We start from the raw sequence: 95,512 nt of genomic DNA, 5'->3' as shown, positions 1-95,512 counted from the left end.
TCGTTTGTCGGAATGGCGGTGTTCGTTTGGCCTTGAGTTCAAGGCGTGACAAAGGAATGTAGCGAGCTACATGACTGAGGAAAAACGCCGAAATCAAGCCAAAGAAATACCGCTTTTCATTCCCATCAGCTACGCTGACTCGCTTCCATCTCAAGCTCTTAATTATTTGACCATTCCGATAAAATAACCGGGAGAATGGTATCTGTGGAGGATTGAGACCAATCCTCCCTACCATGGCCACTTTACATCGGTGGACCCTGTTGCGGCGGGGAGGTTTGTATCCGGACCATGGTGTGTATTCCTCTTGCCAAATGAAATGGGCTCTCTAGCCTGAAGCCGTGAAAAAGTGGCTGCAGGCGATTGTTTTTTTGATGTGGTCCTGTCTGGTGCTTTCCTGCACGAGCCAGCAGCTCGTCGCGGATCCGGATGCATTGGACCGAATCCCGGTCGTCTACGACAAGGGGTACCGGATCGGGGCCTTTGGTCTGGAAAAGTTGCATCCCTTTGACATTGGTAAGTATCAGAAAATCCACCGCGGATTAAAAAAGGCGGGGGTGTTGAACGAGGAGAACGAACATCGACCAGAACCCTTAGCTCGTGAAACCCTGCTATTGGTGCACAGCCAGGACTATTTGGAGACTCTGAAATCGCCAGCTTGGGTGGCTGTCTATCTGGAGGCACCAGCAGTGCGCCTGCTTCCCAAGAGGATGCTTAAACGGAGTCTGATCGATCCCTTTATTCTAGCCTCCGGAGGGACACTGAAGGCATCTCGTCTGGCATTGGATCATGGGGCTGCGATCAATCTGGGTGGTGGGTATCATCACGCCAAGCCGGAAAGCGGCGAGGGCTTTTGTGTGATTGCCGATGTTCCGATTGCGATCCGCAAACTACAGAAAGAGGGGGAAATCAAGAGGGCGCTGGTGGTGGATACGGATATTCATCAGGGGAATGGCACGATTGTTTGCCTGGAGGACGACCCGAGCACCTTTACTTTTTCCATGCATGAATCCGGGATCTACCCGGTCCCCAAGGAAACGGGAGACCGTGATGTGTCGGTCCCGGCGGGCGTGACGGATGATGCTTACATGCGGTCACTGAAGCATTGGCTGCCGAAGGTGATTGCGAAGTCGAAGCCTGACATCGTGTTTTATGTCTCCGGTTGTGATGCTTTGGCCGGTGATCCACTGGCCAATGGGACCATGACCCATGAGGGGATTGCCCGGCGTGACGCCTACGTCTTAGCTGAGTGCCGCAAGCGGAAGATTCCCTTTGTGATGACCCTCGCCGGCGGTTACAGCAAGGACGCTTGGCAGGCCCAATACAAAAGTATCGTGGGCTTGATGAAAAAAGAGGATGTTACCTCTCCCTAGCTACTCTCGGTTGGGGAGTTTGAGCGGGGGCGAATAGGATGGGGCTGAAACCTGAACTACGTTTTCTTGCAGAAGTGTGTTCGGACTCAGCGCTTGCGGCTGATGGATCCACGGTAGACATCCACGGCTCGGACAAGGGCACGTGCCATGGTGACTTGGTATGCGTTGGAGTGGACTTTGCCGGCCTCTGCACGATTGGAGAGGAATCCACCTTCGAGTAGGATGGCGGGGATTTTAATGCCGGTGAGCACATTGAAGCGGGCGTGTTTGATCCCTCGGTCGGAAATATTAAAATTATTGCCGTATTGTCTGTTATTGAGATACATCAGGGTGCGGCTGTGGACTGCTGTCGCCAGAGCAACGCTGGCGGAGCCCATGATGTTTCCGGGAACGGCACGAGAGTCACGAGGTCGGTAGCCGCGTCCCATATGAGGCACCCCGATGGGGGAAATGGTGAAGGTTTCGATGCCGTTTGCCTTGGATTGACCTGAGTTGAAATGGATGCTGATGAAAATCGCGTTCGGAGCGTAGCGGTTGGCGATGTTCACCCGGTTGGCGAGAGAGAGATAAACGTCGCTATTGCGGGTCATCACTACGCGGTACCCTTTTTTCTGCAACATGTCGCGTGCGAGTCTGGCGACTTTCAGCGTGTATTCTTTTTCGTGGCTGAAATACCCGCGAGTGCCAGGGTCCCTGCCTCCGTGGCCAGCATCGATGATGACAGTGCTAAAGTGTGGCGCTTGTTTGATGTAGGTCGGCCGCATGACCGGATCGACGATATTGCTCAGGTCGGTGCGAGACAGAAGGTAATCACCCTTATAGGGCACAATCGGGTGGCTGAGTTTGAACAGGACGTTGTTCATCCGGCATTCTTGAGAGCCGGACCGGATGATCATTTTGACCTTGGCGTTTTCAAGGGTGATGGTTTTGCTCTTGATCGTTCGTTTGAAAAAATAGAATTTTTCGAGACTGCGCAGGGTGACACAGCTCTGACCTTTATAGGTCACAGCTTCCCATTTAAACGAAGACTGAGCACGCGTCGTATGACTGCTGGTGAGCAGAAGGAAGAGGGTGAAAAAAAAGGGGAGAATGGCGCGGTGATAGACTATCATCGGTCGATTCATTGGTTGAAGTTGACGTAGGATCGCCGAATTCTAGTCTGCTTCTGCAGAATGACAATGGTATTTCTTCGACAGATCGGGAAATCGTGGGTAATTGCATGGGTATGGCGACAATTGATCCGATTGGAAGTTACGTGGCACAGTGGGGGGAAGGTCCGCTTTGGTGGCAGGACAGACTGATGTATGTGGATATCGAACGCGGCCGGGTGCTGCAGCTCGACCCACTGACGGGTGAGGAGAAGATGTGGGATGTATCCGACCGGGTTGGTCGGGTTGGCACGGTGGTGCCCCGGTCCGATGGAGGTTGGCTGGTGGCCGGAGATTCGGGGCTTCACTTTTTTGATCCGGCATCCGGGGAGACAAAAGCCATTGTCGATCCGGAATCGGATAAGGCCGACAACCGTTTCAATGATGGGAAGTGCTCGCCGGATGGGCGATTTTTTGCCGGAACCATCAGCTTGGTCAAAAGCGAGGGGGATGCTGCCTTATACCGTTTGGATCCGGATGGTTCGTGCCAGGTGGCATTTGAGGGAGTCACCAATTCCAATGGTATCGTCTGGAGTGCCGACGCTTCGACTTGTTACTACATCGACACGCCGAGACGAGAGATCCTGGCTTTCGACTACTGTTCTGAGTCCGGTCAGTTGAGCAGCATGCGCGTGCTTTTATCGACTGCTGCGGTGGATGCTTCTCCTGACGGCATGACGATTGATTCGGAGGGCCGCTTGTGGGTGGCCTTTTGCCATGGCGCCTGTGTAGTTTGTTACGATCCGAAAACCGGGAAAGCGGTGCACCGGGTCGACTTTCCTTGTTTGGAGACGACGGCATGCGCATTCGGCGGGAGCAATCTGGATGAGCTTTATGTGACCACAGGTATTCATGCGACAGTGCGTGAAGAGCATGCCGGGCGTGTATTCTGTGTTCGCGGTCTCGGAGTGACCGGAGTTACGGCTCATGCCTTTGGTGCTTATACCACTCCACAAAACAGACGAGACGATTGATCGTTGTTGAGGTATTTGGAAAAGCACTGCGTGATCCATGAGAATTCCGGATGAATGACTCCTTTGGCTTTGTTTCTCCTTAGTCATGGTGCCCGCACCATTCCTTCGTCGCGCCTTACCAAAGAACTCATTCATCTCGGCTATCGTCCCGTCTGTTTTACTACTTGGTATTAGTCCGGGAGATGGATGTTTGCCATAGTTTCTTGAGTTTTGTCTGCAAGGGTTCTGGAGAAATGATGATGTCATACGAAAAATGACACCTCTTGGGCTGGTCAAAGTGGGGGCTTTTCTCTAGAAGCGCCGTCCGATGAAAACTGAATCACCCAAAGAAGTCCGTGTTTTTGCACCAGCCACTGTCGCGAATGTCGCCTGTGGTTTCGACGTTTTGGGCTTTGCCATTCAAGCGCCTGGCGACGAAGTGGTAGCCCGTCATTCTGACAAACCGGGGCTGCGAATTACCAAGATCACAGGAGATCATGGTAAACTTCCCAAGGATGTAGCCAAGAACACCGCAGGTGTGGCTGCGCTTGATTTGTTGCGCCATCTCGGCATGAGTGATCGTGGTATCGAGCTGGAAATTCATAAGAAAATGCCATTTGGCAGTGGGCTTGGCTCTTCCGCGGCGTCCGCGGTGGCCGGGGTATACGCGGTTAATAAACTGATTGGTGAGCCGCTGGCAAAAAAGCAGCTTCTACCCTTTGCGATGCAGGGAGAGGCAAGTGCTGATGGTGCTTGGCATGCGGATAACGTTGGGCCGAGCCTCCTCGGTGGGATTGTGTTTATCCGGTCGAATCAGGAGTTGGACATTGCCCAATTGCCAGTTCCGGCAAACCTTTGGGCTGCGGTGGTGCATCCCGATATGGAGATTTTGACCAAGGTTGCCCGTGAAATTTTACCCAGTGAAATTCCCATGGTGAATGCCACCCAGCAGATTGGTAATCTGGGCGGCTTGATTTGCGGTTTGATCCAGGAGGATTACGCGATGATTGGCCGCTCGATCCATGACGTGATCGCGGAGCCACGCCGTCAAAAATTGATTCCCGAATTTTATAATGCAAAGCGTGCTGCGATGTCTCAAGGCGCTCTTGGTTTTTCGATCTCAGGTGCCGGGCCCAGCGTCTTCGCCCTTTGTGAAGGGGAGGAGTCAGCCCAGCGTGTGGGTAAGGCCATTGCTGCTGTTTTTGATAAAATCAAACTGGGTAACCAGTGTTATGTCTCCCCGATCAATCGGGAGGGTGTTCACGTGGTGGCATAACGCGAGACCGCGCTCATGGTGCGGTTCCAGCCAGCTTCTATTTTTAGAGGTGCCCTTTAGACTGGCAGGGAGGATGATCGTTTGCGGTGATTCATGCGGGGATGCCGTGTGAGCTGTTCTGTGTCTACGGTTGCGGAGTGTCCCAAGGATGGGGCATTCCATGACACAATTGCCAGCCATCAGGACTCGACTTCATGCGAGCCAGACCTGAGGTTCGTCGGAGTTAGCCATGACCCCGACAACCTCCACTGCTGCCTTTTTCGAACACGTCCATTCTCCAGAATTTGTTGAGAACATTCGCTGTGCGAATGATGATTACCGACGTGAGGGATTTGAACAACTGGAACGCCGTTTGCGCATCCTGATGGATATGTTAGCGGATGTGCTCGAGCCAGAGCAAGCGCTGGTGGAAAGCATTCCTTGGCGAGGTGTTGATGTCCGGGACCGGGCACACGGGCCGGATCTGGTTGCAAAGACTGCCCAGCTTCAGGCGATCTGTTTTGAAATTTTAAACATGGTTGAGGAACGCACCGCGCTCAGGATCCGGCACCGTCGACGCAAGGATTTTGGTATGGCGGCGGAGCAAGGAATGTGGGGGCGCGTGATTGGTCAGCTCAAGCAGCAAGGGTTTACCGAAGATGAGGTGCTGGAGGCCCTGCCGGAGGTGGATGTTACCGCTGTGTTGACGGCCCACCCGACGGAAGCCAAGCGCGCCACGGTGCGTGAACGACATTTGGCACTCTACAAAGACTTGGTCAGCTGGGATCGCAACCAGGATGATCCGGTGACCTTGGCGAAAGTGATGGAATCGATACAGGTGGGCTTGGAAACCCTCTGGCATACGGGTGAAATCCATGCGTCGCGTCCGAGTATTCTGGCTGAACTTCGGCACACGATTTATTACCTGCGGGAGGTCTTCCCTCGGATCATTGGCAAGCTGGATCTGTCGTTGGAGGCTGCCTGGCAGTCAGCGGGATGGGATGTCGCCAAATTGCGGGCATCGAAGGCTTACCCGCGCCTTACTTTTGGCACCTGGGTCGGTGGGGACCGGGATGGACACCCCCTCGTGACCGCGTCAGTCACCCAGGATACATTGAAACGCTTGCACAAGCATGCTTTACGAATTCACAAAGGGCAGGTGAAGGAGGCCGCCAAGGCACTGACCCTGTCTCCTGCTTCCCAAGAGGTTCCGGCCGCATTAACCGCGCGTGTTCTGGAACTTCGCAAAGAATTGGGAGTGGAAGGGCGTGAAGTTGCGGCGACCCATGCGCGGGAGCCATGGCGATGTTTGGCCTATTTGATGTCGAAGAAGCTGGATGCGAAGCGTGCCTATACCAGCGTGGATGAATACGGTGCGGATCTGGATTTGATGTCGGAGACCTTGCTGCAGATCGGCGCAAAAAGTACGGCAAGAAATGTGGTGCAACCCTTGATGCGGCTCGCTGATGTGTTTGGCTTTCATCTGGCGACCCTGGATGTGCGGCAAAATTCACCCTTTCACGATCAGGCTGCGGCCCAGATGCTGGAAATTGTCGGTGTCGAAGATGGTGCGGGATTTGCTGACTGGCCGGAGGAAAAGCGGGTGGCCTACCTCGAACAGGAGCTGCGCAATGAGCGGCCGTTCCGACCATGGAAAGCTGATGAGGAGTCTGAGGCCGGGAAGGTGAGAGCCTGTTTTCGGGTGCTGCGCCAGCATGCACAACAGCACGGGTCTGCTGGATTCGGGTTGTATGTTGTGAGTATGACGCGTCAGGTGTCTGATATGTTACTGGTGCATTTGTTTGCCCGTGAGTGTCGGATGGCTGATTGGAAAGACGGATTGTGGGTGAGTCGGGTTCCGGTATGTCCCTTGTTTGAGACTGGAGATGATTTGAATCGTGCGGGTAAGATTGTGCAACACTACCTGTCATTGCCATCAGGGCACCATTTTCTGCGAGCGGGGGTATCGAAGCGAATGCCGGTGATGGTTGGCTACAGTGACAGTAACAAGGATAGTGGCCTGCTTTCCGGTCAGTGGTACTTGCAAAAGGCCCAGGCTGAAATCACCAGAGCCTGTCAGGATGCTGGTGCTCGCTGTGAATTTTTCCATGGACGGGGTGGGACGATCAGCCGTGGTGCCGGTCCGGTGCAGTGGTTTTTGCGTTCCCTGCCGACGGGGAGTCTGAGTGGTGCAATGCGCGTGACGGAACAGGGGGAGGTGATTCCCCGGAAATATGCGCACCGTTCGAATGCGGCTTATCATATGGAGTTGCTGATGGCTGGTGTGGCTGGTGTCACGGTGGCCAACCGTCGCAAACAAGAGCCATCCAGTCCGGGAGGAACCGAATACCAAGGGATCATGGAATGGATGTCGGGTCGAAGTCGGGCTGCTTACCGGGCATTTCTGGAAGAGCCGGGTTTTATGGAGTTTTATCGTCAGGCGACACCCATCGATGCGCTTGAGCACGGATGTTTTGGTTCGCGCCCGGCGCGCCGGACCGGCACGGCCAGTTTGGATGATTTGCGGGCCATTCCCTGGGTATTCAGTTGGACCCAGGCACGTTATTATTTACCTGGTTGGTTTGGTGTGGGCTCTGCGCTCGATCAGTTGAAAATGGAGAAGCCTGAGGACTTCGAACGGATGTTCTCTCTGATCCACGAGGAACCGTTTTTGCGTTACTTGCTGACCAATGTGGAGACCAATTTGGTCAGTGCGGATCTTCATTTGATGCAGGCGTATGCCGGGCTGGTCAGTGACGAGTCCTTACGCGAGCGATTCCAAGGAATGATCGAGTCCGAGTATTTCCGAACCAGTCGCATGATCGACGAGCTGTTTGGTTCTGGTTTTGCCCAGCGCCGTCCGAGGATCCAGCGGACTCTGGAGATGCGCGACCTTCCCCTGCGATTATTGCATGAACAGCAAATTCGCCTGCTGGCGGATTGGCGGGCCTGCCATGCCTCGGGAGATCAAAGCAGTGAGGGAGAGCTGCTCAATGCCCTGCAGTACTCGGTGAATGCGATTGCCAGTGGCCTGCGGACCACAGGATAGGTGTGCTCTGTTGCTTGTCAGGATCTGACATCAGCATCTGTTACTGGAAATAGCTGCAGGGCAAGGCCGGTTGAGTTAATCCGCTTTACCGTCTCGTTTAATCTAACATCTCGAGGTGCTTCTCGTATTCCTGCCAAAAGATTCAGAAAGAATGCGGCGCGTTTCGCTTGGTGGATATTTTGTCAAGAAATATTAACTATTTATCTCGCCATAGCTTCTTTTTTTTTGTAGGGTGTGCGCGAGTTGTTATATGCGACCAGTTCGCATCCTCTGAAAAATGCCCGTCCTTTTTGATAGAACCACTCTCACCCCAGTCACACCATGCCCAGAACTTCTGATCACAAACAACACATCAACGTCCGAGCCACACAGATGGAAATGAGTCCACGTGGCGCTGGAGCTGCTCCATTGTCCGAGGATTTTACCGGGAAATTGCAGGAGGCTCAGAGCCAGCTTGAATTGCTTCAGCAGCAGCAAGCGGAGGTTGAGCGGCAGAAGTTGGAGCTGCAGGAGTTGAACGAGCACAAGGATGAATTTCTGCAGGGACAGATTGAGATCAATGAAAAGCTGAACACTGCGATCACTGCGATGGACCGGGAGATTTTTGCGACCCGTCAGGAGCTCGAGGAGTTGGAGCAGGCACGGATCTGTTTTGCCGATCATCTGGAGAAAATTGATCAACTCAACCCGGACGGCTGGAACAACGAAAGCCTGCGCCAGGATCTGAGTCGTGCATTGTCGGTTCTGGATTTGGCGGAAGACGAGTATGAGCAGGCTGTTGCGCATTTTTCCAGTGGCCGGAGTTCTTCTGTCTTTGGTGGCGGAGGTGCAAAGCCGAAGCGCGTTGCTGGCCCCCGCCAGGAGAGTGAGTTACTGACCCAGTTCCGTAACGGGTTTGCATACAATTTTCCTTTGGTCTTGCTCGGTATCGTGGCGATGATCGTTTACCTGCTGAAATAAAAGAATCATAAACATGATCTAACGCATGTTCAGATATGCGTATGGATGACCATGGTAAGTCGGAAGTCCAGAGCCTCCAGAGCCTCAAAATCTGGAAGGAAGAAGGCACCCATTGGTGACCTGCAGTCGCGTGAGCAGGCGCTGAAGGAGGAAATTGCCAAGCTGCAAGAATATGTTGAGCAGGCGCCTGAACGGGAGCGCGCCGCTTACGTGGAGCAGATAAGCACCTTGCCTCCGCCTTCGGAAATTGAAGATCGCAAGCGGGTCGAGGCCTTTATGGACCGGTTGAGCCGAGGTGAGATTGCCAACGAACGGCGGTCCCAAGCAAGCAACGGCTTACTTTTGATTTTGCTGTTGCTGGCGATTGCCGCGATTGCTGCATGGATTTACCGCGTGGTGCAGATGTGACGGAGCAACATTCACCTCAATGCCGTGAGTGCCCCTGTTGTTGGTAGCGCACGAGTGTTTTTTTGAGTTCGCTGACCAGTTCCGGGTGTTGCTTGGCAACGTCGCTGGTTTCTTTTGGATCATTTTTCAGGTGGAAAAGTTTGTTGCCGGTCAGTTTCCACGGGCCTTTACGGATGGCAAACTTACCTTGGATGTCGTGATTGATGACGAGGGGACGCTGGGGTAGCGATGACTGTTGTCCGGTGATGAGCGGCAAGATGTTGGTGCTGTCCTCAGCCGCATTATCAGGCAGGGTGACATCGAGCAGCGAGGCCGTGGTTGCCATAAAGTCATTCAGGCAGATGGTTTGGTCGCAGTGGCTACCAGCTTGGGTTTTTCCGGGCCAGCGGACGATGAACGGGACGCGGTGTCCACCTTCGTGAATTTGGGCTTTGTGTCCTTTGAAGTGGTGGTGCAGGTCGACCCCGTGCTGTTCGAGTTGTTTGAAATTGGCCTTGGCTGAGGTGCCGTTGTCGCAGGAAAAGATCACCAGCGTGTTGTCGGCTGTGCCGGATTGTTCCAATGCCTCGAGGACTTGGCCGACAACCCAGTCGGTTTCCATGACAAAGTCGGCGTAGTGGCTGACTCCGCTTTTTCCTTGGAATGTTTTACTGGGGGCGATGGGTGTGTGCGGTGAAGTCAGCGAAAGATAGAGAAAAAACGGCTTATCCTTTTTGCTTTGGGTGTGAATCCATTCAACCGATTTTCGACCGAGCGTTGGCAGGATGTCTTCGAGTTTCCATCCGGGGAGCATCGGGCCGGCTGAGCCAAACATACTCTTTGGTTTGCTGGCTGTCGGGAGCCCTTGGAGCCGGTCGTTGGCAATCCAGATATAGGGTGGAAAATTGGGGACATCGACGCCGAAGTAGCTATCGAAGCCGTTGTCGGTGGGACCTCCGGTGATGGCCTGGGAGAAGTCGATGTTTTGTTCGGTCTCCTGGACACGTTTGGCGGCGTCTCCTTTGCGAAAAGAGGCATCGGTGATTTTCAGCTGGTCATTGGCTATTTTACCGTTTTTGTCGTACCAGTCGAGTCCGAGGTGCCACTTGCCGACCATGCCGGTGGCATACCCTTGCTGTTGTAACATCTCGGCTACGGTCAGACGTTCTTTTTCGATTAAGGGGGGTGCCCAATTCCAGAGAACGGAGCGCTTGAGTCGGGTTCGCCAGGCGTAGCGACCTGTCAGTAGCCCGTAGCGGGTGGGGGTGCAGACTGCCGAGCCGGAATGGGCGTCGGTGAAGTTCATACCCTGGCTGACGAGTTTGTCGATATGTGGGGTTTGGAGTGGACCGGATGCCGGGTTGTTCGCCGCGACGGAGTCGTAGCTCATGTCATCGGCCAGAATGAAGACGATGTTGGGTTTATCCTTGGCCAGGGTGCTTAGGCAGGGGAGTAGGCAGAAGAGGATGAGGGCAAAGCGCGCAGTCATAGGTAACAAGTGATGGATTGTAGGTAGCGGAGATCCATACCTACGTCACTTGTCGCCCCTATCTTGCAAGAATCGCCTGACCCGGAGTTTCGGCTGTCAGATTTAAAGGATCTCTTCGATCGGGATTTTGCCGTTGGTGGCAACAATCGAGTAGGCATCTGAGTATCCGGGAACGGGGGTGAGATCGGTTTTTCCACCTGCAGCTTCAAGGAGGAGTTGGCCGGCGGCGATATCCCAGAGTGAGATGCGGGATTCGACATAGGCATCGAGTCGGCCTGAGGCGATGTAGGCCATTCCAAGAGCCGCGCTGCCCATCATGCGCATTTTACGTGCTTTGAGCGAAGCCTTGCGAAAGCGTTCCAAGCCGGTGCTGAGAGATTCTTCGTCTTTTCCACAGCCAACAAACAGGGCGCACTCTTCGAGCTTGGTGCGAGGGCTGACTTGAATGGCTTTGCCGTTGAGTAGGGCCGGGCCTCCTTTTTCCACCTCCCACATATCGTCCATACTGGGGTCGTAGATCACGCCGACGATGAGCTCTCCTTTGTGTCGCAGGGCAATGGAGACACAGTAGTGGGGGATACCGTAAAAATAGTTTACCGTGCCGTCGATGGGATCGACGATCCATTGGTAATCACTATCCTGATTGCCTGCGAGCCCTTCTTCTCCATACAGTGCGTGATCGGGGAAAGCGGTGAGTAATACCCGGGTGATGAGGTCCTGGCTCTCGCGGTCGAGCGCAAGTTTGATGTCGTGGTGCTTGGCTTCATCGACTTCGAGAGCTTGGCCGAAGTGTTCTTTTAAAAAGGCTCCGGCCTGGCGGGCGGCCTGAGTGGCTACTTCAAGGTGAGTCATGGATGTGATTTACAATACGCTGAGGCAAAAAGCGATGCTGAAAATAGCGCAGATTCGTGGTGCCTATCTTGTTTTCTTGGGGTGAAACAGGTGTTCGCGAGTGGGATTGTTACCTGCATCAGCCGAACTTCAAGAAGCGGTAATCCCTTTCTATGGAGTGGTATCTGGAGTGGTGTCGATCGGTTCCTGCTGAGGAGAAAGGACACACCGTGTTGTCTGATTGGACTGAATCCTTAACCTTTGAGTCTAAGAGGTTTATTTGGGTTGCCTCGGCTTCGATTTTCGCCATTTTCTTTCTTTAAGAACCAGATTTTAGTGTGTGAATTGTGCCCTTTGAAGTGTTTCGTTTCACATTTGGAACAATAAGGGGGCTTTCGATTAAATTGAGATTTCCTGTCACCTTTTGATGGTCCGGTACATAAACTAGTGATTGCTGCGCAAGTTTGTCCATCGGCCTGGCTCCATCAATAAGTGCCATGACCCTGAGATGAGCGCCAGGTGTGGCTTGTTCCTCTTGGGACAAATTGACAAATTATTGAGATAGACTTGCCGCAAGCGATCCGGCCATGCTCCATGCAATGTTTTTAGGTGTGTGGTTCAGTAAGAACTGGCTTAGAAAAATAAGACTCTGACGTATTTACTTTGTGCTTGCAATAATTTAAGCTTTAGCAAAGGTAGAGAACAACTGATATGAAAAATCAAGCAATGATGGAGGCTGTGGATCGAAGATGCTGTGGTTCGGGTTTTGCCTTGGTGGCTACGATATCGGTGATGGTGTTGCTGGTTATGATTGCCCTGGCGATGTTGAGTTTATCCACTCTGGAGTTGAGGAGTTCGATATCGGCAAAGCATCAGTCGATCGCTAAGGCAAATGCCCGGATGGCCTTGATGATTGCTTTGGGGGAGCTCCAAAAATATGCCGGACAAGATCAGCGGGTGACGGCCAATGCCTCCATTCTGGATACGGATCCGATTACTCCTGAGATGGACGGCGTTATCTACCCTTACACGCTCGGGGTCTGGTCGACAGCTGATGAAGACGGGCGTTATTTGATTCAAACCGATGACGTGCTGAATGATTCTGGTGAACAATTTCTTGTGGATAGCCGGGTCAAGGACGAATGGGATCGCTCGACGGAGGTTTTGCGGTGGCTTGTTAGTGGCGAGGATTTTGATCCTATGGATAGTTATGGCAGTCAGATGGTATATCTGGGACGTGAAGGAGAAATGGATATTAGGATTCCTTCGACCCAGGTGGGTAACGGACATTTTGCCTGGAGGGTTTCGGATAACGCTCAGAAGTATACCTTCAACACATTGAATCCGTTTGCGGATAAGGCAAAGATTGCCACGCAGGATAAGAGTATCGCTGAATCCTTGGTTCCGTTGCAGACACCGGTGGATACGATTGATGAGCTGAATGGTGTGGATCCGACGGAAGAGGAAAAGGCCAAGATGCTGAGCACCATGTCTCTTGCTTTGCTGGACGGGCAGATTGTTGGGAGTGGGGATGCATTGCAGAAGATTAAGGACTCTCTGACTTACATGTCGATGGGCCTGCTGACCAATCCCCAGACAGGAGGCACTAAGAAAAACCTTTCTGCTTTTATCGAGGATTATGGAAGTTATGCCGACAAAGGAGAGGGATTTTTGCAAGGAATGCAGAAAAAAGACCCTATTCTGGACCGAGATCGCTTCCGATATACTTCTCCGACTTTTGGTGTTTTACAGGACTATGCCAGCCTGCGTGAGGAAGTAAGTGCAGGTGCGATCAGTAGTCGGTCTGAAGAAAGTAGCCCTACCGCGATCCATGATACCAATACCGCACAACCTGCTCCGGTGACAACCGAGCGAATCAAACAGGGCGTGCATCCGGTGCTGACAAAAGCAGCGGTGTTTCCCTATGTCGCCTATTCCAAAGAGAAAGAAATGGCAGTGTATTTGTTTTTTCCGAGGGTGGAACTCTACAACCCTTATGATGTAACGCTGCGTGGTCAGGATTATATCGTTAGTGTGACGGCGCGTTGGGGTTCGAAACGTTACAAGGCGGATCTCAGGGTGATTCGGGATGGTGAGGAGAAGGTCTTTTCATATCAGGGATTGGGAACCCAGGCTTCGGCAAATACTCATGCCGGCATGCCCTTTGCTACCGATCGGGATTTTGTGTTTCGTGTCAGTTGCCCGGACATTGCTCCGGGTGAAACCCTCTTGTTTTCTCCGGACCGGAGTTCGGGCAGTGAACGGATTGCCAATGGAAAAGCGGCGAGGTTTTATTGGCCGTCGGAAGGTGTCGGTTCCAATCTGGTTTTGAGCCCGGAAAGTGATCCTGAAGAAATGACTTGTTTCTGGATGCCGTGTAAATCCGGTTTGCAAGCGGGAGCTGAGATTAAAAATACGGATAATTTGTTATCCATGCGTATCTATGTGCCGAGTGCCCATTATCCATGTTTTTGGGATTGGGGAAATAAGCCTCACCGCGTTGCGAAACTGTATAAAATGAATCAGGCTTTTTCAGGCCATTACGCTGATGAACGTGGTAATAACCTTGAATTGTTACAAGCGATCGAAGCCTATGCTTATCTTCGAGGTAACCTTGGTATCTGGCCAAGTGTCAATCGAACGTATCAGCTCAGCTCGGTTCAGGATGTCATCGGCCAATCCATCGACCATGAAGTGTTCCGCTATTGGTGGATGGGTTATCGATTGATGAAAGATTCACCGACCCAGTCAGCTACGGCTGCTGTGGGAGGAAAGGACTGCGCATTTCCGATGTTGAGGCAATACAATATCCGAGGTGCTTACAGTCATTTTCATCCGATCCCGTATCAGGGCAAAGCCGGGAACCGCTACATTTTCGGGCCGTATGGCTGGACCAATGCCCATGATATCTTTGCCATGCCCTGGACTGGATCGGCTGGTGATGATGCGCTTTGCATGAGTAATAGTTACAATGCCGCGATGTGGGATGATGGCAAATACAAGATGAACCCTTATTTCTGGAACGACAACAGCTCGGCGATGTCCATGCCTTTGTTTGAAATACCGAAGCCGGATGTGCCTCTGCTTTCGATGACCTCCTTGAGGCATGCCAGCATGACGACCAAGCAGCATGCCCCTTCCTACATCGTCGGTTCTTCGTCGGCTCCCATCTATGCGCCTCGTCACGCCAGTGCCGCGAGTATGGAGCAATACCGGAATGCCTTTATCCGCTGTGGCAAGCACCACAATAAATCCATGCTTTGGGAGTATCATAATGATGAAAATACGTATTATGAGAACTATGACGCGTATGATTTTTCTTATGAATACAACCATGCATTGTATGATGCTTATTTTCTTTCGGGGATAGCGGATTTTAATCAGGCCTTTGAGTCCAAGATCTGGAACCGTGACGAGACACTCCCTAACCCGAGGTTGAGCTTGTCTTCTCACGAGGGGGCTGCGGAGCAAGGGCATTTGACGGATTTGCATTATGCGGCCCGATGTCTTTATATTAATGGTTCGTTTAACGTGAACTGCACAGACCCGGAAGTTTGGAGCCTGATGCTGAAATCCATGCGAGGCGCTCGACTGCTGACTGGAAAGGGTGAGGTTGCTGATGCTGATTCCACCCCGTATCCGCGGCATTCGCAGCCAGTGGGCAAGGCCGAGGAGCCGAAAGACTCCTACGATCAGAGTAACTGGGACAGCTTTCGCAGTTTGAGCGATTACCAGATTGAGGAGTTGAGTCTGGCGATTGTTGAGCAGGTGAAACGCCGGGCTCCCTTTATTTCGGTTTCCGATTTTATCAACCGCAGGCTGACAGAGGCTCCCTCGGATGGAGACCTGGCATCTGATCCGGGCTTGGCATTCGGTCCCACCAGTGAGGACGATGAAAGTAAACTAGGACTTAGTGGAGCACTTCAAGCGGCTCTGGATGATACGGAAATCAACCAGTACGCTGAGGATTTACACAACTCACCTTCGCCGGATGTGACCATTATCGGTGATCAAAGTTACTGGAGGCACAATGGCGAGGAGAGGATGCAGATGGCTCCGAATTTTGTCGAACAGGCGGATATCCTTACCAAGATCGACCCAGTGATTTCTTCACGCGGAGATACATTTACGATTACGGTCTATGGCGACAGTTCGGAAAACGGTATTGTTCAAGCCCGGGCATGGGCGTCGGCCACGGTTCAGCGGCAGTATGCTTATGTCGATGATAAAGGAGGATCGCCGGGAGGTAAGCAAGGGGATCTGCCCGAGACCAGTGAAGAGTTTTTGACGTCGGCATTGAATCGTAGGTTTGGCCGGACATTCCAGTTGATTGATTTTCGCTGGTTGAACAAGAGTGAGCTTAGTGATTTGACGACTTCATGAAGATGAGACCCATTTTATGTATTGTTTGCGCCATGATGGTGGGCTTGACCCCCTTGTTGGTGAATGCCGAAGGGGCTAAGCCTCAGCCTCAGCCTTTGTCGTTGAGGGTGCTTGCGATTGGTGAGTCTCCTCCACCAGAATACAGTCTTTACCGTTCCGAGGACGACGAGCCGGAGGAAGAGGGTTCCGAATCCAGCAAAGGGCGAGGTGCGGGTCCTCGGATTAGTGCGATTCCCATCATGAAGCCGGAAAATCTTGCCCATTATCCTCCGCGGCCGGTTTTTGTCAGTGTTGACAAGCGGGGAAAGATGATGCGTCCGATTCTTCTGACCCCCGGAAGTCTGAATCCAAGGTTTTGTGTGCTTAAACGGGAGAGTATTCAGCTCAGCAAGCGAAAGCAAGGGGGTGGGAAAATTGACCCCGCCAGGATGTCACCTTTACATAAGATTCGGGTTCCAGAGGCTAGTAATCATCTCTTGGTGATGTTGAAAAAGCTTGGGACAACCTATTCTTGGAAAGATTACCGCGTTCACACGGTCGATCTCTCACCGTCAAAAATTCCAGCGGGTCATGTGTATCTGTTGAATATGTCAAAGGCTCCGATACAGATGAAAGATGGGGCGGATAAGACGATGGAGCTGCGACCAGGTCAACGCATTTTGTCCAAACGTATTGACGAGAATCGTGCGATGCGCTTGATTTTTGAAGATGGGGTTCTTAAGAAGCAGGTTGCCCGTAAGTCCTTTAGATATAGCGACGAGATCCGTTATGTTGTTGTGGTGCAAGACCTTTTGAATAAAAAGCCAAACGGAGTGAAGCAGGGTGTGATGGTGATTCGTGAGCCTGTAGAGCTTCCCGAGTTACCACCTGCTCTCAAGCGTGACCTGAAAGAGGCCAGTGCGGATTGATCGCGTCTAGGCGATCGCTCCAAAGACGGAGTAGAAGTTTTTTTGAGGTGGCTGCAGATGGGGCTTGCCTGCCTCCTTTGTATGACCACCAGTAGGTAGCTGGGCAACGGATGTTAATACCAACTCAAAAAACTATCTGGTAGAATTTGAGGTGATCTAGTTTAACGATTGGCTTCGCAGGGAAAAGATTTCGGTAGCTTTGGCTCTTTCTCTGTGTCATGCCACTCCGCAAAACAGACGAGACGATTGATCGTTGTTGAGGTATGTGGAAAAGCACTGCGTGATCCATGAGAGTTCCGGATGAATGACTCCTTTGGCTTTGTTTCTCCTTAGTCATGGTGCCCGCACCATTCCTTCAACGTTCCTTGATAAAGAACAAAATCTACTCGAAAATTCTACCAGCTGCTTTTCCTCATTCGTATAAGGGTGGTTTAAACTTGGACCAGTTGATTTTCATGGTGATGTGCGGGGGGATGATGCCTTATGGCATCTCATCCTGAGCCTATAGTGCAGGTAGGAGATGATACTCGTGGCAGGCTTAGGTTGATAAAAATAACGATAGGGAAAAATATGTAGATAAATGCATGTCGTGTTGTGCTTGGAATCTGTCCTAATCGACGGTGAGTCGAGCCTCAAGGCTATGAAATGTTGAGTGTAAGAGTTTAAGCGGTCTGATTGATGATGATTGACAGGAAAGGTAGCAGACAGTGTCAGAACGATCCTATGGAGACATTTATTCAAAATAAATGATAACGTTATCGGGATTTGCGTCATTACTATGTGCGGGCTACGCTTTGGTATTAAAAAAGAGGTTTTGGTGGAAATTGACGATTGAATACAAAATATGTATTTACTTTGTATTTGGAAGATGGGTGAGCGTGTAGTATACTGACTTTAACACACATGAAAACACGAATAATGATGGATGCGAAACGGAGCTGCGGAGGTCAGGGGTTTGCCTTGGTTGCAACGATCTCTGTGATGGTATTACTGGTAATGATTGCGTTGGCAATGCTGTCCTTGTCAACCATTGAGCTGAGGCAATCTACGAGCACGAACTATCAGCAGGAAGCTCGCGCTAATGCCCGCATGGCCTTGATGATGGCTATCGGGGATTTGCAGAAACATGTGGGGCCGGATACCCGGGTAACCGCAAAGGCCTCAGTCTTGAGTAGTTCGGTGCAGCACCCTCACTGGGTTTCGGTTTTTAAAACTCGCCCAGATGAGAATTTGGAGCAGTCGACCGCGATTTCGGGGGATTATGTGGTGGCAAACCATGAGCATGAGTTGTATTTGACGGATAATCGAGAGGGTCAAAAACCTCAAGCGGTGGCGCATTTGGTCAGTGGCAGTGATGAATATGACCCTGGGAAGTCGATTCCCAGTGATGACAGCGTGTTGATTTTGGATGCTGGCGATTCTAACAACGATGTCCGGGTGCCTCTGGTTGATGTTGCAGGCTCACGTTACGCTTACTGGGTTTCGGATAATAGTACCAAGTTGCTCTATAATCGGTCGAATCCGTTTAGCAAGGATGGCAACAGTGCGGCTTCGTCTAATCAGGATGATGTGTATGGGTCGAGTGTCGCGCAAACCCCCAATTTGGATAAGCTGCAGGTCAATGGTATAGCTCCCTTTGCCGGGCATAGCGCGATGGAATCCGATGAGTTGGACAAAGGTTTGACATATGACACCTCGAGATTGTTGTTCAACGGCTTGGATATTGATGGGCTGAAGCAGGCTTACCACACCGTAACCGGAGACTCAGCGGCGGTATTTGCGAACACGATGAACGGAGGCTTGAAGCAAGATTTAACGGCGTTTATCGAAAATGGGGATATGAGCCCATCCACGGATGAGGCCAATTTGAATCTGCCGGAGCTAACATTATCGACGCCTATCATCAAAGGGGCTCACCACAATATGACGTCTCCTCGCTTTGGGGTGTTGAAGGATTGGGCTGATATGCGATTCCGTGCATCCGGAGGGTCGGGCAACGTGACCATCGCTCCTCAAATTCCAGAGAATACCTTTCGTCAGAATTTTTCCCGCTCGCTGGCTCTGAAACGACGGGATTTGACCAATGTGGATGCAAATTATCTGCAGCCGATAGTGGTGGAATCCTCACTTGGTTGGGACTTTTCACCCTATAAACAAGGGACGACGGAGTTTTTGCGGACACATATTTTTCCACGCTTGATTCTCTGGAACCCATATAATGTTACCCTCGAGGAGCGCCGTTACGTGATGTTGACCAATACTCCATATTACGGAGGTTTCCATTACCGTGATACAAGTTTTCGAATTTATTATGCCAGTTTGATTGGGATGTCCAAGGGGGCTCACGGCAATCCTGGTTGGTCGTTTCCCGGCTTTGTTACGGTGCCCGTCACGTTGGGACCAGGTGAGTGCAAGGTGTTCAGCCCGGACATGCAGAATTCCAAAGGAAGTTTGGTCGCTGGAAGGGGGCGGAGATATGACCCTATGGATTTTGCCAGCAATGTGCTGACTCCGGATAGCGCCCCCAGTTCGGATAACTTTTTCTGGGACAGCAATACGCAACTGACGGATGCCGAGACAACGGATAACATGAATAAGAGTTACGGCTTCAGTGGAAACTCAAACAATTTCTTTGGCTGGTATGAGTTGGCATCGGATGAATACATGGTTCTGCAGTCCAAATCGAATGCTTCGGGTTCGGTATCGATCCAGTCGCTGACGAGCAGTGATGACTATGAAACCATTGGCCATTTTCTGGCTCAAAACAATGCGGAGGCCCGTTACGGAAAATGGTATGCGGCTCAGCACTCCCAGCACGCTGCGAACGGAACTTTGTATTTCCGCGATATGAGTCAGTGGCCAGCCGATCGGCTTCCACCTCGCTTGTGGCGCCGTGGAATTCGGATGCAGTGGTACGATGAGTCAGCCGAAAGCACGACGGTGAGCCACTACAAGTCTGAGCCTAGCCGTTTGACTACACCGCTTATTGCTACGACTAACTTGCGAGGCGGTATACTCAACCACCCCAGTGCTCTGGGGGTGAGGGTTCAGCGGGGGTGGCAAATTCCCAACCTGAATAGCCATCTCTATTTCCGGCAACCAACCGACCCGGAAGAGCTGAAATCATTTTTCCCTCCGTCTCCTATCGGGCGCCCTTCGGATGGATACCCGACCGAAATCGTACTGTATGATGTTCCGCGTCGAGATATTGGTCTGTTTTCTTTGGGGCAGTTCCAGCATGCCCAGTATTCGTACCTTGCTTGGCATCCCTCGTTTATTTTGGGCTCGAGCTATTCGACCACCCAGAGTGATCTGGATGCGACAGCATTGAGAGATAACACCAAGCAGCAAGGGTGCAGCTCACCTTTTATCGTGACGGATCCAGCCCGCTGGTCCAGCAGTTCGTCCAATTGGGGGAACGGCACGTATAATGCGACCAACGTGATGCAGAGTGCGGCGTCTGATTCCACATCGACCAATAAACACGGTGACGAGGTGGTGATCTATGATATCGCCTACGAATTGAATCATTCGTTTTGGGATGGCTATATGTTGTCGGGTATCCCTCATTCGGGAAGTAAAGACAACCGCTCCGTTTCTTGGGATGGATTGACCCCTCTGCCCGTGTCCCATTACCTGCCCAGGGCGACGGAAACCAAGACTGTAGATCAGACGATACAAAAACTGCAGAGTGAGCCGGAGTATGCCTTTTATCATTCGGCCGAGTTTTTGATGAATCATGGAGCTTTGAATGTGAACTGTGACAGTAAGGAGGTTTGGAAAGCCTATTTGCTGAGTTTGCAGGACAAAGACCATCCGAACCTGGCTAGTGATGGTAGTGGAGGGTCCGGAAACTCTCCCATCACGCGCAGTCTGCTTCCCGGAGAGGGGGGCTCATCCTCAATCTCCAGTGTGGTGGAGGAAAAAGCATGGAATGGATTCCGTAGTCTGACGGAGTCTGAAGTGGAACGCCTGGCGGAAGAGCTTGTCAAACAGGTTAAGGAGCGAGGCCCCTATCTTTCCTTGGCTGATTTCGTCAACCGCCGGTTGAATGAGATTCCTGAGCAAAACTATCAGGGAGCGATGCAGGCTGCCATTGATCAGGCTGGGATCAATACCAATTTGAAGCAGAGTTATGGCGGATACGATTCTGACAGAACCATTGAGGATACCCAGCAGCTGATCACGGTAGTGAACAGGGTGGATTATAAAACGGCTGGGCTACCTGGTTATTTCAGTCAGGGCGATCTGCTGACCGTTTTGGCCCCATCGCTGACGGCTCGTGGAGATACCTTTACCGTTCGTGCCTATGGTGAAGCCAGGGATGCCAGTGGAGTCCGGGTCATGGCGAGGGCTTACTGTGAAGCCGTGGTCCAGCGTGTGCCCGAGTATGTCGACACTAGTGATCAAGCGATTGAGCCGGTCCGGGTTTATAATGAGACAAATCACGAATGGGAGCTGAACCGGGTTTCGGGAGGTGGCGACGAGGGCTTGTCCGGAGTGAATTTACGTTTTGGCCGCCAATTCAAGGTTACCAAATTCCGTTGGCTTTCCCCCGCCGAGGTCTAGGACGTGATCGTCGAAACTTGAGAAGACAAAAAAACAGATTAGACTACGATGATGAAAGGTAAGAAATGGATATGGAGCCTGCTGGTATTGATCGGCTTGGTGTGTCCTCGGGTGGCTCAGAGTAAATCAGATGAGGAGAAGCCGGCGTATGAGGTCTCTTTTGTGGTGGTGGGGGCACGTTCGGATGCTTATTGGGTTGGTGACGGCCCGGATATGAAAGTGTTTGCCCATGACCCTGGGGCGGCTCCACCCAGAGATATTTTTATTGCTACGGGTAAAAAACAGTCTGGCGTGGCTTCCGGTGAGGAGAAGCGCAAGCGCTTGATGTTGGCATTGAATGTGCCGACTGAGCGTGTGCAGTTGCGGACCTCCAAATGTGATTTGAGTGCCCGCTTGCAATCTGGAGAGGATATCAGTTACAAAAAATACACTTCGGCTCAGCTGCCTCCGGTGATTGGAGAATACACGGTTTTTATGGCCCGTCAGCCCAAGCACAAAACTTGGAAAGAGCCCCAGCGTTTGATCCTATCTGATTCCGAGGCCCGTTTTCCCAAAGGGGCTGTGAGAGTGGTGAACCTCGCTGACCGCCCGGTTTATATTCAAAAGGGCAAAAAGGTGCTGGGGCATTTGGCTCCCAGAAAGAGTGTGGTCATTAAAAAAGCGCTGAATGCAAAACAGCCAGAAGTGATTAGTTTGTGGTATACCCACAAGGGGCGGAAAGTTCCCGCCTTTCGTAGAGCGTTGAACTATCAAGATGATCAGCGACTGAATATTGCCTGCACTTACGTTCCGAAGCGTTCGAGACCTTTGTTATCCCAGCTATTTTTGACGGCCAAGCCTTTGCCAAAACCTGAGGTGCCCAAAAAAAAGAGTGACACCCTTCAGGCCTCCAGTTCATAATGGAACGGAAGTCTGGAAATCGTCATGAAAAATAGAGTATGTGTGTTAGGGGCCTTGGTTTGTTTGATCTCACTTGCTTGGGTGTGGGCTCAGGAAGAAGCTCCCCAGGACCCTCCGCAAAAAGTCGAATACAAGTTGTCGATGATCGCTGTTGGCGAGCGATCTGATGCTTATTGGGAGGGTGATGATGAGGAAATGCAAGTGCATGCGAGACGCCCGGAAGCAGCACTACCTTCCGCCTTGAGCTTGATGGCTGGCAGCTCTTCTCAGGATGTGAAGTTGAGGCTGAATGTTCCATCGCCGCGTTATGTTTTTACGTCGTCGGCTTTCCGATTAATGAAGGGAAAGACGGAGACGTATACCTCGGTAAGGATGCCGGAGAAAGGGGGGGCGTATAGTTTGTTTCTGACCCAAAATGAGGAAAAAAAATCCTGGATGGCCCCCTCGCTCTTCATTGTTCCTGACGGGTTGGATGTGTTTCCTTCCGGGTCGCTTCGAGTGGTCAACGTTTCAACTTTGCCTTTGGAGATTCACTTGGGTGATGAGCTTGTTAAAACCTTGGAGCCCCAATCATGGCATGTCCTACAAGGTGTTCTCGATGAAGAGAAGGTCAAAACCTTGGCTTTATGGTACACCCATGAGGAACGAAGACGCCCGGCTTTCAGGCGTCAATTAGCAGGGATGGCAGGAAAGAGAATGAATATTTCCTGCTCCGTTTCTCGCCGGGAAGGCCGCCCTGTGGCTTCCCAGTTTTTTGAGAATATCCGCTAAGTTGAGCTGGCCTCTGGCTTTACCGGTCGTTGTTGGGCATCTGATCCCAGGGGATGGTCCTGCCTCATGGTGGACCGGCCTTTTGACGTTGCGCATGGGCGGGATCTGAAAGATGTCACATCTTTGATGTCTGGTTGCCAGATCGTTTGGAATGTATAAACGAAAATAGCATCTACATCTTGTCATGAACAGGGCTCTGAAAGGAGCTTTTGCCTCTGAAAGGAGCTTTTTTCCGCAAATTCATTTTCACGATTGTGACATGAAACGCGGTGAAGGGTAAGGGAATTGTCAAAAGTGGCAGAGAAATGTATTTGCTTTGTAATTGGAAGTTAGGATTTCGTATGTCATATTGTCCGACAACACACACATGAAAAATAGTAAAACAATGCGTATGGGATGGAGTTCTTATCATCGGGGATTTGCTCTGGTGGCTACCATTTCTGTGATGGTATTACTGGTAATGATTGCCTTGGCAATGCTTTCGATGTCGACGATTGAGGTTAGGCAGTCGAGTCATATATTTCATCGTGAGGCAGCTCGGGCGAATGCAAGAATGGCTTTGATGCTTGCCATTGGGGAATTGCAAAAATACGCAGGGGCAGACCAAAGGATGACGGCCAACGCTTCGATTCTTGATGCCAACCCCTTCACCGATCGTATTGAGGGTTTGAATAATCCGAACCTTCTGGGGGTTTGGAAAAATACGAACGATGAGGGGTATCCGATGATTGGAAAAGATAGTTCGGAGACGGGAGAGTCAGTGTATAGCACGAGGGATTATTATAAAGATCTTCGGTTTTCCGATCCTCAATATCGTAACAACGCATGGAGAAATAATCTACGTCTGACGTGGCTTGCCAGTTTTCAAGGCGACAAGACCAATGCGCATAAATTGGCCTTGTCTGATGGTGATGATGAGGTTGTCACTCTGCTAGGACGGGGGACTCTGGGGGACGGTTTGGATAGTACCCGTTATGATCGGGAGAAAATTCTGGTTCAAAAAATTGAAACTGACAATGGGCAGACCATGGGGGCTTATGCATGGACGGTCATGGATAATAACCAGAAGGCATCCATTGTGGTGCCTAATGAAACCACGGAGGACCGGGTAAGTCTGGCTGCCAGTCAGACGGATAAGTTGGCAGGTTTGGCGGAGAGTAAAGGGGCTGATTATGGTGCCTATGCAGATTTTGACGAATCGATTGAAAACAGCGGGAAGTTGATTGTTTCATATGGGAATACACCACTCAGTGTTTCGAATGTGGACGATGTGAGGGTGGCTCTCGGTCAGGATTTTAACCATTTTACGATCGACGGCGCGGGCTTGTTTACCAACCCGGTATATGGTGGCTTGAAGAAGGATCTGACACCTTTGCTGTTCGGAGAGCCATCACAAACGACCGTCAACTATGCCTCCCCCTCGCCAACAACGGCCGCCCATGACTTTTCAAGTAATTACCCGATTATCCCCGGTCCCCGACACTTGGCTCATGGGCCTTCATTCGACGCCCTGCGCTATTGGGGGAAACAAAAATACTTATCTGGTATGGCGAGTGGGGAAATCGAAATTGATACCTCGGTAGATTCCTCGGCAATGCGGCGTAGGCCGGTGCTCAGGTGGAGGGGCGATGAAAATGATGGATATACGTTTAGAGCCAAGGATTGGGCCGCCAAGTATCCCAAGCATTTCCCCGTAATGACAGATGCCAGATTCCATTATTATTTCGGGCTTTCCGGAGCCGAGACCAACAACCGTATTCAGACGCACATCGTGCCCAGGGTTTGTATGTGGAACCCCTACAACGTGGATATCAAAGTGCCCGAAATGGTGGTGCTGATGCCTAACTTTTTCTGGTCGGGAGGCAATTTTGATTTTAAAATTTCGGATACAGAGCGCAACCGGCTCAAACAGAAATACCCATCGGATTCAAATTTGCAGAAATGGGGAGGTGTGTTCAAACACCATTGTAGAGCGGTTAATTTTAGGGATTTGGATTCAGAAACCGGACTGTTCCCTGCGAGCCGCTTCCTTGGATTTACTTTGGAGCCTACCGTGATTCCAGCTGGTGACTGTCTGGTGTATTCCCCATCTCCGAGCTCCGGAAAAACGGCTGGAGGGATTACGCTCGGGCGTTATGATCCACGCAATATCTCTCAGAACCGATTGAGCCCAGATGTTCCTCAGGGGGAGGACCATTTTTATCATGAGGTGGAACGGCTTCCTTATTACCAATACAATGAGGACCGTAATGGCGATGGTAAAAATGAGACATACACCGTTACCATACCAGCCAGTATGTTGAATGAGTTCAGGTTGGAGGAGGTGGAGCGTTACGAACCTTGGGTGATAGCTTATGATAATTTTAACTTTGCCCTTAAATCTCCCAACAGTGGAGGTGTCCAGGCCTTGACAGCCAAGGAGATTTCCGAGAGTTCCCAGTATCCAACTATCCAACTGATCAATGGTGGTAATGGGGGGGCTCATACATATTCATTTTGGTATTACGCTTGGTGGTGGGGGAACAGCCAAAGCGCATCTGGCAACCAGTTTGGTAAGTTGCAGGCCTTTGAGGTCAATCCAACCAAGAACGCACCGGACGTGCATCAAATCGGATCCAAGCTTTTGTGGTTCGACGAATCGTCAACCGAAGGGAATGCGCCACCTTTGAGGGTTGCTCGCTGGAAAACTCCGGACCATATCGCATTCAACCCGGCGATCATTGCCAACTGGAATGTGCGGCCTCATCTCAGCTCGCGCTCACCGGCATCGATCTGTGCATGGGAGTGGTATGTGACCAGTTCCGGGGCCTGGTTGAACTCCTTTTCTCCTGCCGCTCCGCGGGATGCCTATGATTTGCCCGGTTTGAACGATCGAAACCAGTATGCGAAGTTTCCATTTGGTGCTGCTAGCAATTTTCCCGGTATGACAGGAGCGGCACTCTTTGATATGCCGAACGCCGACTATGGAGCATTGTCCCTGGGGAAACTCAGGCACGCTCAATTGAGTCCTTATTCGTGGCATCCAAGTTATATCGTCGGTTCGTCCCTGGTGGATCTGCATGCTCCATTTGATGCATCGGCCCACCCTGATGCGGGTGAGGATCTGAGCACTTCGGATGTTCCGTCCCAGTGGGACTATCTTGTGGGGGGAGTCAGCCCGTTTAAATATCAATACGGACCGAGGACATGGATGCCTCAATCGGATGGATTGCTGCAGATTGCGGGACAGGCTGAAAATGTGACGATCAATGGAAAGAGCATCTCCACCCGCGAAGAGATGTTGGCCTATGACATTGCTTATGAAACAAACCAAGGACTGTGGGACCATTTCTTCTTATCTGGTTTGAAAATGAACAGTGGCGGGAATGCCTTTGTGAATGAGGCCTTGGATTCTGACAATTTGTGGAACCCCCGGTACACGGCGAATCAGGATACGATCGTCCCTCGTTCCGAACTTGAGTCCTTGTTGTCGCAGAGCGCCGGAATGCAATTCGCCTTCTGGCACGCCGCATACACATTGAAAAATAAGGCGGCATTCAACGTCAATTCCACGTCGATTCCAGCGTGGACGGCATTCCTTTCCGGAATTCGGAGCGTGGAGCGTGAAAAACCGGATGGAGGAACGCTTGGAGGTGACGGCCTGTCTGTCTTTTCAAGGTTGGACGAGCCGGGGGGGACTGCGACGACCGCATCCGCCAACCCGAATCAAAAGGATGCCTGGCTCGGAGGAAGAACGCTGAGTGACGATGAATTGGCAGAACTTGCGGAGGCCATCGTGATTCAAGTCAAAGCCAGAGGGCCCTTTGTTTCATTGGCTGATATGGTGAACCGACGCCTGATGCCTGCAATTGGAGGTAATCCAGACATTCGTTCGCGTAAGGGTACGATTGAAGCTGCCATCGAGCAGGTCGATTTGAACGATGAATTTACCCAAGGTGTTTGGAAGAGAAGAACCTTTGCCGAGAATGATAATAATAAGGAGGAGTTCAAATTGGATTATTCCAAATACCTCGATGAATCAAAAGCCTGGGGGGCACCCGGATTTTTGACACAAGCAGATATTCTTGAGCCTCTGGCTCCATCCATGACCGTTCGTGGGGATAGTTTTACGATTCGCTGTTATGGAGAATCGCGTGAAGGAGATACGGTGAAGGCGGTGGCTTATCTGGAGGCTGTTATTTGCAGAATGCCGGATTATGTCGAGCCCGTGATGGTCGGGAAGCCTTCAGGCGGTGGTAATTTACCAACGGACCCCGCCATCCAGATGGATTACGCCACAGGTGAGATCGACCAGTCGCAGCTGACCGAGAGAAACAAGCAATTTGGGCGTCAGTTTAAAATCAAGTCCTTGAGGTGGTTGTCCACGAACGAAGTTTAATAGATCATTTCATGAATACATTTACTCTATCAGGGATCCTTGCCGCGCTCTTTTGCTGTGGTGTTGCTTTGGCTCAAGAAGCCGCGCCCGAGGTTCCCAGCGAGAAAAAACCGAAGGAGGGGTTGGAGCAGCCCAAACTCGGATTGATTGCCTTGGGGCCGAAGCCCATCAGACGCTATCGGATGCCAAACGAGAAGGATAAAGAAAAAATCCGAGCGAAAATGGCGGAAATGGAAAAGTCAGTCGATCCCACTGCCGGTGGACCGAAAGGAGGAGGCCCCGGGGGGCAGGCAATCATGCTGGACGTCCCTGAGTTTGCCGCACCCCCAAGCCAAGCCTATTACCGTAAAACCATAGAGGGCGAAAAAAAGTGGACCAGTTTGGCGATCGGATTCAACAATCAAGTGGGTTTGTCGAAGGTCCCCGCGATGAAAGAATTTAGCCTGTACCGTAAGCTGGATGGTCAAAGCGGTGGTGATGCTCTGGTTCGGATGCCGGCCTTAAAACCGAATACGCAAACTTTGGTGTTTCTTACGCCTCAGGGGAAAGGCTCAAACCGTTGGAGATCGTCACCCAAGTTAACAGCGGTTCCTTTAAACTGGTCAGAACAGGGAGATACCCGATTGCTTCTGGTGAACACATCTGACCAAAGTGTAAGGATGCAGGTAGGAAAACAAAAACCTTTTACGATGGCGGCTCATACTAAAAAAAGCCTGAATTTGCCTAAGGGGAAGCGTGGTCAGAGGGTGGTTTTTTTCGCAAAAGGCGCCAAGGATAAAAAAATTGCGATTCAGGATTCCATCCGGCCTGTTCCGGGCCTGATTAAAGTGTACGCCTTTTACTCGGCTCAGCCTAAAACCAATGGAGGCCGCACGCTCGGCGTCTACCGAGGGGGATACGACCGGCCCGATGATAAAAGCTCCTAGTCATACCACTCGGCAAAACAGACGAGACGATTGATCGTTGTTGAGGTATTTGGAAAAGCACTGCGTGATCCATGAGAGTTCCGGATGAATGACTCCTTTGGCTTTGTCTCTCCTTAGTCATGGTATCATACCACTCCGCAAAACAGATGAGACGATTGAAAGTTTTAAAGCTGTGAGGAAATGCACTTCGTGGTGTACCAGAGTTCCGGATAAATTTCTGTTCTGACTGCGTTTCTCCTCAGTCATGGTGCCCGCACCATTCCATCGTCGCGCCTTGCCATAACAGAAATTTATCTCGGCAATCGTCCCGTCTGTTTTGCTACTTGGTATCAGTCATCGCTCTCTCATTGCCATGTTTGGGATAAGCTTTGATTATTAAAATTAGCCTTGGCTAATTTTAGGTTGACGCTCGTTCTCCTCTCGACTACATCCACGCCATGACGAAATCGATAGGGGTGATCGTAGGAATGCAAGTTGTTATGAGCTCGGTCTGGGCGGGTGAAGTCCATCTGGAGCCTGAACAAAAGAGGATCGCATTACGGCCTTTGGAAGCGGATCGGCCGGACGCGACGGAGAGTCCTCGCACGGTGGATGCAGGGCATTTTCAGATAGAATCGAGTGTCTTGGGATACTCTCGTGATCGTAGTGATGGGGTGAAGCAGGACGCCTGGACCTGGGGGGAGACCAATCTGAAGTATGGATTGAATGATTCGATGGATCTGCAGCTGGTGGTGGTGCCGTATGTTTATGAAAAGACGAGATTCCAGGGGCAGACGGAGGTCAATGAGGGCATGGGCGACCTGACCTTGCGTTTGAAGTGGAACCTCTGGGGGAATGACGGGGGCGATACGGCGATGGCAGTCTTTCCCTACCTTAACATGCCGAGTGGCACGGATGTCAGCCATGACAAGTGGGAGGGAGGGGTGATTTTCCCCTGGGCCATGAATGTTTGTGAGGGGGTGGGCTTTGGCTTACAGGCTGAGTTTGCCTATGTGTGGGATGACGAGGACCGGGATTATGATATGGATTTTTTGCACACGGCGGTGATTGGCTACGATGTGACGGAGCAGCTGGGTGTGTATTTGGAATACTTGGGCGTAGCGGGTGACCATCCTTACGAAGCCTACGCGAGCGGCGGGGTGACCTGGGCATTCACAGACTTATTTCAGTGGGATGTCGGGCTGGTCCTTGGACTCAACGACGATGCCGAGGACTTGAATACCTTTACCGGATTTACGGTTAAATTTTAACCTCACACATGACTGATGAAGCCAAGCCCTGAAGCTTTTATTCCAGCTCTTGAGACCCACGATCTGACCGTGACGTACCACAAACGGCCAGTGCTGTATGGGGTGGATGTTGCCATCCCCGAAGGCAGCCTGGTTGGATTGATTGGACCAAACGGTGCCGGGAAATCGACCTTGATTAAATCGATCATGGGCGTGATTCCTTCATCGGGAGGGTGGGTGAAGGTGTTTGGCAAGTCGCTCAAGCAGAACATCCATCGGGTGGGTTATGTGCCGCAGCGCGAAAGCGTGGATTGGGATTTTCCGGTGACGGTGATGGATGTGGTGATGATGGGGACCTACGGGCGCCTCGGCTGGTTTCGTAGGCCCGGGAAAGAGGAAAAACGAAGGGCGCACGAAGCCTTGGATAAGATTGGGATGTTGCCGTACGCCAACCGACAGATTGGCAATTTGAGCGGGGGACAGCAGCAGCGGGTCTTTTTAGCCCGGGCTCTGGCACAGAACAGTGATTTGTATTTGATGGACGAGCCCTTTGTCGGGGTGGATGCCGCGACGGAAGCTGCGATAGTGACTCTCCTCAAGGAGATGCGGGCAGAGGGAAAAACGGTTCTGGTGGTGCACCACGATTTACAGACCGCAAGCGATTACTTTGATCGCTTGATGTTGCTCAATATGCGCTTGTTAGCTTATGGCCGAACCGAGGAAGTGTTCACTCCCGAGTTGCTGCAAAAGACCTATGGAGGGCGTCTGACCTTGTTGAGTGAAGTTGCGGACCGTGCTGCGAAAATGGCGGAAGAAAACGGAAACCGATGAGTCTGATTTTGGAAATCTTGGAGAGCTTGATTCCCGCCTCATCTGTCGGGAAGGCATGGATGGCGGCTGTTCTCTTGGGGGTGGGTTGCGGATTGTTAGGGTGTTTTGTCGTCTTGCGGCGAGAGGCTTTGATGGGGGATGCCATTTCTCATGCGGTTCTTCCCGGGGTCGTGGCAGGGCTGGTGTATAGTCCCGATCGTAATTTGGCACTGATCCTAGCATGTGCTGTTATGGCTGGTCTTTGCGGTGTGGGAGTGGTGCGGGTCTTGGAGCGCACAACGCGGTTAAAGCCAGATGCTTGTCTCGCTTGTGTTTTAGCATTGTTTTTTGCTTTGGGGCTGGTGTGGCAATCGAAGTTTCAGTCTGAGACGGTGGGGGTGATGCATTTTTTATTTGGAAATATTGGTTCGATTGATGGCAATGACCTGAAGATGATGCTGGTGTCGGTGGTGTTGATTTCCGTAATGGTGGTGACGATGCGGCGACCGTTGTTGGTGATGAGTTTTGATCCGGGGTTTGGTCGGGCCTTAGGTTTTCCGACATGGTGTTTGGAGTTTCTGTTTTATACTTTGTTGACCTTCGCGGTTGTCGTCTCCTTACAAGCTGTCGGCGTGGTTTTGGTATCGGCGATGTTAATTACGCCAGCGGCCTCTGCGTATCTACTGACCGATCGTTTTGATCGGATGTTGCTGTTATCCATGTTGCTGGGGATTCTCAGCGGGGTGATCGGGGCTTGGATGTCGACTTCTATGAGTCGGATGCCGACCGGGCCGGTGATGACTCTGGCGGCCAGTGGGGTGTTTGTTTTGGTCTACCTCTGCGCCCCCAGGCACGGGGTATTGGCCAAAAGTTTGCGTCTGGCGCGTAGGCGGCGATTGATACGCAGGGAAAATACCCTGAAAACGATCTACCACATTCTTGAGGAAGAAGGGTTCAGTCATCGTGATGTGAGTGTGATGATGATTGCGTCCAAGAGAAAGGAAGCGGAAGACCATGTGCACCTCACCTGTGAAGGGTTACAGCGCCAAAGCCTGATTTTGTTTTCTGAGGACAAACGTTCCTTGAGCTTAACGGATTCAGGGTGGAGGCGGGCGATGGAGTTGGTGAGAAACCATCGCCTCTGGGAGCTTTATTTGACCCGAGAAGCCAACTATGCAGATGACCATGTGCATGAAGATGCGGAAAAAATTGAGCATCTTTTGGGGCCGTCGATGATCCGCCAGCTGGAGAAGGATCTCGATTTTCCTAAATTGGATCCTCATGGGAGACCGATACCTCGAGTGGATGCCGGGTATCCAACCGGGAGCTTGCCGCTATGAGTGTGTATTTAAACCAACCATGGGAGGTGTTTGGTATCGGAGCCTTGTGGCTGGTGCTGATGGCCTTTTTTGTGGCGCTTCCTTGCTCACAGCTCGGATCGTTTTTGATGTTGAGGCGGATGTCCCTGACCGGAGATGCGATTAGCCATTCGGTTTTTCCCGGTGTGGTGCTGGCTTTTCTTTTAACCGGAGATTTGGCGTCACCTTGGTTAATCATCGGTGCGGGCTTGGCCGGCTTGCTGGCTACTGTTCTGATTGAGTTGGTCCACAAGTGGACGAGGGTGAAGCAGGACGCTGCTACCGGTATTTCATTTACCGCCTTATTTGCCTTGGGCGTGGTAATGATGGAAACCATGTTGGGGCAGCATGTGGATCTGGACTTGGACTGTGTGCTGCACGGCAGGCTCGGGCTGCTGCTCGAAGAGGATACGGTGACATGCTTTGGGCTGGCGTGGCCCGGGCTGGTGGTGGTGATGGCCGCTGTGGCGGTGGCGGCGCAGTTGTTGATGGCCTTTTTTTTCCGGGTGTTGCTGCTTAGTTCCTTTGATGCGGGTTTGGCTGCATCTTTGGGGTATCGCCCGGCCTTGGTTCATTACGGTCTGATGCTGACAACTTCGATGGTGGTGGTGGCTGCTTTTCAATCGGTGGGCGCGATCCTGGTGATTGCACTCCTGGTGCTACCCGGAGCTACAGCGTATCTGTGTACCCACCGAATCAGGATCATGATGGTCCTTGCCGCCATCCACGCACTGTTGTCTGCTATCGGAGGTCTTTATTTGCATGTGTGGTTAAATACCAATATGTCGGCATCGGTGGTGGTCAGTGGTGGCATTTTACTGGTCCTCGCCTGGCTGCTTGGCCCTGTAGACGGGGTGATCTGGAAATGGATGGCGGAAGAGCCAGATCAATCGGAACAAGGTTTGGATCAAGCAACGAATAGCCAACCCAGAGACTGATGCCTCTGGGTTATCAGAGAGCGAGGATCTGGTTTTGATCACTGCTTATCTGATCGATGTCGTTTCCAACTGGCGAGTAGACCAAGTGCCATCAGGGAAACGGTTCTCGGTTTAGGAATAGGTGGGCCTTCATCGGTGACCACAATTCTGCCCGGGTTGAGCGTATCGAGTTCGCAGACATCCCCTTTGCGTCCTGTTGTGGTATAAAGAGGAGGCTGTTTGTGCTTCGGTGTATTCTTGGTTCCTTTAATTGTTGCCTTGAATCTAAGGGTCCTTGCTTGGTTGAAAGCCGCAAAAATGAAGGCTGATGGGCGCATGCGGTCAGGATTGTTTCACATTCCGCTTGCCCCGGGGGGGCGGGGACGCTAGTTGGGTGGGGCCCATTTCCGGGTGATTGTATTATGGCTATTCAACGTGCACTTCTCTCTGTTTCCGATAAATCCGGCCTGATCGACTTTGCCAAAGGTTTGGTTGATCTGGGTGTCGAGCTTCTTTCCACGGGGGGGACCTCAAAGGCCCTCCGCGATGCCGGACTACCGGTTCTCGATGTATCCGACTTCACCGGGGCTCCTGAACTGTTTGAAGGTCGGGTCAAAACCCTGCACCCCAAGGTGCATGGTGGTTTGCTCCATAAGCGGGATGATGAGGCTCACTTAAAGCAAGCGAAACAAAACGACATTCCTCCCATCGATTTGGTGGTTGTGAATTTATACCCCTTTGAAGAGACGATTGCCAAGGATGGTGTAACGCTTGACGAAGCGATTGAAAATATCGACATCGGAGGTCCATCCATGCTGCGTAGCGCGGCCAAAAACTACCAGAGTGTCACCGTGGTGACTTGCCCCAAGGATTATGATCGGGTTTTGGACGAAATGAAGCAGCATGATGGTGATACGTCCTTCAAACTACGTGAGGAACTCGCTGTGAAGGTGTTTTTACGCACTTCGAGTTACGATACGGCGATCACCAATTACCTTTCCCAAGCGGGTGAGAGCACACGCTCCCACCTGACCATTAGCCTACCACTCGACCGCGAGCTCCGCTACGGCGACAACCCTCATCAAGCGACCACCCTTTATGGTAATTTCAGCGATGTCTTTACCCAGCTTCAGGGTAAGGAGCTGAGCTACACCAATATTCTGGATATTGAGGCTGCATCCGATCTGATCACGGATTTTGTCCGCCCAACGGTGGGGATTCTCAAGCATACCAACCCCTGCGGTGTCGGACAGGACGATGAGGATTTACGCAAGGCCTGGAAACTGGCATACGAAACGGATACCCAGGCTCCATTTGGCGGGGTGATTGTTTGCAATCGGCCACTGACCGAAGGTCTGGCGCGGATCATTTCTACGATTTTTACCGATGTGATTATCGCCCCGGGCTTTGACCCGGAAGCGCGCGCGATCCTTCAAAAGAAGAAGAATCTTCGCTTAATCAAGTTGAACGTGGATGCCTGGGAAGGCGTGCGTAAAGCTCCTGTTGTCCGCTCCGCACCGGGTGGCATGATGGTTATGGGTAGAGATCACACCGTGCTCGGCCTCGATAACTTGGAAGAGCGCGTGGTGACCAAACGTCCACCAACAGGGGATGAAATGAGGGCGATGCGCTTTGGTTGGCGCGTGGTGAAACACGTGAAGTCGAATGCCATCGTTTACTGTGGAGCCGATCGGACACTTGGTATTGGTGCCGGACAGATGAGTCGGGTGGATTCTTCCCGGATTGCGGTCTGGAAGTCAAAGGAGGCCGGATTGTCTCTGCAGGGCTCTGTGATGGCATCGGATGCCATGCTTCCTTTTGCTGACGGATTGCAAACGGCGATTGATGCCGGTGCCACCGCATGTATCCAGCCGGGAGGATCGATTCGTGATGAAGAAGTCATTGCGGCTGCGGATGCTGCCGGTATTGCGATGGTCTTTACCGGGCACCGCCACTTCAGACACTAAAGCTCAACAATACATAGGATTTGATACGCCAGAGTGGGGAGACCTACTCTGGCGTTTTGTTTGGTGTGCCCGGCAGGGCGCACCGACTTGGGGGGGAAGCCCCTTCGCGGGGTTCATACAATCAGTTCATGGTGGGACAAATAGACAAATCTCTGACATTGTGAAATAGAGGCTGATGACTAATATACACACTATTACATCGCCTCTGATAGAGGCCTTGTTACTCAAGGTCGTTATGAGCGGTTCATTGACAATATAAATATGATGATCAAACACAATTTGAGCAGCTTGCTGGTGCTCAGCCTTATTAGCGCGGCATCGGCAAAAACGATTCATGTTTCTCCAAGCGGAGATGATCGCAATGCAGGAACGGCATCCAGTAAAGTGCGTTCATTGCATCGAGCTCAGGTCTTGGTGCGAAGCTCTCGGGTGTCGGCACCGACTGAAGCTGTTACGGTGTTGGTTGGTGCCGGTGTGTATCGCTTGCCTCAAGCTCTCACCTTCGAAGCTGCTGACAGCGGTTCAGCGCATGCACCCGTGACATGGAGAGGACAAGGTGTTGTCAGCTTGAGTGGTGGCAAAGTCATTTCCGGGTGGGAGGTTGCACAAGACGGGGTGTGGAAAACCAAGTTGCCTGACGTTGCCGCCGGCAAATGGAATTTCCGTGATCTGTATGTCGATGGCAAGCGCGCTATCCGGGCTCGGACGCCCAATCGTTCCGAGAAACATTACGCACGTAAGGTTCTAGGCGCTGGGCATAGTAAGGATGGCAAAGAGCAAACGATCCAAGTTGAAGCCAAAGATCTCCAACAATGGAAAAATATGCAGGATGTGGAAATTGGAGTGATTAAGAACTGGGCCAGTTTCCATAAAAAAGTGGATCGGGTTGACCCCGCCACCGGGAAGGTGTGGCTGAAGCCTCCCCATGTCAATTACCGTGGATCCAATCGTCCTAGACGAGGCACGTATTATTGGTTTGAAAATGCTCTCGAGTTTCTGGATGTTGCAGGTGAGTGGTATCTCAACCGGAAGTCTGGAGAATTGTATTATCAACCCATCGACGGCAAAAATCCTAATCAATCAGAGGTGCTTGCTCCTCGGTTGACTCACTGTTTACAACTCCAGGGTACCCAGGAAAAGCCAGTTCAGTTTATTCGTTTTGAAAACATCATCATAGAGCATAGCAATTACCTTCTACCCGAACAGGGCCATCATGGACGACAGGCCGCATTCCAGTATTGGGATACCGATACCAAAAAGAAATACCACGATGGTAAATGGAACGGGCTTCCCAGTATGGTTGAGGTGGAATATGCCAAAAACTGCCAGTTTTCTCACTGTGTGGTCAGGCATGCCGGAGCTGGCGGGATCGAAGTGAAAAATGGTTCGGATGGCGTGAGTGTGTCTCGTTGTAAAATCTATGACACCGGTGCCAATGGATTTGGGGTTGGTGGACATAATGATGAAAAAATATGCCCTAAAAATACAAGCCTGACAGACAGTCATATTTATCATGCCGGGCAGACCTATTTAGGGGCTTGTGGTGTATGGGGTGGTATTGCTCGGAATACCCGCATTATGCATAATGAAATTGAGCAGCTTCCTTACAGCGGCATTAGTATCGGTTGGGTGTGGACTCACGATCCTAGCGCAGCTCATTCCTACCATATTGAACATAATCACGTACACGATGTGATGCGGGAAGTTTCAGATGGTGGTGCATTTTATAGTTTGGGGATTATTCCGGAAACAACTATTCGCTTCAATCATATTCATGGTGTAAAGCGCGGTCCCTATGCGCATGCGTCCCCTAACAATGGGCTATTTCTCGATGAAGCATCCGACGGTTTTTTAATCGAAGGCAATGTGATTTACGGGACGGCTGGAAGGTCAGTGCGCCATAACCGTAACAAGCCGTCATGGCACGTTTGGAAAGACAATTATTTTGGTGGAGATTCTCAAGGGTATCAATTGGCGAAAGGCAAATTAGGAAAGGCGTGGGCTGGTGGCGCGGCTAAAAAAGTGAATCACGCGGCTCATTTGGATCCCTCCGTTTTTACCCTCATGGGATGGGTGAAATTTGACGAAAAAAGGAAAAAGGAAGAAGTTCAGTGGATTGTCGGAAAAAACAAAAACGATTGGGCTGAGGGGAATTTCGGTCTTGGAACGATAGGTGATCGAGCGGTTGCATACCTAAACATCGGGGGAGGCCGGGCAAATAAACATACGGTATCAATGGGAGAAAAGAAGAAGCTGGTTCAAGGGAAGTGGCATCACCTGGCGATGAGTTATAACGGATCTGAGCTCGTTCTTTATGTCGATGGTCAGGTGTCGGGTAAAAAAACCATCGGTAAGCAGCGTAAGTCTGGTTCTGGCGCTTTGGTGATAGGTCAACGCCCCGATAAGGGCTATCGGTTCAATGGCTTGATAGATGAGGTCCGTTTATATGCCAAAGCGCTGACACCGGGAAACCTCAGCACGCTTGCTGCAAAGGCTGAAGAAGATCCATCTCCGGAAAATCTGGTCGACCTCTGGGATTTTAACACATCCGACCCCGTGAACGATGCGGCGAAAACGATCGAAGACATTAAGAAGTCCGCGGGTATTCGCCCATTGAAATAAAGTAATCATTGGCTGTAAATCAGATGACAACTAGTTCATTCCACATTTTGGATTATGTTCACCATAATCCTGGTGAAGCTCCTTTTAGATCAGACTTTTTAAGCCCTACCTTTTTGTTGAAGCGAGGGTTTAACGGGCAAATTTTAAACGTACATGCACAAGCCATCGCTACTTTTGAGTCGATAGATCCCGAAGTTTGCCCGCCCGATTCCGAGCTGCAAATATGGGCTGATCAATATGCCGAGCATATACGCAAAGAGATCGCTCGCACCAAACAGTCAGGGTTGACCTGTTATGCCTGGACCGATTTTGTGGTCATGCCGCGGACGCTCATGCAGCGTTACAAGGAGGAGATTGTGAGTGAGATCAAAACCGAGCATGACGCTGATGTGAAGGGTGAGTTTTCACCTGATATCCATCAAGCTTTTGTGCAAAAATTGGTTCGCACCCAGATCGATGAAATTTTTGAAAAGCTGCCCGAACTTGACGGCTTAGTGGTCAGAGTGGGGGAAACCTATTTACACGATATGCCGCACCACACTGGAGGTGACCCGATCGTCAACGGGGTGGAAAGCCACTTGGTGATGTTGAATTTGTTACGCGAGTGCGTGTGTGTGAAGCATGGAAAACGTTTGCTGTATCGAACCTGGTTGAGTGAAATCGATGAGGATGCTGAGCAGTATCGCGATGTTTCAGCACGTGTGGAACCCCATCCTCTGCTCATGTTGAGTATCAAACATTGCGTTGGAGACTTTCATCGAGCCCACACATTCAGCCCTCCCCTGGGGATTGGGCAGCATCCGCAAATTGTCGAGGTGCAATGCCAGCGTGAGTATGAAGGGAAGGGGGCTTACCCTAACTATATTGCTGACGGCGTGATTAATGGATTTGAGGAATATGATTATTTGATGCCTAAAGGGAACACTCTGAACAATCGCTGCTTGCGTGATCTGCTTCAGTCTCCTCAGTTTGCGGGAGTTTGGACGTGGTCGCGTGGTGGCGGTTGGAAAGGACCGTATATCCAAAATGAATTTTGGTGCGATGCCAATGCCTGGGTGATTGCCCAGTGGGGTCGGAATCCAGAATCCGACTGCGATGATTTATTACGTCAGTTTTTTGCTGAACATGGATTTAATCAGAGCGATCAAAATGCTTTGCTTGAATTATCTCATCTTTCGACCAAGGCCGTTTTACGTGGTGTCGCCTCAATCAAAGGAGGTCATAATACGTTATGGACCCGGGACCATTACATCGGTGGAATTGAAGATGAGGGGGGATACATGGATCGAGCGATCACGGAGATCGTGCAAAATGATCGGGTAGAGGAGATGATTGCGGAGCGGGAATCCTCTGTGATTCTATGGAAACAAATCGTTAAACTCGCAGACTCGTTAACTTCTGGATCTGAGGAACTTCGTGAATTCATCCGGGTGAGTTGTCGATATGGATTGTGTTGTTATCAGGTTTACCTGGAAGCCTGGACAGCCATGCTGATTGAAAAACAAGCGGTTCTTACGGATCAGCCAGTTCCATGGGATCGGATTCATACATCGATTGTGAAGTATGACAAGGCGTGGCAGCGATGGCATCTGCTTCACAAGAACCATCCTCTGTGTTCTTCGCTTTATCAAGATACGTATTGCGAATACGTTCGAGATCAGGGGATGATTCCCAGCACGGGAGTGGGTGATTCCATGTCGAGATACCGTGAAGCCATCGCTTCTGAAACTGTAACTTCATTTTAATTAAGAAAATAGAGATGTTTGGATTAGGAATCGTAGATTTGGTTGTCATCGCTGTCTATTTTTTGGCGATGGTTGGGATTGGTTTTTGGGCGATGTCCCGGATTAAAAACCAAGAAGATTTTTTTCTCGGAGGGCGGAGAATGGGGAAAATTATTCAGATTTTTGCCAACTTTGGACAAGCGACCTCTTCTGATACTGGCCCTTCTGTGGCGACGACCACCTATCACAATGGGGCCGCGGGTATTTGGTCTGCTTTGATGATGGTTTTCGCAACGCCGTTTTTTTGGTTTACTTCGGTTTGGTACCGGCGGATGCGAGTGATGACGCTGGGCGATTTTTTTACCAAGCGTTATCATTCCAAAGGGATTGGTGGAGCCTACTCGGCCTTGATGGCCGTGGGCTTGTGTGTGCTTCTCTCGTTAGGTTTTATTTCGATGTTAAAAACCGTTCAAGCGCTCACGCCGAAGGCGGAAAGTGAACTGACGGTTAATGAAAAAGCTGAGTATGCCAGAGCTCTGGAACTAAAGTCATTAGAATCGATGGATGCCAGCTCTTTAAGTGTGGCAGAGAGCACGCGATTAGAGAATTTACGTCAAGAAGCGCCTCGGCAGGTGTTTTCTCACATGAACAAACACATCCTTGTTTGGTCGATCGTGATAATCGTTTGCCTCTATTCCATTGCTGGAGGATTGGAAGCTGCGCTTATCAGTGATTTGATTCAAGGCGTGTTCATTTTGTTGTTATCGGTGATGCTGATTCCATTTGCGGCAGATCAAATCAACGCCATTTATGGAGGCACCGGGTTGATGGGGGCATTTGAGGCATTGCATGAACAGAAATCGATGTCGTTTTTTCAGATTTTAGGGTCACCCAAGGCGATGGATTTTACCTGGTATTATATTGCCGCCATCGGTTTTATGGGGCTGATCACCGCAACGGCTCAGGCGAACACCTTTGTTACTCCAAGTTCCTCCAAGGATGAATACTCGGCGCGCTTCGGAATGACCTTCGGGATTTACCTCAAGCGTTTAGTGACCGTGCTTTGGGGCGTGACTGCCATGTTTGCGGTTCTGCTTTTCGCCGATAAAATGACCGACCCAGATTTGCTGTGGGGCTACGCTTCTCGTGAGTTATTGGGGCCCTTGAATATGGGCTTGATTGGTCTGATGATTGCAGCACTTATGGCGGCCCTCATGTCAACAGCCGACATGATGATGATTACGGCATCGGGATTGATCACCCATAATCTATACCGGCCTTTATTTCCGAATAAATCTGAGAAGCATTACGTTGCCTTTGGCCGTTGTGTTGGGGGGCTGGTTGTGTTGGGGGCTGCGGTTTTGACCTTGGCGAGTGATAGCGTTTTGGGGCTTCTGAAGCTTTGGTGGGAGTTTGGAACGGTATTTGCGGCGTCTCTATGGATGGGGATTTTATGGAAAAAAACGACATCGAAGGCGGTGTGGGCCCAGATGACGCTGAGTACGATCTTCTTTTTTACGCTGCCACTCCTGTCGCCCCTCGTGCCAGGTCTCAAGACGAATGCGTATCTCTTAAAACAAACAGAATCACGATCGATTGAGCAGGTTTACCCGCGGGCAACCCAGGAAGATGTCGATCGTCAGTCTGCTGCCATTGCCGCGTATGAAAAGCTGGCTCCTGAAGATCGGTCATCGGCGCCACCGGATGTTATCAAGCTCAATGAACCATGGAGCAAGAGCTATTTAATGCCTCGTAAGAGCGTGTTTTGGACAGATGGTATCGAGGTGGAAACCTTGGACGAGGGAACGGAAGTTGCTCAAGGAAAAGGTCGCTTGAATGTTCTACTCGTCGTCATCGATAAAATGGGATTTGATTTAAGTGCTAACCCGTATGCTCTGAACGAAACGATCCGGGTCTTATTGCGCACATTTCTGCCTTTCGTTTTACTGATTATTGTGAGTCTCATGACGCGCCGCAGTAAGGAAGAGGAGGAAGCCGCAGATCAAACAGCCGCTCGTATCCTCACCCCTGTTCTTGCTGATGGAGATGAGGATGCCCAATTAGTAGCTCAGCATGAAAGTGATCCTTCCTTAGTGGACGACCATAAGCTGTTTGGTCCGAACTCTCATTGGACATTCAGTAAGTGGAACAAGGTGGATGCTATCGGATTTGGCATTAATGTGTTGGCTCTGCTCGCGATCATCGGCTTTCTTTACTTTGTTGTCGGGTTGGGAGGCTAACTATTTAATCGCTTGAATCGAGTTGAAGTGAGACATATAGAAAACTCTTTGAGATGCTTGAGCGTGTTTCATGGCTTTTCTATTCGGCTTTGTTCAATTATGGTTTCTGCGTCTGAGACGGGCACCAACTTTGGCGGTTGGGTTAATCCTTGTGCTCTAGATTTTGTTAGTAATTAAAGACATCAATTATATGATCGATAAGGCATCATCAAAAATTACGCTCGTCCTGCTGTTGAGCTTCCTACACTGCCATGGCGCAGATTTGTACGTGGATCCAGTAAGGGGGGATGATACTAATAAGGGAAATAGTGTGGAGCAAGCGTTTCAGTCGATCGAGGCTGCCCGTGACTACATCCGTAAGCATTCACTCAATAAGAATCTGGACAGCGACTTGGTTGTGCACCTGCGAGGAGGACGATACGAGGTTGCCAAAACGCTCGAATTTGATGGCAAGGACTCCGGTTCAAACACCCACCGAGTGATCTACCAAAAATACCGTGACGAAAGCCCGGTGCTGTGTGGCGGTGTGCGCATCACTGGGTGGAAGAAAGTGGATGGACAAGCTTACTACGAAGCTGATGCAACGGCGGCCTTGAAACGCGCAGGCTACTTTCGCCAACTCTACGTGGATGGCATTCGCTCACTACAAGCGCGGTCTCACACCTATGTGAAGAATACCCATAAAAAATTCTGGGATGACCCGTCCACCCCCGAGCGCTACGATGGTGTTTGGCTTCCTAAACGTGATTATAAAAACATCGAAGACTTGCAGCTATTCTATGCCAAGGTTTTCAAGGTTGGTTACATGCATGTTGACTCCATCTTACCCGCCGAAAACGACGACGAGATGATTGTCAAGATGGAGCAACCGGATTTTCAATACTGGGCTTCCTGGGACAATGCTCGGGCCACTCCGACGATGGAATTCCGAGTGCTCAATGCGATGGAAGAACTCGATGAGCCTGGCGAGTGGTATGTCAATCGTAAGACGAAGAAGATCTATTACTACCCGACCACGCCAGCTCAAGATATGTCCAAGGTCGAGACATGGGCACCGGCCACAGAGTTTCTTCTAAAGGTGAAGGGTGATGCAAAATCCAAGGCTTCTGATTTGAGTTTCAAAGGGCTCACCTTTCGTTATGGCAATTGGATGGCCCCCGAAACGATGATGCTTGGGCGCACCCAGGCCGAAATCTTCGATAAATACAAGAGCGAGATCCCCGGCCAGATCATCCTCGACCACACCGACCGAGTTACCATCCGCGACTGTCGCGTTGTGCATCAGGCTTCGGTAGGCGTTCAGCTTTACGAAGACTGCGACGACACTCTGATTGAGGGTAACGTCTTTTACGATCTTACCGCCGCGGGCGTCAGCATCGGGCGCTGGTACCACAACAAGAAGGAGTGCCCGGCGGAAAACATCTGCCGCAATACGATGGTTAGAAATAACATTGTTCGCAGCACGGGCCGCGATTATGATCAGGGCACTGGCCTTAACGTGTTCATTGCATACGATTGCAAGTTTCATCACAATGATGTGTCAGACACCTCTTATACTGCCATCCACGCACGCATCGGCGACAGTGGGCATGTTCGGGATGACATGGGCAAGATTGAATTCAAGTTCAACAAAGTTTCAAGGGCTCAGGTTGCTGGTCGCTATGGAATGGATGATGGGGGGCATCTCTATCTCCACGGCCGCTATCCAGGTAGCGTGGTTGAAGGGAACTACTCGCGCTTTCATAGCACTAAAGGGCACGGCTGGGAGTTTTATAGTGACAACTGGTCCCACACCATTCATTGGCTCAACAACGTGAGCCGTGATAGCATCCACCCGAAACCGGTTTGCTGGAACTGGCATGGAGGTTCAAAAGGTGTGGTTTACGAAAATACTTGGGCTGAAAAGTCTAATTTGGTCGGCAAAAAAACTGCAGGTAGGGCCAAACTCATCAACTACGTTCAGGTGAAGGATGGCCAGTGGCCTGATGAAGCAGTTGCTGTCATGGAAAATGCTGGTCTTCAGCCGGCTTACCGACACCTTCTCAACTCAATCTACGGTCACGAGAGTCTTACTGAAAACAAGCCAGCATGGGCATCTTCTTCTTTGAGCTCGAAGCACGGCGCGGAGACGGCTTTCGATCGGGATTGGGATACTTTTTGGCACACGAAATCAGGCGGTGACGGAGCAGGCTGGTTGGCTGTCGATTTAGGAAAAAAATTTGTGATTCAGCGGTTAGAGATCCTTCCTCGTCAGAACATGTTTCAAGATCACACGCGCAAGAACTTCGTGATCGAAGGTTCCAATGATCGTGATTTCAAGAAGCCTACTGTTCTGGTCGCTCGTAACGATGTGACTTGGTATCATGGTACGCAGCGACACCCCTCTAACCTTTTCGAATGGTATCTTAAACCCAAGCAGGGCTTCCGCTTTTTACGAGTCAGGGCTCTCAACGACGCCGGGAGCTTTAATCTGGCTGAGTTCAACGTTTATGGATATTTGGCACAGTAGAAGAATTGCATCAATCAATACACCCACGTTATCCCTTAGTCGGAAGTGGGAGAAATGAGTGGCTGAACCAAAGGCTTACGGAGTGAATTTTTCTACCCGATAAAAAGATTGATCTGCCAGTGGCGGTGAAGGATCTGAAAGATGGATGATTCCGCTTGCCGAGGTGAACGGATGACCGATTACGGTGTCGAAAGAGGTCAGGTCCGGCGAGCGTGTGACGATGTATTGTTCCAAAGGATCGAGCCCGGTGATGGTGATATCGAGCGTCGGACCATTAAAGCCAATGTCCTCGATTTTAAGATTGTTGGTTGGGGTGCTGAATTTCAGCCGTGGAGCAGAGAGTGACGGGTGCTCACGCGACGCGATGCTGGTGTTGATGCTGTCACCGCTGGTGCTGCGAGTGAGGATGAAGCTGACTTGACCGTCGGCATCAGCCAACAGGAAGGTATCCAGAGCCTCTGAGGAAAAGCTGAGTATTTCTCCACTGACCTGGGCTTCGGTGACGGCAAGGCTGCCGAGTGAGGTGACGCGGGCAGAATCGAGTGCCGTGGCAGAGCTTGTGGTATTTGCGGGGGCGTTGTTCCAAGTGATGGTGGCTTCGTCCCAGGATTCTTCCGCATCACCGTCGTTGAGTCCGTAGACCAGCCACGTTGATCCAGCGGTCCAGGAGCTCACGGCAAATTGAAGTTCAGCCAAAGGCGTCGTGTTGAGGGAGGCTCCGGACAGGTCGAATTTCAAATACCCCTTGCGGTGAATGCTGGTGGTGGGGGCATTCTTTACAACAAGGGTGCCGGCATCGCCGTAATTGGTGTCGGGGGTCCCGCGTTGAATATAGGCATCGGAAGTGGCGTCAAGGGTTTTTCTGGGTGGTGTGGGTGGTAGGAAAAGGGTCACATACTCATCGCTGCTTCCCTCTCCGGAGGCATTTACGGCAGCCACTTTGAAATAGAGGGTTTGATTGGAAAAGGTGTCTGAATCCAAGAAAAAAGGAGAGGTGACTCCTGTGGCGATGACGTTATAAGGGCCGTCTGCGGAGCTTGCACGTTTGATGGTGTATGAATGGGCGCCGGTTGAGGGTTCCCAGGCAAGTTTCGAATTTCCGTAGCCGTGAACGGTGGCCGTTAGTTGGGTCGGAGCCTCCGGAGCCTTTTGGAGTTGGTGTCTGTAAACTTCCAGATAGTCGATGCGAGCTGCAGAGCCAGCTCCGGCGGTGCACTCGATTCTCAACACCTCACCTTGCTTCAGTGGGACTCCGCGCGTGATAAAATGGCGGATTTGTAGTCCTGTATCTGCCGGCGTGGTGGCTGATGCCCAAGCTCCGACTTCAACTCCGTCTGCTAGAAGGCGGAAACTGGCAGAGGTGGTGGGTTCCGCCAGATACGCCACATGAAGATTGTAGGATCCGTCAACGCCAGTAAAAACGGTCTCAGCCGTGCCGGTGCCAGACTCACAGATCGCCCCCTTGTCGTTCGAGTATGCTGAGCCGTTGGTGACCGTCATGGAATCCAGGGTCATCAACTCTGCTTCGGCTTTCAGAGGTAAGAAATAGTCCGCCTTGTTACCTGCATAATTGACGATGGAGGGGTCCGCGGAAGTGATGTTGGAAATGAAGTTGCAGTGACGGGAGCGCGAAGGATAGAAGATGGCTTGTGTGCTATCGACTGTGGCGTTGTGCTCGAAGGTGATGAACTCGCTATTGTTGTCGGCGTAGAGTCCCGCCACCGGCCAGTTTCCTGTGAGCTTGCTGGCTTGCAGGGAGGAGCTGAAGTTGTCGACCACATGGGTTCCCTGTTGGCGGCTGAGCGTGTAGAACGCACCGCCATCATCGTGGAGTTGCATCACGTGATGGACGTAATTGTTACGGAAAATGTTGTCTTTCATTCCAACATCCACAAACCCTCCCGACTGACCTCCGGTCTGGGTCGCCATGTATGGGCTGTGGCAGATTTCATTATCAGCGACAAGCAGCCTGTTGACGAAATAGGACACAATCCCGATGCCATTACTGTATTCCTGCCCGACACGAGAAATGCGGTTATTGAGTATCTTGATGTTCGCGCAGGCATCGCCTGGGGCAAGGTTTTTGACTCCGTCGTCGTGGACCACGATGCCATTTCCCGCGATCCGGTGGATCATGCAATTGTGAATGATCGAGTCGCTTACGCCTTTGTCCATGGAGATGGCATTCGAGCCGATATTCTTAAAAGTGCATCCGTCGAGTTCCAGCGCCTCCGCATACCGTGCGGTTACTGCTCCTGTTTTAATCGCTCCACTGACCTCGCGGGTGGCCTGAGTCATTGACGCCCCTTGCTCGCTGGGAGAGATCCAGCCGGAATGGGCGAAGGTGACATTTTGGAAGGAGATATTGCTGATGATGTCGGACGCGGATGTTCCGCTGAAGCTGACGAGGGTTTCCAATACCCCGGCCTCGACTGTAGCGGTAGCCAGGTTTTCCCCGGGGCGGGGGATGTAGTAGAGATCACCCGTGGTGGTGTCATGGAACCATTCTCCTGCAGCATCGAGAAAATCGATGGAGTTTTCGAAATAATAAGGAGCATTCGGCCAGAAGCTATCCCCTTTGGCGAAGAGGAAACCCTGCTCCGGATCCTGGAATGTCACATAGGCATTGCCATCCGAAACGGTGAATGATGAGATCCGACTGCGGTAGTGATACCAATGAGGCATCATGACCATCTCTACTGAGGTAAGACCCGACCATGAGCTGATTTTGGATGCCTCGATCTTGATTTGTTGATTGGAACTCGAGGCGCTTTTTACCTTGTAGTAGCTGCCTAGCGTTCTGTCATTGGTCTTGTTTGGCATGCGGGCGCGGACGCCAGCTTGTCCATTGATATAAAGTTGGCGGAAGTTGCTGCTGACGCCACTTTTCCGGTAGATTCCAGACGTGGGCTTGGTCAAAACCCAGCCTCCGGACAGGTCAAGCCCTCCGCTGACTACTGGTGTTTCTCCTGCCGCAGCCCGGTAGATGACGCGAAACCCATTGGATCCAGAATCTCCTGAATCCAAGGCAAGTGTGTTCTGGGGACGAAAGGTTCCGCCGTGAAGTTCGACGACAATATCGCCGGCCATGTTGTCATTGACGGAGTCCACCACCTGCCGGGCATTTTCCAGTGTACGGAAGGCTGTCTCGAAGGTTAAACCATCATTGGTATCATTGCCGGCAGTGGGATCCACATGAAAAACGGCTTGGTTATCGGCAGTTGATTCACCACTTTCTGATGCTAACGCAGACGGTAGTGCGACTCCCAGGGTGGCAAACAGAAATGTGATAAACTCGAGTTTTTTGGCTGAAGCGGATAAGAGCATGGTTCTGTGGAGAATGAGTGGGTCGAGATCGAAGAAATGATGTGTTTGCAGTCGATAAAAAAACCACCTCCTTGAGCTGCAAGGAGATGGTTTTTTGAGAAAACGGGGAGAAAGACGATCTCCTTAATAAGATACACTTGTCAGTGTGTTACTTGCGACGGCGCAGGATGAGAGCAACGCCCCCAAGTCCGATCAGTGCTGCAGATGATGGTTCGGGAACGGCCGTCAATGTAAGATCGTCAAATCTCGAGGCCGCGTAGCTTGAGCTTACATTATCGTAATCAAGTCGAACCTGCCATGCGACTGCGGTGTCCACATCAATACTGAGTCCACTGGCTCCGCCAATTTGATTCCACCCAGTCGCTTTGGTTGTAGCTGTCACAGAGTCATACTCCGTTGTGTAACCAGCATCTGAATAAAGGGTTAGCGTTACCGTGGCGTTGTCTGTATCATCGGAGCCAAACCATCCTTCTAAGAGCAAGCTTGTGGTTCCAGCGTCAATGCTTCCTCTTTGCCAGAGGTTTCTATCGCCTGTGTCTCGAGCTCTTACATATTGATTAGTTGCATCGCCACCGATGCCATCGGTATTTTTATAGGCTCTATAATTACCAGAGCCACTCCAGCCTGTTGGTTTGCTGATATTATTGCCATCGCTGTCTCCAACATCTGGCAAACTAAAGTCGCCGTTGGTTAACATGGTCGCTCCTTGGGCTACGGTCGCGGTCGCCGCGATGACGAGAGTGTGTTTGAGTATGTTTTTCATAAGCAAAGATTTGTTTTTTTTGCGAACTCAATGCTATGAGTTAAATGATGTGATTGTCTATATTGAGACGTTTATAAATTATTACCATTTGTCCCAACTTGATGGTCTGGATGGCTGCCGATAAAAAAACCCATCTCCTTGAGTTACAAGGAGATGGGTTTTTGAAATGAATACAATCTTCTTAAAGGGCATATTTGGTCAATGAGTTACTTGCGTCGACGCAGGATCAGGGCAAGTCCACCGAGGCCAAGTAAGGCGGATGATGAGGGCTCAGGAATGACGGTTACTGTCACATCGTCGAAATGTAGTTGTGCGGTGGTCCCGGCACGGTTTTTAAAAGATAGGTAGAGTTGATCGAGCGAGCCAGTGTAGGTAGATGGAAGCGTTACGTCCACAGTTTTAGATTCAAAGGTATTGGCTGGCGCACCAGAGTTTGCCCCAGTCACCTCAGCCAGAAAAGCGTCTGACAAATCGGCATTCGGGTCGGCGGTGTCGCTGGCGGCAGTATATCCAGTGCCGTCTCCTGCATATAGACGGACGCGGTGGTTCCAGTTCGTTCCTTCATTGGTTCGGCGCGTTAGATCGTAAGTGATCCGGATGGTCTGTCCAAGGTTAGATGTGATATCACCGATGGACTGACCCGCCTCATTGTTGATGCCTTGGAGGTGTAGCCAAGCAAAGTGCTCTGGGGCAGTGGTATCATCCGTGACCGAAGTTCGGGTATCGCCAATGACACCTACTGTGCCACTTACGCCGGTTGCTTGTATCCAATCGGTCGGAGCTGTCGTTTTAAAATCACCGGAACCTGTCAGGGTGTTGATCTCCATGTCGCTGTTGGTGATGATCAAAGCTGCCTGAGTTTGGGGAATGATGACGGCACTGGCTAAAATGACCAGAGCTCTAGATCTGCTAATGATTGTTTTTTTCATATTTTTTGGTTTCGCATTTTCCCAGTAAGAAGGACGGATGTGGTCGGTGATTGAGCTCTCCATGCGCTCTCAAGCTCCCAGACGTCTACCCAATAGACGTTTTAACTGGATTTGATTCAGGATAATCAACTTTCTTGTGTGGTGTCTATGTCGACACGTATAAAAAACATGTCAATTTGTCCCATTTGGGTTCATAAGTGCTTGCCCTAGAATTAATTATTAATGATTGAGGTTTGCCGAAGTAGAGCTTAATGCTGCTGGCTTTTTCTCCATTGCGAGGGGGATTGCCCTTCGACCCGGGAGAATGTGGAGCTAAAGGTGCTTTGGTTGGAAAATCCACACATTTGAGCAATTTCACTGACACTCATGGATGAATAGGCGATGAGCTCTTTGGCTTTATTGATTTGTAACCTGAGTATTTCTTCCGCAGGAGGGTAACCTAGATATTTATCAAACTCTCGATACAGTTTACTGCGACTACAATTGGGAAAAGCTGATAAAATGCTGGATACGGATATACCATTGAGAGCGTTTTTTCGGATATACCGGATGACGTCTTTCGTTTGTTGGTTCATACCCTGCGGTAAGCCTGTCGAGCTTCGCTCAATGATGGGAGGCGCTGGGAGGTTGATCCTTCCAGTTTGGATTTTTTCACCTTGGAGGATGGCTTGATGAATCAGCTGAAGAGCCTTATAGCCGATGAGTGGTCCCGCACTGCGGATACTTGAAACGGGTCGTTCAGTAAATAGGCAAGCTTCGTCATCGGATTCCGAAAGGATGGATAATTCATCAGGGATGGAAATGTTTAATTCGGCTGCCGCGCGGCTTAGTATCAAGGCGGAAAAGCCACCCGAAGTCAGGATTGCAATGGGTTTGGGCAATTCAGAGAGCCATTGTTTTAATGCATGGCTCGTGGGGAGTTCTTCAGCCGAAAGCATGTTTTCCGGTGGCTCGGATGCATGTTGAAAGCAATCCATGCCATGCGCTGCTGCTGCCAATTGTAAATGCCTATAAACCTCATCTTGTGATACAGTATTGGCTGAACGTAGTAGACCGATATTTTTGAATCCTATACGGTTGAAATAATCAACGGCTTTGTGGGCAAGGGATTCGAGGTCGATGGCGACGGTCGGGATGTCGGGAGACAAGATGTCCGGGTGGATATTGCATCGTGGAATGTCCGTAGGCAGGCTGTTTTTGATCTTAGTATATTCGTTTGTATTTAACCCGAGAATCAGACCAGAGCAATCGTGGTTCTCTAATTTTTTGGGAATCAGTGTTTCCAGATCGGAGAGTGTTTGAAAACGAAGGTCTTTTAACCGGAGATTCAATTGCTCCTCTCCATAGTTCACCATTCCCGCGACGGCTTCATAGGTATAAAACTTAAATCCTCTAGGGCAGAGTAATCCGATTGTATGGAGCGCTTGCATGGTGTTAAATATGAATCACAGCCATCCCATAGGAGAGGCAAAGCATTGAAGGGGTTGGCGGTCGATCCCACTTCGATCGGCCTGTGAAAAAATATAAACCAACCAAGGAAACGCTGCCAGTTCTGACCCAGCTCTGCAAGTTCATTCCACCGGTCCTTGTTGCTCTGGGGTCTCGGGGCTCTCGTGTTGAAAATGACTGTCCGTGTTGAAAATGACTTGCGAAGCCCTATCTGTCTGCTAGATTTTTAGTCTCGCTCATTGGCATTTGGTTGATTGGCGGGAACAAAATTAAATAAAATTCGATATCATCTTCAATAAAAGCCGATCGATTTGCGTCGAATGGAGACAAGCTGGGATGATGCCGGGTAGAGCCGGAAGATGCCCACTGATTCACGACTACCCATTGTATTACACTCACAAAACGCCCAACCTATAACTCCAACTACCATGAAAACGATGACGATTAGTAACCTGGCAAACCGCTTGCCCTATCGAAACCCCTACCCATGGGCACTTTGTGCCGCGCTTGCGAGTACGGTGGTCTGGCTTTTCTCCCCGCTGCGTGCAGCCGATGAAAAAACTCCGACCCCGGCAGCGGCGGCAGAAGTCGATTTGACAGAATCCACTTACCCGCAAGTGTTTGATGCCAAGACGCACGAGATCACCAAGTACCAGCCGCAGATTGATGAGTGGAAGGACTTTAAGCTGTTGAAAGCCCGGATGGCGGTGGCTATTCAGAAAAAAGGATCGGAGGAGGAGCCGAAATATATTTCGATTGAATTTGAAGCGGACACCGTGGCCGACCGGGAGGAGAATGTGGTGCATATCGGCCCCCGGAGATTACGAAAATTGATTTTTGTGGACGCCAAGGATGCGGCCGAAGAAGCGGAGTTAAAAAAGATCTTGGCGTTGTCAGGAGATGGGCAGACGCCGCTGAAGGTGAATTTGGACGATATGGTGGCAAGTGTTGAACACTCAGAAGTGATGAACCGGGACATCAAGGTGAACCTGGACCCTCCGCCCATCTTTTACTCAGAGGAGCCTGCGATTATGGTGACGTTTATGGGAGAACCCGACTTCAAGGCGATTGACCCCAAAACGAACAAAGTGCTTTTTGCCCTCAACACGAACTGGGACCTGCTGATGGACGTCGAAAGTTCCACTTATTATCTGCTTATTGAGGATGGTTGGATCAAAACTCAGGACATTCTCAAAGGGCCGTGGAGTGTGGTGGATTCCTTGCCAGCTTCGTTTTCCAAGTTGCCTGACGATGAGAACTGGTCAGATGTGCGCGCCGCGCTCAAAGCAGAACCCTTTGAAGCTGTTCCCAAGGTTTTTGTCTCCAAGCAGCCGGGCGAATTGATCGAAACCGAGGGGAAACCGAATATGACACCGATCAGCGGCACCAAGCTACTGTTTATTTCGAATACGGAAAGCGATGTGTTTTTTCTCTCGTCGGACTCCTATTACTACTATCTCGTGGAAGGGCGCTGGTTCAAATCCAAGACGTTGACGGGAGGCTGGGTCGCAGCTACTCTGGACTTGCCTGATGAGTTTGCGAAGATTCCCGAAGACCACGAAAAAGGGTACGTCCTGGCTTCCGTGCAGGGTTCTCCGGTAGCTGAAGAGGCCGCTGTTCTTGCTGCTATTCCAGAAACCGCGACAATGAACCGAGATGATGCCACACTTACCGTGAGCTATGACGGCGAGCCCCAGTTTGAGCCAATCAAAGGTAGCTCGGATGTGCAGTATGCCATCAACACAGAAAATGATGTGTTTCTGACCAATGGAAAGTATTACTGCTGCTATCAAGGTGTCTGGTTTGTCGGGAGCTCTCCCAATGGCCCATGGGCACTGTCTGATGAGGTTGATAAAAACATCTACACGATACCTGCGGACAACCCACAGCACAATGTCACCTATGTGCAGGTATACAATAGCACACCAACAACCGTTCAATACGGATACACCTCCGGATACACCGGTCAGTATCTCTTCAGGGGATTACTGGTCTTTGGGGCGGGCTATTGGTTGGGGCATAACTCCAGCCACCACCACTACCATTGGTATCGACCCAGTTATATTGGCTGGGGCTGTGGTGCTCGTTGGGGGTGGCATGGTGGATACCATCGCCCTTGTCGTTGGGGATATGGTCCCTATGGTGGTTGCGTGCGGCCTGTGCATTACCATCGTCATGGTGGATACCGACGTCCCGTCCATTATCACGGACACCACCGTCCGGGGCATCACCGTCCGGGATATAACCCGTGGAAGCCTGGGCACCGTCCAGGTCATGGCAATCGTCCGGGTCACCGCCCTATTGCCCGTCCTATGCCATATGGCTCATGGGGGGATAAGGCAAAACTGGACAACCGTATGGCTAGAGACCGTTATAACAAAGCCCGTGACAAAAGTTTGCGTCCAGTGACCCGTCCATCTACCCGTCCCAATTTACGTCCGGGAACTCGCCCCGGAGGTAAGCCCGGCACTGGCCCAGTGGCTCGTCCCGGCACTCGCCCGGGAACAAACCCAGGAACGAAGCCCGGCACCCGCCCGGGAACAAACCCGGGGACGAAGCCTGGCACTCGCCCTGGAGTGACCCCGGGAAGACCGTCAACACAACCGGTCACCCGTCCTAGTACGCGCCCGGATGTCTATGTCGGCAAAGATGGTAAGATTTACAAAAAGGATAAAGGAGGACAGTGGCAGCAACGCGATAAATCGGGGTGGAAAGACACCAAGATCGCTGACCGCCCAAGTACCCGCCCAGGGAATAATCCAAGCACGCGCCCGTCAACACGTCCTGGCAATCAGCCAAGCACGCGTCCATCGACCAAGCCGAGCACCCGTCCATCGACCAAACCGAGCACACGCCCGTCGACCAAGCCGAGCACGCGCCCGTCGACCAAACCGAGCACACGCCCGTCGACCAAACCGAGCACGCGCCCGTCGACCAAACCGAGCACCCGTCCATCGACCAAGCCGAGCACGCGCCCATCGACCAAACCGACATACAAGAGCACACGGAGCAATGGTAGTAAGTTGCATCATGATAGTCGCTCCCGGAGTCGGGCTTCTTCGAGTCGACCCAGCTACAGCCATAGTAAGGCAAGGAGTTCGAGTAGTTCACGGAGTGCCAGAAGCCGGACCAGTTCCAGTCGCAGTCGTAGCAGTGGTGGCTCGCGCGGTGGCGGTGGTGGTCGCCGGCGTTAGTGCGATTCATTAAAAGAAGCGCCAAGCTTGCCTAACTCATTGTAGGACAGGTTTTCAACCTGTCGGCAGGCTTGGGAGTTATCAAGTCGAGCCTCGCTCAAGCCTTGGGTTGTCGACAGGATACAATCCTGTCCTACATTCCAGCCACCGAGGTTGTTTCGTGGGGGATGAGGTTATGTCTTTTCGGCTGCCAAGCGGATAGCCTCGAGTTCCTCCCACCGTTGGTAGAGTTCTGGGACATGGGCTTTGGCTGCTTTGAGCTCCTGTTCGAGTTCCTGCCAATTGTCGCCGTGTTTTTCATAGAAGTCGGGCGCATCAAAAGCCGCTTCTAATTTGGCCACTTTTTCTTCGGCTTCCATGATGGTTTCTTCCATCGATTCAAGTTCGCGTTCTTCGGCCCACTTGAGTTTGCGCGGGCGTTCCTTGCGTGGGGCTTTTTGTTTCTTTGTTGAGGTGTTGGATTGGGTCGTCTGCCGGCTGTCACGCTCCTGTTTTTTCTCGAGATAGTAATCGTAGCCGCCTACCTGGTGGTGGACGACGCCATTGCCTTCGAAGGCGAGAATATCGGTGCAGACGCGGTTGAGGAAATAGCGGTCGTGGCTCACTGCGATCACGCAGCCTTTGAAGCCGGCGAGTGCTTCCTCCAGTAGTCGGAGTGTGTTGAGATCGAGGTCGTTGGTTGGTTCGTCTAACACGATTACATTGCCGCCCTGCTTTAAAATTTTTGCGAGCATGACACGGCTGCGTTCACCACCGCTGAGGAGATCGATTTTGGTATTGATGCGTTCTTCGGTAAAAAGGAACCGGCGCAAGTAGGCACGTAGACCGAGGGTTTCGTCACCCAGGCGGACGGTTTCTTGTCCTTCTCCGACTTCTTCGAAGACCGACTTATTGCCATCGAGTAAAAGACGATTTTGATCGATGAAATTGACTTCTGTTTTGTTGCCGATTTCAACCGTGCCACTACTGGGTTGTAGCCGGCCTAACAATGTATTGATCAGGGTGGATTTGCCCATGCCATTGCGGCCGACGATACCGAGTCGATGTCCTTCTTCCAGTTTGAGATTGAGACCGGTAAAGAGTGCAGGTTTGCCGTCATAGGCCATGCTGACGTCTTTGGCCTCGATGATTTTGTTGCCGAGTTTTGGTGGCACTGGGATGATCAGATCCACATCGAGTTCTTGTTCGGGTGCGTCTTGGTTGGCCACTTCGAAGTAGCGATCCATACGGTCCCGAGATTTGGTGGTTCTGGCCTTGGGCCGGCGGCGAACCCAGTCGAGTTCGCGGCTGAGGAAACGTTGGCGTTTGTGCTCGTTGCGGGCCTCCGCGAGGTCGCGCTCCGCACGGCTGAGGAGATAGTCGGTGTAGTTCCCTTGGTAGCTGTCGCACTGGCCGCGGCGGATTTCGACAATCCGGGTGGCAATGCGATCCAGAAAGTAGCGGTCGTGGGTGACAAACAGGCAGGCCCCCTGGTAGCGCGCGAGAAACTGTTCGAGCCACTCGATCGATTCGGTATCGAGGTGGTTGGTTGGTTCGTCCAGAATGAGAAAATCCGGGCGGGCAAGCAGGGCCCGGCAGAGTGCGACCCGGCGCTTTTCTCCGCCGGAGAGTTCGCCGACGATGCGCCCGGCTTCAGGTGCGTGGAGGTGGCTGAGCAAGCTTTGAGTCCGGTGTTCGAGGTCCCAACCGTCGTGGTGGTTGATCAGATCGAGTAGTTCGGCACTGCGCTGGCTGTCAGCAGGTGTGTTTTCATATTCCTTGATCAGGTCGATGACAAACTGGGCCCCGGACAGAACGTTGTCGTGCACATTGGCGTCGTCATCGAGCTCGAATTCCTGTGGGAGGTAGCCGGTGATCAGCCCTCGTTTGCGGGTGAACTGGCCGCTGTCTGCCACGGATTCACCTGCAGCAATCTTGAGGAAGGTGGATTTACCGCAACCGTTGCGGCCGACCATGCCGATGCGATCGCCGTCGTGGATGGCGAGCGTGGCTCCGTCGAGCACGGTATGAGAACTGTAGCGGACGACGAGTTCACTGGCACTGGCGATGGATTCAGCTGCGGCGGGCATGGCGGCATGCTATAGACGATGGGAATCAAAGGCCAAATACCAAATACATCAAATTTGAACCACGGAACACACAGAAGACACGGAAAAAATAAATGAGAATGTTGGCCTTTTCACTTCTACAAATCGAAACACACAATGAGAAGTAAGCTATAAGCTCGAATCCATCTTGCTTCTAATCTTGTCTTTTCCGTGTCTTCTGTGTGTTCCGTGGTTTTTTCGTTCCTTGTGTGTGATTTGTGGTGCGCATTTTCTTGTGCACTTCGGGCTTGCGGGATTACTATGGGTGCGTAGTCTCCGCGCCCTTCCATCTCTGAGAGCCATGACCGACCATTCCAAAATTGTACCCGGTCAACGCTGGGTAAGCGAAACCGAGCCTGAGCTGGGGCTCGGCATTATGTTGAAGGTTGAATTCAAGCGGGTGGAGGTCCTGTTTCCTGCGGCGGCAGAGCGTCGCCAGTATGCGATTGAATCGGCCCCGATTCGGCGTGTTGCGCTGAAGCCGGGAGAAAATCTGGAGACACACGGGGGAGAAGTGATGCGGGTGGACGAGGTACTTGAGATCGATCATTTGCTGGTCTACCTCTGTGCCGGACAGGAAGTTGAAGAAGCCAGGCTATCCGATCACATGAGTTTTAGTCGACCCGAGGACCGCCTGCTTTCCGGCCGGGTGGATGATCTGGTCACGTATGATTTACGGGTGGAGGCGTTGCGGCGTCAGTGTGCGATTCAGCAATCACCGGTGCGCGGATTTGTTGGAGGCCGGGTGGATTTGATTCCGCATCAGATGTCGATTGCCGGGGAGGTGTCATCGAGATTACGCCCCAGGGTGTTGCTTGCAGACGAAGTGGGTTTGGGGAAAACCATTGAAGCTTGCCTGATTATGCAACGTCTGCATCTGACGGGGCGGGCGGAGAGGATCCTGATCCTTGTCCCGGAACCGTTGCTGCACCAGTGGTTTGTCGAATTGCTGAGAAGGTTTAACCTCTTGTTCAGCTTGTTTGATGAAGAGCGTTGCCGTGCCATTGAGGCGGGCGGGGAGGAGAATCCCTTTCTCGATAGCCAGTTGGTGCTTTCCGATGTTGGATTTTTATCAGGAAATGAGCGGCGTCGGAATCAGGTGATTTCGGCTGGTTGGGATTTGCTGATTGTGGATGAAGCCCACCATTTGCAGTGGTCGCCGCAAAAGGCTAGCCCGCAGTATGCTTTGGTGGAGTCGTTGGCCCGTAAGACAGAGGGGTTGATGTTGTTGACCGCCACTCCACGTCAGCTGGGGGCGGAAGGCCATTTTGCCCGCTTGCGCTTGTTGGATCCGGATCGTTACACGGATCTCGACTCCTTTCAGTCGGATGCGGAGCATTATGAGCACTTGGCAGATGCCCTTGGCCGGTTGCTTGAGCGTGAACCACTGAGCAAAGAGGACCGGGAGTTGTTTGTTTCCCGGTCTGAGCGTATGCATGACCATTGTCTGGCGCTGGACTCGGGAGATGAGTCGGCACGCGGTGTGTTGATCCGTGAACTTTTGGATACCTTTGGGACCGGTCGGGTGATGCTGCGGAACACGAGAAGTGCCCTGTCCGGCTTTCCAGAGCGTCGAGCGCATTTGATTCCATTGTCCGTTCCGTCCGGTGAAGAAGCGGGTGATGGGTCTGTGGAAGTAAAGGTTCAGTGGTTGCTTTCGTTGATTCAATCACAGGAAGGAAAAAAAATACTTTTGATTTGCCGGACACGTGAGTTGTCCGAGCAAATTTCCAGCTGTCTTCAAGAACGGATCAATATCCCGTGTGCGCATTTTCATGAAGGGATGAGTTTGCTGCAACGTGATCGGTCGGCGGCTTACTTTGCTGAGGATGATGGCGCCCGGATCTTGATTTGTTCCGAGATAGGAAGTGAAGGGCGCAACTTTCAGTTTGCTCATCATCTGGTCTTGTTTGATTTGCCGGATGACCCCGAGTTGCTGGAGCAACGAATTGGACGTCTGGATCGGATCGGTCAGACGGAAACCATTCATATCCACGTTCCCTATTTGGAAGGGAGCCATGGGGAGGTCTTGGCACGTTGGTATCATGAAGGCCTGAATGCTTTTGAGCAAAGTATGCACGGGGCGACGGAAATCATGCGTGAACTCGGAGGGCCACCGCCTGAGCGGGGGATGCATGAACCTTCCCTGCATGCCTTTATTGAGGTCTCCCGGCAATGTCGTCAGCGGGTTGCGGAGCGTTTGCACCGTGGATATGACCGATTGCTGGAAATGAATTCGAGCCGACCGGAGAAAGCGGAGTCGATGATTGAGTCGATCAAGACGATGGATGCTGACCAGTCATCGGAGGCATTCCTCATTCGCTTGTGGGATTACTTTGGTTTGCATATTGAGGAACTGGTTGACCGTTCTTATTTGTTGCTTCCGGGGCACCTGATCACCGACGCGTTTCCGGCTCTTCCTGATGAGGGCCTGAATGTGACTTTCGACCGGAACAGAGCGCTTTCGAGAGAAGACACTTCGTTTATGAGTTGGGATCATCCCATGGTCCGGACAGCGATGGACCTTTTGCTCACCTCGGAGGCTGGGAATGCCGCTTTTGCCGTTTGGGAGGGTGCTCCTGCAAAGGGGATTTTACTCGAGGTTCATGCCGTGGTGGAATGTTTGGCCCCCGCCTCACTGCATAGTGATCGATTTTTACCGGTGACCCCTCTGCGGGTGCAGGTCGACCATACGGGAGCGGATCGCTCAGCGGATACTCCTCTGCGGGCTGGCGTGTTACGAAGCGGGAATATGCACCAGCTGCTTTCACAGGAGGCATTCAGACGGAAGATTTTACCGATGATGTTATATTCTTGTCACCGACTGGTGCAGGGGCAAATGGAGTCGGTGGTGGAACAAGCCCGCAGCCTGGCAGATCGAGTGTTAGGGGAAGAGTTGGATCGCCTGATTGCTTTGAAAGAAATCAACGATCACGTCGGCCAGGAGGAGATTGTCGCCATGCAAAATCAGCAGGACGCACTACGGCAGGTCATTTCAAAGGCTCGCTTGCGGATGGATGCAGTGCGGGTGGTTTGGTGTCAACCGTAGCAGCTCTTTGACCGGGAGCTTGTGTAAGCCATCTTCGTGAGAGGCCAATCCATATGTGCGAAGATGGAGCACAATCTTTTTTCTGAGGCTCTTAATGTGGGCTGAAACTGACACTGAGCGTGAGTTGGGGGGATGCCGGAGCGGTAAAACAGAGGATGCGGACGCCTTGGTTTTGGTTTTCGATTTTGAGAGAAGGCTTGGCATCAAGCACTTGCCAGACACCTCCATGTTTGTCGTTACGGATGATTTTGAGCTCTTTGCCGGATTGTTTGAGTATGGCGGTGTTGTTCTCGATATTGACTTCTGCTCGGGTGACGATTGCCCAGCGAACGGGACCCGTTGGTTGCGTAATGGCGTCTTCAATCGTGACCTGTTGACGGCTACGGTCCAGTGTGCAGCTGCGGACGATGTGCTTTGCCTGAGGGGTGTATGCCTGCGTAAGGTCGATGCTGGCACTTCCTTTTTCAGGAGTGCTTTGAAATGCTGTGATGAGGCATGGTTTGGATTTGGGGTTTTGTAATTGTTGGTTAATGACCAGTGTGCTGTGGCTCTTATTCGTGAGCCTGAAATAACTCCACCGTTTGGATCCGAAGTACCCGGGCATGTTGTAATTGTCGCTGCCGAGGTCTTCGACCCAGCGCACGCCTTGGGATTCGAGGATAAAGGTCCCTACATCCATTTGCCCGTGACTGGCTCCCGGGTAGCCACCTTTGATGGCGACAAACAAAGCATCGGGGTCATGCCATTGACTGCGGAAGGTTGCGATGGGTTGGCTGCCGTTCCAGCGGGAGTCCGTGGCGAGAGTTGCCTGCTTGTCCGGATGTTCGTTGGGCAGCCAGAGTAGGTGCAGCGGAAAAAACCGTTCAGGTCCTTTGGTGGAATGCTTGCGTTGGTCGCTGATGTCTTGGGCGATCCTGGATCGGATGAATTTGCAGGTGGCCGGCTGGTCGAAGGTGTTAGTCATCCATGATTGGGCGGGGCTGACCCGGCTGGTGGACACTCCGGCATCGGCAAAGTTGAAGACCTTGCCAGTAGGTCCGGTTAGGTGCTCGGTGAACAGCGGGGAGCGGGCAAAGGTGGCGGGTGTTGGGGATCGAAGTTGCCGATGTTCCGTGGCTAAAAGGGCGAGTCCAATGACGTGGTAGTTTGATCCATAGTGCCAGTAGGCTGGCCCTTCGGGGTAGGCTCCATCGGGTTGATAGAATGTCGCACACTGTTCAAGCGATTGACTGGCGGCTTTTCGGGCGGGATGAATGTGGTCGCCTGATCGTTCCAGTGCACGTTCTGCCATCAGGAGGCCGGTGGCGCACACCTGCCCCCAGTTGTTTCGCGGATGCGACCACCAGGCACGTTTACCTGTGAATCCATTGCGTGCGGGTTCCAGCCCTTTGTTTCGCAGTGCCGATGCGTAGGTGTTGCGTTGGGTTTCATTGAGTTCGTGGTAGAGCCAGTCGTAACCGATGGCGACCGCGGTCGACATTTCGGCGGTATCGAGGAAGTGTTTGGGGTTCCAGTCTTTGAGTGCACAGGCGGCATCGAGCTCCTTGATGGTGCGGTTGAAGTATTTTTTCTCACCGCTGAGTCGCCAGGCCATTGCGCAGTGGAGGATGTTGCTTAATGCACGGCGGCTCTCACCGAGCAGGCGTTTGCCGTCCGGGATGTGGTATCTGCAGGTAGGCGCGTTGAGGGTGTGGTCGGCGCGACGTAGGATCTCGGTGTAGACTTGCTTGGCCAAGGGGTCGGAATGAATACCTTGTTTGACGGCCGTTTCATCGGATTTGGAAAAGAGCAGGCGCGGGTGGTCTGGGACCTCTGCCCATGAACTTGTCGTGATGAATGCAAGGCAGAGAAGAATACGGAAGAGTGAAATGCGCATGGTTGGAAGGTTGATGGATTCTCAATATACCGGCGAGGTATTCGCATTCTTATCAGTGACCATGGAAATATTCAAATCTGGAGCATCTTTGATGCGATGATCCGCAGGGCTCCTACATTAGGGAGATCATCTCGGTGATGCCTGCGGCGCTGACAGGATTCACATGATTGAAGGGGATTTATAGGATTTTTTTTAGAGGGTAGTGATAGGTTTTGGACAAAGCTTGATCTTCGAAAATTTAAAATCCTGACAATCCCGCCAGCGCCGCAGGCTGTTAGCTCCTACTGAATTCGCCCTGCGATGATCCGTTCCCTAGAGGGTTGAGTGGTAACATTCTCTGTAATATGCTTGATCGCGAGCACGTATCGATTGTGCTGGTGGCTGGGTCCTCCAGAAAATTCAAAATAGCGATGAAAAAGACGATCTTAATGATGATGTTGGGTGGTGCATGGCCATGCGCTGCGGATGTGACCTTACCGAAGGTATTGACGGATCACATGGTTTTGCAACGTGGTGAACCCATCACAGTGTGGGGCTGGGCTGATGCAGGGGAAAAGGTATCCGTGACCTTGGCAGGAACTTCGAAGCAAACCAATGCGGATGCCGAAGGAAACTGGAAAGTGACGCTACCCAAGCGAGGTTTGGGGGATGCGTTGACGATGAAGGTGAAGGGGAAGAATGAGATTGTGCTCAAGGATATTCTCATGGGAGATGTTTGGTTGTGTTCCGGTCAGTCAAACATGGAGTGGGGCATTGGCCTGAGTGAAAACCCGAAACAGGCGATTCAAGCTGCCAGTCATCCGAAGATACGATTGCTGAATGTGAATAAAGTAAAATCAGGAAAGCCTCTTCCGGATGTGGCAAAGGCTTCAGGTTGGAAGGTTTGCAGCCCAGAAACGATTTCCAATCTGGGCGATAAGCCTCGGAAGGGATTTTCTTCCGTTGGATATTTCTTTGGGGTTCATCTTCAGCAAGAATTAAAAAATGTTCCTATTGGTTTAATCGCATCTTCGTGGGGTGGGACAAGAATTGAGCCTTGGACGACGCCAAGCGGCAGAGATGCCATCCCCGAGTTGAAGGGAAAGAAGGGAGATTATAGCAAACTCTATAATGGTATGGTGCACGGCTTGGCACCATTGCGCATCAAAGGGGCAATCTGGTACCAGGGGGAATCGAACCGTAAGGACGGAGCCCTGTATCATCACAAAAAGCGGGCGCTGGTCGCAGGTTGGCGTGAAATCTGGGGGAAAGAAATGCCATTTTACTTTGTGCAGTTGGCTCCATTCGGCTACCCGAAGGATTCCCCGGAGGTGTTGCCTGTGATTTGGCAGGCACAGTCGGAGTCGAATGCCAGCATCCCGCATACGGGGATGGCGGTGACCATCGATATTGGAAACCCGAAGGATATTCACCCGAAGAAAAAGAAGGAAGTGGGGCAACGCTTGGCCTTGCTTGCTTTGAAGGATACCTACGGTAAGGATGTGGTGGCTTACAGCCCGACCTATGTTTCCCATGTCGTCAAACGGGGGAAGGTGGTGCTGACCTTCAAGGATGTGGCCAGTGGATTGGCAACGCGAGATGGTAAGGCACCCATGGCGTTTGAAGTTGCTGGAAGCGACGGCAAATTTGTTCCGGCCAAGGCGCGCATTTCAGGTAGCAATCAAGTGACGCTTGAGTCCGACGGTGTGAAAAATCCAAAGTCAGTCCGTTACGCCTGGTCGAACACGCCTGTCACCAATCTGATGAATCAAGAGGGCTTGCCTGTGCCCTGTTTTCAGGCGAAATGATGGGGCTGAGTGGGGTAGGCTTTGGCTATCAGGGGGACCAAAAGGTTCCCTCTGTATTCAGGCTCGACTGAAAATCGTTGATGATGGTTTGCAAGGCGGGCAACTGCTCTGATTGTTGAGCTGAAAGATCAAATCGTTCACCTGGGTCCTGTTCGAGGTTGAATAGCAGCGGGTTGCTTGATGAAGCCGAAAAGCCGTAGTTGTTTCCCGTTTGGGAGTAGAGGCGGATGTGCATCTTCCATGCTCCTTTCCGGGCGGCGTAGATGCCGTTGCTCGAGGCTCCGGTGTAGACAAAGTTGAAGTCGGGAACCGTTCCTGTAAAGTTTTCCGGGTTAAGCAAGGGGCGGATATCACGGCCATCGAGGATGCGGTCACCGGGGACGGGCTCTCCGGCGAGAGAGAAAATGGTGGGTAGCAGATCCATGGTGCTGGCCGGTGTTTTTTCAACACTGCTGGCAGGGATGGTTCCAGGCCAGCAAAAGACGCCGGGAACGCGAACACCACCCTCCCAAGTGGAACCTTTACCATCGCGGAATGGTAGTGCTGAGCCGACGTTGAGACGAGCCTCCCCCTGGCCATTGGGGTAGGTGGTTGTGGTGTTTTCAAAGCGAATCCACGGGCCGTTATCGGAAGTGTAAATGATCAGAGTGTTCTCTGTGACCCCGGCATCAGCAAGGGCTTGGCGGATACGTCCGACGGAGTTATCGATTTCCTCGATACAATCGCCCAGAGGACCTCGCAGAGAGGTTCCTTGAAATTCTTCGGAAGAATGGACGGGGAGATGGGGCATGTTGGGGGCCAGGTAGATGAAAAACGGGTCATCTTTATGGGTGCTGATAAATTGGATGGCGCGGTCGGTGTAGCGCTTGGTGAGCCCTTGCATGATCTCCAGTTTGGACGGAACCTTGGTGGTGATGGATGCGTAGCCCGTGGTTGGATTGTTATCACTGGAGGGGCCCATGATGAGGTGGCTGTCGGCATAATCGTGGGAGACCGTTGTGCCTTCAAAGATCTCAAAGCCATGAGCCAGAGGTAAAGCGTTCGGGGTATAGGCGTTGCCAGTGTTTGGTGTTCCGAGATGCCACTTGCCAAACATGGCGGTTGCATACCCCTGGTTTTTTAGTCCTTCTGCGATGGTTGTTTCGTTGGGGTGCAGATACTTGCTTTCTGTGGGGGGGAGGACCCACCTGAATCCAGAGCGCGCCGGGTTACGGCCGGTGAGTAGAGCGTAGCGGGAGGCCGAGCAGGCGGGAGAGGCACAGTAGAACTGTGGGAAGTTCAACCCTTCGTGCACCATGCTTGTAATGTTTGGTGTATGGATTGTGGGGTTGCCTGTGTGCGCGTAGTCGGCGTACCCGGAGTCATCGACAAAGACGATGATGATGTTTGGCTTTTCCGTGGCAGGGCGGGCGTGGAGGTTGAAGCACGCGAGCAGGGCGAAAGCTGTGGAAATTAGGTGTTTCATGGTCGGGTGTTGATGATTCTGAAGAAGACACGGTTGTTGGAGAAGCTGGGATCGCCTGAGGGAATACGTAGTTCAATGATCTCTGAATGGTTCGTTTGCGGATCGATTGTTAGGATGTATGGATCGATGGCCAGGGAGAACCACTCGCTCAGATCATGGGAATACTGGATGGCATATTCGTCGTTGGTGGATGTGACCGGCCGGTGCAGGGTGGCTGCGAAGGAGGTTTTATTGTTTTCGGAAGTGAGGATAGATAGAGCGGGAGGGCTCAGAAACCCCGGCTGAGTGATCGGGAGTTGGGGGAGTGGAGATGCGAATGTGGCAAGATGGGTTGAGGCCGCCGATTGAAGTTCGACGAGTTTACTGGTGTGGGTGCTGCTACGGTTGATGTGCTCGGTCGGGTTTTGCTCGATTTGGAACAGCAGCGGCGCGGATTCCGAGAAGTTGTTGTCTGTTGCTGAGTTTTGGTATGTGGCATGGTATTTCCATGCACCTTGGCGGATGGCTTGGAGTTGGTAACCGGTGCCGTCGTGGCGGTGCAGGAACAAAGTGGTCTCGGCATCTGGTCGGGTGCGGCTTGATAGAAGGACATCGGCGCGTGCGGTGCCATCGTAGGGCCGGTCGTCCGGAACATGGGCGTCCGCAATGGCGGTGATGCTGGTGTAGAGGTCGGGCAACCAAAGCACGGCCTGGTTGCTTGTTCCAGCTGGGATGATGCCGGGCCATCGACTGATCGCCGGGGTGCGCACGCCTCCTTCCCAGGTGGTGGATTTTCCATCGCGAAAAATGCCAGCCGATCCGTAGGATGGAGAGGTATAGGTGCGGTCCGGTCCTTCGTCCGAGAGAAAGACTACCAGTGTGTCGTTGGTTTTTCCCGTTTGTTCCAGGGTGTCAAGCAGGTCACCGATGGAGCGATCAAGGGCGTCCATCCGATTTCCGTGGTTTCCGAGCAATGAGCCTCCTGTTGCCGGTAGGGAGGGTGGTGAGAAGACGAGAAAAAAGGGCGCCTCTCCTTGGGCGGAGATCCATGAGGAGGCTCGTTGACTGAGCTGATCCAAGAGAAGGTTGGAATGGTGGGCGGCTTCGAGCGTTGTTTCGTTTTCAACGAGTGGCGGCGTAGGGATGAAGGATGCAGAGTAGGGTAGCCCGTAGAATAATTGAAAGCCTTGGTTATTTGGCCCTGCGTCAGCGCTGTCCCCAAGATTCCATTCTCCGATCATGGCGGTTTGGTATCCTTTTTTTCGTAAGGCCTTGGCGAGAGTCCACTCGCGGTAATCGATACTATTTGCACTTCCAGGGGGGATGTCGGCGGGCAGGTTGCCACGTCGGGCCAGGCGGCCGGTGAGCAGTGCATACTGGTTGGCGAGATCGCCTGGTCCAGTGGTGGTAAATTGAGTGAAGCGTGATCCTTTTCGCGCGAGGGCATCAAGGTGCGGGGTGTGGACTGTTGGTGCACCGTAACATGAGAGATCGCCATAGCCGATGTCGTCTGCCATGATGATCAGGATATTGGGTGGGCTGTTTGGTATACAGGTGTAGAATGCCGAGGTGACCACACCCGGGCTGTTATTTTTATAGGCAATGGCTTGTAGCGTGGCGTTCGCTGGTACCGTGAATGGGGCTGTATAGAGCTTGGCGCTGTTATCTGGAACGCTACCGTCCAATGTGTAGTAAATGGCGTCAGCAGCCTCATTTGTACTTAGCGTTACCGTGTCACCAATGCGTAGGATGGAGCCACTGGTAGGGGTGGCAATGACGCTTGCGACCGGGGAGGTATCTATCTCTGACAAGGGGACTCCGCTGCCGACGTTGATCGCAGCAATCTCGCTGGTGCTCAAGGCGTAGTTAAATAGTCCGATATCGTCGAGACGACCTCGGGCAGCTGCCGTGCCATTGAGGGTTCCGATCCATAGGTTTTGATTGAGGTTGATGGATCCGGTGAGGGCGCTGATGGCAACGCCGCCCGCGGTGGTGGCTTCGCTGCCGTTGACATAGATGCGTGCTATTTGCTTGCTGCGGTCGACGGTGACGATGATATTTTGCCAGATGTTTTGTTGGTAGTGTGCCGACTGGGTGTCGACCAGAACATGGTTGCCATTGTTGTCGTCGATACGAATACGGATGGTGTTATCCGTTTGATAGAATAGCTGGTAGCCGGTGGTTGCACCGCTATCGAGGGCATCCAGTAGTCCCTTGGTGCTGTTGGCATCGGATGTCCTGTATGCCCAGAGGGAAATGGAGAAGTTGCCGCTTCCCGGGGTGATGGCGATGTGCTGGGCAACAGACAGGTAAGCGGTGCCGGAGCCATTGGCGAGGACGTTGCCGAATCCGCTACGGGTGTTCCATGACGAGCTGCCGTTGGTTTCGCTGGCATCGAGAGCCGTTTGTCCGAGTGATTCAGCTAGACGCGCTGCTGTTGTGTCACCATCGAATGACCAATATGCGACCGGTTGGGCAATGGCGGAGACGGTCAACGCGAGGGAGAGGCTGACCATTTGAAACCACAGCGATGTGATAGGGATGGAGCGAAGCATAGGGATGGTATGAGGTGATCGAGGTGTGTGTCCCTATTATAGCCGGTCAGGAGCAAATGATCGGAGGTGCTTGGGATGTTTTTAGACAAAAAAACCGCCGCAGCGTGAACTGTGGCGGTTTGAAAAATGCAAAAGGATGTTATTATTTTTTGCGGCGAAGGATCAGGCTGAGTCCGCTGAGTCCGAGTAGGGCTGTACTGCTGGGCTCAGGCACTGCGGTCAGGGAGATCGAGTTGATTTGGCCCGAGCCAGACCCTGCTTCAGCACCAAGAACGAAATACTGATAACCAGTGATGTCGCGGTTGACTGTGCCGAGAGAGGCTCCGTCTTTGAACATTTCGATACTGGCGTCGGTCAGGTTGTTGCTGGTGACCACCATGGAGAGCGTGTTGGCCGGGTGACCGTTGCTTTGTGCGATGACACTGGCATTTTGAGACTTGCTGTCGACAAAATCGAGTCGCACACCATCGCTGGACCCAACACCGCGGTACATCAGTAGCACGGCGTTGTCCACATTGCCGTCTTGAACGCGCAAGCTGGTGTCTGCCGCGCTGTCGGCCAAACCAAAGAACCATTGCAGGTCGCCAACGGTGGTCATGCTGGTGGTTAAAGTGTAGGTGGTGTTGATCGTGGGTCCCGCGCCGAGGTTGATATAACCGGATTTATCTGCATTGCCTGCTCCATTGTAGGAGCCATTGGCTTTGAAAAGAGCATCGGCATTCCAAGTGAGTCCTCCTTCAGTTGTGGTTGTTCCTTGAAGATTCGTAGCGGAATCGCCGGTGAAATCTTCAGAGAAGATGGTGGCTGCCTGTGACGAGATTGTGAGCGCCGCTACACTGGTGAGTGTGATGATGGGTGTCTTGAATTTCATGATTGGTTTTGTAGAGATGATGCGTTTTGACAAAATCTAGAGTCAAATATCACAGTTACATATCCCCGTGATGGCAAACGGTCGGAAAAAACGAAAAAAGTTTTTTTTTAGGGGCAAATAAAAAACGCCGGGGCATATGCCGAGGCGTTTGGGAGTTCTTGATAGCTTTTTGAATGAATTATTCGGGTGGACGGTTTTTTTGCATGAGTTGGAGGATTTCGGAAGGTGTCAGGGCCGCGTCAAAGATGTAGAGTTCATCGACATCGCCATTCAGGGTTTCGATGTTTAACTGTTGTTTTTTGTGGCGTTCTATAAGTTTGTTGTAGCTGGGGCTAAAGCCGGTATCCATTGAAAGTCCAATGCTGAGGGGGAAGTTAGAGTGTTCGTCTTTTGCGACCGCTGTATTAACTCGGCGGGAGATGATACTGCCACGGGTTTCGAGTTTGCCGTCGACGTAGTGTTTGACGTGGGTGGCGATATCGGCATTGGGAGCGGACATAAACACGCTGGCTACGTGATGCCATTGGCCGTCGTGTAAGTTGGTTTGTCCCATCATGTGACCCCATGCGCATTCTGTGCGGATGACTTGCTGGTTGTCTTTGAGAAGTGGCGACTCCGTGCGGATTTGCCATTTTTCCCCACGGGATTTGTTTTTTCCCCACGAGACGATTCCAGGGGTGGCGTCACCTCTCGGTTGATTTTTGCCGAGTCGAATCCAGAAGGCGACGGTTCGGGATGCGTTACCTTCGATGCCAGGAAAATCGGTGCGAAGAAAACGTTGGTTGCCGTCAAGATGGAGGGCCTTGCCAAAACGTCCCTGGGTCAGCCACTGATGAGAGGTGGTAGATTCGGAGATGTCGACAGTGTGGGCTGGAAATGAGGGTGAGTCTGGATGTTGTCCGCTGTCTTGAAGTTGGGAGCCGTTGAGTTGATCGAATGACCAATGATGGTAGTGGATGCTTTGCGGGCGCTTGGCTCGTTCGGGAGGAGCCCAATCATAAAGGCTGGTGTCGGCCGGAAAGCGATCATAGTCCGTATTAAAGTCTTCTGTGCTCTTGATGCGCAGGGCTTTACCTTTGAGGAGCATTTTCCATTCCGTGTCCGGATCTATGAGGGATTTGGCTTTGACGAGTCCTTCGATCACATGGACTTCGGTCCTGAGGGCACTGAGCACGGTGACACCGAAGGTGGTTCCCAGATCGATGAGTTGGCTGTTGGGGGTTTCTACTTCAAAGTTCGCGAGAGTCTGGGAGCTGTGGGCTTTGATGGATCCTTTTTCGAGGTAGCCTTTACTTTCCGCTTCGATGTAATAGACAGCTGGAGCTTTGATGAGCACCTGGGTGCCGGTGTCGTAGCTTAGCTCGAGGATGCCCTCCTTGAGGTCGATTTTTCCGGCCGAGAGCCAATGGCCGGGACGCACTTGACCTGAAGATGCGGCCCAGTTGACGTTGTTGGTTCCGGACACCATAGCGACGGGGGTGCGGTCGGGGGCTGGGATGAATTCAGAATACAGTGAGTGGTCGTCCTGTGCTGTGGTTGATTCGGGGGCTCGAAATACCAGCATCAAGGCGATGGCTGCAGCCATGCCCAAGGCAACGGCCATGGTGACAACCGTGAGATGTTTTTTCTTGGATATTTGAGGTTCCGGCCTTTTGAGAACCACTTGGCTATTCGGAAGTTCGAAGTGTGCTGCGAGCAGTTCGTCCGTGCGGATTTGGCGGATATAAAATTCGCGTAGCACGACGTCATCGCGAAGGAGTTGATTGATGCGTTGGCTTTCAATCGGGCTGAGGGTGCCGTCAATCAAGCTTTGGATAAGCTCTCGGTGAGTCGGGGGGATGGTGTTTTGTTGATCCATGATGTTCTTTAGGCATCGAGTTGGTGTTCGATGCAGGTTCTGAGGTTGCCACGGATGCGGATCAGGGCGTGTTTTACCCGGCCCAGCGAGCTTTTGATTTGTTGGGCATATTCTTTGAGTCCCCCATGTTGTTGGTAATGGAAGGTGACGAGTTGATAATCATCGGGGGTGAGTTTGGTCAGACAATGGTTTAATGCGTCTGCTGCCCGTATGCCTTCCTCCTGGCTGCCGATGAATGAATGTTCGGTAGCGATTTGGTCGAGGACATCGGGTTCGAGATAAACCGTTTTTTGACGCTTACGCTTTTTGAGGTGGGCGAGCGTTTGGAAATAGGCGATGCGGTATGCCCAGGGGGTGAAGCCTGAGAGGTCTCTGAGTTCGTTGCGTTTTTCCCAAAGCACGATATTGGTTTCTTGGAGAACGTCCTTTTTTCCGGGAGCCGTGGGCATGATGGACCGGATATAGGCAGCCAGTTCGGATTGGTGCTCGGTGATGAGTTGGATGAACTGTTGTTCGGGATGGATGGTAGAAGGCATACGGCTTGCTTCGATGTATAGCACACAGGATCTGAATGATCGATTTTTCCATAAAAAAGTTGATCAAAGTGAAATGCGAAATGGCTGGTCATTGGAGTTGGGGGCTTCATAGTGATGAGCACGATATGAAAACGAGAGGAGAGTTTGCGCGATGGAATCTACGGTGCTGCACGGCCTTGTGTTTGGGGTTGACTCTTTTGCCTGCTACGGCGTTGCGTAAACGTGACACCTGGAGCAAGACAACCAAGGTGATGCCTGATGCCCAGGCCGGTGGCTGGTTCATCAACCTCGGCATCACCGGGGCCCGGGCGAAGATTCTTCTGGATGCGCCCAAGGAGTTTGAAGTTGCCTATGTGTTTGACGGGACTCCGGCCGCAGGAAAGTTGAAGACAGGGGATCGTATTGTCGGTGTCCGGGGGAAGGTATTTTCCAAGCCTCACAAGTTTGGCTACGGGGTGGATTTTTTCGGTTATGAAGGCCCGATGATGGAGATGGGGAATGCCTTGGAAGATGCCCAGGGAAATCATAAGGGGGTGTTGAAGCTGGATGTTGTTCGCGATGGCAAGCGTGTGGAGGTAGAGCTTTCGCTGGGTCAGCGCTATGGGGCTTTGTCCAAGACCTACCCTTACAACTGTGCGAAGACAGATAAAATGTTGGGTGAAATGTATGCCTATTTGGTCTCCAAACAAAAGGAGGACGGGTCCTGGCATGGGCGGCCCCATATCAATGCCTTTGCGGCTTTGGCATTGCTAGGGAGTGGCGAAAAGGCCCACATGGAATCTGTCGGAAAGGCTGTGCGATATTGTGCACAGGTGACGGATGATACCATTGCTTATCGGGGCTTGGATTGCTGGAAGTACAGCCTGTATGGTGTGTTGTTGGCTGAATACTATTTGCTGACCCGTGAGCAGTGGGTTCTCAAAGAGTTGGATGAAATCAACCGTTGGCTGCACAAGGCACAGATGAAAAATGGTGGTTGGGGGCATCGCCCCGCTGATCGACCGGGTGGCAACGGCTACGGGGCGATCAATGTGATTACGATGCAGGCAAAAATGGCCTGGGCATTGATGATGCGTTGTGGCCTGAAGGTGGATCAGGAGAAATACAAGGCGGCTCATGCCTTTGTTGACCGGGGAACCAATGGTATCGGTTACGTCTGGTATAAAGATGGTGGCAAACAAAACCCGAAATATGCCGATATGGGACGGACTGGGGCTTCTGCCATTGCACATTACCTGAGTCCGCTTGGAGGAAAAGAATATGCAGATTTCGCCAGACTCAATGCGTCGTGTATTGGGAATCATCCGGTCACGTTCCCTGACACGCACGGCTCTCCCTTGCTGGGAATGGCATGGACCGCTCTGGGCGCTCTACCTGATCCCGAGATGTTCCGCAAGCTGATGGATTATAACCGTTGGCACTTTGCCTTGGCCCAGTGTCCTGACGGGACCTTTTACTACCAACCGAACCGGGATAACAACGCACAGGATTTCAGTGCGGCCCCGCGCTTGAGTGCGACGGCGACCAACGCCTTGATATTGAGCGTGAAGTATAAACGTTTGCAAATGACCGGAGCGCCTCTTGTTTCCGTGGCTCGCTGAGCGGAGGATTCAATTGATCAGGATTTAGTGTGAAATTTTGTGTTAACATTCGGGGAGTAAAGTTCCTGTGTATGGTATCGGAGTATGGCTTTGTCCAGCGAGCGCGTTGATGGCGTGAGTATGACGAGTCCTCTCCACCAACCATAAACACAGAATTATATGACAAAAACAACGCATATCACCATGATGATGGCGGCCTTGGCGCTTCCGCTTTCCGCTGCCACAACTTGGACGGGCGGAGGCGACGGAAGTTCGTTTTTCGCAGAAGCTAACTGGACGGATGATGGGGGCACCCCGGCAACGGGCCCAATTGACCCTGGTACAGCCTTGGCCGTGGACGATTACTTTATTTCCTCGACGTCGCTGACCAATATCGGAGCTCTTGTGCTGGGCGACATTGCTACCTCCTTGACTTTGAATGCGTCATCGATCGGGACAGCAAGTATCAATGGAACCAACGGTGCTGGAGCACTTATTCTGACCAACGGGTCATTATATAATACCCAGTTTGCCGGGGCCAATTTGACTGTGGACATTGACGGAACCAGTGCCTTGACCCTGCGTGGAGGAAATGATCCTTTGCCAAATGGAGCCTCGGTTGATCTAGCTGCAGGTGGAGTGATTAATTTCCTGGCTGAATCGGTCGGAGACGCGACATCGGAGCACCTCGGAAAGATCACTGTCGGTGGCCAGGCGGCTGAAATCGGAGTGAATGTGACTCTGGTCTCAGACGGCGGAAGTGGGTCGATCTTGACTGCTACAGCTGTTCCTGAACCTTCAGCTGCGGCCCTGCTTGGGCTTGGTGGCATGGCCATGATTCTTCGCCGTAGGAAGTAAGTCGATTCACAGGTATGCTGGGGAAGATATTTTTCCCAGCATACCATGTTCCCTGCGATGGGGGTTGATTGGAACCGTCGGAGGGGTATAGTTCACGGGTAGATAGCTCAGTATGAGTAAGCGATCCAAACATGACGCACCGGAATTGGCTGAATTTGTTGCCTTGTTGACAGATCATCAGCTGATGTTGCGTGGTTATATTCGTTCATTGATTCCCAATGCGTCGGATGTCCGGGATGTGTTGCAAAACACCAACCTGGTGTTGTGGGAAAAACGTGGAGATTTTAAGAGGGGAAGCAATTTTAAAGCCTGGGCATTTACGGTTGCCCGGTACCGTTCTTTTGAGCATCGCAAAAAAATGAAACGGGACCATCGCCTGGTCTTTGATGATCGATTGATTGAACTGATTGAGCAGACTCCCCACGACTGGAGTGATGAGTTGCTGGACCAGCAACATAGGGCTTTGGAGCAATGCTTGCGGGGGTTGAAAAGCAGAGATAGGGCATTGATCGATTCTCGTTACGGAAAGCTGGAAACCTTGGTTGACTTTGCGCGACGTGATGGCCGGTCCGAAGGAAGTCTGCGGGTAACTCTGAATCGTTTACGGACAGTTCTGCGCGATTGTATTGATGGGAAAATGAAACAGGGGGAGGTGCAGGTATGAGTGCTTATAATACAAAGGAGCTGGACCGATTGATCTATGCCTTGTGTGATGAAACGATCACAGATGAAGAATATCAACAGTTGCAGGACGTTTTACTCCAGAATGAAGAAGCAAGAAAGCGCTACCTCAAGCTGTTGGAACTGCACAATATGTTAGAAGTGGAGTCTGAGCATGGTGGTGTGGCCGCTGGTGAAGCCGTCGTGCCAATTGACCTCTATCTTAAAAAGCAGCGCAAGGCCGGAGTATTCCGGGCCTGCTTGGCGGCGGCAGCCGTGCTGGTCGCGGTGGCTGTGATGATGCGTATGGTGATGGCTCCCGAGCCGGAGGTTTTGGCGAGCATCCATGTTGCGCCCTACTCGGAATTTACGATCAGTCATGCGGAAGGAGCAGATGTGGACTCTGGTGCGAATGCCTTGGTTCCAGGATCTTCGCTGAAGCTCTCACAGGGGACGATAGAACTTAGCTTGTCTTCCGGAGTGAAGTCGATTGTTCAGGCTCCAGCGGAGTTGACCATGGTCGATGCCTCCGAGCTTGCATTACACCGGGGGAAAGCCTGGTTCAAAGTTCCCCCTGAGGCCACGGGCTTTACGGTGGAGACGCCACAAGTTCGGGCGATTGATTTGGGGACTGAGTTTGGGGTTGTTTCCCACGGTCAGGACAGCCGTTATGATCAGGTGCATGTTCTCGACGGAAGAGTCGAAGTGACAACGCTGAAAGGATTGTCGCGCAAGGGGATCCGGCGCACGGAGCAGTTGTCTGCGGGTATGGCGCGTGAGGTTCACTTTACTGGAAACTTCAGTCATGTCCCTTTGTCCAAGGGTGAGTTTCTTACCTCGTTACCGAAAGGTCTTCCCTATTTGCATTGGTCAATGGATGTGGATTTGGATCATCCAAGGATGACCTCGGGGACCGAGGTGATAGCGAGTTCCATTGAATCGGTTCCGACCCGTTCGAGCGTTGTTCAGGTTCCGGGAAGAAGAGGGCGCGCTGTGGCGTTTGCAGCAGATAATGGCGGGCTCAGAACCAATTGGTCAGGGATTGACGGGGATCGCCCTCGTACGATTGCTTGTTGGATTAAGAGTCCCAAGCATCAACCTGTCGGAGCGATTATTGGTTGGGGGGAACACTTTGAAGATGGGGCCAAATGGCGGATGACCTTGAATCCGGAACGTGAAAAAGAAGGAGGAGTGAGAGGTGCCATACGAACTGAATTTGGTTATGGCTATGTGATTGGCTCAACGGATTTACGGGATGGTGAATGGCACCATGTGGTTTCAGTGTATGATGGATCGGGAGAAGGAACTCCTGAATCGATCAAACTCTATGTGGATGGTGTGCCCGAAGCTGTCAGTGCCTACAAAGAGAATATCGTGCTCACGGAGTTGGACGATGAAAAGTCAGCTTCTTGTGTGATTGGTTATAATTTCCAAGGAACGATCGATGAGTTGAAAGTCTATCAGGGAGTGCTGCCTGCAGCTGCTGTGCAGAGCCTGTACCAAGAAGGATCCGAGAAGTAATGCCATGAATCTGCAATTGTTTGGTGTCTTGATGGTGTCGACCCTTGGCTTGACTGCCGGGCCCTTTGGTTTGGACCGTGAAGTTCCCCTTGAAGCTCGTGCAGTGGACGGACTTGGTGGTGATATGCTTGTGACCGCCATTTGTAGAGGCTTGATCAATGCGGATACAAATCCCGATGCCGTGTTTACGAGTTCTTCCGGAGATACGCTTGGCTGGGTGGATCTTTTCAATGGTGGAACCTGCTCCATGATTGCGGATGATGTTGCTGGTGCCTCTTCCTTGTGTGTGACAGATGCTGACGGGGATGGGGATCACGACATCGTGGTGGCATCCCGATGGGAGCGGAACCTTCAAGTGTTTTATAATAATGGGGCGGGAGGCTTTGACTCCCGCGGTGTCATTCAATCGGGCTTGGATGCGGTGGTTTCTTTGTCTGCGTATGATCTGGATGGTGATTTTCGCGAAGATTTGGTGGGTGTGACGGATCATGACAGGGAGTTGTTTTGGATGCCTCGTCTTGCATCGGGAGGTTTTGGAGAGAAGCAGGTGATCGGTGTGCTGGACTCTGCTCCCGTTCAGTTAGAAGTGAGGGATCTGGATCAAGACGGACTTCCAGAGCTGTTGGTATTGGATGTGCAACCCGGTAGGGTGAGTGTGTGGAAAAACCAGGGAGCAGGGCAATGGGTGCTGAACCAAACGTGCGGGCGAGGGTGGAGTCGTTTTTTACTGGGTGATATTGACGGCGGTGGGGACGAACTGCTCGGAGTTTCTTCCATGACTGGCAACATCAGCGTGCTAAGCTGTGATCAGGCAGGACAATTTTCCGAGCCTGTACATCAGTCGGGTTCATGTGTTGGATTCGAGCTCGAGGCCTTGGTTGATTGTGATGGTGACGGCTATGCCGATGCCCTCTTGCGTTCCTTTGCCGGCGATTCGTTTGAGTGGATGAAATCCACTGGGGATGGTCGATTGGAACCGCACCGCAAACTCATGCTCTCGGTGGATGGTCCGACGCATTCCTTGTTGACGGATTGGAATGATGACCAGATGACTGATTTGGTTGTGGCCTCACAGCATGGCAAACCCTTTATCTATCATGAAGGGCTCGCTGCCGGTAGCTATGCATTCTGGATGGATGATTATGGTTTGGACTCCCGTGAGCACCCTGAGTCCGGGGATGCCAATGGTGATGGGGTGACAAACTTGAGTGCCTATGCCTTTGGCTTGCATCCGTCGAGTGATCATGCTCTTCCCTATGCTGCCATGGGGGCTGCTCATTTGGGACTTCCTTCCGGTGTTTATGATCAGATGACTTCCGATACCGGTATTGTTTTTGTTCGCAGGAAGAACGCTACACGGAATGGTCTTGGTTACTCTTTATGGAAGAGTGTCGACATGCAGGGCTGGACGCCCGTTGAGTTACCCGTCTCTTCCGCTCAATCGATTGATTCTACTTGGGAGCGTGTGGAATACCTTGAGCCCAGCGGAGAACAACGTGCCGTTTTTTACCGAGTTAAGTTAGATTATAGCCATCCTTGATATGATTAAAAAAGTTAGTAAATCTCTGCTTTGTATATTTTCAATGAGCTTGCTTGGTCAGCAAGCGATGGCTGCCGTGTTGGAGTGGACGGGGGCGGGAGATAATATCAGTTTGTTTCAGGAGGCGAATTGGGAGATTCAAGGAGGGGGAGCTGTGGCCGGAAACCCTCTGGCCCCCAATGTGGTGATTAATGACCCATTAATCTTTACCGGAATTGCCAGCAATGTCAGTTCTCAACTTAAGCTCGCATCCACACTGGAAATCAAGGGAGGGGAACTCACCATGACGGCTTCCGGGGGCATGAGCGGCGGGCGTGTGAGTCTATCCAACGACGGAAAGCTCTCGACTGATTGGGCGAATCAAATGGAGCTGAGTCTTGGGCATGGGACTCTTACCTTGCGGGGAGCGGGTTCGCCTTTGACCGGGTCGGTCATCGCATGCCAAGGCAGTCAATGGGAGATTCACTTTACTGGGAAGTCTCTCGCTGCTGTAAGAAATGATCATCTGGCCCAGATTACGGTAGATGGACAGCCTGCGGCATCAGGGGTGAACATGAGTTTGTCGGATGATGGGTCAGGTGGAGCCTGGCTACGTCCGCTTGTGGATAGCGATGCCGATGGCTTGGCTGACCAATGGGAGCTGGAGCATTTTGGAAATTTGGATGCCAAGCCGGATGAAGATCCGGATGGTGATTTATTGGATAACATCGGGGAACAGCAGAGAGGGACGAACCCGAACAAAAAGGATACTGACGGAGATGGCTTAACCGATCAGGTTGAAAGTGGTACGGGTGTGTGGGTCGGATTATTGGACCGCGGAACCGATGCCTTGAATCCTGATAGCGACCGAGATGGCTTGCTCGATGGGGTCGAGTCGCGCACCGGAGTTTGGGTTAGTGGGCTTGACACAGGAACAGACCCCTTGATGTTCAACAGCGATGGTGACCGGATTGGCGATGGCGCGGAAGCTGCCAGAGGAAGCAATCCAAACGACCCGTCAAGTCAGCCGGACTTGCCCAACGTGATCTTTATCATGGCTGATGATCTGGGTTACAATCATCTGAGTGTGTATGGTCAGCAGCGTCTTCAAACACCCCATATCGATTCGTTGGCAAGTGCCGGAATTCGCTTCAATCATGCTTATGCCGGGTGCACGGTTTGTGGGCCTTCCCGGTCTTCATTGATGACTGGTATTCATAGTGGGCATATCCCTTACAAACCGAATGGGGCACATGTGGATATCACGGATCGGACGAAGACCGTGGCGGAGGTTTTTAAGCAGGCGGGTTACATGACCGGGATGTTTGGTAAGTGGGGCATCGGTGGGCTCGGAAGCGGGCAGACCCCTCTCGACCGTGGGTTTGATCGTTTTTACGGTATGTTGGATCAGGGGCACGGGCATCGGCACTTTCCGAGTTACCTGATCGAGGACAATGTGAAGTCTCCGCTGGGTAACACGGTGCTCAGCGGGGGGAATACCAGTTCGAACGCAGCCGACCGAGTGAAGCACACCCACGATGCCTTTACCGATCAGGCTCTGCAATTTATTGATCAGCATCACGAGCAGGCATTTTTCTGTTATCTGGCTTTCACCTTGCCCCACACGGAGATCGTAGCGAGTGATGAGGTTTTGAATTCCCCTGAGTTCGATCCGTCGTTGTGGCCTGAAACCTACACGGCGAACACATCGGTTCATCTGTCGCAGAGTCAACCACGGAGGAACTTTGGAGCTGAGATCCGTATGATTGACAATTCGGTGGGCGCCGTGATAGCCAAACTGGAAGAACACAATCTGACCGACAACACATTGCTTATTTTTACTTCTGACAATGGAGGGCAATTGAAGCGTGTCTGGGGGTCGGCACCTTCCGATTATTTTAATGCCAACGGGCATTTACGTGGAGGTAAGGAGGATAGCTACGAAGGGGGCTTGCGAGTGCCGATGTTGGCGTCTTGGCCTGGGACCATCCCAGCAGGGCGCGTCAGTGATTTGCCTACGTACTTCGCTGATTTTTTACCAACGGTCACCGACATCCTTGGAGTCGAACCTCCCCGATACGTGGATGGATTTTCTATTTTGCCAACCATGAAGGGGGCGCTGGAAAAACAGAAAAAGCATGCATATCTGTTTTGGTCACACCAGCGCGGCTCTCTGGATCATGCCGTTCGTGCTGGTAAATGGAAGGCCGTAAAACGAGGAGGGAATGCCATTGAGCTGTTTGACCTCGATGCCGACCCATCCGAAACCAGCAATGTCGCATCAAGTTACCCTGAGCTTGTTGCCGAGATGCAGAGGATCATGGATCGTGAGTATCAACCAGACCTTCCTGAGACGGCGCCTTCCTCGGCGTCCCCTGTCTATCCGAACCACCCTTGAAAACGCGGGTGTTCAACAAGATCGTTGTTTTCTCCGCTCATCACCATGCAGTCGTGTGGGTCTGTTTTGCCTCTTTGTTCGGGCTGATGATGTGAACAGAGATGAATGAAACATGGGCTATTACTCGAGCATGATGCTGCAACGCTGATGTCAGCCGATGAATAAAATACTCTTCCAGGTGAGTATTAATCGCAGCTATTGTATCAAACATGAAAAAAAACGTTCTCTTCATCAAGTTGCTTACGCTCGCCTTGCTAAGCTCGATAAGCACTCTCAAAGCAGGCTCAAAAAGTCCGAATATCCTGATGTTCGCCATCGATGACCTCAGGCCGGAGCTACGTTGTTATGGAGCAACGCACATCCACTCACCAAGTATTGATAAGTTGGCGGATGAGGGTTTTTTGTTTAACCAAACCTATTGTCAGGTCGCAGTGTGTGGTGCGTCTCGAGCCAGTTTGTTATCGGGGAGTCGACCCGAAACGGCGAAAGTCTGGGATTATTACACACCGATGCGTAAGCGGCAGCCGGATGTGCTCAGCATGCCGCAGCATTTTAAGCAACATGGCTATACAACAATTTCATTAGGCAAAGTCTACCACGCCAAGAATGATGATTTTCCGAAGGGCTGGAGCGAACAGCCGTGGCGACCAGGCGGAGGGCACTATCAGACACAGGCTGCAAAGGATGCCATGATCGAACATCCACGTCAAAAAGGGCGTATGATAGGGCCCGCGACAGAAAATGGGGGACGTGTGCCTGATAATGTATACGGCGACGGCAAGGTGGCGGATGAAGCGGTTGCGCGTCTTGAGGGCTTCGCCAAGCAGCCGGATCAACCATTTTTTCTTGCTGTAGGATTTTCCAAACCGCACCTTCCATTTGTAGCTCCCGGAAAGTATTGGGATCTGTATGATCGGAAAACAATTGCGGTTCCATCCCGGGAAAATGCGAAGAACAGCCCGAAGTATGCCCACTCGACGTGGGGCGAATTAAAATCATACGCTGATATCGATGCCAAGGCCGTCGCTCTGGATGATGATAAGACGCGTGAGCTTATTCATGGGTATTATGCTTCTGTTAGCTACACGGATCGCAATGTTGGTCACGTGCTCGATGCACTTGAGAAATTGGGATTGAAGGACAATACCATTGTTATTCTTTGGGGGGATCACGGATGGTATCTCGGTGATTTTGGAGATTGGTGCAAACATACCAATGAGGAAATAGCCACCCGGGTTCCCATGATTATTCGGGTGCCAGGTAAGACAAGGGGACAGAAGACCGATGCTCTGGCAGAGTTTGTCGATATTTATCCAAGTCTCTGTGAGCTGGCAGGTATACCGGTGCCCAAACATTGTCAGGGGCATAGCTTTCATCCATTATTCGATAACCCTGGCCTCAAATGGAAACAGGCTGCATTTAGTCAGTACCATAAACGGGACGGCCGGCGTAAGTTGAGCCTCCGCGGAACCAGTGTGCGCACCCAAAACTGGCGCTACACCGAGTGGGTTGACCGAAAGACCAACAAAATCGATGCCGTGGAGTTGTATGATTTGAAAAACGACCCTGGAGCAACCGTGAGTGTACACAACCATCCTGAAAATTCCCCTGTGCTCAAACAACACGCCGAGTTCGCTAAAAAATCCAGAACAGGAGTGGCCCCGCCTGAATAGTGTGCAATCTGACAAAGCCTTCTATAAGCCTTTATAAGGCTGTGGGGGCCTATCGTTGTCCCTCAATCAAAGGCCTCGAAGAGAGTGAGCTATCGGGGGGCGTATGATTGCAGATCCGGGCGCCCGGAGTTTTGCTGTGTTTCAAACACAGGGATGAGTTGTTTGACCAGTTCGGGATGTTGTTTGGCTATGTTGTGGTGTTCTCCCGGATCTTTGAGGATATGGTAGAGTTGGTAGCTCTTGTCTTTGAGTTGGATGAGTTTGTATCCCTTGCGGGTGATGAGGGCACTGAGGCTACGCGGGCCGGTGTTTTGAATGAAAATCCAATCGTGGGTGTTGGGTTGATTTCTCCCTAACAACTTAGGTAGGTAGGAAATGCCATCTTTATTTTCTGGTTGTTGGCTGCCAACGATGTCAGCGAGAGTTGGCATGAAATCGTAGTGTGCACTTAGATGGCTGGTTCGGCTGCCGGGCTGGATTTTCTCAGGCCAGCGGACGATCATCGGGCAATGGACACCACCTTGCCAGGTGCTCCATTTGAGTCCGGCGCGACCTCCATTGCCATTAAATATGTCCCCACCATTGGTGCCTCTCCATTTTTTATCGGTGACATTCGACTTGCTGCCGTCTGCGAGTTTACCTGAACGCCAAAGATGTTTCGGTAGTTGTTTTTGGGCATTTTGGTAGTAGGTTTCGTGGCCATTGTCTGAGGAAAAAAAGACGATGGTTTTTTTGTCGAGATCGAGACGCTTGAGTTCGGCCATGATTTTGCCAACCGTGTTGTCGAGGGATTTGACCATGGTTGCGTATTTTTTTTCAGAAAGCGTGAGGTCCTTGCGCGTGGCAAAATCCGGGTGAAGCTCGGTGACGGCAACGGGACCGTGGGGAAGCTGGCTTGGATGATAGAGGAAGAATCGTTCGGACCGTTGTTGGCGAATGTAGTTGATGATCTCTCTATCGAATACGTCCTGGGAGTAGGTTGTGCCACCTGATCCTACCGGGTCGTTTCCGCGTTCACTCATCTTGCCACAGCGGATGTCCTTATTCCCCGGGAGCTTGATTTTTTGACCATTTTTCCAGAGGTAAGGAGGAAAAAAACCATGGGCACGAACATGATCGTAGAACCCGAAGTGGTGGTCCCAGCCATGGCGTTGCAGGCGCGTGTTCCAAGTGAGGAAGCCAATGTCGAGCTTGCCGAACTCGGCGGTGTGGTAGCCGGCTTGTTGCGCAATCTGAGCGAGGAAGACTTCGTTGTCGGGAATTGGACGAGCCTTGGTTTGTATTTTTTTGAAGGCGGTATCCCATGCTTCGGGGCTGAGATTTTGTTGGTCGAGTTTGATCAGCGCTCCTCCACCGGCTTGAGAACCTGAGCCTTTGCGGCCGTTGTGCATCCCGGTCAGCAGGCTCCAGCGTGCGGGAGCGCAGTAGGTGTTGCCATAGTGATTGGTGAGTGAGATCCCCTCGGCCGCGAGTCGGTCGATGTGTGGCGTGGTGACAATCTTCTGGCCATTGTGGCCGAGCATACCAGCACCGAGGTCATCGGCGAGGATCAGAATGACGTTTGGTCGTTCTGTGGTGGCTGCGGGATGTGAGGCTGGGGCGATTGCAGTCAAACCCAGAGTGATCAGTAGGGTGAGGGCGAGGAGATGGAGTTGCGGCATGAGGATGTTGAAGTGAGACCTGAGTGAGGTACCGGAAAAAGCCCTTCCGGATGAATCGTTCCAGAAAGGCTGATAAGGAATAAAGCTTGAGGGGGGAAGCTTATTTTCGCCGACGGAGGATCAAGGCGAACCCGCTCAGTCCGAGCAAGGTTGTGGCGCTTGGTTCGGGAATCGCGGTGATGGTGCCGTTGCTTTCCGAAAAATAGGTGTCGAAGTTGGCCCCGTTAATGGTTGTTCCATCGTAGACGAGGTTGATGCTTTCGATCTCACTGATCCAAGCCGCTTTGTCCCAGTTCGCATTACTCATACTTCCGGACCAATCTGCTTGAAGCGTGATGGTTGACCCTGTGAAGAAATACTGGTTGTTTGCTGCGGTTGTAGCCGCACCGGTTAAAGTGAAGTTTCCACCCATGGTGATGGAGCCGGAGCCACTCACCCTGACGTTCTGTGTTCCTAGATCAGCATTCCCGCCGATGAGGCTGAGACTGCCATCGACGGCCCAAAATCCGAGATTGGTGAAGGTGCCACCTGTGATGTTAACCACAGTGCTTGATGCCAGGGACTGGAGGCGTGATCCCCCCACTCCTGAAGAGACGATGCTGCCACCGGAAATTGTAGCTGTGGTATGATCATCAAAACTGAGAACCCGGTTCCCGTCAATGCTGGCATTTCCGGACATGTTCCAAGCCAACGTGCCACCTGCGTTTGAATTTTCAAACGTGGCATCGGTGTAACTGACTCCTGTTTTTGTTAGGGTGGCGGAGGTGTGATTGACGCTGACAGCTCCTGCTGTATTGACATCGAGGTTGCCGAGGTCTCCGGCTACAGCGATGTTGCCGTCGTTGCCAGCTGTGGGGAGGCCGTTGTCCCAGTTGCCGGCATTATTCAAGGCTCCGCCAGTGAAGGAAGTCGCGGCACCCGCGTAGCTGAGTGATAGCAGAGAGCATGCTGCGGTGAAGGTGGTGTATTTCATATTGGTTTACTTGGTTTCTTTTGAAGAGTCCATCGGTACCTGTCCGTGACAGATCACAGTGGACGATCAAAGCTGTCAGGAATCTCAATCTCTGATAATACATGAATGTGCATTTTTATGGAATAATCGTGCAATCTAAGCTAGGGAGTTCAGCCATGGAGCATCAGATACAGGAACGGGGGGTGAGGCGGGGCGTATTACTGGCTCTGAACTGGTATCATCCGAAGTTACATCATGGTATTGCTCGTTTTGCTGCCGGCCACGGTTGGCATTTGGAGGCGGGCGTGGCATTGGGGGGGGATCCTTTTCCTGCTCATTGGCATGGAATGGGAGTGATAGCGGCGGTGGAATATCGGAAAAAAATCAAAGAACGATACCCTTGGGTTGGCGGGAATCTGGTGTTGGTTGGCCATACCGGTGAGGATGTGGATGAATATCACTCGGTATCAGACGACCACTGTGCGATTGTAGAGCAAGCGATTGAGCATTTTCAGGCCAAAGGGTTTCGGCAGTTTGCTTGTTATTGTCCGAGTCGGGATCTTGTTGGCGTGAGGGTGAATCATTTTGTCAAGGTCCTCAAGGAGCAGGGAATGCCATGTTGTTTGTTGGTTGCTGATTCCGGGGACTGGCTGAGCAGGCATCATTGGTTGATGGAGGAGCTTTCCCAGTTGCCGGCGGGGACGGCGGTGTTTTGCCAGAATGATGAATTTGCCACCGAGGTGATTGAGGCGTGTCTGGATGCGGGGATCGGTGTTCCTGACCGCTTGGCCGTGATCGGTGTCAGAAATGACCCATTGATCTGTGACTCGTTACAAATCCCCTTGAGCAGTGTGGATAACAATTTGTTTCAGGTTGGCTATCGCGCTGCGGAGTTACTGGAATCGCTTTTTCAGGGGGTCGCTGGAAAACCGGCGCATCACAAGGTGGCCCCATCCGGTGTGAGGGCACGGGCGAGCACTTCGTTGCTGGCCGGGGAGTTGAGAGATCCAGAGTTTCATCGTGCGATGAAGGTGATACGGACTCACTTTACCCGTCCGGAGTTCGATTGTCCCATGCTGGCGAACTTGTGTTCGGTTAGCTTGCGCAAGTTGTATCTTATTTTCCAACGTTCTCATGTCAGAAAGCCAGCTGAAGAGATTCGGTATCAGCGCGTGGCGATGGCAAGAAACCTGCTCAGAACAATCACTTCGCCTGTGGAGGTCGTAAGCGAGCGTTGTGGTTTTGGAAATATTCGCTCTTTCTACATGGCTTTTCGTGATGTCGAAGGCGCCACTCCAGCGGCATTTCGCAAGGGCCTGAATCGACAAACGGAGGTTTAAGTATCGATGTTGGTTCGTCGGCTGGCTGCACGATAGGCATCCACGCTTCACTGCAAGAATCGGGTTGGGGGTGTCGTATGACAGGGCAATGATGCAAAGGATTCGTTTATATGGGATTTCGTCTGTTTTGTTGGCGTTTGGTGGCTTGATGATAACGGGCTGTGAAAAGGGCGGGGAAACGTCCTCCGTGAAAGTTGGGCTCGTGTTGCTGGAAACGATCGATGGTTTTGATGTTCCGGAGTGTGTCTTGGCCGATGGGGATGTGCTTTATGTCTCCAATATTGAAAGTGAGCCGGGCGAATATTGGAATGATGACGGCCGCTCACACATCAGTCGGATCTCTGCTGATTTGCAAAAGCGTGATTTGCGCTGGCTGGACAGTTCGGAGGAGTTTCCGATTCATTCGGCGAAGGGGATGTGCCGCTTGGGCTCTGATTTGTATTTTACCGATAACACCCGTTTGCTGCGCTGTGATGCAATCACAGGAGAGGGGCTGGCTGTCGTGGCGCAGGGGTTTGAAAAGGCCAATGATTTAGCGACGGACGGTCGTTCGGTTTGGTTGTCTGATGTCGCTCAGGGGAAGGTGTTTTGTATTTCGCCTGATGGCACACAGCGGGAAATTCAGGCACCTGCCGGGGTGAATGGTTTGACCTTTCGTGGGGACAAGATGTTTGCTGTTAGCTGGGACCTGCATGACCTTTACGAGTTGGATCCCTCGGGCAAAAAGGCTCCAGTGGCCTTTGGCCTGGCTGAGCATTTTACCAACTTGGATGGTATTGAAACACTCGACGACGGATCGTTTCTGGTGTCCGATTTCAAAGGAAACCAAGTGTGTCATGTAAGTGCAGACCGTCAGCGGGTAACGAAGCTGGCGGATGTGACGACACCCGCGGATATCGGGATCAACCGGGAGCAAGGCTTGCTATACGTTCCCAGTTTTCTGGATAACAAGGTTCTGGTTTATCGAATCAAGGGTTCAACGGAATAATCCCGGGTTTGATTTTTACTGGCTTCGATCGATCAGGGTTTTTGCGAGCTCCGAGATCTCGGATGGATTGTGTGCAGCACTCAGCGTGATGCGCAGGCGGGCAGTCTTACGTGGCACGGTCGGATAGCGAATGGCGGGAACGCGCATGCCTAAATCTCGAAGTATTTTAGAAAGTTGCAGAGCTTCTTTGGATTCACCAATCATCCAGGGAATGATAGCAGAACCTGGTTGTTTCGGAAGTTGGAGTGCGTCTTGCAGCGTGGATATATTTTGCCACAGTCGTTGACGGAGTTGTGCTCCTTCCTGACTGCGAATGATGCGGATGGCTTCGGCTGATGCGGCGGCTTGTGCCGGTGGCGGAGCGGTTGAATAGATAAATGAGCGGGCTCGGTTGATGAAAAGGTCAACCCAGATCTGTTTGGCTGCGAGGTAGCCGCCGCCAACACCTGCAGCTTTCCCCAGAGTGCCCATATGGAAATCGATTGCGCCCTGAAGGCCGAGTTTTTCAGCGAGGCCCATGCCGGTAGGTCCGAGGATGCCGAGTCCGTGTGCTTCATCGACCATGAGCAGAGCTTGGTATTCTTTGCAGAGGTCGCTGATTTCTTTCAGCGGGGCTGCATCTCCATCCATGCTGAAGATGGACTCGGTGACGACAAGTGTCCGGCTGTCCGAACTGGCTTTATCTGCGGTGGAGGTGAGCAGGGTTCGGAGTTTGGGGAGGTGGTTGTGGGGAAAGACGCGAATGGTGGCTCCGCTCATTCTGGCGCCATCGATCAGGCTGGCATGGCAGAGTTTGTCGAGGATCACGGTGTCTCCTTTTTGTAGGAGGGACGTGAGGATGCCAACGGAGGTGCTGTAGCCGGTGGCAAAGGAGATGGCGGCTTCGGTGCCTTTGGCCTCGGCAAGGGTGGATTCAAGCTCACGGTGGGCCGGGGAGGTTCCACAGATGAGTCGCGATGCAGTGGAGCCGTTGCCGTAGCGTTGGATGGCATCGGTCCAGGCTTCCGCGATTCCGGGATGGCGGGCGAGGCCGAGGTAATCGTTGGAAGCAAAATTGATCAGAGAGGCCTCCTCATCAGGGATGCTGCGCAGCAGGGAAGCCTGCTGCAGCTGGGCCAATTCATCTTCCGGTTTACGCATGGGATTTTAAATCATGATAGTGGCCATTGTTACCGTGCGGCGGGACGCTCCAGCGACCAGCGCAGCAGGCGTTCGGAATCGCGCCAGATGGTGCTGGATGTGGCTCCGAGCACGACCACGATGGCGGTGCGACCGTTCAGGGTGCCGCTTGAGATCAGACAGCGGCCTGAGGCTCTGGTGGTTCCGGTTTTCATCCCGTTGCAGTAGTTGACGCTTTTCAGCACCCGGTTGGTATTTTTGAGATACTTGGTGCGCCCGTTGGAGAAGCGGAAATTGTAGCCTTTGGTTTTGATGATCCCCCGGATGGCAGGGTTTTTGAAGGCCTCCCTTGCGCAGATCGCCATATCTCTGGCGGTGGAATATTGACCCGTGGCTGTCAGCCCGTGTGGGTTGAGGAAGTTGGATTCCTTCATGCCGAGGCTGCGGGCCTTCCGGTTCATGACATCGGAAAATTTACTTTCACTGCCGGCGACGCTGCGAGCAAGTGCGCGGGCGACGTCATTACCGCTTTTGACTAACAGGGCTCCGACGAGTTTTCTGCGGGTGTAGACTTCGCCGGGAAGGATGCCGAGCTTGGTGGGTTCGACCCAGGTGTCGCTTTTGGTGATGGTGAAGCTCTGGTTGACGTTGGTGTCGAACACGCAGAGTGCGGTGAGTAGTTTTTGGGTGCTGGCGACGTGGCAGCGCTCGCGGGAATTTTTTTCGTAGAGGACCCGCCCGCTCATGTAGTCAACAACGATGGCGCGTTTGGCGCTGATGCTGGGTGGGGCTTTACGAGGGATGGTGCCGACGATGGTGGGGTTCGCGGATGCGGGGACGATGGCAAGGACCAATGAGAGCAGAAAAAATCGCATGGTGTTCGAGACGTTGAGGCGGAATGAAGGGGAGTGATTACGCTCCCAAGCGTCCACCATGACAGGGGCAAGTCAAGGAGAACCCTTGTCTTGCTTGAGGAAAAGCGAAAATAAGAATTTCCCATGTGCGTGGTTTATGGCTAAATGAACGGCAGGAAGTGAGTTTTATTCAAGATTACTGGCGTGCGGTGGGGGAGATCCTGATTATATGGATCTGTCTCTACCAGATTTATCGTGCCTTCAAGGACACCCGGGGGGCCAGGATCATGGTCGGCTTGGCATTGCTCTTGATGGTTTTGTCCTCGGTTTCCTTGATTTTGGATCTCAAAGTCATCTGGTGGATTATGAAGCACCTGTTCCTTGGTATGGCGGCAGCCTCCCTGATTATTTTTCAACCGGAGTTGCGTAACGCCTTGGCCAAACTGGGAAGCACCAAGTTGTTTTCCTTTTCCCAATCCCAGACCCATGAGTTTCTCGATACTTTTTCCGAGGCCGTGAGCCAGTTGTCGAAAAAACGGATTGGAGCTTTGTTCGCGTTTGAACGATCGATCTCCTTGAAAGAGCACCTGAAGACGGGCGTGGAGTTGGATTCCGTTTTTTCTCCGGAGTTTGCGTTGACGGTGTTTCATCCGAAGACGGCTTTGCACGACGGAGGTATGATCATTGCCCAGAACAGGGTGGCAGGTGCCGGTTGTGTGTTTCCTGTAAGTTCCCGTGAGTTGTCCGACCGCAGTACGGGGCTTCGCCACCGGGCTGCCATCGGTGTGACCGAGGAGGCTGATTGTGTGGCCGTGGTGGTGAGTGAGGAAACCGGGCAGGTGTCGATTTGTGTGGATGGGAAGCTGTCGCGTGGTTTAAGCGAGGACGCGTTCCGATCAAAACTGGAACATATCTTTTTACCAAAGGAGAGAGAGCATGAAGAAAAAATGGATGAACAATTGGCCGGCGAAGCTGGCGACCTTGATGGTGGCCGTGGTAATCTGGCTGCTGATTAAGTACATGCTCTATAACGAGAATACACGGGGCTCGCAGTTTAGGATGTTCGAAGAGCGTGCGCGCTAGTGACTGTCGAAATGGATTGAGGGCGGCTGCTTTTTGAGCCGTGTCAGAGGGACGCCAGAAGAGGTGGATTTAGATTTATGAAGGGATTCTTTATTACAGGAACAGATACGGATGCGGGCAAAACGTATGTGAGCTCGTTGATTCTCAAGGCGCTTCGTCAAGAGCGCGTGGATGTGGTTGGCTATAAGCCGATTTGTTGTGGTGGTCGTGAAGACGCCTATGCCTTGCAAGAGGCCTCGGGTGGAGATGCCGGGGGTGCTTTGGATCTTTACAAGGTGAACCCATTTTGGGCACGGACTCCGGCAGCCCCCTATGTGGCGGCGATGTTTGAGAAAAAAGATCTGGAAATTGCGCCTTTGATTCAAGGGGCTGCGGATCTTGCTGCGGCTCATGATGCGGTGCTGGTTGAGGGTGTTGGTGGCTGGATGGTTCCGATCACCAAGGAATATATGATTGCGGACCTCGCCAAGGATATCGGGTTGCCCGTGATTTTGGTGGTTGGAAACCGCTTGGGGACCTTGAACCACACCTTGCTGACGGTGCAGTCGATGCGCTCGGCCGGAATTGAACCGGTGGGCATGGTGGTGAACAACCTGGTGGATGAACTCGATACCGCTACGGTGACCAACAAAAGTTTGGTGGAAGATCTGACCGGGGTTCCGGTTTTGGCCGATGTGATTCAGGGGCAGGAAGAAATTGAAGCCTGGCCGTTTCTTGAATTGCTGGAACAATAGTCAATGGACATTGCTCTGGGCATGCTGTAGGAATGGCGCATGATTGACATGTTGGTCAGGCTGTATGAGTTGCCGGATACGCAGGATGTGTACCGGCGGGTTGAGAATCAGGGGGTTATTCTGCGCCGGGCACGTGCGTATGAACGGCATCTGGTTGCAGCTTGGGCGGCAGAGCATTTCTCCCCCAAGTGGGAGAGCGAGGTGAAGGTCGCTTTTTCGCGCCAACCGGTGACCTGTTTCCTGGCGACCCGGGATCAGGAGATTCTCGGTTTTGCTTGTTATGAGACGACCGCTCGTGGGTTTTACGGCCCGACCGGTGTGTCTGAAGCGGCTCGTGGGACCGGGATCGGCAAAGCGCTGCTTTTTAAATCGATGGAATCGCTCAAGGACTTGGGTTACGTCTACGGAATGATTGGCGGGGTTGGCCCGGAGGAGTTTTATGCCAAGGCCATTGGTGCCGTTGGTATCCCGGGCAGTGACCCCGGAATCTACCGTGATATTTTACCAGGCTAGTGGGTATTAGGAATTTACAACTTGAAGTTTAATAAGGTGCAGGACCCTGGATATGTAAAAAAGGCATTTAGTCGTATCGCGGATCGTTATGTGGTGACCAACCATGTCTTGAGTCTGGGAACCGACATCTTATGGCGGCGTAAGGTTGGCCGGATCGTGGAGCGCTGGCAGCCAGTAACCATTCTCGATTTGGCGACCGGAACCGGTGATCTTGCCTTGGAACTCCAGCGGGATTGTCCGGGAGCAATGGTGACGGGCGCGGATTTCTGTGAGGAAATGCTGGCGCACGCTGCCGAGCGCGGCGTAGCCAAGACGGTGGTGGCCGACGCCATGAACATGCCGTTTAAGGATGATGAATTCGATGTGCTGACGGTCGCTTTCGGTCTGCGCAATATGGCGAGCTGGCCGGATGCCTTGGAAGAAATGCGCCGTGTCATTCGCCCTGGCGGTCACCTGCTGGTGCTTGATTTTTCGCTTCCGACCGGAATCCTGAGGCGCCCCTACCGCTTTTACCTCAACAAGGTGCTACCGAAAATTGCCGGCATGATGACCGGAGAAGGGGACGCTTACGAATATCTGGCAGGGACCATCGAACAATTCCCCAGCGGTAGTAAAATGACGGACCTGATTGAGTCCTGCGGCTACAAAAATGCCCGCTGCAAGCCCTTGAGCTTCGGGATTGCAAGTATTTACACGGCTGAGGTGTAGCCGTTTGTATGGATGGCTATTATTCTTTCCTCGATTGGATGGCTTTGACTTTGGATTGCCAGTAGGCATTGATGTTGTAGTAGCTGACTTTCGAGAGTGGGGCCTGTGACTTGGGGATGTGTTGATCGAACCGACCCTTGACCGCGGTATATTGATTCAGCTTAGCGAGATTATTCCATTCGTTGGGGTCGGTTTTCAGGTTATAGAGTTCTTCAGATCCATCTTCGTATCGGATGTAGCGGTATGTGCGATCACGAATGGAAAAATTTCCCACGCCGTATGAGGTGACCGCGAGGTGTTTCCAATCGGCTTTTGGGTTTTGCAGCAGGGGTTTCAGGCTGTGTCCTTCTGCCTGTGGGTTGGTTGGCAGTTGGCAAAGGTCCAGCAAGGTGGGGTAGATGTCGAGGAGTTGAGTGGGGGCTTCACATTTTCCTCCAGCGATGGTGTCTGGCGATTTGATCAATAAGACGGTCCGGGTGTCTCTCTCCCAGATCGCCTGTTTGGCAAAACGGTTTTTTTCTCCGAGGTGGTATCCGTGATCTGACCAGAGGACGACGATGGTGTTATCTGCATATTCGCTCTGGCACAAGGCATTGAGAACCTTACCGATTTGGGCATCGGCAAAGGTGGTACATGCCAGATAGGCGTGAATGATATTGTTCCATTCGTTGTTTTGAATGGCCCATTCGGTTGTGGGCATCATGGGAACCTCGGCAATTCGTTTTCCCATATCCGGCACATCATCCATGTCCTCAGGATGGTAAGCTGGTAATTGAATTTTGTCGGCTTGATACATATCAAACCATTTTTGTGGGACATACCACGGGACGTGAGGACGGCAGAATCCAATGGCCATAAAAAAGGGTTTGTCGTGTTTTTCTCCGAGTTTTTTTACCGCATAAGCTGCAGTTTTAACGTCGGGCATGGATTGGTCGCTTTCTGGATAGGCACCCCAGTCGGTTTGGGTTCCTGGAGGGAATCCGGTGTCTTTGGGCTCAAATTTAAATTTCTTTTTGGGCTTCGGACCCATGCTGCTACCCGGTCCGTATTCATCAAAAAGAATCCTGCCTCCTTGATGCAGAATTTTCCCCGCACCAATGGATTTGTAGCCATGCTGCTCAAACCAGTCGCTGAGAAAAGTGCTTTTGTTGGCTGCGGTGTTGGCCTTTTTGATGTTTTTATCATGGATCTGTAAATAGATACCCGTGGTTGTGGGGTGGAGTCCGGTGATGACGGAAGCGCGGGATGGACCGCAGATCGGGGCTTGGCAGTGGTTATTCAAAAAGAGCATTCCATCCTGTGCCAAGCGGTCGATGTTCGGGGTGATCGCTTGGGGATGGCCACCCATGCAGCCAATCCAATCGTTGAGGTCGTCAACCGCAATCATCAAGACATTGGGATGTTTCTGGTTCTTCTCCAATGTCGCTTTTACCTGCCAGGGGATAGAAGCCAGACACAGAGTGCCAAGTGCCAGAACAAGTTTACCCCTAGTGGACTGGTTGATGCATCTCATGACGACTTAATACGCGGAAGTGGGAAGGGTCTATCCATTTTATTGGAATGATACCGAGAGGCATCGATGTGATATTGGATTGCGCATTGGAGGGATCTCGCCTAGTTTCCGCGCATGTCGAGCGACCCATCATCCCTTCAGCCCGTTCAGCGGTGTGCGAACCAGTTTGTCTGTGACCTCGTTGCCTATGAGCCGGGGAAACCGATCGAAGAGACCGCCCGTGAGCTTGGGCTGGATCCCGAAACAATCGTCAAACTGGCATCGAATGAAAACTCCCTCGGGCCATCCGCGATGGCGCAGGAGGCGATGCGTGCGGAGTTGAGCCAGGCGCACATCTACCCGGACGGTGGAGGATACAAGCTGCGTTCCGCCCTCGCAAAAAAATACGACCTCGGTCTTGAGCATGTGGTGCTGGGCAATGGATCAAATGAAATCATCGAGTTGCTTTGCCATTGTTTTTTGAATCCGCAGGCGGAGTTGATTGCCGCGGAACACGCTTTTGTCGTCTACAAGTTGATGGCCACCTTGTTTGGTGCCAAGTATGTCGAGGTCTGCGATCCCGATTTTATCCATGACCTGGATGGTATGGCCGCGGCGATTACTGAGGATACACGCCTTGTGTTTATAGCCAACCCCAACAACCCGACGGGAACCTATGTCGATGAGCATGCTCTGGACCGCTTCATGGCGCAGGTGCCGGACCACGTTGTCGTGGTCTTCGATGAGGCGTATTACGAGTTCTGGCAGGACGCGCCGGATACCTTGAAATACATCCGCGAAGGGAAAAACGTCTGTGTGCTGCGAACCTTCTCAAAAGCCTATGGCCTGGCCGGTCTGCGTATCGGTTACGGGCTGGCTGCTCCGGGTGTGGCCGCTATTTTACAGAAGGCCCGCCAGCCGTTTAATGCCAATGCCATGGCCCAGACTGCCGCCTTGGCCGCCTTGGAAGATAAGGAGCACGTCGCCAACACCAAGGCCATGAACGACGAGGGACTGGCATTTTACGCCAGTGCTTTTGAAGCACGAGGGTTGGAGTATGTGCCTAGCGTGGCGAATTTCGTTTTGGTCAAGGTGGGGGACGGTGATGCTGTCTTCCAGGCGATGCTTGAGAAGGGCGTGATCGTGCGTGCGATGCGTGGATACAAACTTCCAGGCTGGGTCCGGATTTCGGTGGGAACCAAAACGGAAAACGAACGCTGCATCGAGGTTCTCGATGAGGTGCTGGCATCCTGAGATTGACTCTCGATATTCCGATGGACACGACGATTGCTGCGATTGCTTCCGCCCCGGGAATGGGTGCGGTAGGTTTGATCCGGGTGAGTGGACCGGAGGCGATGGCTTGTGTTAGTCGTTGTTTGCCCGAGGGGCGCAAGGTGGAAGAATTCGCCGAACGTTACGCTACCCTGACGCGGATCGTGGATGGCGATGGTGCTGTGATTGATGAGGCCCTGGTGACCAGCTTTCGAGGGCCCCGGAGTTACACCGGTGAAGATTCGGTTGAGATCGCCTGCCACGGAGGTGTGCTAGTGATGCGTCGGGTGCTTGAGCGATTGCTCGAGTGTGGCGTCGAGGCCGCTCAGCCGGGTGAGTTCAGCCAGCGGGCCTTCATGAATGGCAAGATGGATCTGACCCAGGCCGAGGCGGTGATGGATCTGATCTCTGCCCAGACGGATCTGGCGATGCGTGCTGCGCATGAGCAACTGCAGGGTAGATTGGGAAACCAGACCGAGGCCTTGCGATCAGAGCTGCTCGGGATTGCTGCGCATGTGGAGGCCTTCATTGATTTTCCCGAGGAAGATATTGATACGGATACCGGTGTGGAGTTGTCGAAGCGTTTGCTTCAGGCCGCTGCGGGGGTAGATCGATTGTTACAGACCGCGGAGCAAGGGCGGGTGCTCCGTGAGGGTTTACGGACCGTGATCTTTGGTGCTCCCAATGCTGGGAAATCGAGTTTGCTGAATGGTTTGTTAGGATATGAGCGGGCCATTGTCAGTGATATCGAAGGAACGACCCGGGATACAGTGGAAGAGGTGCTGAACCTCAAAGGCATTCCCGTCCGCCTGATCGATACCGCCGGTGTGAGACATACCGAGGATGTGATTGAGCAACAGGGGGTGGACCGCACCCGTGCCCAAGTGGAGACGGCGGACCTGATTCTTGAAGTGGTGGATGGAAGCCAGCCTCCTGCTCTACGCCTGAGTGAGGAAGAAATTGCCGGACGCCATCATGTATTGGTGATCAACAAGTCGGATCTTGGCGTTTATGCTGCTTGGCAGGCTGAGCAGGGTGTTGCGGTTTCATGTTTGCCCGGGCAGAACCTGGATGACCTGGTAGCGGCGATAGCTCACGAAATTTCTCTGGGTGCCGGTGAATGGGGTGGTCATGCTGTGGCGATCAATGCCCGTCATCAGGCGTGTTTGAAGCGGGCTCGGCAGTCACTGCTGGCCGCAGAGCAAACCTTGTCAGCCGGAGAAGGGGCTGAGTTTATTTCCATGGACCTGCGCGAAGCGATGGACGCCGTGGGTGAAATTGCCGGCCGGATCGATACCGAGGAACTACTCGGTGAGATTTTCGGTAGTTTTTGTATCGGGAAGTAGCGGCTGGGTTTGACCAAACGCCCCCGGTAGGACCGATTTGCGTCGGTAGGGCTGATAGGCCTCAATCAGCCGTGGCTTGCGCGTGTTTGCGGTTTCTCCCCGGAGGATTGAGGCCAATCCTCCCTACCATCTATCGCTGTGTCAGTTCGAAAATTAGATGTTGATAGAGAACTCTGGACGGCTTGATTTGTTTTTGTTAGTGTTGGTATGATGAAGCCGACTCGCAAAACGCTCAGACATGAAACGCCTTTTTGGGTGGGTGGCGTGTTCCCTGAATGTTATTTTATTACCATCTGCACCCGCCCAAGGGGGATCAACCAGCTTGCCATTGTTTCTGTTTGGGATGAATTGCAGCCAACCCTTGTCTCTCGGAACAAAAGAAATCTTTGGAGTTGTCGGCTGTTTCTTGCCATGCCGGATCACATTCATGCTCTCATTCTGTTTGATGGCGCGAAACGCATGAGTGAGGTGATTAAAGACTGGAAACGGTGGATCGCAAGGACCTTGAATATCAAATGGCAGGATGGTTATTTTGATCATCGGCTGCGTAGTCAAGATTCGTTGATTCAAAAGCGATCTTATATACTCGATAACCCGGTTAGGGCAGGCTTGTGTGATAAAGCTGAAGACTGGCCATTCCGGGTGACGTGGTAGGGCTGATTGGCCTCAATCAGCCGTGCTTTGCCCTTGTTCTCGGTTTCTCTCCGGAGGATTGAAGCCAATTCGCCCTAGCGTGAGAAGGGACAAAAAAGGGGCGCACCCATAACGGATGCACCCCACAGACAGATTATGAAAAATTGCTTGAAATCAAATCCTAGAAATAGGTGCGGAAGGCGAGCCAGAGCGTGGTGCCGTCGGCGTCACCATCCGGGGTGTCGAGGTTTTGGTATTCGACACCGGTCATGATTTTGGCGTTGTCGCCGCAGAGATACCAGTTGAGGCCGGCGTAAAGCGAGTGATGGCTGTCGCCACGTCCGCTGTTGACATCGCCACCGTTGTCGGCACGGAAGTAACGGCTGTTGGTGCGCACACCTTCAGACTCCTCGGAACCCTGCCATTGATATTGACCAACCAACTCCAGGGAGTCCTGCGCAATCCAGTAGGTGCCCATGAGGACGGCTCCGTAAAAGAGACCTTCGCGGTCTTCGTTACCGAGGTCGCCGTGGTCGCCCACGATGGCGTTGGCCATGTATCCCCAACGACCGCAATCTCCTGCATAGGCAACCGAAGCCGCCCAGTCGTATCCGAACCAGTCAACGAGGGCGTCGCCGCTGTCGTCGTGGTAGAGGAAGTCGATGAGGAGTTCGCTGTCGTCACTGAAGGTTTTGGTGACGTTGGCGTAGTAACCGATGCCATCGCTCCACTCTCCGATCACGGAGTCCCACTCGGTGCCGGCGATCTGGTCACTGAAGACGGCGAAGGCGCCACTCCAGGATCCTTTGGCTGCGTCGACGGTGAATCCGACCGGACGGGCGGAGCGGTAGATGGTATTGGCGAGGGCGGAACGCTCAACCGTTTTGATTTTTTTCGAGGAAGTGTGGGCTTCCTGGGACATTTTGAGCTTTTGGCGGCCGTAGGTGAAATGAAGTTGATCCAATCCTCCGGTTCCGAATGCCTTGCCGGCGTCGAAGGTGAGTTTGGCTTCATCGAACACAGCGGATGCCACATCGGGGAATCCCCAGTTGATGCTGTTGGCGCTGGTGTGTTTGGCGTCGGCTACGAGGTTGACGTTGGCCTTGAGCTTGAAGTAGTTGGCAAACTTCATCTGGGCACCGAGGCGGAAGCGGCGATGGGTGGCGAATGAGGAGTTGAAATCATCTCCGTTGACGTCGTTGCCATCGATGTGCGCTGACTGCCACTGGT

61 protein-coding genes (1 of these 61 only partly in view) are annotated in these 95,512 nt (G+C 52.1%); 40 read left to right on the top strand and 21 right to left on the bottom strand.

The genetic code is table 11. The annotated features are described in order from the left end of the window. Positions 1–338: 338 nt before the first annotated feature. Positions 339–1,370 carry a histone deacetylase family protein gene (locus tag HW115_RS13260; RefSeq protein ID WP_178933351.1) on the top strand — a complete coding sequence of 344 codons (1,032 nt, stop codon included), beginning with the start codon at positions 339–341 and terminating at the stop codon, positions 1,368–1,370. Between the two features lie 86 nt (positions 1,371–1,456). Here HW115_RS13260 and HW115_RS13255 read toward each other — a convergent pair whose 3' ends face one another. Continuing rightward, positions 1,457–2,482, bottom strand: coding sequence for an N-acetylmuramoyl-L-alanine amidase family protein (locus HW115_RS13255; protein WP_227021489.1), 1,026 nt, complete (start codon positions 2,480–2,482; stop codon positions 1,457–1,459). Positions 2,483–2,595: 113 nt separating this feature from the next. Between HW115_RS13255 and HW115_RS13250 the strand changes: the two genes are divergently transcribed. The 5 genes from HW115_RS13250 (at position 2,596) to HW115_RS13230 (ending at position 9,143) form a co-directional block, all read left to right on the top strand. Then, positions 2,596–3,492: an SMP-30/gluconolactonase/LRE family protein gene (locus HW115_RS13250; RefSeq protein WP_227021488.1), complete on the top strand. Its 897-nt coding sequence runs from the start codon at positions 2,596–2,598 to the stop codon at positions 3,490–3,492. A 307-nt stretch (positions 3,493–3,799) separates the two neighbouring features. Next, the gene (locus HW115_RS13245) at positions 3,800–4,747 is read left to right on the top strand and encodes a homoserine kinase (RefSeq protein ID WP_178933348.1); all 948 of its coding nucleotides are present in this window, start codon (positions 3,800–3,802) and stop codon (positions 4,745–4,747) included. Between the two features lie 229 nt (positions 4,748–4,976). Next, a complete protein-coding gene (locus tag HW115_RS13240; protein WP_178933347.1) occupies positions 4,977–7,775 on the top strand; it encodes a phosphoenolpyruvate carboxylase in 2,799 nt (932 codons plus the stop codon). Between the two features lie 321 nt (positions 7,776–8,096). Beyond that, a complete protein-coding gene (locus tag HW115_RS13235) occupies positions 8,097–8,735 on the top strand; it encodes a hypothetical protein (RefSeq protein WP_178933346.1) in 639 nt (212 codons plus the stop codon). A 51-nt stretch (positions 8,736–8,786) separates the two neighbouring features. Beyond that, positions 8,787–9,143 carry a hypothetical protein gene (locus tag HW115_RS13230; RefSeq protein ID WP_178933345.1) on the top strand — a complete coding sequence of 119 codons (357 nt, stop codon included), beginning with the start codon at positions 8,787–8,789 and terminating at the stop codon, positions 9,141–9,143. Positions 9,144–9,159: 16 nt separating this feature from the next. Here HW115_RS13230 and HW115_RS13225 read toward each other — a convergent pair whose 3' ends face one another. Together HW115_RS13225 and HW115_RS13220 are read right to left on the bottom strand one after the other, a co-directional pair. Beyond that, positions 9,160–10,611 (bottom strand): sulfatase family protein, encoded by a 1,452-nt coding sequence (locus HW115_RS13225; protein WP_178933344.1) that lies wholly within the window; start codon positions 10,609–10,611, stop codon positions 9,160–9,162. A 102-nt stretch (positions 10,612–10,713) separates the two neighbouring features. Then, the gene (locus HW115_RS13220; RefSeq protein WP_178933343.1) at positions 10,714–11,463 is read right to left on the bottom strand and encodes an inositol monophosphatase family protein; all 750 of its coding nucleotides are present in this window, start codon (positions 11,461–11,463) and stop codon (positions 10,714–10,716) included. 690 nt (positions 11,464–12,153) lie between these two features. On the opposite strand from HW115_RS13220, the gene HW115_RS13215 reads away from it, so the two are divergent. The 16 genes from HW115_RS13215 to HW115_RS20105 all read left to right on the top strand — a co-directional run bounded on the left by HW115_RS13215 (position 12,154) and on the right by HW115_RS20105 (position 43,653). Beyond that, positions 12,154–15,825, top strand: a complete 3,672-nt coding sequence (locus HW115_RS13215) for a hypothetical protein (RefSeq protein ID WP_178933342.1) — start codon at positions 12,154–12,156, stop codon at positions 15,823–15,825. Between the two features lie 2 nt (positions 15,826–15,827). Continuing rightward, the gene (locus HW115_RS13210; RefSeq protein WP_227021487.1) at positions 15,828–16,733 is read left to right on the top strand and encodes a hypothetical protein; all 906 of its coding nucleotides are present in this window, start codon (positions 15,828–15,830) and stop codon (positions 16,731–16,733) included. A gap of 903 nt (positions 16,734–17,636) precedes the next feature. Beyond that, positions 17,637–21,302: a hypothetical protein gene (locus HW115_RS13205; protein ID WP_178933340.1), complete on the top strand. Its 3,666-nt coding sequence runs from the start codon at positions 17,637–17,639 to the stop codon at positions 21,300–21,302. Between the two features lie 48 nt (positions 21,303–21,350). Next, positions 21,351–22,202 carry a hypothetical protein gene (locus tag HW115_RS13200; RefSeq protein ID WP_178933339.1) on the top strand — a complete coding sequence of 284 codons (852 nt, stop codon included), beginning with the start codon at positions 21,351–21,353 and terminating at the stop codon, positions 22,200–22,202. 24 nt (positions 22,203–22,226) lie between these two features. After that, a complete protein-coding gene (locus tag HW115_RS13195) occupies positions 22,227–22,973 on the top strand; it encodes a hypothetical protein (protein WP_178933338.1) in 747 nt (248 codons plus the stop codon). A 367-nt stretch (positions 22,974–23,340) separates the two neighbouring features. Next, complete coding sequence (locus HW115_RS13190; RefSeq protein ID WP_178933337.1) at positions 23,341–27,351, top strand: hypothetical protein; 4,011 nt, start codon at positions 23,341–23,343, stop codon at positions 27,349–27,351. Positions 27,352–27,362: 11 nt separating this feature from the next. Continuing rightward, complete coding sequence (locus tag HW115_RS13185) at positions 27,363–28,277, top strand: hypothetical protein (RefSeq protein ID WP_178933336.1); 915 nt, start codon at positions 27,363–27,365, stop codon at positions 28,275–28,277. A 437-nt stretch (positions 28,278–28,714) separates the two neighbouring features. Beyond that, a complete protein-coding gene (locus HW115_RS13180) occupies positions 28,715–29,527 on the top strand; it encodes a transporter (RefSeq protein WP_178933335.1) in 813 nt (270 codons plus the stop codon). A 15-nt stretch (positions 29,528–29,542) separates the two neighbouring features. After that, positions 29,543–30,337 (top strand): metal ABC transporter ATP-binding protein, encoded by a 795-nt coding sequence (locus HW115_RS13175; RefSeq protein WP_178933334.1) that lies wholly within the window; start codon positions 29,543–29,545, stop codon positions 30,335–30,337. After that, a complete protein-coding gene (locus HW115_RS13170) occupies positions 30,334–31,656 on the top strand; it encodes a metal ABC transporter permease (protein WP_178933333.1) in 1,323 nt (440 codons plus the stop codon). Before HW115_RS13175 ends, HW115_RS13170 begins: the two co-directional genes overlap by 4 nt. Next, positions 31,653–32,612 carry a metal ABC transporter permease gene (locus tag HW115_RS13165; protein WP_178933332.1) on the top strand — a complete coding sequence of 320 codons (960 nt, stop codon included), beginning with the start codon at positions 31,653–31,655 and terminating at the stop codon, positions 32,610–32,612. Before HW115_RS13170 ends, HW115_RS13165 begins: the two co-directional genes overlap by 4 nt. 401 nt (positions 32,613–33,013) lie before the next feature. Further along, positions 33,014–34,558 carry a bifunctional phosphoribosylaminoimidazolecarboxamide formyltransferase/IMP cyclohydrolase gene (gene purH / locus HW115_RS13160; protein ID WP_178933331.1) on the top strand — a complete coding sequence of 515 codons (1,545 nt, stop codon included), beginning with the start codon at positions 33,014–33,016 and terminating at the stop codon, positions 34,556–34,558. 261 nt (positions 34,559–34,819) lie between these two features. Then, positions 34,820–37,180 (top strand): LamG-like jellyroll fold domain-containing protein, encoded by a 2,361-nt coding sequence (locus HW115_RS13155; RefSeq protein WP_178933330.1) that lies wholly within the window; start codon positions 34,820–34,822, stop codon positions 37,178–37,180. Positions 37,181–37,497: 317 nt separating this feature from the next. Continuing rightward, positions 37,498–38,925: a hypothetical protein gene (locus HW115_RS13150; protein ID WP_227021486.1), complete on the top strand. Its 1,428-nt coding sequence runs from the start codon at positions 37,498–37,500 to the stop codon at positions 38,923–38,925. Between the two features lie 14 nt (positions 38,926–38,939). Next, a complete protein-coding gene (locus HW115_RS13145) occupies positions 38,940–41,144 on the top strand; it encodes a sodium:solute symporter family protein (protein WP_178933328.1) in 2,205 nt (734 codons plus the stop codon). A gap of 310 nt (positions 41,145–41,454) precedes the next feature. Next, on the top strand, positions 41,455–43,653 hold the full coding sequence (locus tag HW115_RS20105) for a discoidin domain-containing protein (RefSeq protein WP_178933327.1): 2,199 nt from the start codon (positions 41,455–41,457) through the stop codon (positions 43,651–43,653). 75 nt (positions 43,654–43,728) lie between these two features. Here HW115_RS20105 and HW115_RS13135 read toward each other — a convergent pair whose 3' ends face one another. The 4 genes from HW115_RS13135 to HW115_RS13120 all read right to left on the bottom strand — a co-directional run bounded on the left by HW115_RS13135 (position 43,729) and on the right by HW115_RS13120 (position 50,102). Then, complete coding sequence (locus HW115_RS13135) at positions 43,729–46,980, bottom strand: CBM96 family carbohydrate-binding protein (protein WP_178933326.1); 3,252 nt, start codon at positions 46,978–46,980, stop codon at positions 43,729–43,731. Positions 46,981–47,128: 148 nt separating this feature from the next. Continuing rightward, positions 47,129–47,743 carry a PEP-CTERM sorting domain-containing protein gene (locus tag HW115_RS13130; protein ID WP_178933325.1) on the bottom strand — a complete coding sequence of 205 codons (615 nt, stop codon included), beginning with the start codon at positions 47,741–47,743 and terminating at the stop codon, positions 47,129–47,131. 206 nt (positions 47,744–47,949) lie between these two features. Continuing rightward, positions 47,950–48,672 carry a PEP-CTERM sorting domain-containing protein gene (locus HW115_RS13125; RefSeq protein WP_178933324.1) on the bottom strand — a complete coding sequence of 241 codons (723 nt, stop codon included), beginning with the start codon at positions 48,670–48,672 and terminating at the stop codon, positions 47,950–47,952. A gap of 248 nt (positions 48,673–48,920) precedes the next feature. Next, on the bottom strand, positions 48,921–50,102 hold the full coding sequence (locus HW115_RS13120) for an AraC family transcriptional regulator (RefSeq protein WP_178933323.1): 1,182 nt from the start codon (positions 50,100–50,102) through the stop codon (positions 48,921–48,923). 447 nt (positions 50,103–50,549) lie between these two features. Here HW115_RS13120 and HW115_RS13115 point away from each other — a divergent pair, with 447 nt between their 5' ends. Beyond that, complete coding sequence (locus tag HW115_RS13115; RefSeq protein ID WP_178933322.1) at positions 50,550–53,315, top strand: hypothetical protein; 2,766 nt, start codon at positions 50,550–50,552, stop codon at positions 53,313–53,315. Positions 53,316–53,488: 173 nt separating this feature from the next. Here HW115_RS13115 and HW115_RS13110 read toward each other — a convergent pair whose 3' ends face one another. Then, on the bottom strand, positions 53,489–55,384 hold the full coding sequence (locus HW115_RS13110) for an ABC-F family ATP-binding cassette domain-containing protein (protein ID WP_178933321.1): 1,896 nt from the start codon (positions 55,382–55,384) through the stop codon (positions 53,489–53,491). Positions 55,385–55,703: 319 nt separating this feature from the next. On the opposite strand from HW115_RS13110, the gene HW115_RS13105 reads away from it, so the two are divergent. Beyond that, positions 55,704–58,451 carry a helicase-related protein gene (locus HW115_RS13105; protein WP_178933320.1) on the top strand — a complete coding sequence of 916 codons (2,748 nt, stop codon included), beginning with the start codon at positions 55,704–55,706 and terminating at the stop codon, positions 58,449–58,451. Between the two features lie 91 nt (positions 58,452–58,542). On the opposite strand, the gene HW115_RS13100 is transcribed toward HW115_RS13105, so the two are convergent. Further along, complete coding sequence (locus tag HW115_RS13100) at positions 58,543–60,327, bottom strand: heparinase II/III domain-containing protein (RefSeq protein WP_178933319.1); 1,785 nt, start codon at positions 60,325–60,327, stop codon at positions 58,543–58,545. A gap of 410 nt (positions 60,328–60,737) precedes the next feature. On the opposite strand from HW115_RS13100, the gene HW115_RS13095 reads away from it, so the two are divergent. Next, positions 60,738–62,114 (top strand): sialate O-acetylesterase, encoded by a 1,377-nt coding sequence (locus HW115_RS13095; RefSeq protein WP_178933318.1) that lies wholly within the window; start codon positions 60,738–60,740, stop codon positions 62,112–62,114. 28 nt (positions 62,115–62,142) lie between these two features. On the opposite strand, the gene HW115_RS13090 is transcribed toward HW115_RS13095, so the two are convergent. From HW115_RS13090 to HW115_RS13070, 5 genes are all read right to left on the bottom strand, one after another. Then, complete coding sequence (locus tag HW115_RS13090) at positions 62,143–63,579, bottom strand: sulfatase family protein (protein WP_178933317.1); 1,437 nt, start codon at positions 63,577–63,579, stop codon at positions 62,143–62,145. Continuing rightward, positions 63,576–66,113 (bottom strand): sulfatase-like hydrolase/transferase, encoded by a 2,538-nt coding sequence (locus HW115_RS13085; RefSeq protein WP_178933316.1) that lies wholly within the window; start codon positions 66,111–66,113, stop codon positions 63,576–63,578. Before HW115_RS13085 ends, HW115_RS13090 begins: the two co-directional genes overlap by 4 nt. Positions 66,114–66,255: 142 nt before the next feature. Continuing rightward, positions 66,256–66,984 (bottom strand): PEP-CTERM sorting domain-containing protein, encoded by a 729-nt coding sequence (locus tag HW115_RS13080; protein ID WP_178933315.1) that lies wholly within the window; start codon positions 66,982–66,984, stop codon positions 66,256–66,258. A 178-nt stretch (positions 66,985–67,162) separates the two neighbouring features. After that, entirely contained in the window at positions 67,163–68,842 is a 1,680-nt protein-coding gene (locus HW115_RS13075) for a LamG-like jellyroll fold domain-containing protein (protein ID WP_178933314.1), read from the bottom strand. An 8-nt stretch (positions 68,843–68,850) separates the two neighbouring features. Continuing rightward, positions 68,851–69,378 (bottom strand): sigma-70 family RNA polymerase sigma factor, encoded by a 528-nt coding sequence (locus HW115_RS13070; protein WP_178933313.1) that lies wholly within the window; start codon positions 69,376–69,378, stop codon positions 68,851–68,853. Between the two features lie 125 nt (positions 69,379–69,503). Between HW115_RS13070 and HW115_RS13065 the strand changes: the two genes are divergently transcribed. The 7 genes from HW115_RS13065 to HW115_RS13035 all read left to right on the top strand — a co-directional run bounded on the left by HW115_RS13065 (position 69,504) and on the right by HW115_RS13035 (position 79,587). After that, on the top strand, positions 69,504–70,979 hold the full coding sequence (locus HW115_RS13065; protein WP_178933312.1) for a DUF6288 domain-containing protein: 1,476 nt from the start codon (positions 69,504–69,506) through the stop codon (positions 70,977–70,979). Positions 70,980–71,138: 159 nt separating this feature from the next. Continuing rightward, positions 71,139–71,816 (top strand): PEP-CTERM sorting domain-containing protein, encoded by a 678-nt coding sequence (locus HW115_RS13060; protein ID WP_178933311.1) that lies wholly within the window; start codon positions 71,139–71,141, stop codon positions 71,814–71,816. Positions 71,817–71,928: 112 nt separating this feature from the next. Then, a complete protein-coding gene (locus HW115_RS13055) occupies positions 71,929–72,480 on the top strand; it encodes a sigma-70 family RNA polymerase sigma factor (RefSeq protein WP_178933310.1) in 552 nt (183 codons plus the stop codon). Next, positions 72,477–73,997: a LamG-like jellyroll fold domain-containing protein gene (locus tag HW115_RS13050; protein WP_178933309.1), complete on the top strand. Its 1,521-nt coding sequence runs from the start codon at positions 72,477–72,479 to the stop codon at positions 73,995–73,997. Before HW115_RS13055 ends, HW115_RS13050 begins: the two co-directional genes overlap by 4 nt. Before the next feature lie 4 nt (positions 73,998–74,001). Next, entirely contained in the window at positions 74,002–75,537 is a 1,536-nt protein-coding gene (locus tag HW115_RS13045; protein WP_178933308.1) for an FG-GAP repeat domain-containing protein, read from the top strand. A 1-nt stretch (position 75,538) separates the two neighbouring features. Then, entirely contained in the window at positions 75,539–77,914 is a 2,376-nt protein-coding gene (locus tag HW115_RS13040; protein ID WP_227021485.1) for an arylsulfatase, read from the top strand. 209 nt (positions 77,915–78,123) lie between these two features. After that, positions 78,124–79,587 (top strand): sulfatase, encoded by a 1,464-nt coding sequence (locus HW115_RS13035; RefSeq protein WP_178933306.1) that lies wholly within the window; start codon positions 78,124–78,126, stop codon positions 79,585–79,587. A gap of 89 nt (positions 79,588–79,676) precedes the next feature. Here the strand turns inward: HW115_RS13035 and HW115_RS13030 are convergent, their stop codons facing one another. Both HW115_RS13030 and HW115_RS13025 read right to left on the bottom strand, forming a co-directional pair. Beyond that, positions 79,677–81,248, bottom strand: coding sequence for an arylsulfatase (locus tag HW115_RS13030; RefSeq protein WP_178933305.1), 1,572 nt, complete (start codon positions 81,246–81,248; stop codon positions 79,677–79,679). 100 nt (positions 81,249–81,348) lie between these two features. Further along, a complete protein-coding gene (locus tag HW115_RS13025) occupies positions 81,349–82,221 on the bottom strand; it encodes a PEP-CTERM sorting domain-containing protein (RefSeq protein WP_178933304.1) in 873 nt (290 codons plus the stop codon). 128 nt (positions 82,222–82,349) lie between these two features. On the opposite strand from HW115_RS13025, the gene HW115_RS13020 reads away from it, so the two are divergent. After that, positions 82,350–83,540 (top strand): AraC family transcriptional regulator, encoded by a 1,191-nt coding sequence (locus HW115_RS13020; RefSeq protein ID WP_319609294.1) that lies wholly within the window; start codon positions 82,350–82,352, stop codon positions 83,538–83,540. 187 nt (positions 83,541–83,727) lie between these two features. Further along, positions 83,728–84,528 carry an SMP-30/gluconolactonase/LRE family protein gene (locus tag HW115_RS13015; RefSeq protein WP_178933302.1) on the top strand — a complete coding sequence of 267 codons (801 nt, stop codon included), beginning with the start codon at positions 83,728–83,730 and terminating at the stop codon, positions 84,526–84,528. 15 nt (positions 84,529–84,543) lie between these two features. On the opposite strand, the gene HW115_RS13010 is transcribed toward HW115_RS13015, so the two are convergent. Next, positions 84,544–85,668 (bottom strand): aminotransferase class I/II-fold pyridoxal phosphate-dependent enzyme, encoded by a 1,125-nt coding sequence (locus HW115_RS13010; protein ID WP_178933301.1) that lies wholly within the window; start codon positions 85,666–85,668, stop codon positions 84,544–84,546. 29 nt (positions 85,669–85,697) lie between these two features. Then, the gene (locus tag HW115_RS13005; protein ID WP_227021484.1) at positions 85,698–86,522 is read right to left on the bottom strand and encodes a D-alanyl-D-alanine carboxypeptidase family protein; all 825 of its coding nucleotides are present in this window, start codon (positions 86,520–86,522) and stop codon (positions 85,698–85,700) included. 158 nt (positions 86,523–86,680) lie between these two features. Here HW115_RS13005 and cdaA point away from each other — a divergent pair, with 158 nt between their 5' ends. The 4 genes from cdaA (at position 86,681) to HW115_RS12985 (ending at position 89,539) form a co-directional block, all read left to right on the top strand. Beyond that, positions 86,681–87,517: a diadenylate cyclase CdaA gene (gene cdaA, locus HW115_RS13000; RefSeq protein ID WP_178933299.1), complete on the top strand. Its 837-nt coding sequence runs from the start codon at positions 86,681–86,683 to the stop codon at positions 87,515–87,517. A 144-nt stretch (positions 87,518–87,661) separates the two neighbouring features. Continuing rightward, positions 87,662–88,318, top strand: a complete 657-nt coding sequence (gene bioD, locus HW115_RS12995; RefSeq protein WP_178933298.1) for a dethiobiotin synthase — start codon at positions 87,662–87,664, stop codon at positions 88,316–88,318. 39 nt (positions 88,319–88,357) lie between these two features. Beyond that, a complete protein-coding gene (locus HW115_RS12990; protein WP_178933297.1) occupies positions 88,358–88,831 on the top strand; it encodes a GNAT family N-acetyltransferase in 474 nt (157 codons plus the stop codon). A 21-nt stretch (positions 88,832–88,852) separates the two neighbouring features. After that, complete coding sequence (locus HW115_RS12985) at positions 88,853–89,539, top strand: ubiquinone/menaquinone biosynthesis methyltransferase (RefSeq protein ID WP_227021483.1); 687 nt, start codon at positions 88,853–88,855, stop codon at positions 89,537–89,539. A 19-nt stretch (positions 89,540–89,558) separates the two neighbouring features. Here the strand turns inward: HW115_RS12985 and HW115_RS12980 are convergent, their stop codons facing one another. Further along, the gene (locus HW115_RS12980; protein WP_227021482.1) at positions 89,559–91,052 is read right to left on the bottom strand and encodes a sulfatase; all 1,494 of its coding nucleotides are present in this window, start codon (positions 91,050–91,052) and stop codon (positions 89,559–89,561) included. Positions 91,053–91,166: 114 nt separating this feature from the next. Here HW115_RS12980 and hisC point away from each other — a divergent pair, with 114 nt between their 5' ends. After that, the gene (gene hisC, locus HW115_RS12975) at positions 91,167–92,285 is read left to right on the top strand and encodes a histidinol-phosphate transaminase (protein ID WP_178933296.1); all 1,119 of its coding nucleotides are present in this window, start codon (positions 91,167–91,169) and stop codon (positions 92,283–92,285) included. A 20-nt stretch (positions 92,286–92,305) separates the two neighbouring features. Then, entirely contained in the window at positions 92,306–93,649 is a 1,344-nt protein-coding gene (gene mnmE, locus HW115_RS12970; protein ID WP_178933295.1) for a tRNA uridine-5-carboxymethylaminomethyl(34) synthesis GTPase MnmE, read from the top strand. A gap of 153 nt (positions 93,650–93,802) precedes the next feature. Here mnmE and HW115_RS19815 read toward each other — a convergent pair whose 3' ends face one another. Both HW115_RS19815 and HW115_RS12960 read right to left on the bottom strand, forming a co-directional pair. Then, a complete protein-coding gene (locus tag HW115_RS19815) occupies positions 93,803–94,189 on the bottom strand; it encodes a hypothetical protein (protein ID WP_227021517.1) in 387 nt (128 codons plus the stop codon). Between the two features lie 274 nt (positions 94,190–94,463). Then, on the bottom strand, positions 94,464–95,512 hold the 3' portion of the coding sequence (locus HW115_RS12960; RefSeq protein ID WP_178933293.1) for a porin. Its footprint extends 205 nt past the window's final position; 1,049 of the gene's 1,254 nt are visible here — the last part of the coding sequence; the start codon falls outside the window, past its right edge — the gene reads right to left on this strand; its stop codon occupies positions 94,464–94,466.

The organism is Oceaniferula marina (assembly GCF_013391475.1).
Classification (GTDB): domain Bacteria; phylum Verrucomicrobiota; class Verrucomicrobiia; order Verrucomicrobiales; family Akkermansiaceae; genus Oceaniferula; species Oceaniferula marina.
The sequence above is the reverse complement of the archived record's forward strand: the minus strand, read 5'-3'. Positions and strand labels throughout refer to the sequence as shown.

Excerpts from the sequence above, each read along its gene's own strand:
- HW115_RS13255 (WP_227021489.1), bottom strand. The coding sequence starts at position 2,482 with ATGATAGTCTATCACCGCGCCATTCTCCCCTTTTTTTTCACCCTCTTC.
- HW115_RS13250 (WP_227021488.1), top strand. The coding sequence starts at position 2,596 with ATGGCGACAATTGATCCGATTGGAAGTTACGTGGCACAGTGGGGGGAA.
- HW115_RS13245 (WP_178933348.1), top strand. The coding sequence starts at position 3,800 with ATGAAAACTGAATCACCCAAAGAAGTCCGTGTTTTTGCACCAGCCACT.
- HW115_RS13240 (WP_178933347.1), top strand. The coding sequence starts at position 4,977 with ATGACCCCGACAACCTCCACTGCTGCCTTTTTCGAACACGTCCATTCT.
- HW115_RS13235 (WP_178933346.1), top strand. The coding sequence starts at position 8,097 with ATGCCCAGAACTTCTGATCACAAACAACACATCAACGTCCGAGCCACA.
- HW115_RS13230 (WP_178933345.1), top strand. The coding sequence starts at position 8,787 with ATGGTAAGTCGGAAGTCCAGAGCCTCCAGAGCCTCAAAATCTGGAAGG.
- HW115_RS13225 (WP_178933344.1), bottom strand. The coding sequence starts at position 10,611 with ATGACTGCGCGCTTTGCCCTCATCCTCTTCTGCCTACTCCCCTGCCTA.
- HW115_RS13220 (WP_178933343.1), bottom strand. The coding sequence starts at position 11,463 with ATGACTCACCTTGAAGTAGCCACTCAGGCCGCCCGCCAGGCCGGAGCC.
- HW115_RS13215 (WP_178933342.1), top strand. The coding sequence starts at position 12,154 with ATGAAAAATCAAGCAATGATGGAGGCTGTGGATCGAAGATGCTGTGGT.
- HW115_RS13210 (WP_227021487.1), top strand. The coding sequence starts at position 15,828 with ATGAGACCCATTTTATGTATTGTTTGCGCCATGATGGTGGGCTTGACC.
- HW115_RS13205 (WP_178933340.1), top strand. The coding sequence starts at position 17,637 with ATGAAAACACGAATAATGATGGATGCGAAACGGAGCTGCGGAGGTCAG.
- HW115_RS13200 (WP_178933339.1), top strand. The coding sequence starts at position 21,351 with ATGATGAAAGGTAAGAAATGGATATGGAGCCTGCTGGTATTGATCGGC.
- HW115_RS13195 (WP_178933338.1), top strand. The coding sequence starts at position 22,227 with ATGAAAAATAGAGTATGTGTGTTAGGGGCCTTGGTTTGTTTGATCTCA.
- HW115_RS13190 (WP_178933337.1), top strand. The coding sequence starts at position 23,341 with ATGAAAAATAGTAAAACAATGCGTATGGGATGGAGTTCTTATCATCGG.
- HW115_RS13185 (WP_178933336.1), top strand. The coding sequence starts at position 27,363 with ATGAATACATTTACTCTATCAGGGATCCTTGCCGCGCTCTTTTGCTGT.
- HW115_RS13180 (WP_178933335.1), top strand. The coding sequence starts at position 28,715 with ATGACGAAATCGATAGGGGTGATCGTAGGAATGCAAGTTGTTATGAGC.
- HW115_RS13175 (WP_178933334.1), top strand. The coding sequence starts at position 29,543 with ATGAAGCCAAGCCCTGAAGCTTTTATTCCAGCTCTTGAGACCCACGAT.
- HW115_RS13170 (WP_178933333.1), top strand. The coding sequence starts at position 30,334 with ATGAGTCTGATTTTGGAAATCTTGGAGAGCTTGATTCCCGCCTCATCT.
- HW115_RS13165 (WP_178933332.1), top strand. The coding sequence starts at position 31,653 with ATGAGTGTGTATTTAAACCAACCATGGGAGGTGTTTGGTATCGGAGCC.
- purH (WP_178933331.1), top strand. The coding sequence starts at position 33,014 with ATGGCTATTCAACGTGCACTTCTCTCTGTTTCCGATAAATCCGGCCTG.
- HW115_RS13155 (WP_178933330.1), top strand. The coding sequence starts at position 34,820 with ATGATGATCAAACACAATTTGAGCAGCTTGCTGGTGCTCAGCCTTATT.
- HW115_RS13150 (WP_227021486.1), top strand. The coding sequence starts at position 37,498 with ATGCCGCGGACGCTCATGCAGCGTTACAAGGAGGAGATTGTGAGTGAG.
- HW115_RS13145 (WP_178933328.1), top strand. The coding sequence starts at position 38,940 with ATGTTTGGATTAGGAATCGTAGATTTGGTTGTCATCGCTGTCTATTTT.
- HW115_RS13135 (WP_178933326.1), bottom strand. The coding sequence starts at position 46,980 with ATGCTCTTATCCGCTTCAGCCAAAAAACTCGAGTTTATCACATTTCTG.
- HW115_RS13130 (WP_178933325.1), bottom strand. The coding sequence starts at position 47,743 with ATGAAAAACATACTCAAACACACTCTCGTCATCGCGGCGACCGCGACC.
- HW115_RS13125 (WP_178933324.1), bottom strand. The coding sequence starts at position 48,672 with ATGAAAAAAACAATCATTAGCAGATCTAGAGCTCTGGTCATTTTAGCC.
- HW115_RS13120 (WP_178933323.1), bottom strand. The coding sequence starts at position 50,102 with ATGCAAGCGCTCCATACAATCGGATTACTCTGCCCTAGAGGATTTAAG.
- HW115_RS13115 (WP_178933322.1), top strand. The coding sequence starts at position 50,550 with ATGAAAACGATGACGATTAGTAACCTGGCAAACCGCTTGCCCTATCGA.
- HW115_RS13110 (WP_178933321.1), bottom strand. The coding sequence starts at position 55,384 with ATGCCCGCCGCAGCTGAATCCATCGCCAGTGCCAGTGAACTCGTCGTC.
- HW115_RS13105 (WP_178933320.1), top strand. The coding sequence starts at position 55,704 with ATGACCGACCATTCCAAAATTGTACCCGGTCAACGCTGGGTAAGCGAA.
- HW115_RS13100 (WP_178933319.1), bottom strand. The coding sequence starts at position 60,327 with ATGCGCATTTCACTCTTCCGTATTCTTCTCTGCCTTGCATTCATCACG.
- HW115_RS13095 (WP_178933318.1), top strand. The coding sequence starts at position 60,738 with ATGAAAAAGACGATCTTAATGATGATGTTGGGTGGTGCATGGCCATGC.
- HW115_RS13090 (WP_178933317.1), bottom strand. The coding sequence starts at position 63,579 with ATGAAACACCTAATTTCCACAGCTTTCGCCCTGCTCGCGTGCTTCAAC.
- HW115_RS13085 (WP_178933316.1), bottom strand. The coding sequence starts at position 66,113 with ATGCTTCGCTCCATCCCTATCACATCGCTGTGGTTTCAAATGGTCAGC.
- HW115_RS13080 (WP_178933315.1), bottom strand. The coding sequence starts at position 66,984 with ATGAAATTCAAGACACCCATCATCACACTCACCAGTGTAGCGGCGCTC.
- HW115_RS13075 (WP_178933314.1), bottom strand. The coding sequence starts at position 68,842 with ATGGATCAACAAAACACCATCCCCCCGACTCACCGAGAGCTTATCCAA.
- HW115_RS13070 (WP_178933313.1), bottom strand. The coding sequence starts at position 69,378 with ATGCCTTCTACCATCCATCCCGAACAACAGTTCATCCAACTCATCACC.
- HW115_RS13065 (WP_178933312.1), top strand. The coding sequence starts at position 69,504 with ATGAAAACGAGAGGAGAGTTTGCGCGATGGAATCTACGGTGCTGCACG.
- HW115_RS13060 (WP_178933311.1), top strand. The coding sequence starts at position 71,139 with ATGACAAAAACAACGCATATCACCATGATGATGGCGGCCTTGGCGCTT.
- HW115_RS13055 (WP_178933310.1), top strand. The coding sequence starts at position 71,929 with ATGAGTAAGCGATCCAAACATGACGCACCGGAATTGGCTGAATTTGTT.
- HW115_RS13050 (WP_178933309.1), top strand. The coding sequence starts at position 72,477 with ATGAGTGCTTATAATACAAAGGAGCTGGACCGATTGATCTATGCCTTG.
- HW115_RS13045 (WP_178933308.1), top strand. The coding sequence starts at position 74,002 with ATGAATCTGCAATTGTTTGGTGTCTTGATGGTGTCGACCCTTGGCTTG.
- HW115_RS13040 (WP_227021485.1), top strand. The coding sequence starts at position 75,539 with ATGATTAAAAAAGTTAGTAAATCTCTGCTTTGTATATTTTCAATGAGC.
- HW115_RS13035 (WP_178933306.1), top strand. The coding sequence starts at position 78,124 with ATGAAAAAAAACGTTCTCTTCATCAAGTTGCTTACGCTCGCCTTGCTA.
- HW115_RS13030 (WP_178933305.1), bottom strand. The coding sequence starts at position 81,248 with ATGCCGCAACTCCATCTCCTCGCCCTCACCCTACTGATCACTCTGGGT.
- HW115_RS13025 (WP_178933304.1), bottom strand. The coding sequence starts at position 82,221 with ATGAAATACACCACCTTCACCGCAGCATGCTCTCTGCTATCACTCAGC.
- HW115_RS13010 (WP_178933301.1), bottom strand. The coding sequence starts at position 85,668 with ATGCGTAAACCGGAAGATGAATTGGCCCAGCTGCAGCAGGCTTCCCTG.
- HW115_RS13005 (WP_227021484.1), bottom strand. The coding sequence starts at position 86,522 with ATGCGATTTTTTCTGCTCTCATTGGTCCTTGCCATCGTCCCCGCATCC.
- bioD (WP_178933298.1), top strand. The coding sequence starts at position 87,662 with ATGAAGGGATTCTTTATTACAGGAACAGATACGGATGCGGGCAAAACG.
- HW115_RS12990 (WP_178933297.1), top strand. The coding sequence starts at position 88,358 with ATGATTGACATGTTGGTCAGGCTGTATGAGTTGCCGGATACGCAGGAT.
- HW115_RS12980 (WP_227021482.1), bottom strand. The coding sequence starts at position 91,052 with ATGAGATGCATCAACCAGTCCACTAGGGGTAAACTTGTTCTGGCACTT.
- hisC (WP_178933296.1), top strand. The coding sequence starts at position 91,167 with ATGTCGAGCGACCCATCATCCCTTCAGCCCGTTCAGCGGTGTGCGAAC.
- mnmE (WP_178933295.1), top strand. The coding sequence starts at position 92,306 with ATGGACACGACGATTGCTGCGATTGCTTCCGCCCCGGGAATGGGTGCG.
- HW115_RS19815 (WP_227021517.1), bottom strand. The coding sequence starts at position 94,189 with ATGATCAAAATAACCATCCTGCCATTTGATATTCAAGGTCCTTGCGAT.